The organism is Solwaraspora sp. WMMD1047, from assembly GCF_029626155.1.
In the GTDB taxonomy this organism is placed as follows: Bacteria; Actinomycetota; Actinomycetes; order Mycobacteriales; family Micromonosporaceae; genus WMMD1047.
Genome location: NZ_JARUBL010000001.1, coordinates 3832288 through 3944330, shown reverse-complemented (window position 1 = coordinate 3944330; position 112043 = coordinate 3832288). Strand labels below are relative to the sequence as shown.

General features: G+C 73.2%; 108 protein-coding genes (2 of these 108 only partly in view). 59 read left to right on the top strand and 49 right to left on the bottom strand.

Annotated features, from left to right (window positions below; translation table 11 throughout):
• Positions 1-385: the 5' end (the start) of a PAC2 family protein gene (locus O7627_RS17920; protein WP_278094667.1), read on the bottom strand. Its footprint begins 485 nt before the window's first position; 385 of the gene's 870 nt are visible here — the first part of the coding sequence; the start codon lies at positions 383-385; its stop codon lies beyond the left edge, outside the window.
• A 344-nt stretch (positions 386-729) separates the two neighbouring features.
• On the opposite strand from O7627_RS17920, the gene O7627_RS17915 reads away from it, so the two are divergent.
• The 6 genes from O7627_RS17915 (at position 730) to O7627_RS17890 (ending at position 7541) form a co-directional block, all read left to right on the top strand.
• Positions 730-1290 (top strand): helix-turn-helix domain-containing protein, encoded by a 561-nt coding sequence (locus O7627_RS17915; RefSeq protein ID WP_278094666.1) that lies wholly within the window; start codon positions 730-732, stop codon positions 1288-1290.
• Positions 1287-2525 (top strand): MFS transporter, encoded by a 1239-nt coding sequence (locus O7627_RS17910; protein ID WP_278094665.1) that lies wholly within the window; start codon positions 1287-1289, stop codon positions 2523-2525. The genes O7627_RS17915 and O7627_RS17910 overlap by 4 nt, the downstream gene beginning before the upstream one ends.
• 117 nt (positions 2526-2642) lie before the next feature.
• Positions 2643-4223, top strand: a complete 1581-nt coding sequence (locus tag O7627_RS17905) for a glycosyltransferase 87 family protein (protein ID WP_278094664.1) — start codon at positions 2643-2645, stop codon at positions 4221-4223.
• A 224-nt stretch (positions 4224-4447) separates the two neighbouring features.
• Positions 4448-5902, top strand: coding sequence for a hypothetical protein (locus tag O7627_RS17900; protein ID WP_278094663.1), 1455 nt, complete (start codon positions 4448-4450; stop codon positions 5900-5902).
• A gap of 228 nt (positions 5903-6130) precedes the next feature.
• Positions 6131-6736, top strand: coding sequence for a response regulator transcription factor (locus O7627_RS17895; protein WP_278094662.1), 606 nt, complete (start codon positions 6131-6133; stop codon positions 6734-6736).
• 235 nt (positions 6737-6971) lie between these two features.
• Positions 6972-7541 (top strand): response regulator transcription factor, encoded by a 570-nt coding sequence (locus tag O7627_RS17890; protein WP_278094661.1) that lies wholly within the window; start codon positions 6972-6974, stop codon positions 7539-7541.
• Here the strand turns inward: O7627_RS17890 and O7627_RS17885 are convergent.
• The 5 genes from O7627_RS17885 to lanKC all read right to left on the bottom strand — a co-directional run bounded on the left by O7627_RS17885 (position 7457) and on the right by lanKC (position 14599).
• Positions 7457-9517 carry an ATP-binding cassette domain-containing protein gene (locus O7627_RS17885; RefSeq protein WP_278094660.1) on the bottom strand — a complete coding sequence of 687 codons (2061 nt, stop codon included), beginning with the start codon at positions 9515-9517 and terminating at the stop codon, positions 7457-7459. The genes O7627_RS17890 and O7627_RS17885 overlap by 85 nt on opposite strands.
• A complete protein-coding gene (locus tag O7627_RS17880; protein ID WP_278094659.1) occupies positions 9514-11397 on the bottom strand; it encodes an ABC transporter ATP-binding protein in 1884 nt (627 codons plus the stop codon). Before O7627_RS17880 ends, O7627_RS17885 begins: the two co-directional genes overlap by 4 nt.
• 117 nt (positions 11398-11514) lie before the next feature.
• The gene (locus O7627_RS17875; RefSeq protein WP_278094658.1) at positions 11515-11634 is read right to left on the bottom strand and encodes a SapB/AmfS family lanthipeptide; all 120 of its coding nucleotides are present in this window, start codon (positions 11632-11634) and stop codon (positions 11515-11517) included.
• A gap of 53 nt (positions 11635-11687) precedes the next feature.
• Positions 11688-11807: a SapB/AmfS family lanthipeptide gene (locus O7627_RS17870; RefSeq protein ID WP_278094657.1), complete on the bottom strand. Its 120-nt coding sequence runs from the start codon at positions 11805-11807 to the stop codon at positions 11688-11690.
• A 32-nt stretch (positions 11808-11839) separates the two neighbouring features.
• Complete coding sequence (lanKC, locus tag O7627_RS17865; RefSeq protein ID WP_278094656.1) at positions 11840-14599, bottom strand: class III lanthionine synthetase LanKC; 2760 nt, start codon at positions 14597-14599, stop codon at positions 11840-11842.
• Between the two features lie 204 nt (positions 14600-14803).
• Between lanKC and O7627_RS17860 the strand changes: the two genes are divergently transcribed.
• The 3 genes from O7627_RS17860 (at position 14804) to O7627_RS17850 (ending at position 16669) form a co-directional block, all read left to right on the top strand.
• The gene (locus O7627_RS17860) at positions 14804-15082 is read left to right on the top strand and encodes a DUF2087 domain-containing protein (protein ID WP_278094655.1); all 279 of its coding nucleotides are present in this window, start codon (positions 14804-14806) and stop codon (positions 15080-15082) included.
• 31 nt (positions 15083-15113) lie between these two features.
• Positions 15114-15878, top strand: a complete 765-nt coding sequence (locus O7627_RS17855; protein WP_278094654.1) for a neutral zinc metallopeptidase — start codon at positions 15114-15116, stop codon at positions 15876-15878.
• Between the two features lie 77 nt (positions 15879-15955).
• Positions 15956-16669 carry an HAD family phosphatase gene (locus tag O7627_RS17850; RefSeq protein WP_278094653.1) on the top strand — a complete coding sequence of 238 codons (714 nt, stop codon included), beginning with the start codon at positions 15956-15958 and terminating at the stop codon, positions 16667-16669.
• 46 nt (positions 16670-16715) lie between these two features.
• Here O7627_RS17850 and O7627_RS17845 read toward each other — a convergent pair whose 3' ends face one another.
• From O7627_RS17845 to O7627_RS17815, 7 genes are all read right to left on the bottom strand, one after another.
• Entirely contained in the window at positions 16716-19265 is a 2550-nt protein-coding gene (locus O7627_RS17845) for an ABC transporter permease (protein WP_278098315.1), read from the bottom strand.
• Complete coding sequence (locus tag O7627_RS17840; RefSeq protein ID WP_278094652.1) at positions 19265-20014, bottom strand: ABC transporter ATP-binding protein; 750 nt, start codon at positions 20012-20014, stop codon at positions 19265-19267. The genes O7627_RS17845 and O7627_RS17840 overlap by 1 nt, the downstream gene beginning before the upstream one ends.
• 171 nt (positions 20015-20185) lie before the next feature.
• Positions 20186-22753: an ABC transporter permease gene (locus O7627_RS17835; RefSeq protein ID WP_278094651.1), complete on the bottom strand. Its 2568-nt coding sequence runs from the start codon at positions 22751-22753 to the stop codon at positions 20186-20188.
• Positions 22753-23526 (bottom strand): ABC transporter ATP-binding protein, encoded by a 774-nt coding sequence (locus tag O7627_RS17830; RefSeq protein ID WP_278094650.1) that lies wholly within the window; start codon positions 23524-23526, stop codon positions 22753-22755. The genes O7627_RS17835 and O7627_RS17830 overlap by 1 nt, the downstream gene beginning before the upstream one ends.
• Positions 23527-23699: 173 nt before the next feature.
• Entirely contained in the window at positions 23700-24404 is a 705-nt protein-coding gene (locus tag O7627_RS17825; protein WP_278094649.1) for a response regulator transcription factor, read from the bottom strand.
• Positions 24401-25891 (bottom strand): sensor histidine kinase, encoded by a 1491-nt coding sequence (locus O7627_RS17820; RefSeq protein WP_278094648.1) that lies wholly within the window; start codon positions 25889-25891, stop codon positions 24401-24403. The genes O7627_RS17825 and O7627_RS17820 overlap by 4 nt, the downstream gene beginning before the upstream one ends.
• A 142-nt stretch (positions 25892-26033) precedes the next feature.
• Positions 26034-26969, bottom strand: a complete 936-nt coding sequence (locus tag O7627_RS17815) for a PD-(D/E)XK nuclease family protein (RefSeq protein ID WP_278094647.1) — start codon at positions 26967-26969, stop codon at positions 26034-26036.
• A gap of 85 nt (positions 26970-27054) precedes the next feature.
• On the opposite strand from O7627_RS17815, the gene O7627_RS17810 reads away from it, so the two are divergent.
• The 3 genes from O7627_RS17810 to O7627_RS17800 are packed head-to-tail and all read left to right on the top strand — an operon-like array spanning position 27055 to position 29760.
• On the top strand, positions 27055-28209 hold the full coding sequence (locus O7627_RS17810) for a site-2 protease family protein (protein ID WP_278094646.1): 1155 nt from the start codon (positions 27055-27057) through the stop codon (positions 28207-28209).
• The gene (locus O7627_RS17805) at positions 28206-29162 is read left to right on the top strand and encodes a tRNA (adenine-N1)-methyltransferase (protein ID WP_278094645.1); all 957 of its coding nucleotides are present in this window, start codon (positions 28206-28208) and stop codon (positions 29160-29162) included. The genes O7627_RS17810 and O7627_RS17805 overlap by 4 nt, the downstream gene beginning before the upstream one ends.
• A gap of 25 nt (positions 29163-29187) precedes the next feature.
• Complete coding sequence (locus O7627_RS17800) at positions 29188-29760, top strand: hypothetical protein (RefSeq protein ID WP_278094644.1); 573 nt, start codon at positions 29188-29190, stop codon at positions 29758-29760.
• 47 nt (positions 29761-29807) lie between these two features.
• On the opposite strand, the gene O7627_RS17795 is transcribed toward O7627_RS17800, so the two are convergent.
• The gene (locus O7627_RS17795; RefSeq protein WP_278094643.1) at positions 29808-30107 is read right to left on the bottom strand and encodes a ferredoxin; all 300 of its coding nucleotides are present in this window, start codon (positions 30105-30107) and stop codon (positions 29808-29810) included.
• Positions 30108-30287: 180 nt separating this feature from the next.
• Here O7627_RS17795 and arc point away from each other — a divergent pair, with 180 nt between their 5' ends.
• From arc to prcA, 5 genes are all read left to right on the top strand, one after another.
• Positions 30288-32069 (top strand): proteasome ATPase, encoded by a 1782-nt coding sequence (gene arc / locus O7627_RS17790; RefSeq protein WP_278094642.1) that lies wholly within the window; start codon positions 30288-30290, stop codon positions 32067-32069.
• Positions 32070-32244: 175 nt separating this feature from the next.
• Positions 32245-33762 carry a depupylase/deamidase Dop gene (gene dop, locus O7627_RS17785; RefSeq protein ID WP_347404662.1) on the top strand — a complete coding sequence of 506 codons (1518 nt, stop codon included), beginning with the start codon at positions 32245-32247 and terminating at the stop codon, positions 33760-33762.
• A gap of 58 nt (positions 33763-33820) precedes the next feature.
• Positions 33821-34036 carry a ubiquitin-like protein Pup gene (locus O7627_RS17780; RefSeq protein ID WP_278094641.1) on the top strand — a complete coding sequence of 72 codons (216 nt, stop codon included), beginning with the start codon at positions 33821-33823 and terminating at the stop codon, positions 34034-34036.
• A gap of 169 nt (positions 34037-34205) precedes the next feature.
• Positions 34206-35045 (top strand): proteasome subunit beta, encoded by an 840-nt coding sequence (gene prcB / locus O7627_RS17775; protein ID WP_278094640.1) that lies wholly within the window; start codon positions 34206-34208, stop codon positions 35043-35045.
• Between the two features lie 58 nt (positions 35046-35103).
• Positions 35104-36048, top strand: coding sequence for a proteasome subunit alpha (gene prcA, locus O7627_RS17770; RefSeq protein ID WP_278094639.1), 945 nt, complete (start codon positions 35104-35106; stop codon positions 36046-36048).
• A 96-nt stretch (positions 36049-36144) separates the two neighbouring features.
• On the opposite strand, the gene O7627_RS17765 is transcribed toward prcA, so the two are convergent.
• The 6 genes from O7627_RS17765 to rfbB form a co-directional block, all read right to left on the bottom strand.
• Positions 36145-37335, bottom strand: coding sequence for a glycosyltransferase family 2 protein (locus O7627_RS17765; RefSeq protein ID WP_278094638.1), 1191 nt, complete (start codon positions 37333-37335; stop codon positions 36145-36147).
• Entirely contained in the window at positions 37332-38654 is a 1323-nt protein-coding gene (locus O7627_RS17760) for a polysaccharide biosynthesis protein (RefSeq protein WP_278094637.1), read from the bottom strand. The genes O7627_RS17765 and O7627_RS17760 overlap by 4 nt, the downstream gene beginning before the upstream one ends.
• Positions 38651-39355: a glycosyltransferase family 2 protein gene (locus O7627_RS17755; protein ID WP_278094636.1), complete on the bottom strand. Its 705-nt coding sequence runs from the start codon at positions 39353-39355 to the stop codon at positions 38651-38653. Before O7627_RS17755 ends, O7627_RS17760 begins: the two co-directional genes overlap by 4 nt.
• The gene (locus tag O7627_RS17750; protein ID WP_278094635.1) at positions 39345-39728 is read right to left on the bottom strand and encodes a DUF2304 domain-containing protein; all 384 of its coding nucleotides are present in this window, start codon (positions 39726-39728) and stop codon (positions 39345-39347) included. Before O7627_RS17750 ends, O7627_RS17755 begins: the two co-directional genes overlap by 11 nt.
• A gap of 129 nt (positions 39729-39857) precedes the next feature.
• Complete coding sequence (rfbD, locus tag O7627_RS17745; RefSeq protein WP_278094634.1) at positions 39858-40781, bottom strand: dTDP-4-dehydrorhamnose reductase; 924 nt, start codon at positions 40779-40781, stop codon at positions 39858-39860.
• Positions 40778-41788 (bottom strand): dTDP-glucose 4,6-dehydratase, encoded by a 1011-nt coding sequence (gene rfbB / locus O7627_RS17740; protein WP_278094633.1) that lies wholly within the window; start codon positions 41786-41788, stop codon positions 40778-40780. Before rfbB ends, rfbD begins: the two co-directional genes overlap by 4 nt.
• Positions 41789-41926: 138 nt before the next feature.
• On the opposite strand from rfbB, the gene rfbA reads away from it, so the two are divergent.
• The 3 genes from rfbA to O7627_RS17725 all read left to right on the top strand — a co-directional run bounded on the left by rfbA (position 41927) and on the right by O7627_RS17725 (position 44631).
• Positions 41927-42787, top strand: coding sequence for a glucose-1-phosphate thymidylyltransferase RfbA (gene rfbA, locus O7627_RS17735; protein WP_278094632.1), 861 nt, complete (start codon positions 41927-41929; stop codon positions 42785-42787).
• 106 nt (positions 42788-42893) lie between these two features.
• Positions 42894-44252 (top strand): Pup--protein ligase, encoded by a 1359-nt coding sequence (gene pafA / locus O7627_RS17730; RefSeq protein ID WP_278094631.1) that lies wholly within the window; start codon positions 42894-42896, stop codon positions 44250-44252.
• Positions 44253-44295: 43 nt separating this feature from the next.
• Entirely contained in the window at positions 44296-44631 is a 336-nt protein-coding gene (locus O7627_RS17725; RefSeq protein ID WP_278098568.1) for a hypothetical protein, read from the top strand.
• A gap of 91 nt (positions 44632-44722) precedes the next feature.
• On the opposite strand, the gene O7627_RS17720 is transcribed toward O7627_RS17725, so the two are convergent.
• A complete protein-coding gene (locus O7627_RS17720) occupies positions 44723-45808 on the bottom strand; it encodes a DUF3866 family protein (protein WP_278094630.1) in 1086 nt (361 codons plus the stop codon).
• Positions 45809-45978: 170 nt separating this feature from the next.
• Between O7627_RS17720 and O7627_RS17715 the strand changes: the two genes are divergently transcribed.
• The 6 genes from O7627_RS17715 (at position 45979) to O7627_RS17690 (ending at position 50738) form a co-directional block, all read left to right on the top strand.
• Positions 45979-46980: a WYL domain-containing protein gene (locus tag O7627_RS17715; RefSeq protein ID WP_278094629.1), complete on the top strand. Its 1002-nt coding sequence runs from the start codon at positions 45979-45981 to the stop codon at positions 46978-46980.
• Between the two features lie 83 nt (positions 46981-47063).
• A complete protein-coding gene (locus tag O7627_RS17710) occupies positions 47064-48050 on the top strand; it encodes a YafY family protein (RefSeq protein ID WP_278098313.1) in 987 nt (328 codons plus the stop codon).
• Between the two features lie 14 nt (positions 48051-48064).
• Positions 48065-48328 carry a hypothetical protein gene (locus O7627_RS17705; RefSeq protein WP_278094628.1) on the top strand — a complete coding sequence of 88 codons (264 nt, stop codon included), beginning with the start codon at positions 48065-48067 and terminating at the stop codon, positions 48326-48328.
• A 212-nt stretch (positions 48329-48540) separates the two neighbouring features.
• The gene (gene tatA / locus O7627_RS17700) at positions 48541-48840 is read left to right on the top strand and encodes a Sec-independent protein translocase subunit TatA (RefSeq protein ID WP_278094627.1); all 300 of its coding nucleotides are present in this window, start codon (positions 48541-48543) and stop codon (positions 48838-48840) included.
• An 18-nt stretch (positions 48841-48858) separates the two neighbouring features.
• Entirely contained in the window at positions 48859-49818 is a 960-nt protein-coding gene (gene tatC / locus O7627_RS17695) for a twin-arginine translocase subunit TatC (protein WP_278094626.1), read from the top strand.
• On the top strand, positions 49815-50738 hold the full coding sequence (locus O7627_RS17690) for a diacylglycerol kinase family protein (RefSeq protein ID WP_278094625.1): 924 nt from the start codon (positions 49815-49817) through the stop codon (positions 50736-50738). The genes tatC and O7627_RS17690 overlap by 4 nt, the downstream gene beginning before the upstream one ends.
• 9 nt (positions 50739-50747) lie before the next feature.
• Here O7627_RS17690 and O7627_RS17685 read toward each other — a convergent pair whose 3' ends face one another.
• Positions 50748-51488 carry an HAD family hydrolase gene (locus O7627_RS17685; RefSeq protein WP_278098312.1) on the bottom strand — a complete coding sequence of 247 codons (741 nt, stop codon included), beginning with the start codon at positions 51486-51488 and terminating at the stop codon, positions 50748-50750.
• A gap of 109 nt (positions 51489-51597) precedes the next feature.
• Here O7627_RS17685 and O7627_RS17680 point away from each other — a divergent pair, with 109 nt between their 5' ends.
• On the top strand, positions 51598-54378 hold the full coding sequence (locus tag O7627_RS17680) for a DEAD/DEAH box helicase (protein WP_278094624.1): 2781 nt from the start codon (positions 51598-51600) through the stop codon (positions 54376-54378).
• A 180-nt stretch (positions 54379-54558) separates the two neighbouring features.
• Positions 54559-55335: an MHYT domain-containing protein gene (locus tag O7627_RS17675; protein ID WP_278094623.1), complete on the top strand. Its 777-nt coding sequence runs from the start codon at positions 54559-54561 to the stop codon at positions 55333-55335.
• Between the two features lie 86 nt (positions 55336-55421).
• Here O7627_RS17675 and O7627_RS17670 read toward each other — a convergent pair whose 3' ends face one another.
• Together O7627_RS17670 and O7627_RS17665 are read right to left on the bottom strand one after the other, a co-directional pair.
• Positions 55422-56336 (bottom strand): 5'-3' exonuclease, encoded by a 915-nt coding sequence (locus tag O7627_RS17670; RefSeq protein WP_278094622.1) that lies wholly within the window; start codon positions 56334-56336, stop codon positions 55422-55424.
• A gap of 38 nt (positions 56337-56374) precedes the next feature.
• The gene (locus O7627_RS17665) at positions 56375-57325 is read right to left on the bottom strand and encodes an AraC family transcriptional regulator (protein ID WP_278094621.1); all 951 of its coding nucleotides are present in this window, start codon (positions 57323-57325) and stop codon (positions 56375-56377) included.
• Between the two features lie 81 nt (positions 57326-57406).
• On the opposite strand from O7627_RS17665, the gene O7627_RS17660 reads away from it, so the two are divergent.
• Positions 57407-58249, top strand: coding sequence for an NmrA family transcriptional regulator (locus O7627_RS17660; RefSeq protein ID WP_278094620.1), 843 nt, complete (start codon positions 57407-57409; stop codon positions 58247-58249).
• Positions 58246-58737 (top strand): anthrone oxygenase family protein, encoded by a 492-nt coding sequence (locus tag O7627_RS17655; protein WP_278094619.1) that lies wholly within the window; start codon positions 58246-58248, stop codon positions 58735-58737. The genes O7627_RS17660 and O7627_RS17655 overlap by 4 nt, the downstream gene beginning before the upstream one ends.
• Here the strand turns inward: O7627_RS17655 and O7627_RS17650 are convergent.
• Both O7627_RS17650 and O7627_RS17645 read right to left on the bottom strand, forming a co-directional pair.
• Positions 58734-59423 (bottom strand): response regulator transcription factor, encoded by a 690-nt coding sequence (locus tag O7627_RS17650; protein ID WP_278094618.1) that lies wholly within the window; start codon positions 59421-59423, stop codon positions 58734-58736. The genes O7627_RS17655 and O7627_RS17650 overlap by 4 nt on opposite strands.
• The gene (locus O7627_RS17645; protein WP_278094617.1) at positions 59416-60639 is read right to left on the bottom strand and encodes a histidine kinase; all 1224 of its coding nucleotides are present in this window, start codon (positions 60637-60639) and stop codon (positions 59416-59418) included. Before O7627_RS17645 ends, O7627_RS17650 begins: the two co-directional genes overlap by 8 nt.
• Positions 60640-60823: 184 nt before the next feature.
• On the opposite strand from O7627_RS17645, the gene O7627_RS17640 reads away from it, so the two are divergent.
• Genes O7627_RS17640 through O7627_RS17625 form a run of 4 tightly spaced genes read left to right on the top strand, consistent with a single transcriptional unit; the run spans position 60824 to position 66031 of the window.
• Complete coding sequence (locus tag O7627_RS17640) at positions 60824-63037, top strand: MMPL family transporter (RefSeq protein ID WP_278094616.1); 2214 nt, start codon at positions 60824-60826, stop codon at positions 63035-63037.
• 8 nt (positions 63038-63045) lie between these two features.
• Positions 63046-64404, top strand: coding sequence for a glycosyltransferase 87 family protein (locus tag O7627_RS17635; RefSeq protein ID WP_278094615.1), 1359 nt, complete (start codon positions 63046-63048; stop codon positions 64402-64404).
• Positions 64352-65020, top strand: coding sequence for a HEAT repeat domain-containing protein (locus O7627_RS17630; protein ID WP_278094614.1), 669 nt, complete (start codon positions 64352-64354; stop codon positions 65018-65020). Before O7627_RS17635 ends, O7627_RS17630 begins: the two co-directional genes overlap by 53 nt.
• A 6-nt stretch (positions 65021-65026) precedes the next feature.
• A complete protein-coding gene (locus O7627_RS17625; RefSeq protein ID WP_278094613.1) occupies positions 65027-66031 on the top strand; it encodes a HEAT repeat domain-containing protein in 1005 nt (334 codons plus the stop codon).
• Positions 66032-66056: 25 nt separating this feature from the next.
• On the opposite strand, the gene O7627_RS17620 is transcribed toward O7627_RS17625, so the two are convergent.
• Together O7627_RS17620 and O7627_RS17615 are read right to left on the bottom strand one after the other, a co-directional pair.
• Positions 66057-66386 carry a helix-turn-helix domain-containing protein gene (locus tag O7627_RS17620; protein ID WP_278094612.1) on the bottom strand — a complete coding sequence of 110 codons (330 nt, stop codon included), beginning with the start codon at positions 66384-66386 and terminating at the stop codon, positions 66057-66059.
• Complete coding sequence (locus O7627_RS17615) at positions 66373-66807, bottom strand: SRPBCC domain-containing protein (protein WP_278094611.1); 435 nt, start codon at positions 66805-66807, stop codon at positions 66373-66375. The genes O7627_RS17620 and O7627_RS17615 overlap by 14 nt, the downstream gene beginning before the upstream one ends.
• Positions 66808-66972: 165 nt before the next feature.
• Between O7627_RS17615 and O7627_RS17610 the strand changes: the two genes are divergently transcribed.
• Complete coding sequence (locus tag O7627_RS17610) at positions 66973-67812, top strand: NmrA family NAD(P)-binding protein (protein ID WP_278094610.1); 840 nt, start codon at positions 66973-66975, stop codon at positions 67810-67812.
• A 151-nt stretch (positions 67813-67963) separates the two neighbouring features.
• Here the strand turns inward: O7627_RS17610 and O7627_RS17605 are convergent, their stop codons facing one another.
• From O7627_RS17605 to O7627_RS17585, 5 genes are all read right to left on the bottom strand, one after another.
• Complete coding sequence (locus tag O7627_RS17605) at positions 67964-68386, bottom strand: SRPBCC domain-containing protein (protein WP_278094609.1); 423 nt, start codon at positions 68384-68386, stop codon at positions 67964-67966.
• Positions 68383-68703 carry a metalloregulator ArsR/SmtB family transcription factor gene (locus tag O7627_RS17600; RefSeq protein WP_278094608.1) on the bottom strand — a complete coding sequence of 107 codons (321 nt, stop codon included), beginning with the start codon at positions 68701-68703 and terminating at the stop codon, positions 68383-68385. Before O7627_RS17600 ends, O7627_RS17605 begins: the two co-directional genes overlap by 4 nt.
• 3 nt (positions 68704-68706) lie before the next feature.
• Entirely contained in the window at positions 68707-69081 is a 375-nt protein-coding gene (locus O7627_RS17595) for a VOC family protein (RefSeq protein WP_278094607.1), read from the bottom strand.
• A 532-nt stretch (positions 69082-69613) separates the two neighbouring features.
• A complete protein-coding gene (locus tag O7627_RS17590; RefSeq protein ID WP_278094606.1) occupies positions 69614-69856 on the bottom strand; it encodes a DUF397 domain-containing protein in 243 nt (80 codons plus the stop codon).
• Complete coding sequence (locus O7627_RS17585; protein WP_278094605.1) at positions 69846-70733, bottom strand: helix-turn-helix transcriptional regulator; 888 nt, start codon at positions 70731-70733, stop codon at positions 69846-69848. Before O7627_RS17585 ends, O7627_RS17590 begins: the two co-directional genes overlap by 11 nt.
• Positions 70734-71286: 553 nt before the next feature.
• On the opposite strand from O7627_RS17585, the gene O7627_RS17580 reads away from it, so the two are divergent.
• A complete protein-coding gene (locus O7627_RS17580) occupies positions 71287-71577 on the top strand; it encodes a hypothetical protein (protein ID WP_278094604.1) in 291 nt (96 codons plus the stop codon).
• 67 nt (positions 71578-71644) lie between these two features.
• Here the strand turns inward: O7627_RS17580 and O7627_RS17575 are convergent, their stop codons facing one another.
• Both O7627_RS17575 and O7627_RS17570 read right to left on the bottom strand, forming a co-directional pair.
• The gene (locus O7627_RS17575) at positions 71645-72241 is read right to left on the bottom strand and encodes a TIGR03086 family metal-binding protein (protein ID WP_278094603.1); all 597 of its coding nucleotides are present in this window, start codon (positions 72239-72241) and stop codon (positions 71645-71647) included.
• Positions 72242-72483: 242 nt separating this feature from the next.
• The gene (locus O7627_RS17570; protein ID WP_278094602.1) at positions 72484-74178 is read right to left on the bottom strand and encodes a cellulose binding domain-containing protein; all 1695 of its coding nucleotides are present in this window, start codon (positions 74176-74178) and stop codon (positions 72484-72486) included.
• Positions 74179-74531: 353 nt separating this feature from the next.
• Here O7627_RS17570 and O7627_RS17565 point away from each other — a divergent pair, with 353 nt between their 5' ends.
• The 3 genes from O7627_RS17565 (at position 74532) to O7627_RS17555 (ending at position 77358) form a co-directional block, all read left to right on the top strand.
• Positions 74532-75884 carry a LacI family DNA-binding transcriptional regulator gene (locus O7627_RS17565; RefSeq protein WP_278094601.1) on the top strand — a complete coding sequence of 451 codons (1353 nt, stop codon included), beginning with the start codon at positions 74532-74534 and terminating at the stop codon, positions 75882-75884.
• Between the two features lie 157 nt (positions 75885-76041).
• Entirely contained in the window at positions 76042-76584 is a 543-nt protein-coding gene (locus O7627_RS17560) for a hypothetical protein (RefSeq protein WP_278094600.1), read from the top strand.
• Positions 76585-76680: 96 nt separating this feature from the next.
• Positions 76681-77358, top strand: coding sequence for a hypothetical protein (locus tag O7627_RS17555; RefSeq protein ID WP_278094599.1), 678 nt, complete (start codon positions 76681-76683; stop codon positions 77356-77358).
• Positions 77359-77440: 82 nt separating this feature from the next.
• Here the strand turns inward: O7627_RS17555 and O7627_RS17550 are convergent, their stop codons facing one another.
• Positions 77441-79183, bottom strand: a complete 1743-nt coding sequence (locus tag O7627_RS17550; RefSeq protein ID WP_278094598.1) for a glycoside hydrolase family 9 protein — start codon at positions 79181-79183, stop codon at positions 77441-77443.
• Positions 79184-79394: 211 nt separating this feature from the next.
• Here O7627_RS17550 and O7627_RS17545 point away from each other — a divergent pair, with 211 nt between their 5' ends.
• Genes O7627_RS17545 through O7627_RS17535 form a run of 3 tightly spaced genes read left to right on the top strand, consistent with a single transcriptional unit; the run spans position 79395 to position 82154 of the window.
• Positions 79395-80513 carry a Xaa-Pro peptidase family protein gene (locus O7627_RS17545; RefSeq protein ID WP_278094597.1) on the top strand — a complete coding sequence of 373 codons (1119 nt, stop codon included), beginning with the start codon at positions 79395-79397 and terminating at the stop codon, positions 80511-80513.
• On the top strand, positions 80510-81652 hold the full coding sequence (locus O7627_RS17540) for an acyl-CoA dehydrogenase family protein (protein WP_278094596.1): 1143 nt from the start codon (positions 80510-80512) through the stop codon (positions 81650-81652). Before O7627_RS17545 ends, O7627_RS17540 begins: the two co-directional genes overlap by 4 nt.
• 37 nt (positions 81653-81689) lie before the next feature.
• Positions 81690-82154 carry an Lrp/AsnC family transcriptional regulator gene (locus O7627_RS17535; RefSeq protein WP_278094595.1) on the top strand — a complete coding sequence of 155 codons (465 nt, stop codon included), beginning with the start codon at positions 81690-81692 and terminating at the stop codon, positions 82152-82154.
• On the opposite strand, the gene O7627_RS17530 is transcribed toward O7627_RS17535, so the two are convergent.
• Positions 82126-82695 (bottom strand): histidine phosphatase family protein, encoded by a 570-nt coding sequence (locus O7627_RS17530; RefSeq protein ID WP_278094594.1) that lies wholly within the window; start codon positions 82693-82695, stop codon positions 82126-82128. The genes O7627_RS17535 and O7627_RS17530 overlap by 29 nt on opposite strands.
• Before the next feature lie 180 nt (positions 82696-82875).
• Between O7627_RS17530 and O7627_RS17525 the strand changes: the two genes are divergently transcribed.
• Positions 82876-83070, top strand: a complete 195-nt coding sequence (locus O7627_RS17525) for a CsbD family protein (RefSeq protein WP_278094593.1) — start codon at positions 82876-82878, stop codon at positions 83068-83070.
• Between the two features lie 119 nt (positions 83071-83189).
• On the opposite strand, the gene O7627_RS17520 is transcribed toward O7627_RS17525, so the two are convergent.
• Positions 83190-84503 (bottom strand): lysine 2,3-aminomutase, encoded by a 1314-nt coding sequence (locus tag O7627_RS17520; protein ID WP_278098311.1) that lies wholly within the window; start codon positions 84501-84503, stop codon positions 83190-83192.
• Between the two features lie 270 nt (positions 84504-84773).
• On the opposite strand from O7627_RS17520, the gene O7627_RS17515 reads away from it, so the two are divergent.
• The 9 genes from O7627_RS17515 to O7627_RS17475 all read left to right on the top strand — a co-directional run bounded on the left by O7627_RS17515 (position 84774) and on the right by O7627_RS17475 (position 95389).
• The gene (locus tag O7627_RS17515) at positions 84774-85910 is read left to right on the top strand and encodes a zinc-binding alcohol dehydrogenase (RefSeq protein WP_278094592.1); all 1137 of its coding nucleotides are present in this window, start codon (positions 84774-84776) and stop codon (positions 85908-85910) included.
• A 4-nt stretch (positions 85911-85914) separates the two neighbouring features.
• Positions 85915-87495: an amidohydrolase family protein gene (locus O7627_RS17510; RefSeq protein ID WP_278094591.1), complete on the top strand. Its 1581-nt coding sequence runs from the start codon at positions 85915-85917 to the stop codon at positions 87493-87495.
• Between the two features lie 13 nt (positions 87496-87508).
• Complete coding sequence (locus O7627_RS17505) at positions 87509-89080, top strand: lysine 5,6-aminomutase subunit alpha (RefSeq protein ID WP_278094590.1); 1572 nt, start codon at positions 87509-87511, stop codon at positions 89078-89080.
• Complete coding sequence (locus O7627_RS17500; protein WP_278094589.1) at positions 89077-89835, top strand: OAM dimerization domain-containing protein; 759 nt, start codon at positions 89077-89079, stop codon at positions 89833-89835. Before O7627_RS17505 ends, O7627_RS17500 begins: the two co-directional genes overlap by 4 nt.
• Positions 89832-90227 (top strand): hotdog domain-containing protein, encoded by a 396-nt coding sequence (locus O7627_RS17495; protein ID WP_278094588.1) that lies wholly within the window; start codon positions 89832-89834, stop codon positions 90225-90227. Before O7627_RS17500 ends, O7627_RS17495 begins: the two co-directional genes overlap by 4 nt.
• On the top strand, positions 90224-91573 hold the full coding sequence (locus O7627_RS17490) for a glutamate mutase L (protein WP_278094587.1): 1350 nt from the start codon (positions 90224-90226) through the stop codon (positions 91571-91573). The genes O7627_RS17495 and O7627_RS17490 overlap by 4 nt, the downstream gene beginning before the upstream one ends.
• Before the next feature lie 501 nt (positions 91574-92074).
• The gene (gene lnt, locus O7627_RS17485; protein WP_278098310.1) at positions 92075-93844 is read left to right on the top strand and encodes an apolipoprotein N-acyltransferase; all 1770 of its coding nucleotides are present in this window, start codon (positions 92075-92077) and stop codon (positions 93842-93844) included.
• Positions 93845-94022: 178 nt separating this feature from the next.
• Positions 94023-94793, top strand: a complete 771-nt coding sequence (locus tag O7627_RS17480; protein WP_278098309.1) for a polyprenol monophosphomannose synthase — start codon at positions 94023-94025, stop codon at positions 94791-94793.
• Between the two features lie 62 nt (positions 94794-94855).
• A complete protein-coding gene (locus tag O7627_RS17475; protein ID WP_278094586.1) occupies positions 94856-95389 on the top strand; it encodes an FxsA family protein in 534 nt (177 codons plus the stop codon).
• Positions 95390-95543: 154 nt separating this feature from the next.
• Here O7627_RS17475 and O7627_RS17470 read toward each other — a convergent pair whose 3' ends face one another.
• Both O7627_RS17470 and O7627_RS17465 read right to left on the bottom strand, forming a co-directional pair.
• Complete coding sequence (locus O7627_RS17470; protein WP_278094585.1) at positions 95544-95885, bottom strand: RNA polymerase-binding protein RbpA; 342 nt, start codon at positions 95883-95885, stop codon at positions 95544-95546.
• 183 nt (positions 95886-96068) lie between these two features.
• Entirely contained in the window at positions 96069-97277 is a 1209-nt protein-coding gene (locus O7627_RS17465) for a hypothetical protein (protein ID WP_278094584.1), read from the bottom strand.
• A gap of 282 nt (positions 97278-97559) precedes the next feature.
• Between O7627_RS17465 and O7627_RS17460 the strand changes: the two genes are divergently transcribed.
• Entirely contained in the window at positions 97560-98561 is a 1002-nt protein-coding gene (locus O7627_RS17460; protein ID WP_278094583.1) for a TerC family protein, read from the top strand.
• Between the two features lie 355 nt (positions 98562-98916).
• Complete coding sequence (locus O7627_RS17455; protein WP_278094582.1) at positions 98917-99285, top strand: MarR family winged helix-turn-helix transcriptional regulator; 369 nt, start codon at positions 98917-98919, stop codon at positions 99283-99285.
• Positions 99286-99320: 35 nt separating this feature from the next.
• On the opposite strand, the gene O7627_RS17450 is transcribed toward O7627_RS17455, so the two are convergent.
• Positions 99321-99746, bottom strand: coding sequence for an Hsp20/alpha crystallin family protein (locus O7627_RS17450; RefSeq protein ID WP_278094581.1), 426 nt, complete (start codon positions 99744-99746; stop codon positions 99321-99323).
• Positions 99747-99879: 133 nt separating this feature from the next.
• Positions 99880-100584 carry a MerR family transcriptional regulator gene (locus O7627_RS17445; protein ID WP_278094580.1) on the bottom strand — a complete coding sequence of 235 codons (705 nt, stop codon included), beginning with the start codon at positions 100582-100584 and terminating at the stop codon, positions 99880-99882.
• 83 nt (positions 100585-100667) lie between these two features.
• Here O7627_RS17445 and O7627_RS17440 point away from each other — a divergent pair, with 83 nt between their 5' ends.
• Entirely contained in the window at positions 100668-102254 is a 1587-nt protein-coding gene (locus O7627_RS17440; protein WP_278094579.1) for a DUF6194 family protein, read from the top strand.
• 38 nt (positions 102255-102292) lie between these two features.
• On the opposite strand, the gene O7627_RS17435 is transcribed toward O7627_RS17440, so the two are convergent.
• The 4 genes from O7627_RS17435 to O7627_RS17420 form a co-directional block, all read right to left on the bottom strand.
• Entirely contained in the window at positions 102293-102928 is a 636-nt protein-coding gene (locus tag O7627_RS17435) for an MFS transporter (protein ID WP_278094578.1), read from the bottom strand.
• Entirely contained in the window at positions 102910-103887 is a 978-nt protein-coding gene (locus tag O7627_RS17430; RefSeq protein WP_278094577.1) for an MFS transporter, read from the bottom strand. Before O7627_RS17430 ends, O7627_RS17435 begins: the two co-directional genes overlap by 19 nt.
• Positions 103888-103967: 80 nt before the next feature.
• Positions 103968-104609: a class I SAM-dependent methyltransferase gene (locus tag O7627_RS17425; protein ID WP_278094576.1), complete on the bottom strand. Its 642-nt coding sequence runs from the start codon at positions 104607-104609 to the stop codon at positions 103968-103970.
• Positions 104606-105565, bottom strand: a complete 960-nt coding sequence (locus O7627_RS17420) for an NAD(P)/FAD-dependent oxidoreductase (RefSeq protein WP_278098308.1) — start codon at positions 105563-105565, stop codon at positions 104606-104608. Before O7627_RS17420 ends, O7627_RS17425 begins: the two co-directional genes overlap by 4 nt.
• Before the next feature lie 97 nt (positions 105566-105662).
• Between O7627_RS17420 and O7627_RS17415 the strand changes: the two genes are divergently transcribed.
• A complete protein-coding gene (locus O7627_RS17415; RefSeq protein WP_278094575.1) occupies positions 105663-106259 on the top strand; it encodes an XRE family transcriptional regulator in 597 nt (198 codons plus the stop codon).
• A 144-nt stretch (positions 106260-106403) separates the two neighbouring features.
• On the opposite strand, the gene O7627_RS17410 is transcribed toward O7627_RS17415, so the two are convergent.
• A complete protein-coding gene (locus tag O7627_RS17410) occupies positions 106404-107924 on the bottom strand; it encodes an NAD(P)-binding domain-containing protein (protein WP_278098307.1) in 1521 nt (506 codons plus the stop codon).
• Between the two features lie 159 nt (positions 107925-108083).
• Between O7627_RS17410 and O7627_RS17405 the strand changes: the two genes are divergently transcribed.
• Positions 108084-108428 (top strand): metalloregulator ArsR/SmtB family transcription factor, encoded by a 345-nt coding sequence (locus O7627_RS17405; RefSeq protein WP_278094574.1) that lies wholly within the window; start codon positions 108084-108086, stop codon positions 108426-108428.
• Here O7627_RS17405 and O7627_RS17400 read toward each other — a convergent pair.
• On the bottom strand, positions 108425-109000 hold the full coding sequence (locus tag O7627_RS17400) for a GNAT family N-acetyltransferase (protein WP_278094573.1): 576 nt from the start codon (positions 108998-109000) through the stop codon (positions 108425-108427). The genes O7627_RS17405 and O7627_RS17400 overlap by 4 nt on opposite strands.
• On the bottom strand, positions 108997-109590 hold the full coding sequence (locus tag O7627_RS17395; RefSeq protein WP_278094572.1) for a dihydrofolate reductase family protein: 594 nt from the start codon (positions 109588-109590) through the stop codon (positions 108997-108999). The genes O7627_RS17400 and O7627_RS17395 overlap by 4 nt, the downstream gene beginning before the upstream one ends.
• A gap of 246 nt (positions 109591-109836) precedes the next feature.
• Between O7627_RS17395 and O7627_RS17390 the strand changes: the two genes are divergently transcribed.
• On the top strand, positions 109837-110835 hold the full coding sequence (locus tag O7627_RS17390) for a tyrosine-type recombinase/integrase (RefSeq protein ID WP_278094571.1): 999 nt from the start codon (positions 109837-109839) through the stop codon (positions 110833-110835).
• Between the two features lie 21 nt (positions 110836-110856).
• Positions 110857-112043 carry the 5' portion of a potassium transporter TrkG gene (locus tag O7627_RS17385; protein WP_278094570.1) on the top strand. 370 nt of this gene lie beyond the right edge of the window, so 1187 of the gene's 1557 nt are visible here — the first part of the coding sequence; its start codon is at positions 110857-110859; its stop codon lies off the right edge, out of view.

Below are 112043 nucleotides of genomic sequence, written 5' to 3'. Positions count from 1 at the left end.
AGGCGCCGAGCAGGACGACCCGGTTGACCTCCAGGCTGTGGCAGAGCTCCAGCACCTGTTCGCAGAAGGTCCGCCAGCGCATGCTCGGCTCGATGCCCCGGATCAGCACCACGTCCCGGTCGGTGCCCTCCGGGCTGGCGACCATGAACCGGGTGGTCGGCCACTCGACCCGGCGCGTCTCGCCGCCGGCCATGGTGACCGTCGGGCGGCTCACCTGGAAGTCGTAGAAGTCCTCCGGGTCCAGCTCGGCCACCTGCCGGGCCTGCCAGACCTGTTCCAGGTGTTCGACGGCGGCGGTGGACGCGTCGGCGGCGTCGTTCCACCCCTCGAAGGCGGCGATGGCCACGGGGGAGCGCAGGACGGGTAGGCCGTCGAACTCGGTCACGCCGGCACTCCGTCGCGTCCGTCCCGGAACCGCGCCGGCGGCCGCTCCTGGTTCACGTCGCCATGCCCGGTCGCTTGGTCCCTGTTGTCCCTCACGTTCGCCAGCCTACGTGGCTGATCGGAATGCGGCCCGCCGGCCGCGCCGGCCCACCTCGACGGGCGGAGCCGCCCGACGCGACGCGCGTCACAGCCGGTCCGTCCGGCGACGCCGCCGAGGTCTGCTCCAACCGGCCCGATCATCCCGACATCATCCGAGCCTCCGCCGGCACCGGCAACCCTCGGGCCGAGGACCGACCCCCAAACGGATATTGGACAGTGCGGAGGTCGGGTGTGATACTGCCCAACATGTCTTGGGGAGATGACGCCGACCGCGACCAGACCGTCGAGCTGCGCGCGCTCGCCCACCCGGTCCGGCTGCGGATCCTGTCGCTGCTGACCGGCGCGGACCTGACCGCCGCCGAGATCGCCCGCGAGCTCGACCTGACCCACGCCAACGCCAGCTACCACCTGCGACACCTGCTGGCCAGCGGCCTGATCGAGGTGGCCGGCGAGGAGCGGATCCGCGGCGGGGTGGCCAAGCGCTACCGGTACGACGTGACGGGCGACCTGGACCGTCCGGACCGTCCGGTGCCCGAGGGCGCGCCGCCGGACCCGCAGCAACGGCTGGTCTACGCCGCCCTCGCGGCCGAACTGCGCCGCCGGTCGGCGGCCATGCGCCGTTCCCAGCGCAACTACCTGGCCGACGCGGAGCTGTGGCTCGACCCCGATGCCTGGTCCGAGATCCGGGATCGGATCGCCGAGGCCAGCGACGACCTGCACCGGGCCGCCCGCCCGCCGCGCAGCGCCGGGACGGTGAAGATCAGCGCCACCGTCGCACTGTTCAGGATGGCGGAGCAGCCCCGATGACGGCGACCCTGGAACCCCTGCGGTACCTGACGTTCCGGTTGCTTGTCGTCGGCCGCACCGTCACGATGCTCGGCAACTCCGTGGCGCCGATCGCGCTCGGGTTCGCCGTCCTGGACCTGACCGGGTCGGCCCGCGACCTCGGCCTGGTGGTCGGCGCGCGGTCGGTGACGAACGTCGTCTTCGTGCTCTTCGGCGGGGTGCTCGCCGACCGACTGCCGCGTGGTCTGGTGCTGGTCGGGGCGAGCGCGTTCGCCGCCGGCACCCAACTCGCGGTCGCCGCCAGCGTCCTGACCGGGACCGCGACCATCCCGCTGCTGATCGGGCTTTCCGCCGTCAACGGGATCGCCGGCGCGATCGCCCTGCCGGCGGCCTCGGCGCTGCTGCCCCAGACCGTGCCCGCCGAGGTCCGGCAGCAGGCCAACGCGATAAACCGGCTCGGCTTCAACGGCGCGATGATCCTGGGCGCCTCGATCGGCGGTGTCCTGGTCGCCGCGGTCGGCCCCGGCTGGGGTCTGGCCGTCGACGCGGCCGCCTTCGCGCTGGCCGCGATCGTCTTCTCCCGACTGCGGGTCCCCAGCGCCGCCGCTGACCCGGTCGACGGCGTCGGTGGCGGCCCGGCCCGCGTCATCGCGGAGCTGCGCGAGGGTTGGGCGGAGGTTTCCTCCCGTACCTGGTTGTGGGTGGTGGTGGCGGGCGCCGCGGTCGTCAACGCCGCCCTCGCCGGTGGCCTGCACGTGCTCGGCCCGGTGGTCGCCGACGAGACGATCGGCCGGTTGGGTTGGGGGCTGGTGCTCGCGACCGAGACGGCCGGCATGGTGATCGGCGGCATCATCGCCCTGCGGTTGCGGATCCGCCGGTTCCTGCGGTTCGGGGTGATCTGCAGCCTCGGTGACGTGCTGCTGCTCGGCGCGCTCGGGCTGACTCCCCGGCTGGGGGTGCTGCTGCTCTGCGCGTTCGTGGCCGGGGTGGCGTTCGAGCAGCTGGGGGTGGCGTGGGAGACCACCATCCAGGAGCACGTCCCGCCCGAGAAGCTGGCACGGGTCTACTCCTACGACATGCTCGGGTCGCTGGTGGCGGTGCCGATCGGCCAGCTCGCGGCCGGACCGCTGGCCGACGCGTACGGCGCCCGCGCCACCCTGGTCGGGGCCGCCGTGCTGTGCGCGCTCGCCCTGCTCGGCATCCTGCTCAGCCGCGAGGTCCGCGAGATCCAGAACACCCTGCCCGCGACCGGCTGACCGAGCCGGTGGGCCGCGCCGATCGGTGGAGTCGGCGGTGACGGCGGTGTCACGAGCGGGTCGCGGGTCCGCCACGACGGCACCGTGCGGGCAGTGTCGTCTCTAGACTCCGCGACCATGGCGGGGCGCAGGGCGGGGCTGATCTGGCTTCTGTACGGAATCACCGCGGCCGTCTCCGTGGCGCTGGTGCTGCGACGGCCGAGCTGGGACCGCCTCTCCGACCTGCACATCTACCACGGCGCGGTGCGACACCTGCGGTCCGGCTCTCCGCTGTACTCCTACGTGGCCGACAACGGCGGTCCGTTCACCTACCCGCCGTTCGCCGCGGTGATCCTCTGGCCGATCGGCGCGCTCCCGGAGCCGGTGGTGCAGGCGGGCTGGCTGGCGGCCACCTGCGCGGCGGTGGTGGCCATCGCGGTGGCGCTCGGCGGCGTACTCGCGGTTGCCGGCCCGCGGCGGCAGCTGGTGATCGCGGCGGTCGCCTGCGCCCTGCTGGTTTCCGCCCCGGTGCAGAGCAACCTGCGGTTCGGGCAGGTCAGCATCTTCATCGTGCTGCTGGCCCTGGTCGACGGGATGGGACTGACGCCGGCCCGGTACCGGGGGCTGCTGGTCGGGATGGCGGCCGCCATCAAGCTGACCCCGCTGCTCTTCGTCGGCTACTTCCTGCTCGCCCGCCGGTACCGCGACGCGGCCCGGGCCGGCGCCGCGTTCGTCGGCTGTGCGGTGGTCGGCGCGGCGGTCCTGCCCGGCGACAGCCTGACCTTCTGGTCCGGCACCATCGTCAACACGTCTCGGATCGGCAACCTGGCATCGCTGGGCAACCAGTCGCTGCACGGGATGCTGCTGCGGGTCGGCGTGGACGGGAACACCCTGCCGGTGCTCTGGGCCGCGCTGGTCGTCGTGGTGTGCGGGGTGGCGCTGCTGCGGGCCCGGGCGCTGGAGTCGGCCGGACAGCCGGCGTACGCGGCGGTGCTGGTGGGCTGCGCGACGGTCGCGGCGTCGCCGGTCTCCTGGACGCACCACCAGGTCTGGCCGGTGCTGGCGGCGATGCTGCTGATCGGCACCCGGGGGGTGGCCCGCCGGGCGGCCGGTTTCGCCCTGCTGACCGTTCTGGTGCTGTCCCTCGGTGCCCTGCTCAGCCAGGTGTCCCGGACCACCGGCCTGCAGTTCCTCTTCGAGAACGCCCGGGCGCTGGCCGCCATCGCGATCTGTCTGGCCGGCTTCGGCGCGGTGGCGGTCACCGCCGGCCGGCGGGCTCCGGCCCGCCGCGGCGGCCTGCGGGTGGCGGCCGTGGCCGCGGTGACGCTGGCGTTCTTCGCCGTGCAGCCGTTGCCGGCCGGCGCCGATCCGACCTTCAAGGCGTACGCGATGTCCGACGTCGACAATCCGCGCTACTTCTTCGTCTGCCGAACGCGGGCGGACTGCGCCGCGTTCGCCGCCGGGGCGCCGATCAGGATCGGTACCGCGGCGGAGCGGACCAAGGTGCGGGTCAACGGTGTGGTCGACGCGACGATCGCCCGGCTGGAGTACCAGTCGGCGCCGGGCGGTGCCGCCCGGGTGATCCCGCTGCTGCCGGTGTACCCCGGGCAGCGGGCGTTCTCGTTCCGGTCGGCGAACCTGTCCCACGGTCGGCTGGTCGCGTACGACGCGGCCGGTACGCCGGTGGCCACCTACACCGAGGAACTGGCCGCCCGCTGACCGGCTGAGCGCGGCGGCAGCCCGTCAGCCGGGTCCGGGTCGGCCACGTTGACTGGCGCCGGGCGCGCGACGAGGGCGTCGGTCCACCAGCGACCGGCCGGATGCCGGCCGGGCGGTCCCGGTCCGGGTCGGAAACCGGTCAGTGGTGGTCCGGTCGGATGCGGCTGCGGCCACCCGGCGTTACGATTCGGCCGACCGACCAATTCGGAGGGTGACCAAGACGCATGGCAGCCGGGCTGAGAGCCGCCACCGGACCGTTGGGCCGCACCGGTCCGGCGGCTGGCGGCGCACCGGCGGTGTGGACGGCGGCGCGGGCCGCGTTGATCGGCGCGGCGGCCGTCCTGGCGTACCTGCTCCTCGCCCTGCTGGACGACCCCGCGCGGGCCGACGCCGCCCCTCCCGGCGGCGGGCCGTCCCTTCTCGGCGCCGTGGACCAGACCGTGGACGCCGTCGGCGATGCGCTGACCACGCCGCCCACCGGCACCGGCGACCGTGCGGAGACACCCGCGGCCGTCAGGGACCGGGAGGAGACGCCCGCGGCGGTGGACGACCGGGTGGCGCGCTCCGCGCCCGACCGGTCGCCGCGTGGCACCGCCGGCTCCGATCCCGCCAACCCTCAACGGGTACGCCCCGCCCCGCCCCGCCCTGCGCCGCCCCGCCCCGCGCCGCCCCGCCCGGAGTTGCTCCGTCCGGAGCTGCCCAGTCCGGCGCTGACGCATGCCGGCGTGGAACGTCCGGACCGGACGGTGCCGACGGTCGCGGGTCGGGAGCCCGCCGCCGACGAGGTGTCGACGGTGCGGCCCGAGCCGCTGACCGCTCCGAAGAACCCGCTACCGGTGCTCCTCGGCGCTCCAGCCACGACCGCTTCCCCAGCCAGCGCCGATTCCCTGGCGGCTCCCCTGGCGACGACGGACACCCGAGCCGCGACCGTCCCTCCGGCGATCACCGGACTTCCGGTGCCGACGCGGCTGACCTCGGACCCGGTGCCCGCCGCGGTGGCCGTGCTGGACCCGGTGCTCGCGGTGGCGGACCCGGTGGTGGGGGTTGTACCGCAGGTGGTGACCGCCGTGGCACCGGTACTCGCAGCCGCGGAGCCGGTGGTGGCGGCGGTCGTCGGCCCGGTCGTGGCGGTGGCGGCGGTCGTGGAGCCGGTGGTGGCGGCCGCGGAGCCGGTGGTGGCGGTGCTGCGGCCACCGGCGGTTGAGCTGCTGCCGGTCGCACCCGTGGCGCTCCGAGGGGTCACCGGGCTGCCGCCTGACTCGTCGGTGTCACCGGCGAGGTACTCCGGCGGCGGCGCCCCGCCGGAGTTCGGTCCCGTCGCGGACCACCCACCCGCGGCGCTCCCTGACGGCCCCGGGCCGACCGTCCCGGCGGACGCCGGCGCCCCGCTCGCACCGACCCTCGCCTTCCAGACCACCGGCATCCACCGGTCCGGCCAGTCGGCCGGGCTGCGGCCGGCGTCCCGGCCGGCGGCATCCGGCCCCACCGAGCGACCGGGCGACACCAGGCCCGGCTCCGGGGGCCAGCAGGCCGGCGCAGGACCGCCCGGCGGGGAGCGGACGCCCGCGCTGGGCGCCGAACACTCGTCCGCCGCCACGCCCGGCGTACCGCCGGTGGCCCCGACAGCCGGCCGCGTTCTCGTCGGCCGGTTGCCCGGCGTACCTACCTCGCCTGGCTGACCTTCCCGGCGTGGCCACCGTTCCGGCCGCGCCGTACCCGGTCGTCCCGCCCCGTTCCGCTGGCCGGGCCGGCCGGCAGTCCGCTGCCCCGGTGGGACGCCGTGCGCCTCGACGCGCCGGTCGGTAGGCGGCACCACATACCTCGTCCTAATCCGTCGGGACCCGTGGTAACGACACGTCGGCCCGACGTCGCCTGAGTCTGCGCATTGCAAGAACGGAGAAGGCCTCGTGGCCCGAATTCTCATCGTCGAAGAGGTGGGATTGTTGCGGCGCGCACTGCGCACCGTGTTGTCGAATGAGGACGATCTGGAGGTCATTGCCGACCTCGCCCGCGTCCAGGACGCCCTCGGCCTCGCCCGGGCGGTACGGCCCGACGTACTCGTCATGGACATCGGGGCCGGTGGACCGGCCGCGTGGGCGCTGGTCGACCGGCTCACCCGGGAGGTCCCGGAGTGCGCCGTGCTGGTGTTGAGCGCGGTGCCCGGCCCGGACACGCTGCAGGCGGCGCTGCGTGCCGGCGTACGCGGCTTCGTCGGCAAGGACCTCCCGCCGGCCGACCTGGTCGACCAGATCCGTGCCGTGCTGAAGGGGGAGTTGGTGGTGGATCCGGGCGCCGCCATGGCCGCCCTGAACCCACCGCCGATGCCGCTCACCGAGCGGGAACGGGAGGTGCTCCGGGTCGCCGCGGAAGGTCTGCCGCTGAAGGAGATCGCCAGCCGGCTGTTCCTGGCCCATGGAACCGTCCGCAATCACCTGTCGTCGATCATGCGGAAGACCGGAACCCGCAACCGGATGGAGGCGATCCGGCAGGCCCGCCAGGACGGCTGGATCTGACTGTCCGGTCCGATTCACCGGCGGGGTGGGTGCGCGTTCGGCCCGCCCGGCCGGGGTGCCCGACAGCCGTCCGGGCGGCGCTGCGATCCACCGTGCCGGGACCGCATTTCTCGTCGGGCGGCGGGAGGGGCGCCATGTTTCAATGTTTACAGCTAGTGATCTCGTGGCTGCGAACCGGAGGGTGGATGTGATCCGCACGCTGCTCGCACTCGATGGAGCCCTCATCCGTGGGGCGTTGGCATTCGTTCTGAGCATGCAACCCGACATCGAGGTGGTGGCGGAGGTCGACCGGGCCGGCGAGATCGAGCCGGCGCTACGGGCGCACTGTCCACAGGTCCTGGTGATCGACCTGAACCTGTTCGGCCCGGACGGGCCGCCCGGCTGTGACCAGAATTCCGGAGTGGACCTGCCCTGCCCCATCCTGCTGCTGGTCGAGCCGCGTCGGGCGGGTGCGGTCGCCGCGGCGCTGCGCGGCGGTGGCGAAGCGATGCGCAACGTCGGGTTCCTCGGCAACGACGTGGCCCCGGAGCGGGTGGTGGAGGGCATCCGCCGGCTGTTCCGCGGTGAGCCGGTGCTCGATGGGGGACTGGTCGCCGCCGCGCTGGCCACGGCCAGCCCGCTGACCAGCCGCGAGGCGGAGATCCTGAGCATCGCGGCAACCGGTTGGCCGATCAAGGAGATCGCCGCGAAGCTGTCACTGTCTCCGGGTACGGTGCGTAATCACCTGTCGCGGATCGCCGGCAAGTGCGGCGCCCGGACCCGGATCGAGTCGGTACGGATCGCCCGCGAGGCGGGTTGGATCTGATCGCTGACACCGGGTCCGTCCTGCCAGTGGCCGACCAGATCGCGGTAGGTCGGTGACCGGCCCAGCAGCTCCTCGTGCCGGCCGAACAGCGGGGTCCCGCCGTCGATGACGAGGACCCGGCGGGCCCGCAGGGCGGAGCTGATCCGGTGTGCGACCACGATCAGGGTGCCCGGCCGGCGGGCGAAGGCCCGCTCCACCTGCGCCTCCGCGGCCGGGTCCAGGTGACAGGTCGCCTCGTCCAGGATCACCAGCGGCGCCGGCGAGAGGTACGCCCGGACCGCCGAGATGAGCTGGCGTTCGCCGGCCGACAACGCCGCCGGGTCGACCAACGCGTCGAGGCCGCCGAGTCGTCGGGCCAGCGCCGTCATGCCGAGCGCGTCGATGGCGGCGGTGAGTTCGGCCGCGCCCGCGGCCGGGTTCAGGTAGCGCAGGTTCTCCGCCAGCCGCCCGCTGAACACGTATGCCTGCTGCGGGATGAGGACCCGCCGGCCGGCCAACGCCGTCCGGCTGGCCAGCCCTGCTGCGTCCGGCCCGGTGGCGCTGGCCGGCACCGGGCGTCCGGCCAACCGTACCGAGCCGGCGTCCGGGATCAGCAGGCCGGCGATCAGCGCGGCCAGGGTGGACTTGCCGGCGCCGCTGGGCCCGACGATGGCCAGGTGGTCGCCCGCGGGCAGGGTGAGGTCGAACCCGTCGAGTACGGGTCGGGCCGCCGATCCGTACCGGAAGGTGAGGCCTCGCACCGCGACGGCAGGTCCGCCGTTCTCCCCGTCGGCGGGCGCCGACCTGTCAGGCGTCCAAGTCGCAGCCGACCTGTCAGGCGTCCAAGTCGCAGTCGACGAAACGGCGGACGGTCGACCGCCAGCCGACTCCGCCACGGCTCGGTCCGATCCGGTCATGGACGACGGTCCGGTCATGGACGACGGTCCGGTCATGGACGACGGTCCGGTCATGGACGGTGGTGCGGTGATGACCGGCGGGCTTGCGTCGGTCGATGGGTGGGCGGTGGCCCGCAGGATCCGGCGCAGCGTCACGGCGTACCGCAGGCCGCCGACCGCGACGCCCTTGACCAGGGCGTGCAGGGCCGGCTGCAGCCCGGTTGACAGGTAGACCAGGGCGCCCAGGATGGCGCCGGCGGTCAGGCCCCGCCGCACCAGCCATGGCGCGGCCAGCAGCAGCACGACCAGGGGCAGCCAGCCGCCGACGGCGAGGGTCAGGCCGCGCACCGCCGCCATCCGGGCCAGCGACCGCTCGGCGGTTGCCTGCGCCTCGATCCGGGCGCCGACGGTCGCCTCGACCCGCGACTGCCCGCCACAGGCCACGATGTCGCGGTGGCCGGCCAGTGCCGCGCCCGCCGCCTCGCCGAGCCGCTCGTCGGCCAGCACGTAGTCCCGCTGTCGCGCCGCCATCGCCGGCAGGGCCGCCGCGAACAGCGCGAGTCCGACCAGCAGCGGACCGGCGACCAGCGCCGCCAGCACCGGGGCGAGGGAGAGCAGGCCGAGCAGGGCGGCGCCGGCGGTGAAGACGAAGCCACGGACGACCATCACCAGCCCCGCGAAGGTGTCGCGGACGATCTCCACCTGATGGGTGAGCCGGGCCACCGCGGCGGTCTGCGGCCGGCCGCCAGGGCTGGTGGCGTGGTGGAGCGCGCCACCGACCACCCGCCGGGCCAGGTCGTCGCGGAACGGTTCCACCAGGTCACCCAGGCAGGCGTACGCCCGGGTGGTGCCGACCGCGCCGACGAGCACCGCGGCCGCCAGCCCGCCGAGCCAGGCCAGGCCGGGGCCGAGCCGCCCGGCGAGGAATCCGTCGTCCACCGCCCGCGCGGTCAGGTAGCCGGCCAGCAGGGTGGGCAGCGCCTCGGCCACCGACCAGCCGCCCAACCGGGCCAGCGTGCCGGGCCGTCCGCGCAGCGCCGACCAGCTCACCGCCCGGACGCCGTCCCCGGTCGCCGCAGGACCCGGCCCGCCCCAGGTCATCGGCTACTCCCGTTCGCTCCGCCCCGCGGCTGCTTGCCTCCGCCCGCCGGCTGGTTCGCACCGACGTAGCTGTGGTCCACACTGACGGGCCGCTGGTTCGGCCCGCCCGCCGGCTGGTCGGCACCGACGGGGCTCTGGTCCACCCCGACAGGTTGCTGGTCGGCACCGCCGACCGGCTGGTCGGGCGGTTGGAACACGGCCCGGTAGGCCGGGTCCGCCCACAGGTCCCGGTGCCGGCCCACCGCGCGCAACCGGCCCGCGTCGAGCCAGGCCACCACGTCCGCGGCGGCGGCGGTGGCCGTCCGGTGGGTGACGATCAGCCGGGTGCGGCCGTGCAGGTGGGTGACCAGCGCCCGGGCGATCCGGTGTTCGGTCGCGGTGTCCAGACTGGATGTCGCGTCGTCGAGCACGAGCAACCGTTCGCCGTGCAGGGCCCGGGCCAGCCCCAGCCGCTGCGCCTCCCCGCCCGACATCGGCACCTCGGCCAGGGGGGTGCGGTAGCCGGCCGGCAGCCGCTCGACGAAGTCGTCGATCGAGGCCGTGCGGGCCGACCGCCGGACCCGCTCCGGCGGCGCGGAGTCACCGGTGCTGTCCAGGCCGAGGCCGATCACGTCGGCGACGGTCTCGCCGACCAGGACCGGCCGCTCGAAACCGTAACCCACCGCCCGGCGCAGCGCCGCCGGGGTCAGCTCGCGCAACGGCAGGCCGTCGAGCAGGACGTCGCCGGAGTCCGGGTCGCGCAGCCGACCGGCGACCTCGGCCAGGGTCGACTTGCCGGCGCCGGAGGGGCCGATCACCGCGATCGTTCCGCCCGCGGGCAGGTCCAGGTCGATCCGGTCGAGAATCGGTCGGCCGTCGACGGCGGACACGGTCACGTCCCGCAGCCGCAGCCGTCCGGCACCCGGCGGCAGGGCCCGGCTGCCGTGGTCACGGGCCGGCTCGGACAGGATCATCGCGACCCGGTGCGCCCCGGCCCGGGTACGCACCAGCCGGCTCAACGTGTTGACCACCGTGCCGAGACCGGCGCCGAGGGCGGCGTACCCGATGGCGGCCACCAGTTGGCCGGCGGACAGCCGGCCGGCCGACACCGACCAGCCGCCGACCGCGATGATCGCGAGCTGCAGCAGCGGCGCCACCGCCGCCGTCCGGCCGGCGGCCCGGGCCAACGCGTGCCAGGTCCGCTCGCCGTGCGCGCGCAGTTCCGGCAGCGGCTGCAGCACCCGGTCGATCTCGGCCGGCAGGGTGCCGGCCGCGGCGATCGTCCGGGCGCCGGCGAGCGCCTCCAGCAGTCGTCCGGCGATGCCGGCCTGGGCCCGCAGGTAGCCGCGGGCGGCGGTCGAGGAGTCGGCGACGAAGGCGCGCAGCAGGACCGCGAGCAGCAGCAGACCGGCGACGAAGGTGACGGCGAGCCACGGGTCGAGCAGGGCCAGGGCGACCACGCTGCCGGCCGACGGGAGCAGCGCGGTGAGCCCGAGGATCACGGTGGCGCCGGCATGGCCGGTGTCGGCGGCCTGCCCGATCAGCCGGCCGACCAGGTCCCCGACCGGGTACCGGCCGGCGGTGCGCGGGTCCAGGGCCAGTAGGTGCCGCAGCAGGTGCTGACGGATCCTGGCGGTGGACCGCGCGGTGCCGGAACCGCTGGCCAGGTCGCCGAGGGCGTCACCGGCCACGATCACCGCGACCAGGGCGCAGGCCAGCGCCGGCCACCAGGAATGGCCGGCGCCCAGGGCGGCGTCCACGGCCAGCCCGAGGACGGCCGGCAGACACAGTTCGGCCGCCGCACCCAGCGGTGCGACGGCCAACAGGAGGACGGTCCAGCCGCCACCGTGCCGGACCGCCTGTCGCAGCAGCCGGAGATCGGCAGGCCCGGCCAGGTCCACTACGTCTCCCGAGGTGTTCTCGTTCGGTACGCCCGGGCACGCGGCACCCGAGCCCGGACAGCGGCTTGTCCTGGGCGGGCACGTATGCCCACCCAGGACCCCGCTGGTGACCTGAGATCAGTCGCAGGTCGTCACGGACAGCGAGCTGTCGCCGCAGAGCAGCAGGCTCGCCCGGCTTCCGCCGCCGCCGTCGGTCCGGTCGGTCAGCTCCATCCCCTGAAGGTCGAGAAGCGTCATGTCGTACACCTTCCTTTCGAGTGTCCGGTCTGGATTGCGTTGGTGGCCTGGGATCAGTTGCAGGTGGTCACGGACAGCGAGCTGTCGCCGCAGAGCAGCAGGCTCGCCCGGCTTCCGCCGCCGCCGTCGGTCCGGTCGGTCAGCTCCATCCCCTGAAGGTCGAGAAGCGTCATGTCGTACACCTCCTTCGAGTGTCCGGTTCGGATCACCCTCGCGGTCGCGAGGGGAGCTGTGTGGCGCCGGTGAGCGGCGCCAGGAAGGGCAGGGTCACCGGCTCGGGGGAGAGCGCGGTGCCGAGCGCGAGCAGGGTCCCGGCGGTGCCGGTGGCCAGGTCCATCGACAGCCGCAGCAGCTGGTCACCGGGGAAGGCGACGGAACCGCGGTACGGCATGGCGTGCCAGCCCAGCCGCCGCACCTGGGCGGCCAGCTCGATCCGGTCCTCGGTCCGGTCCGGCCCACTGCCCGCCGGTCCGGCCTCGGCGGCGACCCGGGCGGCCAGGTAGGCGATGATGCCGGCCCGCCCGGCGAAGAGCCCGGACTGCGCGTAGAACGGGGACCGGGCGGCACGGCGGATCGCGGCGGCGGCCCGCGCCAGCCGGTCGTCGTCCGGGCGGTGTCGCAGGTACTGGTCGAGCACCAGGCCGATGCCGACGCTGCCGTGCGCCAGGTAGGGCATGCTCCGCCAGCCCTCGTTGACCTCCAGTGCGCCGTCCGGTCGCAGCAGGCAGCGGCGCAGGTCGTGCCGGAGCGCGGCGCCGGCCCGGTCGAGCAGCGCCGGGTCGCCGGTGACCTCGTGGAAGCGCAGGTACATCAGCGCCGGGCCGGTGCGGCCCCGGGTCAGACCGGCGTACGGGTGGCGGCCGCCGCTGATCTGCGTACCGCCCGGCTCGTCGGGGTTGTCCGGCTCGTCGGTGTCGGGATCGGCGGCGAGCCGCTCGGTCACCAGCTCGACGGCGCGCTGCGCCGCGTCCCGCAGGGCGGGCTCGCCGGTACGGGCGGCGAACTCGGCCAGGTTGAGCGCCACTCCGCTCAGGCCGCTGGCGAGGTCCGGTCCGAGCTGCTCCCACGGCTCGTTCAGGCAGACGTCGAGGACGTCGAGGGCGTCCTGCCGCCGGCCGAGCCGCTCCAGCGCGTACGCGACTCCGTGCAGACCGTCGTAGAGTCCGCAGCGGCTGCCCGACGGTGCGTCCAGGGCCCGCTTGACCAGCCACTGTTCGTGTTCGGGAAACCGGCCGGCGCCGGTGCCGGCGAGGGTGTCGAGCACCCCGGCGGCGCCGTAGGCGAGGTTGAGTCCGCCGGTGCGGAACTGGTCGATGTCGCCGGGGAAGAGCCGGTCGTCGCGGTCCGGGGTGGCGCTGGCGAGGATCGCCGCGGCCAGCCGGCCCCGCAGGTCCGGCCACCGGCCCGGGTCGGCGTCGAGGTCCGGCGCGGGGAACCCGGCGCCGAGCCGCCCGGCCGGGCGGGCCGTGCCGGCCGGCGGACCGGTCATGTCGGCGGTGCGTCCGGTGGGGGCGGGCACCGTGGCCGGCGCTCCGGCGGGCGCGGCGGCCTCGGCGGGGGTGCCGACGATCTCGGCGATCGCCTGGTCGAAGGCCGAGCGCGGCACCGGGAAGTGGCTCGCGATCACGTCGGCCAGGTGGGCGGCCTTCTCCGGGGCCAGCCGGACCAGCGGGGTCAGCGGCAGGAACAGCGCCAGCTTCAGGCAGGCCAGGGCGTACCGGTCGACGGCGAAGCCGGTCCGGTCGCGGGGCGCCGCGAAGCCCTGGTTGCGCAGGCCCGGGCGGCCCGGTTCGTCGACCGGCGCGGCCACCTCGAAGTCGACCAGGGTGACCTCGTCGTCGGGGCCGATCATGATGTTGAACAGGTGCAGGTCGCCGTAGACGACGCCGCGCCCGTGGATCGCGTCGATGGCCCGCTCGACCTGCTCGTGCACCCGCAGCGCCCAGGCCGTGTAGTCGGCGAAGTCGGCCGGGGTGGCGTCGGCGTCGGTGAGCGGGTAGCGCTCGACCAGCAGTTTGTTGAGCGGGCGGCCGTCGACGAACTCCAGCGCCAGGAAGCGGTGGTCGGCCAGGCCGAACTCGTCGTGCACCCGGGGGATCCGGGCCACTCCGGCGAGCCGGCGCAGCATCCGGGCCTCGCGGTCCAGCCGGGTGACGGCGTCGGTGCCGGTGGCGTCGAGGCCGGCGTGTGGGCGGGCCTCCTTGAGGACGACCCGGGCGTCGGTGCGGGTGTCGCGGCCGACGTAGAGCCCACCGCCGTTGGAGAAGTGGATCACCCGCTCGATCTGGTACGGCAGGCCGGTGGTGGTGGTGGCGTTGCGGGCGGCCAGGTGCGGGGTGAGGAAGTCCGGCAACCGCACCCAGTCGGGCAGGTGGAAGACCGGGTCCCGGCGGTCCGGGACCAGGGTGCCGGACCCGTCCTCGATGGCCGGCACGACCTGGCCCTCCGGTGACAGGCAGTAGCGGGCTGCGAAGCCGCCGTAGCGCAGGTACACCGGCCCGGAGCCGTAACGCAGGTCGCTGAGGATGTAGGGTCCCGGCTCACCGGCGAGCAGCTCGTCGAGCTCCTTGCAGACCAGTTCCAGCTCCGCCTCGTCACGGGGGTAGATGGTGACGAACTTCCCGCTGGAGCCGCGCCGGGCGTACTTGGCGTTGCGCAGCAGCAGCATCCGCGGCCCGCGGAGGAACTTGAACGGCAGCCCCCGCGGCACGCAGTAGTCCCAGGCGGCGTCGAGGATCCGGTCGGCGTTGTCCAGGCAGGCCGACAGGTGCACCTTCCAGCCCTGCTGCGGCAGGTCGCCGCCCTCGGGGCCGTAGATGAACCAGTCGTCGCTGGGCTCGCGCCGCCAACCCGGCGGGACCGGGCGGTCGGCGGCGCTGAACTCGGTGGTCCGGGTGCTGGCGCTGGCAACGGAGTCGTAGAACAGCGGGTCCACCGCGCAGTAGGTGTCGTACCGCTCGTCCATCGCTCGCCTCCTCCGGATCGACCCCTAGGGGATGCCCTGACTCATCGACGTGTTCGAGTCTCGTGGCTGGGACAGGGGCGCAGCTAGTGCGTAAAGTCATGACGCTGCGTGCAGGCCGCACGGACATCCGTGACAGAAGTCAGGTTTGGCGGACCGGCCCGCGGGGGACGGAAACCGGCTTGCCCGGGCCGATAGCGTGCCGCTGTGGCGGTTGATCGGGAGAAGGTCCTCGGCGCGTTCCTGCGCGACGGCCGGCTGGTGGCCCTGCCGGCCCGGGCCGGCAAGCGCCGGGTGGTGCTCGACCATGTGGTGGCGGCCTTCGAGCCGGGGGTGCGGATGCGCGAACCCGAGGTGGACGCGGTGTTGCGCGACTTCTACGCCTACGACTGGGTGTCGCTGCGCCGCTACCTCATCGACGAGGGGCTGCTGACCCGCCGCGACGGCTGGTACTGGCGGACCGGCGGGCCACCGGGCCAGCTCTGACCGCCCCGGACCGAGGGTCGGCGGATGGGCGATGATGGAGCGGTACGGCCCGAGGGAGGCGTTCATGGCGCGATGGTGGAGCGGCCGGGCCGCTGACCGGCCGGTGGCGCTCGGCCTGGCCGTCGCGGTGGCCGTGACGCTGGCCTGCGGTCTCGCCCCGGCCGGCGAGGAGCCGGGCGCCGATCCGCCCGCCGCCCGCGGCACCGACGGCACCGACGTGGACGGCACCGACACCGCGGAGGAGTTCGAGGCGGACATCGGTGACGCCGTCGCCCTCGCCGAACGGTACTGGGCCGCGACGTTCGAGGCGTCCGGGCAGCGGTTCCAGCCGATCCGCCGAGTGATCACCTACGAGCGCGACGGCGAGATCGACTGCGCTGGTCTGGAGGTGCCCCGCAACAACGCGGTCTACTGTTCGGCCGGCGACTTCATCGCCTACGACCTCAACTGGGCCTTCGCCGCGTTCCGGCAGATCGGTGACGCGTTCGTGTTCTACCTGCTCGGCCACGAGTACGCCCACGGCGTCCAGGTCCGCCTCGGCATCCGGTACGACTTCACCATCCAGCAGGAACTGCAGGCCGACTGCCTGGCCGGCGCCTACCTGGGCGACTCGGTGCGCGACCGGTCGTTGACCGTCGCCGACGGCGACCTCGACGAGTTCCGCGACGGGCTGTTCGCGGTGGCCGACGACCCCGGCCAGCCCTGGTTCGCCGAGGGCGCGCACGGCACCGCCGAGCAACGCACCAACGCCTTCTTCAACGGCTACGAGCGCTCCCTGGCCGCCTGCGACCTGTGAGGCCTCGGCCCGCCGGTCTGAGGCGTCGGACACACCGGCGGCCGCGAACCGGCCGGTGCGGCGGCGACCCTGGCACCATGGCACCCGACCCGCACCGACCCGGGGAGGACCCGCTGAGCCGCCGCCAGCCCGCCGCCGTTCTTTTCGACATGGACGGCACCCTCGTCGACAGCGAGAAGCTGTGGGGGATCGCCATCGCGGAACTCGCCGCCGAGTACGGCGGCACGGTGTCGCCGGCCGCCCGGTTGGCGATGGTCGGCACCAGCATGGCCGGCTCGATGGAGATCCTCCACGCCGACCTCGGCCAACCCTGGCGGGACGCCGCGGCCGGCGCGGCCTGGCTGGAGCGCCGGGTCGCCGAGCTGTTCGTCGAGGAACTGCCGTGGCGGCCCGGGGCCTCCGCCCTGCTGCGCGCCGTCCGGGCCGCCCGGATCCCGACCGCGCTCGTCACCTCCACCTCCCGGCAACTGGTGGAGCTGGCCCTGCTCACCCTGGGCCGGGAGAACTTCGACGTGGTGGTCTGCGGCGACGAGGTGACGGCCAACAAGCCGCACCCGGAGCCGTACCTGACCGCCGCCCGGCTGCTGGGCGTGCCGGTGGGCCGGTGCGTGGCGATCGAGGATTCGCCGGCCGGGGTGGCCAGCGCGCTGGCCGCGGGGGCCGCGGTGCTCGCCGTACCGGGGGACGTGGCGCTCGACCCGGCCGGCGGCGTACACGTGCGGGAGAGCCTGACCGGCGCGGACCTGGCCCTGCTGGCGACCCTGCTGGCGCCGGTCGACCTGCCCCGCTGAACCCGGCTCGGCGGGCCGCCCCCGAAGGGAGCGACCCGCCGGCCGACTACTCGTGGGCGATCGCGCCGAGCACGTTGAGCCGCGCGGCCCGGATCGCCGGCAGCACCGCCGCGACGACGCCGACCAGGGCGGCCAGGCCCAGGAAGACCGCCATCTGCGACCACGGCAGCACCAGCTCGGAGATGCCGTCGGAGCTCAACGCCTGCACCACCGCCGCGCCGAGCCCGCTGCCGACCACCACCCCGAGCAGCGCGCCGAACACCGAGATCACCACGGCCTCCACGGTGACCAGCCACATCGTCTTGAGCCGGGACAGCCCGATCGCCCGCAGCAGGCCCAGCTCGCGGGTCCGCTCCATGACCGACAGCGCCAGGGTGTTGATGATGCCCAGCACCGCGATCAGGATCGCCAGCGCCAGCAGGACCTGGATCATCGTCAGCAGCGAGTCGAACTGGCCGGTCTGCTGCTCGATGAACGCCGCCCGGTCGGCGACCGACACCTCGGGGCTGTCGGCCAGCAGCGCCTCCACCTGCGGCAGCACCTGGTCCACCGGGGTGCCAGGGGTGAGCTGCAGGTAGGCCTGCACCGGCTGCGGCAGGGCGAAGTCGGCCGTCGCCTCAACCGGCAGCAGGAACCCGCCGAACAGGTCCGACTCGGCGTAGATGCCGGTGACCGTGTAGGTCTGCTCCTCGCCGCGGGTGAGCTGCACCGGCAGGGTGTCCCCGACCGACAGACCCCGCTCGGCGGCGGTACCCGAGTCCACCAGGAGCTGGTTGGGGCCGAGGGTGTCGATGCTGCCGGCCGTCGGGGTGGCCCGGTAGATGTCGCGCAGCGCGGAGACCTCGCCGGTGGCGGTCAGGTACTCCCGCTCGCCGCCGACGATCGCCACGTCGCTGTAGATCCCGGCGACCGCCCGCACCCCCGGCAGCTCGGCGGCTCGGTCCAGCACGGCCGGGTCGAAGCTCGGCGGTCGGGGACCGCTCTGCACGCCGGAGATCACCAACTCGGCCGCGATGGTCTCCTCGGCCAGCGCGGTCAGGCTGCTCTTGGCCGAGTCCAGGATCACGGTGACTCCGGTGACCAGCGCGATGCCGACCATCAACGCGGCGGCCGTGATGGCGGTCCGGCGGGGGTTGCGGCCCGAGTTCAGCCGACCCAGCCGACCCGGCACCGACCAGGCGAAGACCCGGCCGAGCACCGACACCACCGGCCGGCTGATCAGCGGGGTCAGCAACGCCACCCCGATGAAGGAGATCAGCACGCCGGCCAGGATCGTCCAGAGGGTGCCGTCGCCGGCGTTGCCGGTCAGACCCAGCGTGAGCAGCGTCGCGCCGACGGCGGTGACCACCGCTCCCGCCACGGTGATCTTCGTCAGCGGCCGGTCCGGGGTGGCGACGTCCTGCATCGCCGCGACCGGCGGGATCCGCGAGGCGCGGATCGCCGGCAGCACCGCGGCGACCACGGTGACCAGCAGGCCGACCACGAACGCGCTGATCACGGCCGCTGGCGGCACCCCCACCGGGGCCAGGTCCACACCGCCGCCGAACTGCCCGAACGCGTACGCCAGCAGCGCGCCGACGCCGACCCCGGCGCCCAGCCCGAGCACCGCGGCGACCAGCCCGATCACCACCGCCTCGGTCAGCACCGCGCCGATCATCTGGCGCCGGCTCGCCCCGACGGCCCGCATCAGGGCCAGCTCCCGGGTCCGCTGCGCCACGATGATCGAGAAGGTGTTGAGGATCAGGAAGATGCCGACGAAGAGCGCCACCCCGGCGAACCCGAGCAGGATGTTGTTGAAGAACGCCAGCCCCTCCTTGAGGCCGGCGGACGCCTCCTCGGAGAGCTGCTCGCCGGTCTTGACCACGTAGTCGGCACCGAGGGCGGCGGAGATGTCGTCGCGCAGCTCCGCCGGGGAGACCCCGTCGGCCGCCCGCACGGTGGCGTCGTTGTAGACGCCGGTCTCGCCGAGCATCAGCCGCTGCGCCACCGGCTCGGTGAACGCCACCTCCTGCACGCCGCCGAGACTGTCCCGGTCGCCGCTGTAGCCGAAGATCCCGACCACCGTGAACTCGCGCTTCGGCTCCAGGGTGAGGATCCCGACCCGGTCGCCGACGGCGAGCCGGCCGGCATCGGCGACCGCCCCGTTGATCACGACCTCGTCGTCGGCGGTCGGGCCGCGGCCCTCCCGCAGCTGGACCAGGCCGTTCTCACCGGTCCAGTTCCCGCCCAGCTGGGGCGGCCCGAACGAGGTGAGCACCTTGCCGTTGCTGCCGATCACCCGGGCGCCGTCGGCCCAGGCCTGGCCGGTCACGTCGGCGACGCCCGGCACGGCCCGGATCCGGTCCAGGGTCTCCGCCGGGAACGGGGCGGCCACCTGCTCGCCCTCGAACTCGCTGAGCGCCACCTTCGGCGCCGCGGTGACGCCGACATCGGTCTCCGAGTACGCGTCGGCGAAGATCCGGTCGAAGGAGCGGCCCAGGGTGTCGGTGAGCACGAACGCCCCGGCCACGAACATCACGCCCAGCACCACCGCCAGGCCGGAGAGCACCAGCCGGACCTTGCGGGCCAGCAGACTCTTCAGGGTCGCGCGCAGCATCACGCGTCCAGCTTCTTCATCGTGTCCAGCACCGTCTCCGCGGTCGGCTCGACCAGCTCGGAGACGATCTGGCCGTCGGCGAGGAAGATGACGCGGTCGGCGTAGGCGGCGGCGACGGGGTCGTGGGTGACCATGACGATGGTCTGGTGGTGTTCGCGGACGGAGTTGCGGAGGAAGCCGAGGACTTCGGCGCCGCTGCGGGAGTCGAGGTTGCCGGTGGGTTCGTCGGCGAAGATGACCTGGGGTCGGGCGACGAGGGCGCGGGCGCAGGCGACGCGTTGTTGTTGGCCGCCGGAGAGTTGGGCGGGTCGGTGGTCGAGGCGGTCGCGGAGTCCGACGGTGTCGATGACGGTGTCGTACCAGGTGGGGTCTGGTTTGCGGCCGGCGATGTTGAGGGGGAGGAGGATGTTCTCGGCGGCGGTGAGGGTGGGTAGCAGGTTGAACTGTTGGAAGATGAAGCCGACCTTGTCGCGGCGCAGCTTCGTCAGCCCGGCGTCACCCAGCCCGGTCACGGTCGTCTCACCGATCTCGATCCGGCCCTTGGTCACCGAGTCCAGCCCGGCCAGGCAGTGCATCAGGGTGGACTTGCCGGAGCCCGACGGCCCCATGATCGCCGTGAATCGGCCGCCCTCGAGTTCCGTGGTGACACCGCGCAGGGCGATCACCTCGGCTTCGCCGCTGCCGTACACCTTCCACACATCGGTCGCGCGGGCCGCCGTCTGGCCGGCGCGGACTGCTGTCCCCGTCACAGGATTCCCCCTCGTTGGTCCAACCATGGACCGGCCGGACCAGGTGGTCCGGCCGGCACCAGGAATTCTCGCCCCCGGGCGGCGGCGGATCATCCGCCCGGGGGCGGAGCCGAACGCGGATTTCCCGCTGCGGGTCGGCCCCGATGACGGCTCAGGGTTGTCCCTGACCGGCTACTCGTACGCGATGGCGTCGAGCACGTTGAGCCGCGACGCCCGCCACGACGGCCACCAGGCGGCGGCGATCCCGGCCAGCGCGGCGGCGACCACGAACCCGACGAGCTGCGCGTAGGGCAGCGTCACCACACTGAGGACGTCCTGGTCCCGCAGCGCGGCCGACGCGGTGAGACCCAGCGCGACCCCCAGCGCGATGCCCAGCAGGCAGCCGAAGACCGCGATCAGCAGCGACTCGACCCGCACCATCCGGCGGATCTGACGCCGGTTCATCCCGACCGCGCGCAGCAGTCCCAGCTCCCTGGTCCGCTCGAAGGTGCTCAGCACCAGGGTGTTGACGATGCCCAGGAACGCCACCACCACGGCCAGCGCCAGCAGCACGTAGAAGATCGCCAGCAACTGGTTGACGAGTGCGTTCTGCTGGTCGGCGTAGGTGGACCGGTCGCCGACGGTGACCAACGGATAGTCGGCCATCAACTGCTCCGTCCGCTGCACGATGGCCGGCACGTCGGCCGACTCGGAGACGCTGATGAACCCCTGCGCGGCCAGCGGCCCGGCGAAGTACGCGACCTGCGACTCGGCCAGGATCAGACCGACGGTCAACCGGCTCTCGTAGATCCCGGCGATCCGGTACGACCGGTCACCGCCCTTGGCCATCGCCACCCGTACGGTGCTGCCGACCTGCCAGCCGTTGGCCTCGGCGGTGTTCTCGTCGACGATCGCCTCGTCGGCGCCGCCGGGGCTGAGATCGCCGGCCTTGCGGTCCAGCGCGAACATCGCCGGCGCCACCGACAGGTCGGTCGCGGAGACCAGCTGGTTGGCCTTGCCGTCGACGGTGAGCACCACGAAGTGGTACGCGACCGCGTCGGTCACCCCCGGGAACTGTTCGATCTCGGCCAGCCGGGCCGGGTCGAAGCCGTCCCGGCCGGTCGGCAGCGACGTCGTGTTGGTCACCACCAGCACCTCGGCGCCGAGCTGGTTCTCCACCAGGTCGTCCACCGTGGCCCGCAGCGAGGCGCCGATCACGCTCACGGTGCTGACCAGCGTCACCCCGATCATCAGGGCGGCCGCGGTGACCGCGGTGCGGCGCGGGTTGCGCAGCGCGTTGCGCCGCCCCAGGCCGCTGGCCGTGCCCCAGCTGACCAGCCGGCCGACCGTGCCGGCGATCGGCGCGGTCAACGCCGGGGAGAGCAGCGCCACCCCGACGATGGCCAGCAGCACGCCGCCGCCGAGCGCGACCGCGGTCAGGCCGTCGACGCCGAGCAGCCCGACCACCAGCAGCGCCACCCCGAGCCCGGTGACCACCGCCCCGGTGATCGTCAGCCCGCGCATCGACTTGTCCGGACGGACCACGTCGCGCATGGCTGCGATCGGCGGTACGCCGGAGGCCCGGATCGCCGGGATCAGCGCCGCGACCACCGTCATCAGCACACCGACCAGGTAGGACGCCACCACCGCGGTGACGCTGACGGTGAGCCCGCCCGCCGGCAGCGAGATGCCGACGGTGCCGGCCAGCGACTGCAACCCGGCGGCCACCCCGATGCCGGCCAGCAGCCCCAGGGTGGAGGCGAGGACGCCGACCACCAGCGCCTCGATCAACACGTTTCCGGTGACCTGGCGCCAGCTCGCCCCCAACGCGCGCAGCAGCGCCAGCTCCCGGGACCGCTGGGCGATCAGGATGTTGAAGGTGTTGAAGATCAGGAACATCCCGACCAGCAGGGCGATCAGGGCGAAGCCGAGGAAGAACCAGTTGACGAACGTCAACAACTGCTTGAACTCCGAGGCCTGCTCCTCGGCGATCTCGGTGCCGGTCTTCGCCTCGAAGCCGGCCGGCACCACCTGGGCGACCCGCTCCTTGAGGGTCTCCTCCGAGACGCCGGGCGCGGCCTCCAACTGGGCGGCGCCGAACGCCCCGGTGCGGTCGTAGAAGAGCCGCTGCGCCTCCGGCACGGTGAACGCCACCATGGTCTCCCCGGCCAGCGAGGGCCGGCCGCCGGCGTACTCCAGGATGCCGGTGACGGTGTACTCCGACGCCGCGTACCGGGACTGGACGTACACCTTGATCCGGTCGCCGATGGCGTGTCCGCTCTGCTCGGCGGTGAACCGGGTGAGCGCCACCTCGTTGTCGGAGGTGGGGGCGCGGCCCTCCGCCACCTGCAGCAGGCCGTCGGCGACGAAGTCGTCCTCGCCCAGCCCGATGCCGAGCCGGGGCACGCCGGTGCCCGGCAGCGCCTTGCCGTCGCGGGCCCGGAACGGGGTGACGCCCTCGGCGCTGGCGTCGCCGACCACCGCGTTCACGCCGTCGACCTGACGCAGCGCCTGCAGGTCGGCCTCGGTCAACAGCGGCTGTTCGCCCTCGGCCGCAGCCTCCTCGGCCGCGTCGGTGGCCTGCACCTGGACCGCGACGTTCTCGTTGACGGTCTGGAACAGCCGCTCGAACCGGCCGCCGAGGCTGTCGGTGAGCACGAAGGCGCTGGCCACGAACATCACCCCGAGGATGATCGCGAAGCCGGAGAGCACCAGCCGCAGCTTGCGGGAGAGCAGGCTCTTGAGGGTCGCGCGCAGCATCACACGGCTCCGGGAACGTCGGTGAGCACGTCCAGGTTCTTCAGGGTGTCCAGCACCGTCTCCGCGGTCGGCTCGACCAGCTCGGAGACGATCTGGCCGTCGGCGAGGAAGATGACGCGGTCGGCGTAGGCGGCGGCGACGGGGTCGTGGGTGACCATGACGATGGTCTGGTGGTGTTCGCGGACGGAGTTGCGGAGGAAGCCGAGGACTTCGGCGCCGCTGCGGGAGTCGAGGTTGCCGGTGGGTTCGTCGGCGAAGATGACCTGGGGTCGGGCGACGAGGGCGCGGGCGCAGGCGACGCGTTGTTGTTGGCCGCCGGAGAGTTGGGCGGGTCGGTGGTCGAGGCGGTCGCGGAGTCCGACGGTGTCGATGACGGTGTCGTACCAGGTGGGGTCTGGTTTGCGGCCGGCGATGTTGAGGGGGAGGAGGATGTTCTCGGCGGCGGTGAGGGTGGGTAGCAGGTTGAACTGTTGGAAGATGAAGCCGACCTTGTCGCGGCGCAGCTTCGTCAGCCCGGCGTCCCCCAGCCCGGTCACCTTGGTGTCGCCGATCCACACGTCACCGCGGGTGGTCGAGTCCAGCCCGGCCAGGCAGTGCATCAGGGTGGACTTGCCGGAGCCCGACGGCCCCATGATCGCGGTGAACCGGGCCCGCTCGAACTCGGCGCTGACGCCGCGCAGGGCGATCACCTCGGCCTCGCCGCTGCCGTACACCTTCCACACGTCCTGGGCCCGCGCGGCCGCACCGCCCGCCCCCGTGTCTGTCCCGGTCACGCTCGTCTCCCTTGATCAGGTGAACCCCGGCGGTTCGGCCGGGACGGCTGGTGCCGTCACCGTCCACGCTAGGTGCGCCGGGCACCCGGGCCGTCGTACCTGGGAACGGTTCATGGGTCCGACCGCCGGGCCGGCGGTCTCCACCCGGGGAAGGAGACGGGTCCGTCGGAGGTTCAGCTACGCGGCCGGACGATGCCGGACTCGTAGGCCAGCACCACCGCCTGCACCCGGTCGCGCAGCCCCAGCTTGGTCAGCAGGTGCCCGACGTGGGTCTTGATGGTGGTCTCGCTGACCGAGAGCGCCCGGGCGATCTCGGCGTTGGACAACCCCCGGGCCACCTGCATCAGCACCTCCCGTTCCCGGTCGGTGAGCACGTCCAGCGTCTTCGGCGGGGTGGACGAGGGGTCCGGCAACGAGTCGGCGAAGCGGTCCAGCAGGCGCTTGAGGATCCGGGGCGCGACCACCGCCTCGCCGACCGCCACCGTGCGGATCGCGGTCACCAGGTCCTCGGCCGGCACGTCCTTGGCGAGGAACCCGCTGGCGCCGGCGCGCAGCGCGCCGACGACGTACTCGTCCAGGTCGAAGGTGGTCAGGATCAGCACCCGGACCGGCAACCGGGCGGCGACGATGGCGCGGGTCGCCGCGACGCCGTCCATCCGCGGCATCCGGATGTCCATCAGTACCACGTCCGGCAGCAGCCGCCGGGCCAGGTCGACCGCCTCGGCGCCGTCGCCGGCCTCGCCGACGATGTCCAGGTCGTCCTCCGCGCCGAGCACCATCCGGAATCCGGTACGCAGCAGCGGCTGGTCGTCCGCGAGCAGGACGCGCACCGGTCGGGCGGTGGCCCGCTGGTCGGGCATGGCCCGCTCGTCGGTCATGCCGCTCCCTCGCCGTTCGGTGCGCCCAGAAGTTCCATCGGCATCTTCGCGTACACCCGGTAGCCGCCGCCGGGGCGGGGGCCGGTGCGCAGGGTGCCGCCGTAGAGGGCGACCCGTTCGCGCATCCCGACCAGGCCGTGTCCGAGCCGGTTGGCGTCCGGCAGCGGCCCGCGACCGGTGTCGGAGACCTCGACGACGAGCCAGTAGACGCCGAAGCTCAGCCGTACCTCGGCGGTGGCCGTCCCGGCGTGCTTGAGCGCGTTGGTCAGCGCCTCCTGCACGATTCGGAAGATGGTCAGCGCGACGCCCGGGTCCAGCGGCCCGGGGGCGCCGTCGACCCGCAGGGTGACCGGCAGGCCGGCCTCGCGGACCTGCTCGACCAGGGTCTCGATGCCGGACAGGCCCGGCTGCGGGGCGAGGTCGGCGGCGGTCGGCTCGGCGTCGGTGCGCAGCACGTCGAGCAGCCGGCGCATCTCGCGCAGGGTGGTGCGGCTGGTCTGCTCGATGGTGCCGAGCACCTCGTCGACCGCGGCCGGGTCCCGGGGCAGCACCCGGCGCGCCCCGGTGGCCAGCACTCCCATCACGCTGACGTGGTGGGCCACCACGTCGTGCAGCTCACGGGCGATGCGGCGCCGCTCGTCGGTGACCGCCTGGTCGGCCAGGGCCCGCTGGTTCTCCTCGGCCACCCGGGCGCGCTCCTCCAACGCGTGCATCGAGGCCCGCCGGGCGTGCACGGTCCGTCCGACGAAGAAGCAGACCAGCGCGAGCAGGGAATTGGTGAAGATCGAGTACGCCGGTGAGATGCCCCCGTCGCGCAGCCACGGCACGGCCAGCACAGCGATCGCGGTGGGCGACCAGAGCAGCGCGGCGGTGCCGATCGCGGGCCGCAGCGGTAGGTGCGCCGCGGCGGTGTAGGTGATCGCGATGTAGGCGACGACCAGGGTGCTCGGTTGGTACGTGGCGAGCACGGTGGCGAGGAAGGCGACGAGCACCGCGACCACCGCGGCCCGGGGCGCGACCCGCCGCAGCGCGATCGGCGTGGCGGCCAGCAGGCTCAGGCCGATCGCCGCCGGCCAGGGCAGCCGGACCATGTCGACCGGTACCAGCTCGTCGGGGGTGGTGGCGTAGAACAGCACGTCGACCAGGACGGCGGCCACCGCGAGCAGCGCGTCCAGCCGCAGCCCCCGCCACCGGTCCAACGGCCCCCGGTCCGGCTCCCGCCGGCCCGACCGCTCAGGGCTGGGCCGCCCCAGGCCGGGCTGCTCCTGGACCGGTCGCCCCGGGCCCGGCCGGGTCGCGCCGGGTCGGGCCGGCTCCGGTCCCCACGGGGCTCGCCACCAGCGGATATGCCACCAGGGTGGGGCAGCCGGGTGGGCGGGCACCGGTGCTGACCCGGCCTCCGCGTCGGTAGCCCCGACCGGTGCCAGCGGCAACGCGCGCGGGCGCGGCTCACCAGGTGGGGCGGTCGCGGCGTCTGCTCGGGCCATGGTGGCGACGGTATCCGGCGCAGCGGGTCCCGTCGGTCGTCATGAGCGCTGAACTCGCCCTCATCCCCGAGGATGAGGCTGCTCCTCCCGAGGCCGGTCCTCCCCATGTCGCCCGTGGGTAGCTCCGGCCCGGTCGCGCGGGTTACTCCGGCCCGGTGGCGGCGGGCGGCGCCTCGGCGTCGGCGGTCGGTCGGACCACCGGCTCCGGGAACGGCGGCGGGGTGCCGCCGAACTCCGGGCAGAACGCCTGGTGGCTGCACCACCCGCAGAGCTTGCTGGGCCGGGGGCGGAAGTCACGGGCCAGCGTCGCCTGTTCGATGGCCCGCCACAGCGCCACCACCGTACGCTCGAAGCGGAGCAGCTCGTCGGCGTCGGGCGTGTAGTCCAGGATCTCCGCGTCCCGCAGGTAGAGCAGGCGCAGTACCCGGGGGACGACCCCCCGGGTGCGCCACAGCACCAGCGCGTAGAACTTGAGCTGGAACAGCGCCCGCGCCTCGAACGCCTCCCGGGGCGCCCCACCGGTCTTGTAGTCGACCACCCGCAGCTCCCCGGCCGGGGAGATGTCGAGCCGGTCCAGGTAGCCCCGGATCAGCAGCTGCCCGTCGACCACCGCGGAGACCAGACTCTCCCGCTCGGCGGGCTCCAACCGGCGCGGATCCTCCACCGCGAAGTAGCCGTCGAGCAGGTCGCGCGCCGAGCGCAGGAACTCGGCCGGGCCGGTCAGGTCCGCGGCGTCGAAGACCCCGGCCAGCTCCGGCTGGGCCTCGACCAGCCGGTCCCACTGCGGGGCCACCAGCTCGGCCGCCTCGGCCACGGTCCGCCGCTCGGCCGGCAGATCGAACAGCGCCTCCAGCACGGCGTGCACGAGCGTGCCCCGGGCCTGGTCGGCGCTGGGACGTTCGGGCAGCCGGTCGATGGTGCGGAACCGGAACAGCAGCGGGCAGGTCTTGAAATCGGCCGCCCGCGACGGCGACAGCGACGCGGTCACCTGCGCCGACTCGGCCTGCTCCGGCGGCCCCGCCGGCCCGGTCGGCTCCGTCGGCACTGCCGACTCTTTCGTCACCGTCTCCGCCACCATGACCGAAAGGCTAGGCCACCGGTGTGACAGAACGGCCGTGGGCGCCGGGCCAGGTCCGCTCCTGCCGTTACGTAGCATCTACCCGATGGAGGACAGCCCGCAGCGGTCGCGGCCCACCGAGCGTCGACCCGGCATCGCCGTCGGCCGGGCGCTCGGCGTCCCGGTCCATCTCAACGCCTCCATGTTCCTGCTGGCCGTCCTGGTGACGGTGATGTACGGCGAGTTCGTCCGCCGCCAGCTCGACCTGTCCCAGCTCACCGCCTACCTGGTCGGCTTCGGGTTCGTGGTCTGCCTGCTCGGTTCGGTGCTGCTGCACGAGCTGGGCCACGCGCTGACCGCCCGCCGGTACGGCATCGGCGTACGCGGTATCACGCTGGAACTGCTCGGCGGCTACACCGAGATGGACCGCGACGCCCCCAACCCCCGGGTGGACCTGCTGGTGTCGCTCGCCGGCCCGGCGGTGTCGCTGGTGCTCGGGCTGGCCGCGGCGGTGACCACCCTGCTGCTGCCCGACCGGACCCTGATCAACCAGCTCGCCTTCCAGCTGGCGGTCAGCAACCTGATCGTGGCGGTGTTCAATCTGCTGCCGGGCCTCCCGCTGGACGGCGGCCGGGCGCTGCGGGCGACGGTCTGGGCGATCAGCCGGGACCGGCACCGGGGCACCGAGGTGGCCGGTTGGGTGGGCCGGGTGGTGGCGGCGGGTACGGCCGCCCTCGTGGTCCTGCTGACCACCGCCGGCCTGCTGCAGCCGATCGGTCTGGCGCTGATGCTGCTGGTGGCGTTCACCCTCTGGCAGGGCGCCGGGCAGTCGATCCGGGTGGCCCGGATCAGCCGCCGGTTCCCGATGGTCGACCTGGCCCGGCTGGCCCGGCCGGTCTTTCCGGTGCCCAGCGGCACGCCGTTGGCGGAGGCGCAGCGGCGCGGCGCGGCGGCCGGTTCGCAGGCCGCCACGCTCGGGGTGGCCGACTCCTCGGGTCGGCTGGTCGCCCTGGTGGACCGGGTCGCCGCCGAGGCGGTGCCGGTGGAGCGGCGGCCCTGGGTGGCGGTGGACACGGTGGCCCGGGGCCTGGGCGGCGTACCCCGGATCGCGCTCGGGCTCCGCGGCGAACAGGTCCTGCACGCGGTGCAGAGCAACCCTGGCCCGCAGTACCTGGTGACCTCGGGTGAAGATGTGGTCGGCGTCCTGCACATCGCCGATCTGGCACAAGTCCTGGAACCGAACCGAAAGCTGGCCCCGTGATCGCACACCCCGCCGCCGAACCCAGCGCCGCAACCGAGCCGGTCCCGGCCCGGCGAGGACCGTTCCGACCCGGTGACCGGGTGCAGCTCACCGACCCCAAGGGCCGGATGCACACCATCACGCTGGAGAGCGGCAAGTCGTACCACACCCACCGCGGGGCGCTGGACCACGACGCTCTGATCGGCCTGCCGGAGGGGAGTGTGGTGACCTCGGCCGGCGGTACGGCGTACCTGGCGTTGCGTCCGCTGCTCGCCGACTACGTGCTCTCCATGCCGCGTGGTGCCCAGGTGATCTACCCCAAGGACGCCGCCCAGATCGTGGCGATGGGGGACATCTTCCCGGGCGCCCGGGTGCTGGAGGCGGGGGCGGGGTCCGGCGCGTTGACGTGTTCGCTGCTGCGTGCCGTCGGGCCGACCGGCGAGGTGCACTCCTACGAGCTGCGGGACGACTTCGCCGAGATCGCCCGCCGCAACGTCGAGGCCTTCTTCGGCGGGCCGCATCCGGCCTGGCAACTGCGGGTCGGTGACGTCGCGGACTGCCCGGGGACTGGCTTCGACCGGATCATCCTTGACATGCTGACGCCGTGGGAGATCCTCGATCTGGTCGAGCGCGCGTTGGTGCCCGGTGGGGTCTTCATCGGTTATGTGGCGACCACGCCCCAGATGTCGGAACTCGTGGAGGCGCTGCGCGAGCGCGGCGGCTTCACCGAACCGCGGGCGTGGGAGTCGCTGGTGCGCGACTGGCACGCCGACGGGCTGGCCGTGCGGCCCGACCACCGGATGATCGGCCACACCGCCTTCCTGGTCTCGACGCGTCGGCTGGCGCCCGGGGTCACCGCGCCACCGCGGCGACGCAAGCCGAGCAAGGGCGCCGAGGCTTACGCTCTGCGCAAGCAGACGCTGCGGGACGCGGCCGCGGCCCGGGAGGCGGCGCGGGAGGAGGAGGCGGTGTGATGACCGTCAGCGTCGGGCGGTGCCGATGAGTCGGCCGGCATTCGGCGGTGGCGACCTGCCCGCGGTCTTCCCGGACTGGTCGCCGTACCGGGATCTGGAATCCGCCGCGCGTGCCTACCTGCGCGACCCGGATGTGGCACTCGACGCCCTCGGTGGGGCGCTGGGCGGCGCCGCGGTGCTCGGCTTCACCCTGGAGCGGTTCGTCAACGAGGTGAACGGGGTGTGGCAGGAGGTCGCCGTCTGCGACGGCAGCCGGCTGGTCCTCTGGCACGGCGAGGACGTGCCGCCGGACGACGGTCCGGCCGGCTCGATGACCTCGTCGCTGCGGGTGGTGCCGATCTCCACGGTCACCGAGGTCGGCTGCCGGCGCCGGTTGACCCGCACCCCCAACGGCCAGGTACGGGTCGACAGCATCGACGTCTATCTGCTGCTGACCTCGCTGGACGAGACGGTTATCGGCGACGAGTCGCCGGCCCTGCCCCGGCATGACGCGTTGCGGTTCAGCAAGACCCTCGACGACGGCAGCGCCGGCCAGATCGCCCGGCTGGAGGAGTTCGCCCGGTTGGTCTCCTCGTTGGTGGGCCGACCGACCCTCTGAGCGGTTCGTGGGCCGTTGTCGGCTATCGGACTTGTTCGCCCCCGCGGTCAGTCCTGGTCCGCGTCCGGGCCGGCGACCGGTGCCCCGTCCCGTTGCCGCTCCACGTGGATGCACTCGCCGGGGCACTCCCGGGCGGCGTCGATCACTTCCAGCCGCAGCCGGGTGGGGACCTCGACCCGGCTGCCGGGCGCGAGGAGCAGTTCGCCGCTGCCGTCCTTGACGTACGCCAGGCCGTCGACGTCGAATTCGAAGACCTCGGGGGCGTACTGCACGCAGAGGCCGTCGCCGGTACAGAGGTCCTGGTCCACCCAGACCCGCAGCTCGTCGGTGTCGGTCTGCGTCGTCACGGCGCCCTCCCCATACTCTCGGCCGGCCGTGGTCGACGGTACCCGACCAGCGGCTGGCGGGCCGGTCGGAGGTACCCCTGACGATCAAGGTTCAGTGACGAGGGTGTTGCGTGGGACCGAATTGGCGTCACACCGGTTAGTGTTATGGCAGAACGTTCAAGCCCCCCGGGGAGGTGGGACGTGGCACGTAGTGACGACGCGGACTCGCGCGCCGCACGGTGGGAGAAGGAGGCCCACGATCTCTCCACCCAGGTCGCGTTCCTTCAGGAGGAACTCGCTCTGGTGCGGCGCAAGTTGACCGAGAGCCCCCGACACGTCCGGCAGCTCGAGGAGCGGTTGGCAGCCACCCAGGCGCAGCTGGCCCGACTGACCGAGAACAACGAACGGCTCGTGAGCACCCTCAAGGAGGCGCGGGCCCAGATCGTCACCCTCAAGGAGGAGATCGACCGGCTGGCCCAACCGCCGAGCGGGTACGGCGTCTTCCTGGCCCGGCACGAGGACGGCACGGTGGATGTCTTCACCGGCGGCCGGAAGCTGCGGGTGGCGGTATCCCCCTCGATCGAGGTCGAGGAGCTGCGTCGCGGTCAGGAGGTCCTGCTCAACGACGCGCTCAACATCGTCGACGCGTTCGGGTACGAGCGGGTCGGCGAGGTGGTGATGCTCAAGGAGATCCTGGAGCACCCCACCGGCGGCCCGGGTGACCGGGCGTTGGTGATCTCACACGCCGACGAGGAACGGATCGTGCACCTCGCCGAGACGCTCATCGGTTCGGCGTTGCGGGCCGGCGACTCGCTCATGATCGAGCCGCGGTCGGCGTACGCGTACGAGCGGATCCCGAAGAGCGAGGTCGAGGAGCTCGTCCTGGAGGAGGTCCCCGACGTCGACTACACCGACATCGGTGGCCTGCAGTCCCAGATCGAGCAGATCCGGGATGCCGTGGAGCTGCCGTTCCTGCACGCGGAGCTGTTCCGCGAGCACCAGCTCCGGCCGCCGAAGGGCATCCTGCTCTACGGGCCGCCCGGCTGTGGCAAGACCCTGATCGCCAAGGCGGTCGCCAACTCGCTGGCCAAGAAGATCGCCGAGCGCCGGGGTGAGGAGAAGCACACCAGCTTCTTCCTCAACATCAAGGGTCCGGAGCTGCTCAACAAGTACGTCGGCGAGACCGAGCGGCACATCCGGTTGATCTTCCAGCGGGCCCGGGAGAAGGCCGGCGAGGGCACCCCGGTGATCGTGTTCTTCGACGAGATGGACTCGGTCTTCCGGACCCGTGGCTCCGGCGTCTCCTCGGACGTGGAGAACACCATCGTTCCCCAGCTGCTCAGCGAGATCGACGGGGTCGAGGGCCTGGAGAACGTCATCGTGATCGGTGCCTCCAACCGGGAGGACATGATCGACCCGGCGATCCTGCGGCCCGGCCGACTGGACGTCAAGATCAAGATCGAGCGGCCGGACGCCGAAGCCGCCAAGGACATCTTTTCCAAGTACATCCTCACCGGGCTGCCGCTGCACCCGGACGACCTGGCCGAGCACGGCGGCGACGCGGCCGCCACGGTCAGCGCGATGATCGAGGCCGTCGTGCTGCGGATGTACTCGGAGACCGAGGAGAACCGGTTCCTGGAGGTCACCTACGCCAACGGTGACAAGGAGGTCCTCTACTTCAAGGACTTCAACTCCGGCGCCATGATCCAGAACATCGTCGACCGCGGCAAGAAGATGGCGATCAAGGAGTTCCTCTCCTCGGGACGCAAGGGGCTGCGGTTGCAGCACCTCCTCGACGCCTGCGTCGACGAGTTCCGGGAGAACGAGGACCTGCCCAACACCACGAACCCGGACGACTGGGCGCGCATCTCCGGCAAGAAGGGGGAGCGGATCGTCTACATCCGCACCCTCGTCTCCGGGGGCAAGGGCACCGAGGCGGGCCGGTCGATCGAGACGGCGAGCAACACCGGTCAGTACCTCTGACCGACGGCCGACGGAGGCACCGCGTTCGGCGGTGCCTCCGTCGCCGTCTCCGCCCGCCGGAGCGTCGCAATGTTCGATGACCGCGCATCGTGGCCGTGTCGGCACGCCTGACGGGCGCTCAGCGGACGCGGCCGACTACGCTCGACGATATGGGTGACGAGAGCGGGGCAGCGGCATGAGCGTACGGCGGATCATGGGCACCGAGGTGGAGTACGGAATCTCCGTGCCCGGCCAGGCCGGAGCCAACCCGATGGTCACCTCGTCCCAGGTGGTGAACGCCTACGGCGCCCGCCCGGAACTGACCCGGGGCGGCCGGGCCCGGTGGGACTACGAGGAGGAGTCGCCGCTGCGGGACGCCCGGGGATTCACCTACTCCGGGGCGGCCTACGACCCGGCCGAGGCCCTCGCGGACGAGGACCTGGGCCTGGCCAACGTGATCCTCACCAACGGCGCGCGGCTCTACGTCGACCACGCCCACCCCGAGTACTCCACCCCCGAGGTCACCAACCCGCTCGACGTGGTCCGCTGGGACAAGGCCGGTGAGCGGGTGATGGCCGAGGCCGCCCGGCGGGCGGCGACCATCCCGGGCACCCACCCGATCCACCTCTACAAGAACAACACCGACAACAAGGGCGCCAGCTACGGCGCCCACGAGAACTACCTGATGCGCCGGCAGACGCCGTTCGCCGACATCGTGGCGTACCTGACGCCGTTCTTCGTGACCCGGCAGGTCGTCTGCGGGGCCGGCCGGGTCGGCATCGGTCAGGACGGCTCCCAGCCGGGCTTCCAGATCTCCCAGCGGGCCGACTTCTTCGAGGTCGAGGTCGGGCTGGAGACGACGCTCAAGCGGCCGATCATCAACACCCGCGACGAGCCGCACGCCGACGCCGACAAGTACCGCCGGCTGCACGTGATCATCGGTGACGCCAATCTCTCCGAACTGTCGACGTACCTGAAGGTCGGTACCACCGCCCTGATCCTCACGATGATCGAGGAGAAGGCGCTCACCGGAGACCTCGGCATCGCCGACCCGGTCTCGGAGCTGCGCGCGGTCAGCCACGACCCCGCCCTGAAACACCTGCTGCGGTTGCGTGACGGCCGGCGGCTCACCGCGTTGGACCTGCAATGGGCCTACTACGAACGCGCGCACTCCTTTGTGGAGGACCGGTACGGCGCGGACGTCGACGACGCCACCGCCGACGTGCTACGCCGCTGGGAGGGGGTACTGGACCGGCTCGGCCGGGACCCGATGCTCTGCGCCGGCGAGTTGGACTGGGTGGCCAAGCTGCGGTTGCTGGAGGGCTACCGGGAGCGGGAGAAGCTGGGCTGGGCCTCGCACAAGCTGCAACTGGTCGACCTGCAGTACTCCGACGTCCGGCCGGAGAAGGGCCTCTACCACCGGCTGGTCAGTCGGGGCGCGATGGCGACGCTGCTGCCCGACGAGGCGACCCGCTCGGCGATGGTCGAGCCGCCCGAGGACACCCGGGCGTACTTCCGCGGCCGCTGCCTGGCCCAGTACGCCTCCGAGGTGGTGGCGGCGAGCTGGGATTCGGTGATCTTCGACGTCGGCCGGGAGTCGTTGGTGCGGGTTCCGATGATGGAGCCGGAACGGGGCACCCGCAAGCACGTCGGTGCGCTCTTCGACCGCTGCGCCAGCGCCAAGGACCTGCTGGAGACGATCACCAACGGGTGACCGCGGCGGGGCGCCGGCGAGGTAAGTTTCACCCAGGCGATCGTGGAGGAGGCACCAGATGACTACCCGTGACAGTGGCGGTCAGTCCCAGTCCGGCAAGGCCCGGCGGGACGAGGAGGTCGAGGACGTCACGACCGAGGCCAACCCCGAGGTAGCCGAGCGGCACGCGGAGATCACCGAGGACGTCGACGACCTGCTGGACGAGATCGACTCGGTGCTGGAGGAGAACGCCGAGGAGTTCGTCCGCGGCTACGTCCAGAAGGGCGGCGAGTGACCCGCGGCAGCGGGCCGTCGCCGACACGTCGCCGATGATGATCGCCGCCGTCCGGCGCGAGGGATACTCTGCTTCAACCGCACCGGTGGCGGCACCGAACGCCGGTGCGACGGCTCGTCCGGGCAATCCGGACGCTTGACCGGGACACCCTGTACCTGAGAGGAACGATGTGGCAGCGGGCTTCGATCCATCCGGCCGTCTACCCGATGTGTTCACCAACGCGGGCACATCGTCCTTCACCCAGTTCCTGACGATGGCGGCGCCGGACCTGCTGCCCGGCCGCCGCCCGCTGCCGCCGGGCCTGGCCGGCAACCTGGCCCCGCACGCCACCACCATCGTCGCCATCGCCACCCTCGGCGGGGTGGTGATGGCCGGCGACCGGCGGGCCACCATGGGCAACATGATCGCCAGCCGGGACATCGAGAAGGTGCACCCGGCCGACGCCCACTCGCTGGTCGGGATGGCCGGCACGGCGGGCCTGGGCATCGAGCTGATCCGTCTGTTCCAGGTCGAGCTTGAGCACTACGAGAAGATGGAGGGCACCATGCTCTCCCTCGACGGCAAGGCCAACCGGCTCGCCGCGATGGTGCGCGGCAACCTCGGCGCCGCCATGCAGGGGCTGGCCGTCATCCCGCTCTTCGCCGGCTTCGATCTGGCCGAGCCCGACCCGGTCCGGCAGGGCCGGATCTTCAGCTTCGACGTCACCGGCGGCCCGTACGAGGAGACCGGCTACGACGCGATCGGGTCCGGTTCGCTGTTCGCCAAGTCCGCGCTGAAGAAGCGGTTCCGCGCCGGGCTCGCCGTCGACGAGGCGGTCCGGCTGGCGGTGGAGGCGCTCTACGACGCCGCCGACGACGACACCGCCACCGGCGGACCCGACCTGAGCCGGCGGATCTTCCCGGTGGTGATGACCGCCACCGCCGAGGGCACCCACCGGCTGACCGACGCCGAGGCGGCGGCGGTGTCCGAGGCCGTGGTCGCCGCCCGGATGGAGAACCCGGGCGGCTGACCCCCGCCCGCAACCCGACCAGTCCGCTGCCCGCACCGCCAGAAGGAGAACCGCCGCCGTGGCCATGCAGTTCTACGCCTCGCCCGAGCAGATCATGCGCGATCGCTCCGAGCTCGCCCGCAAGGGCATCGCCCGGGGCCGCAGCGCCGTGGTGCTCAGCTACGAGGGCGGGGTGCTCTTCGTGGCGGAGAATCTGTCCAGCGCGCTGCACAAGGTCAGCGAGATCTACGACCGGATCGGCTTCGCCGCGGTCGGCCGCTACAACGAGTACGAGAACCTGCGCCGGGCCGGCGTGCGAATGGCCGACCTCAACGGCCTGAGCTTCGACCGTCGCGACGTGACCAGCCTGGCGCTGGCCAACGGATACGCGCAGACGCTCGGCGCGATCTTCACCGAGCAGTCCAAGCCGTTCGAGGTCGAGATCTGCGTGGCCGAGGTGGGCGCGACGCCCGACGACGACGAGATCTACCGGCTCACCTATGACGGTTCGGTGAACGCGGAGCCGGGCTGCATGGCGATGGGCGGCCAGGCCGACGCGATCGCCGGCAAACTGCGCGACGGCCACCGCGGGGACATGCCGCTCGCCGACGCGGTCAAGCTGGCCGTGAAGTCGCTCGGCAGCGTCGGTGGCGAGGGTGGCGCCGACCGCACGATCGCCGCCAACCAGCTGGAGGTGGCGATCCTGGACCGCCGCCGGGTGGGCCGCACGTTCCGCCGGATCATCGGCCCGGCACTTGCCGCGTTGCTGGAGGACAGCCCCGTCCCGGCCGACGACACCGACGCCGCGCCGGCCGACGACGCGGTGGCGGGCAAGCCGGCGCCGGCTCCGAGCGGGGCCAAACCACCCACCGGTACGGCGAAGAAGCCGACCAGCTCGGCCGGTTCGGCCGACCTGGAGGACAAGCCCGCCCAGGCCGAGGACGCCAAGCCCGCCGAGGAGAGCAAGCCGACCAAGCCGGCGCCGGGTGCCAAGCCCGGGGACGGGGATCGACCGGCCGGGTGACCCCGGTCGGTCCCGTCGGTGCGGGCTCGGCCGGCACCGACCGGTCGGCGAGCCATCCGGCCGGCGCCGCGGAGCCGGCGGGCTCAGTCAGCGGGCTCACTCGGTGCGGAGCAGCCGGCGGGCCAGCCGCCAGTAGGTTTGCGCGGCGGCGTTGAACAGCCCGACGCCGGCTGGGGCGGCGACGTTTCCCGGGTCGATCCGGGCGGTCATCATCCGGGCGACCACCCCGTCGGGCACCCGGCGCTCCGCCTGCAGCCGGCGTCGCCGGGCCAGCAGCCAGCCGCGGTGCCGCCACAGCCAGCGCCAGCCGCGCAGTTTCGGCCCGGCCCACCCGCCGGCCACCGCACCGGCCAGGATGGCCGCCTCGGTGGCCAGCAGCGCCGGCCCGAGAACCACAAGCGTCCGCGACTCGTACGCGGTGAGCAGCGTGATCAGGCGGTTCCGCTCCAGCAGGTAGGTCTTCAGGTCGTTGCGGGAGAACTCGTAGCGGTGCCGCACGACGGCGTCCGGCACGTACTCCACCCGCAGGCCCGCCTGCCACAGCCGCAGGCTCAACTCGGTGTCCTCGTGGTAGGCGAAGTACTCCACGGCGAAGCCGTCCAGCCGACGCCACAGCTCCCGCCGGATGGCGAAGCAGCAGCCGCTGAGCGCCGCCGTGGCCCGCCGGTCCGGGTACCGGCTGGCCGGTTGCCCGTGCCCGCCGGCCCAGGACAGACCGGTGAAGTGCACCGGGTTGCCGGCCGAGTTGATCAGGTCAGGGCGGTCGGCCAGTCGGATCGAGGCGGTGGCGGCCCCCACGCCGTTCTCGCCCGCCACCGCGACCAGCCGGGCCAGCGCGTCCGGCTCGACGATCGCATCGGAGTTGACGAAGACCAGGTGATCGCCGGTCGCCTCCGCTGCGCCGAGCCGGCAGCCGCCCGCGTAACCGGTGTTCATCGCCGGCCGCAGCACCCGGACCCCGGGCCAGCCGGCGATCACCTGCACGCCGTCCCCGGTACAGCCGTTGTCGACGACGATCACCTCCAGGTCGAGCCCGGCGCTGGCCGACACCGCCCGGACCGCGTCGGCCAGCCACGGCTCCGGCCCGTACGCGAGCAGGACTGCGGTCACCCGTGGGGCGAGCGGCAGATCGCCGGGTCCCTTCGGTTCGGCCGTAGCTGCCTGCGGTTCGGCGTCTGCCCGCGACCTGGTGCCTGCCTGCGGCCCGCCGCCTACCTGCGGGCTGGCGTTGGCCTGTGGGCCGTCTGGGTCAGCCTGGTGGGTGGCGTTGGCCGGTGAGGTGGTCACGGTCGTCGGTTGCCGGCGGTCGCCGGGGTGGGTCCGGGCGCGACGGGCTGGCCGGCCGCCGGCCCGACGTGGCGCAGCAGCAGGGCCATTGCAGTTGCCGCCACCAGAGCGCCGGCCGTGTAACCTGCCCCGACCCGGGTCGGCACCGCGAGTTCGGCCGGCAGCAGCGTCACGGCCGCCAGTGCGGCGGTGCCGGCCGTCCACCCGACGGCCTGGCCGCGGTGCCGGCCGGCGGCCAGCAGCGCCTGCCCCAGCACCAGGGCCCACAGGTACGCCAGGGTGCCGGCGGCCAGCCAGCCGAAGTCGGCCCGGCCCAGGACGGCGGGCGCGTCGAACAGGTACCGCACCAGCCAGGGGCCGAACCCGACCGTGAGCAGCCCACCGGCGGCACCGAGCAGGGTGACCGCGGCCAGGCCCCGGCCCAGCAACCGGCGGTAGGCCGGGTGGTCCCCGGTGGCCAGCGTGGCGCTGAGGCCCGGCAGCAGCGGTGCCTGCAGGGCGGCGAAGACGAAGAGCGGGATCCGGACCAGCACGAGCGCGCTGAGTACCGCGCCGGCCACCGCGGCCTGCGCCGGGGCGAGCAGCCGCGCGGTGATCACCCCCAGGTTTGCCACCAGTTGGGCGAGCAGGCTGGCCACGACGAGCAGACCGAGCGCTGGCAGCAGCGTCGACCAGGCGACCGGGCCGGGCTGGCGGGTCAGCGGCTGGCGGGTCAGCGGCGGGCGGGTCCGCAGCGGGGTGGTCAGCAGGGCGGCGGCCGGTGGGGCGAGGGCCAGCACGGCGGCGTACCAGCCGGGGGAGTCGGCGCCGGCCAGCGCGACCAGGCCGACCAGGCCGATCCGCAGCGCGCCGTCCAGGCCGAGCTGCACGCCGTAGCGGTGGAATCGGCCGAGGCCGGCGAGCAGGCCACGGCTGGTGTGGGCGCCGGCCAGGCCCACCAGGGCGGCCGCGGTCGCCCAGGGCAGCGCGGTCGCGCCGCCGAAGAGCCGGTCGGTGAGCGGGCCGGCGGCGGCCAGCACCAGCCCGGCGAGCAGCCCGGCGGCCAGGGCGGCGAGGACGCCCACCCGCAGCAGGGTCGGCCGGGTCGGATGCCCGAGCCGGCGCCGCGTCGCGACATGACAGGATATTTCCTGCTCGATCGGCATGAAGAGCCCCAGGCCGGCGGTGAAGACGATGGCCCAGCACACCGACAGGGAGGAATAGCCGGCCGGATCGAGCCGGTGCCCGGCAACCGCGAGATGCACGTACGCGGCCAGGCCGAGCACCGCCAGCCCGGCGCCGACCGGCAGGGTGCCGTCCGGCAGCAGCCGGCGGGTCATCGGCGGATCAGGGCGAGGGTCAGGACGGTGAAGGTGCGGCCGAGGTAGAGCATGGCCCGGACCGGCGAGACCCGGGGCGTCCCGGCCACCCGCGGTCGCATGGCGACCGGCACCTGCCGAATGCGGTAGCCGCGCCGCGCGGCGTGTACCAGGGTCTCGACGGTGTCGCCCAGGTACTCCACCGGGTACCAGCCGGCGAACATGTCGATCACCGCCCGGTTGGCCGCCCGGAATCCGGAGGTGCTGTCCGACAGCGGGGTGCCGGCGACCCGGGACAGCACGGCGGCCAGCAGCAGCATCGCCCACCGGCGGGGTCCCCCCACCCGGTATTCGCCCTCGCCGGCGAACCGGGCGCCGATCACCAGGTCGGCGCCGTCGAGCGCGGCGAGCAGCCGGAGCGCGTAGCGCGGGTCGTGCTGGCCGTCGGCGTCGACCTGGATGACCGCGTCGTAGTCACCGTCGCGGGCGTACCGGTAGCCGAGCCGCATCGCCCCACCCACGCCGAGGTGGATCGGCAGCCGGGCGACCACCGCACCGGCCGCCGCCGCCACCGCGGCGGTCCGGTCGGTCGATCCGTCGTCCACCACCAGGATGTCCGCGGCCGGCAGTTCCCGGCGGACGTCGTGGATCACCTGGCCGACGGCGGCCGACTCGTTGAGCGCCGGGATGACGACCAGGACGCGGCGGGCGCTACTGGTCACCGCTGACCACCTCGGTGCCGCTGCGATGGTCCGGGCGGGGTTCGGGCGGGGTCAGCCGGAGCAGGGCCAGCTCCTCGGCCAGCGTCCGGGTCTCCTCCTCCAGCCGGCTGACCTCCCAGCTGAGGTGTGCGGTGACGACGAGCAGGAAGACGAGGCCGAGGAAGAGCACGAGGCTCACCCCGGAGACCACCCCGGCCGCCTCGGCCACGCCGTCGAGCAGCCGGGGGAACAGCGCGAGCGGCACGATGACCAACCCGACGGCCAGCCAGAGCAGCGCGTACTTCTCCCGCAGCTGCCGGCGCCGTAACAGTTCCAGGATCGCCGCGAGCAGGAGCAGACCGGTCACCGCGGTGACCAGGGTCAGCCGGCTCACCGCGGGCCGTCCGGCGCGAGCCGGGCGCGGGGGCGGGACGGGGTCGTGCGGGTGGGGGCGGAGAGCGGCACAACCGGTCAACGATCCCGGTCGCGACCGGTGACTGGGCGCCCCCGGCCCGGCGGCGCGTCAGCCGGAGACGGTGGTCCGGTCGCCGACGGTGAGCTGGTGCCCGGCGGGTTGTTGGCCGGCGGGACAGAGCGCCGCGGCGAGCATGTCCCGCCAGTGCGCCATCGGCGCCAGCCCGGCGGCGCTCCAGCGGTCATGGCCCAGCACGCTGTAGGCAGGCCGCCGGGCCGGTCGTACGTACCGGTCGCTGCTGGTCGGGCGGACCCGCTCCGGGTCGAGCCCGGCGCGCCGGAACACCTCCCGGGCCAGACCGAACCAGGTGGTCTGCCCGGTGGCGGTGCCGTGGTAGGCCCCAGCCGGTGCCCGCCCGGCCAGCGCCGCCTCGCCGAGCTCGATCAGCCGCTGCGCCAGCGCGTACGACCAGGTGGGCTGGCCGTGCTGGTCGTCGACCACGTCGAGGTGTTCCCGCTCGCCGGCCAGCCGCAGCATGGTGGCGACGAAGTTGCCGCCGTGCGCGCCGTACAGCCAGGCGGTGCGGACCACATAACCGGTCTGCGGCAGCAGCCGGGCCACGGCCAGCTCGCCGACCAGCTTCCCCCGCCCGTACGCGTTCATCGGGTCGGTCGGCGCGTCCTCCGGGTAGGGCCGGTCGGCGTCGCCGGGGAAGACGTAGTCGGTGGAGACGTGCAGCAGCCGGGCGCCGGACTCGGCGCAGGCCCGGGCCAGGTTCTCCACCCCGGTGCCATTGACCGCGGTGGCCGCCGCCTCCTGCGTCTCGGCGCCGTCGACGTCGGTCCAGGCCGCCGCGTTGACCACCACGTCGTGCCCGTCGACGGCGGAGCGCAGCGCCGCCGGGTCGGTCAGGTCCAGCTCGGCCCGGGTGGCGGCGGTGACCCGACGGTCCGGGTCGGCGTCCAGCGCGGCCACCAGATCGCGGCCGAGCATGCCGCCAGCGCCGGTGACCAGCCAGCGACCGCCGGTCATCCGGCCGTCCCGCCGGCCTGCGCGCCCGGGCGGGAGGCCGACCGCAGCGGCTCCCACCAGGCCCGGTTCTCCCGGTACCAGGCGACCGTCTCGGCGAGCCCGCGCTCCAGGTCGATGCTGGGGGCGTACCCCAGCTCTTCGGAGATCTTGGTGATGTCCAGCGAATAGCGGCGGTCGTGGCCCTTGCGGTCGGCGACCGGAACGACCCGGTCCCAGCCGGCGCCGCAGGCGGCCAGCAGCCGCTCGGTCAGCTCGCGGTTGGTGAGCTCGGTGCCACCGCCGATGTGGTAGACCTCGCCGGGCCGGCCCTTCTCCTGGACCAGCGCGATGCCGACGCAGTGGTCGTAGACGTGCAGCCAGTCCCGCACGTTGCCGCCGTCGCCGTAGAGCGGCACCGTCCCGCCGTCCAGCAGGTTTGTCACGAACAGCGGGATGACCTTCTCCGGGTACTGGTACGGCCCGTAGTTGTTGGAGCAGCGGGTGATCACCACGTCGAGGCCGTGGGTGCGGTGGTACGCCAGCGCCAGCAGGTCGGAGCCGGCCTTGGCGGCCGAGTACGGCGAGTTCGGCGCCAGCGGCCAGGTCTCGGTCCACGAGCCCTCGTCGATCGAGCCGTACACCTCGTCGGTGGAGACGTGCACGAACCGGCCGGTGCCGTGCCGACGGGCGGCGTCGAGCAGGGTCTGGGTGCCGAGCACGTTCGTGGTCACGAACGGCGCTGCGCCGTCGATGGACCGGTCGACGTGCGACTCGGCCGCGAAGTGCACGATCACGTCCTGGCCGGCGACCACCTCGTCGACCACGGCCGGGTCGCAGATGTCGCCGTGCACGAAGCTGAACCGCGGATCCGCCCGCACCGGGTCGAGGTTCGCCGGGTTACCGGAGTAGGTGAGCGCGTCCAGCACGGTCACCGCGCTGGGCGCGAGCTGGGGACCGGAACCGGTCAACAGCATCCGGACGTACTCAGAACCGATGAACCCGGCGCCGCCGGTGATGAGAATCCTCACGGGTCCGGGAGTCTACGCGAAAGGTTCGCGCGGACCCCCATTCACGTGGTGTCCGGGAGCCGACGGCGCCGGGCTGCGGGTCCGGCTGTCCGGAGGCCGACGCGCCGTGGGCGCGGCAGCGTGGGTAGGCTCCGGCGGGTGCGTGGAATCCTGCTCGCCGGTGGCACCGGGTCGCGGCTCTGGCCGATCACCCGCGCGGTGTCGAAGCAACTGATGCCGGTCTTCGACAAGCCCATGATCTACTACCCGCTCTCCACCCTGGTGATGTCCGGGGTGCGGGAGATCCTGGTGATCACCACCCCGGACGACCAGCCGCAGTTCCAGCGGCTGCTCGGCGACGGCGCCCAGTTCGGCCTGCGGCTGGAGTACGTCGCCCAGCCACGCCCGGAGGGAATCGCCCAGGCGTTCCTGCTGGGGGCCGACTTCATCGGTGACGACTCGGTCGCGCTGATCCTCGGCGACAACATTTTCCACGGCGTCGGCCTCGGCCGGCAGCTCGGCGACCACGGCGGGCTGGTCGGCGGCCGGGTCTTCGCGTACCCGGTGGCCAACCCGGAGGCGTACGGCGTGGTCGACTTCGACTCCGCCGGCCGGGTGCTGTCGATCGAGGAGAAGCCGGCCACCCCGAAATCCCGGTACGCGGTGCCGGGCCTGTACTTCTACGACAACCGGGTGGTCGAGATCGCCCGCAAGCTCACCCCCAGCGACCGGGGTGAGTTGGAGATCACCGCCGTGAACGAGGCGTACCGGGAGGCCGGCGAGCTGACCGTCACCGTGCTCGACCGGGGGACCGCCTGGCTGGACACCGGAACCTTCGCCTCGATGATGCAGGCCGCCGAGTTCGTCCGGGTGATCGAGGAGCGGCAGGGGATGAAGATCGGCTGTATCGAGGAGGAGGTGTGGCGGGCCGGTCTGATCGACGACGACCAGCTCCGCGCCCTCGCCGCCCCGCTGACCAAGAGCGGGTACGGCCAGTACCTGCTGGACCTGCTCCGCTGATCCGGACGCCCGGACGGGCGGCCCGCGACGGGCCGAGTTTGCCCCGTCGCGCATTGCGGCGAGCCGACGCTGACCAACCCGGGCTCCGGGCGGTTAATGTCTGTGCATGGAGCGGCGAATCTTCGGCCTTGAGACCGAGTACGGCGTCACGTGTACCTACCGTGGCCAGCGTCGGCTGTCCCCGGACGAGGTCGCGCGTTACCTCTTCCGCCGGGTGGTCTCCTGGGGCCGGTCCAGCAACGTGTTCCTGCGCAACGGTGCCCGGCTGTACCTGGACGTCGGGTCACACCCCGAGTACGCCACCCCGGAGTGCGACTCGGTGGCCGACCTGGTCGCCCACGACCGGGCCGGCGAGCGGATCCTGGAGGGGTTGCTCGTCGACGCGGAGAAGCGGCTGCACGACGAGGGCATCGCGGGTGAGATCTACCTGTTCAAGAACAACACCGACTCGGCCGGCAACTCGTACGGCTGCCACGAGAACTACCTGGTCTCCCGGCACGGCGAGTTCGGCCGGCTGGCCGACGTGCTGATCCCGTTCCTGGTGACCCGGCAGCTGATCTGCGGGGCCGGCAAGGTGCTGCAGACCCCGCGCGGGGCGGTCTACTGCCTGTCCCAGCGGGCCGAGCACATCTGGGAGGGCGTCTCGTCCGCGACCACCCGGAGCCGGCCGATCATCAACACCCGCGACGAGCCGCACGCCGACGCCGAGCGCTACCGCCGGCTGCACGTCATCGTCGGCGACTCGAACATGAACGAGGTCACCACCCTGCTCAAGGTGGGCACGGCCGACATCGTGCTGCGGATGATCGAGGCCGGGGTGGTGATGCGCGACCTGTCGCTGGAGAACCCGATCCGGGCGATCCGCGAGGTGTCCCACGACATCACCGGCCGCCGCAAGGTCCGGCTCACCTCCAACAAGGAGGTCAGCGCCCTGGAAATCCAGCAGGAGTACCTCGCCAAGGCCACCGAGTTCGTCGAGCGGCGCGGCGGTGACCAGACCGCGAAGCGGGTCGTCGAGCTCTGGGGCCGGGTGTTGCGGGCGGTCGAGACCGGCGACCTCGACCCGGTGGCGCGGGAGATCGACTGGGTCACCAAGCTGAAGCTGATCGAGCGGTACCAGCGCAAGCACGACCTGCCGCTGTCGCACCCGAGGATCGCCCAGATGGATCTGGCCTACCACGACCTGCGTCGCGGCCGGGGCCTGTACGGCCTGCTGGAGCGCCGTAAGCAGGTGGACCGGATCGCCACCGACCTGGAGATCTTCGAGGCGAAGGAGACCCCGCCGCAGACCACCCGGGCCCGGTTGCGCGGCGAGTTCATCCGGCAGGCCCAGGAGAAGCGTCGCGACTTCACCGTCGACTGGGTGCACCTCAAGCTCAACGACCAGGCGCAGCGCACCGTCCTGTGCAAGGACCCGTTCCGGGCCTACGACGAGCGGGTGGAACGGCTGATCGCCAGCATGTGACCGGCGTGCCGGGCGGTAGGCTCGGCCCGCTATGACTGCCCCGATGCCGACCCCCGACGACCGCGACCACCCCGGTCCCCGGGCCGCCGACCCGGACCACCGGGCGGCCGACGCCGCTCACGGCGCCGATCCGGCTGCCCATGACGCCGATCCGGCTGCCCATGACGCCGATCCGGCTGCCGGCGGCGCCGATCCGGCCCGCACCGGCACGGCTGAACCGGTCCGGCCCCGGCCGGGCTGGCTGGAACGGCGCCGGGACAAGATCGCCGCCGAGGTGGCCCGCAACCGGCAGGGCGGGCACAAGGTGCCGACCTGGGTGCTCGCGGCGGTGCTGCTGCTGATCGTCGGCGCCTGGGCCACCCTGGTCCTGCTCGCCTGATCCGACCGGGGGCCTGCCGGCCTGATCCACCTGGCGGCCTGCTCGCCCGATCCACCTGGCCGCCTGCCGCCGGATGGACAGTCCCGGCGGCTCAGGTCAGCAGGCTGGCGGCGTGCCGGCCGGCCGCGGCGGCGGCCAGGAAGTAGGCGTGGTCGGCGTCGAGCCCTCTGCCCATTGTGGACAAACTCACCTGGGTGGCCCGCAGCGCCTGGTCGAGCCCGGTGACGTCGACCCGGACGATCCGGTGCCGCCCGGCCAGCGGGGCGAGCGCCGCCTCGACCGGCCCGGCCAGCTCCGGCGCCAGCTCCGCCGGCACCACCAGGTCCGCGGCGGCCAGGGCGACCCGCCCGTACGCGGTGAGGCTGTGGTGGGACACGCCCCGGTGCCGGGGCCGGGGGTCGGCCGCCGAGATCCGCAGCGAGCCGACCGGCCGCCCGCCCAGCGCGGCCACCGCGTTCACCGCCTCACCGACGCCCACCCCGGAGAACCCCCACCGGGTGCCGGTGCCGAGATTGCCCGGCCCCTGGGTGACGATCACGATCTCCGCGCCGAGCGCGTGCCGGGCCGCGAGCAGCCCGCTGTGCACGTTCGTCGCCTCCAGGTCGCCGCCGAACGCCTGACCAACGGTGACCGTGCCGACCAGTTCGCCGCGCAGCCCGGACAGGGTGCGGGAGAACCAGGCCGGCAGCGCTCCACCGTCGGTCATCAGGTAGCCGATCCGCAGCCCTGGCGCGTCCGCCCGGATGCCGGCGATGATCGCCGGCAGGGCCGAGTGCAGGTCGGCCGTGACCACCGGCAGACCGGCCAGGTCGTCGGCGTCGGCCAGCACGGCCCGGTGCGGGGAGGCGTCCTCGTCGGCGCCGAGCAGGATCGGCTGTAGCGGGGTGTAGCGGGCCTTCACCAGGTGCCCGGCGTCGCGGGTCGAACCCGGCTCGACCGGATCCGGGGGCAGCCGGTCGGGCAGCGCCACCACCAGGGCGTACCCGCCGGTGCCCAGCCCCATCAGCAGGGCGCCGACGTTGAGCAGCACCCGGTCGCCGGGCTGCGGGTCGCCGACCAGGGCCGGGTACGCCAGGGCCCGCAGGGTGCTCCCGTCGGGCAGCGTGACGTCCAACTCGACCGCCCCGTGCCAGCTCCGCCGCAGCACCGCCACCGTGCCGGACCGCCATCGAACCATGGCCGGCACGCTAGCCGGACCGGTCCCGGCCGCCCGACGCGGGGGCGGCACGGTGACCGTCACCCGCCGCCACCGCCCGGATACCGCTCCGGCGCCGGCTCGCGAACGCGATCACGGCACGGCGCGCTCGGGTGCGCGAAATACCGGACAACACTGCTAGCGTCTGGTACGTGTCGCGGACCCGCACGGAACGCCTGGTCAACCTGGTGATCTGCCTGCTCTCCACGCGGCGGTACCTGACCGCCGCGCAGATCGCCGCGACCGTGCCCGGCTACGGGCACGATCCGGACGACCCGCGCGACCACGAGGCGTTCCAGCGCAAGTTCGAGCGGGACAAGGCTGAGCTGCGTGAACTCGGCGTTCCGCTGGAGACCGGCACGGCGAGCGTCTTCGACAGCGAGCCGGGCTACCGCATCGCGCACCGCGAATACGCGCTGCCGGACATCCCGCTGGAGCCCGACGAGGCGGCCGCCGTGGGCATCGCCGCCCGGCTCTGGCAGCACGCCGGGCTGGCCGCCGCCGCCTCCTCCGGCCTGGCCAAGCTGCGGGCCGCCGGCATCGACGTCGACCCGCAGGCGACGCTCGGCATGGAGCCGGTGGTCACCGTCGACCCCGCGTTCGAGCCGCTGACCGCCGCCGCCCGGGACCGGCGGACCGCCGGCTTCACCTACCGGGTGCCCTCGGGCGACGCCCCCACCCAGCGGCGGCTGCAGCCGTGGGGGGTGGTCTGCTGGCGCGGCCGGTGGTACGTGGTCGGTCACGATCTCGACCGGGAGGCGACCCGCTGCTTCCGACTGTCCCGGATCGTCGGCGCGGTGAAGGTCAGCGGTGCGCCGGGCTCGTTCCAGCCGCCGGCCGGCGTGGATCTGATCAGCCATGTGGCCCGCTGGTCCGGGCCGGTCGAGCGGACCGGCCGGGCCACCGTGCTGGTCCGGCCCGGCCGGGCGGCCGGGCTGCGCCGGTGGGCCGGGGATAGCACCAGCGCTCCCGACGGCGACCGGCTGGTGCTGCCGTACGCCTGCCCGGACTCGCTGGCGGCGACCCTGGTCGGCTACGGCTCCGACGTGCGGGTGCTCGACCCGCCGGAGGTGCGGGAGGCGGTCATCCAGCGGCTGAAGGAGATCGCCGCCCGGCACGACGAGCCGGTCCCCTCCGCCGGGGTGCCGAGGTGACCTCGGCACCGACCCCGCGCGGCACCGCCGGCCGACCGGCCGGCAACCGGGCGTCGGCCGGGACCAAGGCGTCGGCCGACCGGCTGGCCCGGCTGCTCAACCTGGTGCCGTACCTGCTGGCCCGGCCGGGCATCGAGGTGGCCGAGGCCGCCGCCGACCTCGGCGTCAGCGAGCGGCAGCTGCGCGAGGACCTGGAGCTGCTCTGGGTCTGCGGGCTGCCCGGGTACGGTCCGGGTGACCTGATCGACATGGCCTTCGACGGCGACCGGGTCACCATCACCTACGACGCGGGCATCGACCGGCCGCTGCGGCTCACCCCGGACGAGGCGCTGGCCCTGGTGGTCGCGCTGCGGATGCTCGCGGAGACCCCGGGGATGCCGAACCGGGACGCCATCGAGCGGGCCCTCGCCAAGATCGAGAACGCCGCCGGGGACCTGGCCGGCGCTCCGGTCGAGGTGCGGATGCCCGGCGACGGCGACCGGGTCGATCAGCTCCGTGGCGCGGTGCAGCGCCGCCGGGCGCTGCGGATCACCTACTACACGGCGACCCGGGACGAGACCACCGAACGCACCATCGACCCGATCCGGGTGCTGATGGTCGGCGGCCGGGCCTACCTGGAGGCGTGGTGCCGCCGGGCCGAGGCGGTCCGGATGTTCCGGGCCGACCGGATCGACGCGCTGGCCGAGTTGGACGAGCCGGCCGCCGCCCCGCCGGAGGCGCGGCTGCACGACATCAGCGCCGGAGTGTTCCAGCCGTCCGGCGAGTTGCCGCTGGTGACGCTGCGGGTCGGCCGGTCCGGCCGGTGGATCACCGAGTACTACCCGTGCGAGCGGGTCGAGCCTGACCCCGCCGACGGGGCCGGCGCCAACCCCTCGGGTGACTGGCTGGTGTCGTTGCGGGTCAGCGACCTGGGCTGGGCCCGCCGGTTCGTGCTGGGGTTGGGTCCGGACGTGACGGTCGTCTCCCCGCCGGAGCTGGTCGAGCGGGTCCGGGCGGAGGCGGCGGCGGCGCTCGACGCCTACGGCACGCCCGCGTCCGCTGACCGGACGGGCGCCGCGGTCGCCCACTGACTAGGCTGTCCGGCGTGGTGAAGTGGATCGTGGTCGCGGTGCTTGTCGTCGCCCTGCTGGTGCTGGCCCTGGCGGTCCGCCCGGTGCTGACCCGGCTGCCCGCGCTGGACCGGGCCGCCCGGCGGCTGCAGGGCCGGCAGGCCGAGGCGGAGTCGCTCCAGGCCGCCGCGGCCGGTCTGGAGGAGCGGCTGGCCGCGCTGCGGGAGTCCGCCGAGACCGCCGCGCGGCGACTGGAGCTGATCCGCGCCAAGAAGGGCGAGGCCGAACGCGCGGAGTGACCCCGCCCGCGCCGACCGTGCGCGTTCCTGTCCGGAAGGCATCTTCAGCGTGCAAGAGTGCGCCGGAGGTGGGTTGACGGGAAACGCGCCGTTGGTCAACACTTCACCGACCGGGGCGAACTGCCAGCCGCCCGGCAGGTGGCACGGGCCCGCGACGGACGTACGATGGCCTGCAACACCTCTCACCGCCAAGAAGACCGACTGGAGTTCCCATGGGTGCCCTCAAGCCGTGGCACATCGCCGTCCTCGTGGTCGTGCTGATCCTCCTGTTCGGCGCGAAGCGGCTGCCGGACGCCGCCCGCTCGCTCGGCCGATCGCTGCGGATCATCAAGGCCGAGACGAAGAGCCTGGCCGACGACGACAAGGACCTGGCCGAGAAGGCCGACGCCCAGCACGGCCGCCAGCCGCTGCAGCCGGACCCGGCGATCCAGCCGACCAGCGTGCACCCGCAGGGGTACCAGCCGCCCGCGCAGCCGGTCAACGACCCGGTGCAGCGCGGCCGCGACAACTGACCCCGGGCCCGGGACACCGTGGGCTTCGCACTCCGCCGCCGGCGCGGCCCCAGCAAGTTCGAACGGGCCGCCGACGGCTCGATGACGCTCATCGAGCACCTGCGTGACCTGCGTAGCCGGTTGTTCATGGCGTCGCTCGGTCTCCTCGCGGGGCTGATCGTCGGCTTCATCCTCGCCGAGCCGGTCTACGAGCTGCTCCGGCAGCCGTACTGCAACCTCCCGGGCAAGATCGACCCGGAGACCAACAAGTGCGCCGCGTTCATCCTGCTCGCCCCGGCCGACAGCTTCATCCTGAAGCTGAAGCTCGCTCTCTGGATCGGCCTGATCGTCGGCGCGCCGGTCTGGCTCTACCAGCTCTGGGCGTTCATCGCCCCCGGCCTGCACCGGCACGAGCGTCGGTGGGCCTACACCTTCGTGTCGCTGGCCGCGCCGCTGTTCGCCGCCGGCGCCGCGCTGGCCTACGTGGTGGTGGACAAGGGCCTGGCCTTCCTGCTCGACGCGGGTGTCGCCGGCCTCGACTCCCAGCTCGAGGTGACCCGCTACATCTCCTTCGTCACCACGATGATCCTGCTGTTCGGGGTCGGCTTCGAGTTCCCGCTGCTGCTGCTGATGCTCAACTTCGCCGGGGTGGTCACCGCCCGCCGGCTGCTGAGCTGGTGGCGGACGGTGGTCTTCATCTGCTTCGCGTTCGCCGCGGTCGCCACCCCGGACCCCGGTCCGTTCGGCATGACGCTGCTGGCGCTGACCCTGTCGCTGCTGTACTTCATCGCCTGCGGGGTCGCCTTCCTCAACGACAAGCGCAAGGGTCGGGGCAAGGAGGTCTACGCCGGCCTGGCCGACGACGAGGTTTCCCCGCTGACCGACGATCGGGAGCCGGTGCTGGCCGGTGACCGGGTGGAGACCGTCGCGCCGATCGAGGCGCCGGAGCCGGTCGCCGCGCCCAGGCCGATCGAGAGCCGCTACGACGACACCACGTGACCGCGGAGCTGGCGGCCGGGGGTGAATCCGGTCCGGTGGCGGTGCTGGCCAACCCCACCGCCGCCCGGGGCCGGCACCGCGCGCTGCTGCCGGCCGTGCTCGACCGGCTCGGCGCGGCCGGCCGCCCGGTCCGGCTGCTGACCGCGCACACTGCGGCGGCGGCCCTCGCGGCCTGCCACCAGGCGGTGGCCGACGGCGCCGGGGCGCTGCTCACCGTCGGCGGCGACGGGACCGTGCACCTGGCGCTGCAGGCGGTGGCCGGCACGCCGGTCGGGTTCGGGCCGGTACCGGCGGGCACCGGCAACGACTTCGCCGAGCGGACCGGCTTCCCGGCCGACCCGCTGGCCGCGGTCGACGTGATCGCCGGGGCGCTGCGGGCCGGCCGGAGCACCCCGGTGGACCTGGCCCGAATCACCGACGCCGCCGGGGCCACCCGGTGGTACGGCGCGGTGCTGGCCGCCGGTTTCGACGCGATCGTCAACGAGCGGGCCAACCGGCTGCGCTGGCCGCGCGGCCCGCGCCGCTACGACCTGGCGATCCTGGTCGAGCTGGCCCGGCTGCGCCCGCGCCACTACACGTTGACCCTGGACGGGATACGCCACGACCTGGCGGCGGTGCTGGTGGCGGTCGGCAACTGCGCCAGCTACGGCGGCGGCATGCGGATCTGCCCGGCCGCCGACCCGACCGACGGCCTGCTCGACGTGGTGGTCGGCGGCCCGATGACCCGCCGGCACCTGATGCGGATCAAACCCCGGGTCTACCAGGGCAGCCACGTCACCGACCCGCTGGTCCGCAGCTACCGGGCCCGCACCGTCGAGTTGTCGGCCGACGGCATCATCGGGTACGCCGACGGCGAACGGGTCGGCCCGCTGCCGCTGACCATCACCGCCGTGCCGGCCGCAGTGCGGCTGCTGCGCTGACGGACCGGCTCAGGCCGGGCCGGCGGTGGCCAGGTCGAGCACCGCGGCCAGCCCGTTCGAGCGGCCGGCGTCCGCGGCGGGCAGCACCAGCGCCGCGCAGCCGGCCCGCACAGCTCCCGCGTCGGCCGGGGTGTCGCCGACCATCAGGGTCAGCTCCGGGTCGACGCCGAGCGCGCCGCAGGCCCGCAGGAAGATGCCCGGGTCCGGCTTGCAGCGCCCCACCTCGTAGGAGAGCACGAACGCGTCCACCAGGTCGGCCAGCCCCCACGCGGCGAAGAAGGGCCGGATGTCGAAGCCGATGTTGCTGACCACCGCGACCGGCACCGACGCCGCCCTCAGCTCGCGCAGCACGGCTGCCGCGTCGGCGTACGGCAGCCAGCCGTCCGGGGTCAGGCACCGCTCGTAGAGGGCGTCGGGGAGCCCGTCGACGCCGGTCTGCACGGTCGCCGCCAGACCGGTGTAGGCGGCCCGGTGAGCGTGCGGGTAGAGGTCCCGTTCGGCCCAGACCTCGGCCAGGTGCGGGGGCACCCGGTGCGGCACCGGCCCGCCGGCCCGCCCGGCGGTGACCAGCCGGTCGGCCAGCACAGTGGCCCGGGGCCGCTCCAGCGTCACCCCGCACTCGGCCGCCCCGGCCGACACCCAGGCCACCGGGTCCTCGACCTGCGCCAGGGTGCCGTGGAAGTCCAGGAGCACCCCGCGGACGGGCCGGCGTTGCGGTGTTCCGCCGGACTCGCTGGAGCTACGCGGCAGGGGCGGTTCGGGATGATCCGGCACGCCGTGCACCCTACCGACCGGCTCGGCGGGGACCGGTGGACGGCCTCCCGACGGGAACCGCGCCGCACGCATTAATCTTGACCGTATGTCGAGCCCCGCCGAGCGGTACGCCGCGGCGCGCCGCCGGGCCGTGCACGCCAGTTCCTTCCCCGCCCTCAACGAGTTCGCGGTCGAGCTCGGCTTCGACCTGGACGACTTCCAGCGGGAGGCCTGCCAGGCCCTGGAGCGGGGCAGCGGCGTGCTGGTCTGCGCCCCGACCGGTGCCGGCAAGACGGTGGTCGGCGAGTTCGCCGTGCACCTGGCGCTGCGCCCGACCGGCGAGGCGGGCAGCCCGGTGCGCAAGTGCTTCTACACCACCCCGATCAAGGCGCTCTCCAACCAGAAGTACCACGACCTGGTGGACCGCTACGGCGTCGAGCGGGTCGGCCTGTTGACCGGCGACAACGCGATAAACGGCGACGCCCCGGTGGTGGTGATGACCACCGAGGTGCTGCGCAACATGCTCTACGCGGGCTCGCCGACCCTGCACGGGCTGGCCTACGTGGTGATGGACGAGGTGCACTACCTGGCCGACCGGTTCCGGGGCGGGGTCTGGGAAGAGGTGATCATTCACCTGCCGGAGTCGGTGCGGCTGGTGTCGCTGTCGGCGACCGTCTCCAACGCGGAGGAGTTCGCCGACTGGCTGGTCACCGTGCGGGGCGAGACCGAGGTGGTGGTCAGCGAGCACCGGCCGGTGCCGCTGTGGCAGCACATGCTTGTCGGCCGGCGGATGTTCGACCTGTTCCACGACGCCGACGCGGCCCGCAAGCACGACGTGCACCCGGAGCTGCTGCGCTACACCAGGGAGCAGCTGCGTCGGCTGGAGCTGGGCGACGGCCGGACCCACGGGTCCGGGTGGGGCCGTTCGGGCGGACGGGGGCCGCGTTGGCGCGGGCCGCTGCGGGCCGAGGTGGTCGACCGGCTGGACCGGGCCGGCCTGCTGCCGGCGATCCTGTTCATCTTCAGCCGGGCCGGCTGTGACGCGGCCGTGCAGCAGTGCCTCGCCGGTGGCCTGCGGCTTACCACGCCGGAGGAGCGGGCCGAGATCCGCCGGGTGGTGGAGAGCCGGGTGACGGCGATCCCCGGCGAGGATCTGGCGGTGCTCGGCTACTGGGAGTGGCTCGACGGCCTGGAGCGCGGGCTTGCCGCCCACCACGCCGGGATGCTGCCGGCGTTCAAGGAGGTGGTCGAGGAGCTGTTCCTGCGCGGGTTGGTCAAGGCGGTCTTCGCCACCGAGACGCTGGCGCTGGGGATCAACATGCCGGCCCGCTGCGTGGTGCTGGAACGGCTGGTCAAGTTCAACGGTGAGGCGCACGTCGACCTGACGCCGGGGGAGTACACCCAGCTCACCGGGCGGGCCGGTCGGCGCGGCATCGACGTCGAGGGGCACGCGGTGGTGGTCTGGTCGCCGGAGGTGGATCCCCGGCACGTGGCCGGGCTGGCGTCCACCCGGACCTATCCGCTGCGGTCGAGCTTCCGGCCGTCGTACAACATGGCGGTGAACCTGGTCGGGTCGGTGGGCGCCGCGCCCGCGCGGGCGCTGCTGGAGTCCTCGTTCGCGCAGTTCCAGGCGGACCGGTCGGTGGTCGGGCTGGCCCGGCAGGTGCAGCGCAACGTGGAGACCATCGAGACGTACGGTACCGAGGCGCACTGCCACCACGGCGACTTCGACGAGTACTTCGCCATCCGGGTGGCGATCGCGGAGCGGGAGCAGGCGCTGGCCCGACACGGGCAGAGCCAACGCCGGGCGGCGGCGCTGACGTCGCTGGAGCGGCTGCGGGTCGGTGACGTGATCCGGGTTCCGTCCGGGCGGCGGGCCGGGCTGGCGGTGGTGCTCGAACCGGGGGCCGCCGGGTTCGGCGAGCCGCGGCCGCTGGTGCTGACCCAGGACCGGTGGGCCGGGCGGGTCACGCCGGGTGACTTCACCAGCCCGGCGGAGGTGCTGGCCCGGATCCGGGTGCCGAAGCACTTCAACCACCGGTCGCCGGCCGCCCGCCGGGACCTGGCGGCGGCGGTCAGCGGTACCGGGCTGGACCGCCGGCCCGGCCGGCGCGGCGGGCGGTCCCGGACCGGCGGCGAGGACCACCAGCTCACCGAGCTCCGCGCCGAGCTGCGCCGGCATCCCTGCCACGCCTGCGACGAGCGCGAGGAGCACGCCCGGTGGGCGGAACGGCGGCGGCGGCTGGAGCGCGACACCGACGAGTTGCGGCAGCGGGTGGCGGGCCGGACCGGTTCGTTGGCGCTGACGTTCGACCGGGTCTGCGGGATGTTGACCGCCCGGGACTACCTCACCGAGGACGGTTCGGTGACCGACGCCGGCCGGATGCTGGCCCGGATCTGGACCGAGGCCGACCTGCTGGTCGCCGAGTGTGTCCGGCGCCGGATCTGGGACGGGCTCTCCCCGGCGGAGTTGGCCGCGGCGGTCTCGGTGCTGGTGTACGAGGCGCGCCGGGACAGTGACGAGCGGGCGTCGGTGCCCCGGGGCGGGGTGGCCGAGGCGGTCGACGCGACCCTGGCCCTCTGGGCCGAGCTGGAGGCGGACGAGGCGGCTCGGGGTCTGGAGCCGACCCGGGAGCCCGACCTGGGTTTCGTCTGGCCGATCCACCGCTGGGCGCGGGGGGAGGCGTTGGCGAAGGTGCTCGCCAGCGGCCACAACCTCGATGGCGACATGCCGGCCGGTGACTTCGTCCGGTGGGCCCGGCAGGTGGTCGACCTGCTCGGCCAGCTCACCGACGCCTCCGGCGCGTCGGCCGAACTGCGGGCCACCGCCCGGCAGGCGATGGCCGCGATCAACCGTGGGGTGCTGGCGTACCACGCGACCGCGTAAGGCCAACTACTCGGAGCGACTTTCCGATAATTTTCATTGACCTTTCAACTACGCCTGGTCAGGGCACCTTCACCAGCCGAATTTAAGCCGAACCCCCGGTTGCGATTCGGTCGCCGACCGCTAATCATCGCTGCTGGGTGCCGGTATGCCGGACGGTAGTGGCGCGGGCTGGGGGACGTCGTGGGAGAGATCAATCATTTCGAGTACGGGTGGATCACACCCGGGCTCAGCTACGCCCTGTCGGTGCTTGGCTCGTTCCTCGGGCTGCTCTGCGCCGTGCGGGCCCGGCAGGCGCCCTCGACGGCCCAGCGCTCCTGGTGGTTGAGCCTCGCCGCGTGGGCGCTCGGCGGCACGGCTATCTGGACCATGCACTTCATGGCGATGCTCGGCTTCGGCGTCAGCGGCACCCAGATCCGCTACGACGTGCCGATCACGGCCGCGAGCGCGGTCATCGCGATCGTCACGGTCGGCATCGGGCTGTTCATCGTCGGGCTCGGCGGGTTCTCCAGCGTGCGGATCATCATCGGCGGCATCTTCACCGGTCTCGGCGTCGCGGCCATGCACTACACCGGGATGGCCGCGATGCAGATCAACGGCCGGATCGACTACGCCCCCGGGCCGGTCGGGCTCTCGATCGGCATCGCGGTGGTCGCCGCCACCGCCGCGCTCTGGCTGGCGATGACCGTCCGCGGCGGCTGGGCCATCGCCGGCGCCTCGCTGGTGATGGGGCTGGCGGTCAGCGGCATGCACTACACCGGCATGTCCGCGATGTCGGTGCATCTGCACAGCACGGCCGGCACCGTGTCCGGCGCGACCGAGTCGACCCTGCTGGTGCCGATCCTGCTGACCGTCATCTTCGTGGTGATCGGCCTGATCTACGCGGTGCTCGCCGCGCCCACCGACGAGGACCGGGCCGCCGCCGCCTACCTGAACGCCCGGATGGCCGAGCGGTCCTGACAGCCCCGGACGAACCGACCGGACCTGAACGCTCGGGTGGCCCCGACCATGCCCGACCGGCCGGACAGGGCGGTCCCGCGCCGGTCTCAGCCGGCCAGGGCGTCCACCAGGCGGCGGCACGGGCCGGCCAGGTTCCACTTCTCGGCGAGGGCGAGCAGCCCGTCCGGGTCGACCGGCGCGGTCGGCAGCTCGGTCCGCAGCGGTGGCAGCGGCACGTCGCGCGCCACGCGTACCACGGTCGGGGCGACGGCGAGGTAGTCGCGGGCGGCGGCCAGCTTGCCGCGCAGGCCCGGCGCGAAGCCGGCGGCCGGATCGTCGAGCGCGGCCAGGATCGCGTCCAGGCTGCCGTACCGGTCGACCAGGCGGGCGGCGGTCTTGTCGCCGACGCCGGCCACCCCTGGCAGCCCGTCGCTGGGGTCGCCGCGCAGCGCGGCGAAGTCGGCATAACCGGCGGCCGGGACGCCGTACCTGGCCCGCACCGCGGCGTCGTCGCAGTCCTCCAGCTTCGCCACCCCCCGCCCGACGTAGAGCAGCCGGACCCCGCGCGCGTCGTCGACGAGCTGGAACAGGTCCCGGTCGCCGGAGACCACCTCCACCGGCGCCGGCTCCCGGGTGGCCAGCGTGCCGAGCACGTCGTCGGCCTCGTAGCCGTCGTGCCCGACGGCCGGGATGCCGACCGCCGCGAGTAGATCCAGGATCAGCGGCACCTGGGGGCTGAGCGTGTCCGGCACCACCTCGCCGCCCTCGGGGGCCACCCGGTGCAACTTGTACGACGGCAGCAGCGCCACCCGCCACGCCGGCCGCCAGTCGAAGTCCAGCGCGCAGACCAGCCGGTCGGGCCGCCGGTTGCGGATCAGCGTCGAGATCATGTCGAGGAAGCCCCGGACCGCGTTGACCGGGCTGCCGTCGGCCGCCCTCGCCGCCGACTCCGGAATGCCGAAGTAGGCGCGGAAGTAGAGGCTGGGTGCGTCCACCAGGAGCAGGGGTCGGCTCTGCGTCACGCCATCACCCTGGCACACCGCTGTGACAGCCCGGACCGTCACCCCGCCCCGGCCAGGACCTGCGCGGCCCGGTACTGCTGCGGGCTGGTGCCCCGGACCCGCTTGAAGGCCGCGCTGAGGGCGAACCCGCTGCCGTAGCCGACCTTGCGGGCCACCGACCCGACCGTCGCGTCGGGCTCGGTGAGCAGGTCGGCGGCGAGGTCGAGCCGCCAGCCGGTCAGGAACGCCATCGGCGGCTCCCCGACCAGGTCGGTGAAGCGCCGGGCCAGCGCGGCCCGGGAGACCCCGACGTGCGCGGCCAGCGTGGCCACCGTCCACGGGTGGGCCGGGTCGCTCTGCATGCCGCGCAGCGCCCGGCCCACCACCGGATCGTCGAGCGCCCGGTACCAGCCCGGCGCCGCGGCGCCCGCCTCGGCGAACCAGACCCGCAGCGCCGCGACCAGCAGCAGATCCAGCAGCCGGTCCAGCACCACCTCCTGGCCGGGGGTGTCGCGCACGATCTCCTCGTTGAGCAGCGGAACCAGGGTGCCGTTCCACGGCCCGTCCGGGACCAGCAGGGTGGCCGGCAGCGCGCCGAGCAGCCGGCCGCTGATCTCGCCGTCGAGCTGGTAGGTGCCGGTGAGCAGCACCGTCTCACCGTCCGTCCGGTGTCCCCAGGTGCGCACCCCCAGCACGGTCGGCAGCGTCAGCTCGCTGCCGTCGGGCGCGGTGCAGCGCTGCCCCGGCTCGACGATCACCTGCGGTGCGGTGCCCGGCTCGTCGGCGACCGTGTACGGATCGGGTCCCCGGGCGATCACCACGTCGCCGGGGGCGAACCGCAGCGGTGGTTCGCCGTCGCGGACCAACCAACCGGTGCCCCGGATCATCGTCATCAGCGACAGTGGCGCGCGGTCCCGGATCCGCAGCGACCAGGGCGGGTCGAGCACCGTGCGGAGCAGGAAGGCGCCCCGGGCACGCGGCCCGTCGAGCAACCCGGTGAGCGGATCCACGCCAGCCATCCTAGACGCTGGAACATGCATCGGAGCTTCTCGCCCATGGACCGTCTCATCGGCGCCCGGTTGACTGTCCACATGACATCTGACAACGACACCATCCTGGTCACCGCCGGCACCGGCAAGACCGGCCGCCGGGTTGCCGAGCGGCTCACCGCCCGCGGCCTGCCGGTCCGGATCGGCTCCCGCGCCGCCGAGCCACCGTTCGACTGGTCCCGGCCGGAGGGCTGGCCGGACGTGCTGCGTGGGGTCGGTTCGGCCTACCTCGTCTACTATCCCGACCTGGCGTTCCCTGGCGCGGCCAAGGCCGTCGGCGAGTTCACGGAGTTGGCGGTCGCCGCCGGGGTGCGCCGGCTGGTGCTGCTCTCCGGGCGGGGCGAGCCGGAGAACGACCCGGCCGAGCAGGCGGTACGCGACTGCGGCGCCGAATGGACAATCGTGCGGCCGAGCTGGTTCGCGCAGAACTTCAGCGAGGACTTCCTGGTCGAGCCGGTGCGCCGGGGCGTGCTGGCGCTGCCGGCGGTCGGCGTACCGGAGCCGTTCGTCGACGCCGAGGACATCGCCGACGTGGTGACCGCCGCCCTGACCGGGCCGGGCCACGCCGGCCAGGTCTACGAGCTGACCGGGCCGCGCCTGCTCACCTTCGCCGACGCGACCGCCGAGATCGGCCGGGCCGCCGGCCGCGAGGTGCGCTTCGAGCCGGTCAGCCCGACGCGGTACGCCCATGTGCTGGCCGACCTCGGCATGCCGGCCGAGGTGGCGGTGCCGCTGACCGAGCTGTTCACCCGGGTCCTCGACGGCCGCAACGCCCACCTGGCCGACGGCGTCCAACGGGCGCTCGGCCGGGAACCCCGGGACTTCGCCGAGTACGCCCGCCGCGCCGCCGCCACCGGGGTGTGGAACCCGGGGGAGTCGCGGTGACCGCCGTCGGCCTGCGGATCGCCGTGCTGGTCGCGGCGACGGTCTGCACCGGCCTGATCGCCGGCCTGCTGGCCGCGTTCGCATACGCGGTGATGCCCGGCCTGGCCCGCACCGACGACCGCACCTTCGTCACCGCGATGGCCCGGATCAACGAGTCCATCATCAACGCCTGGTTCGCGGTCATCTTCGGCGGCGCGCTCCTCTTCACCATCGGCGGGATTCCACTGCACCTGCGGGCCGAGAACCCGGCCGCGCTGTTCTGGAACACGGCCGCGCTGGTTCTCTATCTGGTCGCCCTCGTCATCACCGGGGTGGTGAACGTGCCCCTGAACAACGGCCTGGCCGGCGACGAGCAGACGGTCGACCCGGCCACCGCCCGGCGCCGCTTCGAAACCCGCTGGGTGCGCTGGAACATCGCCCGGGCGGTGGCCGCCACCGCCGCGGTCGGCTGTCTGGGCGGCGCGCTGGTCCAGACCACCGGCGGTTAGCTGTCGGGGAGGGCGTCGCCGGGCCGGACCAGGCGGTGCTGGTAGGCGAAGACCACCAGCTGCGCCCGGTCGCGGGCGGCCAGCTTGATCATCGTACGGTTGATGTGGGTCTTCACGGTCAGCGGCGACAGATGCAGCCGGCGGGCGATGTCCTGGTTGGACAGCCCGTGCGCGACAAGCAGCAGGATCTCCCGTTCCCGCTCGGTGACCAGCGCCAGCTCCGGGGGTTGCCGGGCGGGTTGCGGAATGTGGTGGATCAGCCGGCTGATCAGCCCGCTGGTGGCCCGCGGGGAGAGCAGCGCCTCCCCACCGGCGACCACCCGGATGGCGGCGACCAGATCGCCCGGCGCGACGTTCTTGCCCAGGAAGCCGCTCGCCCCGGCCTGCAGGGCGTAGATCACGTTGTCGTCGTTGTCGAAGGTGGTCAACACCAGCACCCGTACGCCGGTGAGGCGCTCGTCGGCGCCGATCCGGCGGGTCGCCTCGATGCCGTCGAGGTGCGGCATCCGGATGTCCATCAGCACGACGTCCACCGCGGCGCGGTGGCACAGCGCGACGGCCTCCCGGCCGTCGGCGGCCTCGCCGACGACCGTCATCCCGGGCGCCGCGTCGATGATCATCCGGAAGCCGGCGCGGATGAGGGCCTGGTCGTCGGCGAGGAGCACCCGGATATCCCCGTCACCCATCGCCGCTCCCGACGGGGCTATCCACCGGCGGCGACTGGCCGGGCGGATGGAGCCGGTCGACCGCCCGATCGTCGGTGGGCAGCTCGGCGCGTACCCGGAAAATCCCGCCGGGGGCCGGCCCGGCGGTGATGGTGCCCTGCGCGGCGGTCGCGCGTTCCCGCATGCCGAGCAGCCCCAACCCGGAGCCGGGCGGGTGGCCGCCGGGCCCGGCCGTCCGGTTGGTGACCTCGACGACGACGGTGTCGGCGGTGTACGTGAGATCGAGGTTGGCGCCCCCGTCGCCGTACCGGTGGGCGTTCGTCAACGCCTCCTGCGCGACCCGGTACGCGGCCAGGTCCACCACCGCCGGCAGCGGCCGGGCCGCGCCGTGCTGCCGGTGCCGGACGGCGAAGCCCGCGTTGCGGAGCCCGGCCAGCAGGTCCGGCAGCCGCTCCACCCCGGGCGCCGGCTCGGTGCTGCGGCGCTCGTCCGGGTCACGCAACACCGTGATCACCGACTTGATCTCCTCCAGCACGGTGTCGGCGGCGGTGCGGATGTGCCCCAGCACCGGCCACACCCGGTCCGGCTGGTCGCGCAGCACATGGCCGGCGGCGCCGGCGTGCACGCTGATCACCGCGATGTGGTGGGCGACGACGTCGTGCAGCTCGCGGGCGATGCGCAGCCGTTCGTCCATCACCCGGCGGCGGGCCTCCTCCTCGCGGGTCAGCTCCGCCTGCCGGGCCCGTTCGGTCACCTCGGCGATGTACGCCCGGCGCATCCGGATCGAGTCGCCCACCGCGGCGCCGCCGGCGATGAGGGTGATGGTCGCGAACTGGTCCCGGTTCCACCAGTCCGTGCCGTGCACCGCCGAGCCGACGACCATCAGCGAGCCCCACACGAGGAAGGCGTAGAACCAGGGCCGGCGACGCGGACTGTGCAGCGCGGCGGACCAGGTGAGCAGACCGGCGACCACGAACAGCCCGTCCGGCGGCCGGCCCAGCGTGATCGCGAGCGCGCCGACGGCGGTGGCCGCCAGCAGGGTCGGCAGGGGCTGCCGGCGAACCGCCAGGATCAGCACGGCGCAGAGCAGAGCGAGCAGCGTCGCCACGACGTGCGCCGAGGTGTAGCCGAGGAAGAGCACGGTCAGGACGCCGACGACCACCAGCGCCAGGTCGCCGAGCAGGCCACGGTGGCGGTCGAGCCGCGCGGGCAGCCATCTGGTGCTCACCGTGTCCATCGTGACGACGGTAGCCGGGGTCGGCGGTTCCCTCGACCTGCTCGCGCGGTACCGGACGCCGCGACCATACCGCGATCGCGGTACGCCGCTGTCTGCGCTGACGGGACGACCCACCCCGGGGCCGCCCGCCATCGTGAAGGCCGCCCCCCAACCCAGGGGCTGCCGACCGTGACGGAGGAGACCCGTGGCGACCCTGTTGTACCGGCTGGGCCGGTTCTCGTTCCGGCGCCGCCGGCTGACCCTCATCCTGTGGGTGCTGCTGCTGGCCCTGATCGGCCTCGGCTCGGCCCGGCTCTCCGGACCGACGAACGACGCCCTCTCCATCCCCGGCACCGAGTCGTGGCGGGCCATGGACGTGCTGGCCGAGGAGTTCGGCACGGGCACCGACACCGCCACCGCGCGGGTGGTCTTCACGGTCTCCGGCGACGCCGTCCTCACCGGCGCGGACCAGCGGGCCGCGGTGACCGCGACGGTCGCCGAGCTGAGGGCGGCACCCCAGGTGACGTCGGTCGCCGACCCCTACCAGGCGCAGACCATCGCCCCGGACGGGCGGACCGGCTACGCCACCGTCACCTACCCGGTCGGTCCGGCCGAGGTGGACCTCGCCTCCCGGGAGGCGCTGCTGGCCGCCGCCGAGCCCGCCCGAGCGGCCGGCGTCGGCGTCGAGTACGCCGGGGAGGTCACCGAGACGGCCGAGGCCAGCAGCGCCGCCGAGGCGGTCGGCATCGTGGTGGCCGGAATCGTCCTGCTGATCACCTTCGGCTCGCTGGTGGCCGCCGGGCTGCCGCTGCTGACCGCGTTCATCGGCGTCGGCGTCGGCCTGCTCGGCATCGGGATCGCCACCGGGTTCGTCGATCTGGCCTCGAACACCTCGGGGCTGGCCACCATGCTGGGACTGGCCGTCGGCATCGACTACGCGCTGTTCATCCTGTCCCGCTACCGGCACGAACTGACCACCGGCCAGGACGGCGAGCAGGCCGCCGGCCGGGCCGTGGGCACCGCCGGTTCCGCGGTCGTCTTCGCCGGCCTGACGGTCATCATCGCCCTGGTCGCGCTCACCGTGGTCGGGCTCCCGTTCCTCACCGCCATGGGTCTGGCCGCGGCCGGCACCGTCGCCGTGGCCGTCATGATCAGCCTGTCCCTGCTGCCCGCCCTGCTCGGTTTCGCCGGCCGCCGGGTGCTGCCCCGGTCACTGCGGAAGGGCACCGGCCGCCCGGAGCCGACCAGGACGCCGTACGGCGAACGCTGGGCCCGTGGCGTGGTCCGGCACCGCGTACCGGTGTTGATCCTGTCGGTGCTCGCGGTCGGCGTCGTCGCCATCCCGGCGCTCGACCTGCGGTTGGCCCTGCCCGACGCCGGCACCGCGTCGCCCGACACCACACAGCGCAAGGCGTACGACCAGCTCGCGGCGGCGTTCGGGGCCGGTGTCAACGGGCCACTGCTCATCGTGGTCGAGGCCGGCCCGGGAGGCGCCGAGGCCGCGGTTGAGCGGGCGCGGCGACTCATCGCCGGTCTGGACGATGTCGTGGCGGCCACCCCCGCGACGGTCAACGCGGCCGGCGATGTCGCGACCTTCACGGTCGTCCCGGCGGCCGGACCCACCGGCGAGCAGACGAAAACGCTGGTGCGGCAGATCCGTGACCAGCAGGCCGACCTCACCGCGGCCACCGACGGTGCCACCCTGGCCGTCACCGGTCGGACCGCGATCGACATCGACATCTCGCAGAAGATCAGCGACGCGTTGCTGCCGTACCTGGCCGTCGTGGTCGGTCTCGCGCTGCTCCTGCTGATCCTGGTCTTCCGCAGCATCCTGGTACCGATCAAGGCGATCGGAGGGTTCCTGCTGTCGGTGGCCGCCTCGTTCGGGGCGCTGGTCCTCGTCTTCCAGCAGGGCCAGCTGGCGGATCTGGTCGGCCCGCAGGTGCCCGGACCGGTCGTCAGCTTCATCCCGATCTTCCTCATCGGCATCCTGTTCGGCCTGGCCATGGATTACGAGGTCTTCCTCGTCACCCGGGTCCGGGAGGAGTTCGCCCGCGGCGCCGCTCCGAACGACGCCATCGTCGTCGGCTTCACCCACGGCGCCCGGGTCGTCACCGCCGCGGCCCTGATCATGATCAGCGTCTTCGCGGGCTTCATTCTCTCCCCGGACCGCATCATCACCTCGCTCGGCTTCACGCTCGCGATCGGCGTCGCCGTCGACGCCCTGCTGGTCCGCATGACGATCGTCCCGGCGGCCCTGTCGCTGCTCGGCCGGTCCGCCTGGTGGCTGCCGACCTGGCTGGACCGGATCCTGCCGAGCCTCGATGTCGAGGGCGATCGACTCACGGATAGCGGCGCGAACACGATCCGCCACGCGGAGTCTGCCCACCCGGCGGAGGTGCGAATGCCACTGGGATGATGTGCCGCGTGGCTCGACTGGGTGCCGGTGGCCCGCGCCGGCTGGTGGGGTGGGACGGGATGGCCCTCTCGCTGGGGGTGACGGTGCTGGCGATGGGCGCCGGGTATCTGCAGAAGTTGCCCTGCGACCTCGCCGGCTGGCCGAACCGCAACGAGGAGCTCTACCAGCGGTTCTGCTACAGCGACGTACCCGTGCTCTTCCGGGACCGGGGTCTCATCGACGGCGTCTTTCCCTACGACGCCACCTCGCGCCCCCTGGAATACCCGGTGGTGACCGGCCTGGTGATGGACGCGACCGGCCGCCTGACCCGACTGCTGGCCGCTGGCGCCGACGAGGCCGCCATGGTCCGCCTCTACTTCGGCCTGAACACCGTCCTCCTGCTCGCCTTCGCACTGGTGATCACCGCCGCCGTCCGGCTGCTGGTGATCCGTGCGGGCGGCCGCCCGAGGGAGGCGCTGCTCTTCGCCGCCGCGCCCGGGCTGGTGGTCACCGGCACCATCAACTGGGACCTGGTCGCGCTCGCCGTCGCGGTGCTGGCCCTGCTGGCGTGGAGTTCCCGCCAACCGGTGATCGCCGGCATCTTCATCGGCGTCGGCACCGCGACCAAACTGTTCCCCGGCCTGATCCTCGTACCCCTGGTGGTGTTGGGGTGGCGGTACCGCCGGCTGCCGGCGGTCGCCGCCGCCACGGTGGCCGCGGCCGTCGCCTGGGCCGCGGTGAACCTGCCGATCGCGGTGCTCTACCCGCAGGGCTGGCTGGAGTTCTTCCGGTTCAACAGCGACCGCGGCGCCGACATCGGCTCGGCCTGGTACGCGCTCGAACGGGTCGGCCTCACCGTGCCGCACCTCAACGTGCTGGCGCCGCTGGGTTTCCTGGCGCTGCTGCTCGCGATCGTCGTCTTCGCGCTGCGGTCGGCGGTGCCGCCCACGGCGGCCAGGCTGACGTTCCTGGTGATCGCCGCGTTCCTGCTCACCAACAAGGTGTACTCGCCGCAGTACGTGCTCTGGATGCTGCTGTTCGCGGTGGTCGCGTTGTGCGGGGTGCCGGCGCGGCGGGCGCTGCCGGCGTTCGCGGCCTGGCAGGCGGCCGAGGTGAGCTACTGGCTGATGGTGTGGCCGCATCTGCTGAACGGACACCACCTCATCGGGGCGACCGGAGTGCTGTACATGTCGGCGCTGGCCGCGCGCATGCTCACCACCGCCTGGCTCTGCGTCGTGGTGGCCCGCGCCGCGTGGAACGAGCCCGACGCCCCGATCGCGCCCCTTGACCTTGACACGGTGACAAGCTCTTCACTGGGTCGAGGAGGTGGTCCCGATGACCCGGCCGGAACCGGACACGGCGGAGTTTCGTGCCTTTCAGGCACTTGAGAGCGGTAACCCGACGGTGCGGCTGCGGGCGGCGCTGGCGGTCGGCACGAGCCCGGACCCGAGGTTCGTCGACCGGCTGGTGCAGCGGTGCGCGGTCGAGCCCGAGTTCGCCGTGCGCGAGATGCTCACCTGGGCGCTCATCCGGCACCCACCGGAGCAGACGGTCCCGAAGCTGATCGACGAACTCCGCTCGCCGCGTGCCCAGGCGCGCAGCCAGGCCCTGCACACCCTGTCCAAGTTCGGGGACCGGCGGGCGTATCCGGCGATCACCCGGGCGCTGCTGGCCGACGCCGACGACGAGGTGGCCCGCGCTGCCTGGCGGGCGGCGGTCGCCCTGGTGCCCGAGGGGGCGGAGGTCGAGCTGGCGGAGATACTGGCGACCCAGCTCGGGCGCGGTGAGCGGGAGACGCAGTTGAGCCTGAGCCGGGCGCTGATCGCACTCGGCGAGGCGGCCACCCCGGTCGTGTCCGCCGCCACGACACACCGGGACCATCGGGTACGCCAGCACGCCATCGCCACCGAGCGGTCGGCGCGCGACCCGGACGCCGGATTCGAGTACGCGGTCGAGCAGGCGAAGCGGGTCGTCGCCCTCGACGGACCCAGAAAGCAGGGATGACGGGCTGTGTTGATCGGTGACGTGGCCCGGCGCTCCGGGGTCAGCGCCCGCATGCTCCGGCACTACGAGTCGCTCGGCCTGGTGCGGCCAACGGGTCGCACCGTGGCCGGCTACCGGGAGTACTCCGGCGAGGACATCCGCCGGATCTTCCACATCGAGAGCCTGCGGTCGCTGGGGTTGTCGCTGCGCGACATCGGGCGTGCGCTCGACGATCCCGACTTCGCGCCGGGCCAGCTCGTCGACGACCTGATCCGCCGGACCCGGGACCGCATCGCCACCGAGACGGAGCTGCTCACCCGGCTGGATCGCATCGGCGCGGCGGAGCCGGCGGACTGGGAGGAGGTGCTGCAGACCGTCGCGCTCCTGCACGCGCTGGGGTCGGAGAGCGCCGGGAGGCGCCAGCGCGCGGCCCTGGCCTCGGCCGAGGGCACCCCGACGCCGGTGGCGGCGCTTGTCGAGGCGGCGCTGAACGAGGCCGACCCGAACGTCGCCGGGGCCCTGCGCTGGGCGCTGGTGCAGTCGGGCGACGGTGCGTTGGCGCTGCTGGCCGAGGGACTCGGGGCGGCTGCGCCCGACGTGCGCAGACGCGCGGTCGAGGCGGTCGCCGAGGTGCCCGACGAGCGCGCCACCGCGCTGCTGAAAGACGCTCTGGCCAGTCCCGATCCGGCGGTGCGCCGGTATGCGGCGCTGGCGCTCGGGCCGCGTGGCGTGGCGGACGCGATCCCGACCCTCGTCGAGATGGTGGTCGACGCCGTGAGTGACGTCGACGCGGCCGACGCGCTGGGCGCGCTGGCGGGCGATCCGGTGGTGGCGGACGAGATCGTCGCCAGGCTGGTCGACCGCCTCGCCGACGACACCGCCGACCCGGCCGTACGCGGACGGCTGACCCAGGCACTCGCGGAGATCCCGGGCCCTGCGGCGTCGGCGGCCCTCACCGAGCTGTCCAGCGACGCCGACCGGGTCGTCGCGTCGACCGCGACCTACGTGCTCACGCTGCGGACCGGGCGGTGACGACCCGCCCGGGGGCGGTCGGTTGTCACCGCAGCCGGTCCCGTAGGGCGGCGAGCGGTCCGTCCCAGTCGCGGGCGAGGGCGGCGAGGAACTGCTGGGCCACCTTCATCGGGGCGGAGTCCAACCGGTAGCGGACCCGGCGCCGTTCGCCCGGCTCGGCCACCACCAGCCCCGCGTCGGCGAGCAGCGCGAGGTGTTTGGCGATGGCCTGCCGGGTGATCGGCAGGCGGGCGGCCAGGTCGGTCGCGGTGGCCGGACCGCCGGCCGCGAGCGCGGCGAGGATCGCTCGCCGGCTCGGGTCGGCCAGGGCCGCGAAGACCTCCTGCGCCACCGCCTCCAGGTCAGGCTTGTCCATCGAGGTACGCGACCAGCTCGCCCAGCTCGTTCGTCCAGCCCTCGGTGTTGCCCCCGTGGGCCTTCTGGTGGTCGGCGTCGGGCAGCTGGGCGAATCCGCTCTCCACCATGGTCAGGATGGTGCCGGTGTCGGTGGGCTCCAGGGTGAACTCGACGTAGCTGCGTCGCGGGTCGCCGTCGGGCAGGCCGTAGAGCGGCCAGGTGTAGCCGAACACGCGCGGGGGTTCGACCCGTTCGATGGTGAGGGTGGCGCTGTCGCCGCTGTCCCAGGTCAGTTTCGCCTGGCCGCCGACGCGCAGGTCGACCTCGGCCCGGTTGCCGAACCAGGTGCCGAGACCCTCGGCGGTGGTCAGGGCGGCCCAGACCCGCTCCGGCGGGTGGGCGATCTCGAGGGTGCGCTCGATCCGGTCGGGGAATGCCATGTCGATCTCCTTGAGTAGCAACCATCCGGTTGCCATCCAACCTATAGCAATCAGATGGTTGCGTCAACGGCGGGGAGTCCTTGACCTCAACCACGGTTGCAGTTGCAGCCTGGGGGTGAGCGGGGCCGGTCGACCGGCCCCGCCGTCACCGCAGGAGGGACGACGATGCAGGTTCTGGTAACGGGGGCGACCGGCAGTGTGGGCCGGCACCTGGTCGCCGAGTTGATCCGCCACGGCGCGCGGGTACGGGCACTGGTCCGCGACGCCGGGGCAGCCGGGCTTCCGGCCGGGGTCGAGGCGGCGGTGGGCGACCTGAACCGACCGGAAACCCTGCGGCCGGCCGTCGCGGGTGTGGACGCGGTGTTCCTGCTCTGGCCGTCGATGTCCGCCGCCGGCGCGGCCGAGGCCGTCGAGGTGCTCGCCGGTCCCGGCCGACACGTCTGCTACCTCTCCGCGATGAACGTCCGCGACGACCGGGACCCGGCGGCCAACGGGGTGTGGGGCCAGGTCGAGGATCTGGTACGGCGGTCCGGGGCGGACTGGACCTTCCTACGGGCCGGCGGGTTCGCCACCAACACCCTGGGCTGGGCGGCGGACATCGCCGCCACCGGCGAGATCCGCTGGGTGTACGGCGAGGCGGGACGGTCCCTGCTGCACGAGCGGGACATCGCGGCCGTGGCAGCGCTGGCGCTCACCGACCGGCGGCACGTCGGGGCGACGTACGTGCTGACCGGACCGGAGGTGGTCACCCAGATCGAGCAGGCCCGCCTGATCGGCGAGGCGATCGGCCGGCCGGTGCGCTGGGTCGAACTCCCGGTCGAGGACGCGCGGCGGCAGCTGCTGGCCGAGTGGGGTGATCCGGCGGTGGTGGATGCGTCGTTGGCCTACTGGGCGGGCCTGGTCGCGTCACCGGAGCCGGTGACCCGAGCCGTCGAGGAGATCACCGGAGCGCCGGCGCGCTCATTCCGGCAGTGGGCCGTCGACCACGCCGACGACTTCCGCTAGAAGCAGCCGTTCCGCTCTGGGACGGGCTGGAGAACCTCCAGGAGGGCTACCAGGTCGAATCCGTCTCCTCGCCCAGCGGAGTAACGCACATGACCTGCGCCCGGAGCGGTGACCGCCGGTTGCGCGACGGTCCGCCGTACCAACCGACGGGCTACCGCAGGCTCCCGAGGGTGCGTTCGAGGCGGCGGGCGAGGTGGGTGCGCCACCCGCCGTCCAACAGCCGGCGTACGGCCTGCTGGCCCGGGTCGCTTTCGTCGAAGCCCTCATGGATGAGGAACAGCCGGGTGCCGCGGCCTTCGGCCGCGAGTCGCCAGGTGACGGTGGTGTCGACGCCGGGGCCGCCGGCCCAGCTGATGCGCAGCAGCTCAGGCGGTTCCACCGCGAGGACCTGGCAGTGAACCACGCCGTCGAAGCCCGGAGCGGGCTCGGTACGGAAGGTGAATCGATGCCCGACGCGGGGCTGGAAGTCGTTCGGCATGAGCCACCGGGCGAGCAGGACGGGGTCGGTCAGGGCCCGCCACACCTTCTCCGGCGGGTGCGGCAGGAACGCGTCGGTGCGGATGTCGGCGCTCACGGCTGCTCGTCCAGCACGTCGCGCAGGGCGGTGAGGCGGGCGCCCCAGAACTGCTCGTAGTGGCTCACCCAGTCGGTCACCTCGCGCAGCGGCTGCGGCCGCAGCCGGTAGCGACGTTCACGGCCGACCCGTTCCTCGACGACGAGATCGGCGTTCCGCAGCACCTGCAGGTGCTGCGAAACCGCCGGCCGGCTGATCGCGAAGTCGTGGGCGAGCTCGTGGACCGCCAGCGGCCCAGACCGCAGCGCGTCGAGCAGGGCGCGTCGGACCGGGCTGGCGATGGCGGTGAACACGTCAACGGCTGCCGGGGCGGCCATCCGTCAGGCGCTGGCAGCGGTGGCCTGCAGCACGATGCCGTTGCCGTCCGGATCGTCGAAGGTGACGAACCGCCCCCACGGCTGCTCCTGGATGCCGTCGGGGATCGTCACTCCGCGGGCGGTCAACGCGGTGACCTCGGCGTCGAGGTCCTCAGCCTCCAACACCAGTCCCTTCACCGAACCGGGCGCCATGGTCGGGAACCAGGTGACCAGGGTGATCGCCGTCTGCCCTCCCTTCGGGCAGACCTCCACCCAGCGCTGGTCCGGCCCCATCGGGTTGTCCCGGACGAGGTCGAAGCCGAGAACATCGACGTAGAAATCGCGGGCTCGGTCCTGGTCGCGCACGGGCAACGACAACAACCGGATGTGTGTGGCCATGCGCCCAACATAGGTAAGAAGATGCTTACGGGTCAAGTCGGCGGGCCGCACCGACTGCCAGCGGCGTGACCCGGCGCCGGAGCCGCTGGTCGCCCTGGCGCTCTCGGCGCCTGAGCCGCTTCCGTTCGGGCTGCCGCAAGGCCGCAGCGCGCTCTGTGGGCCTTGCCTGTAGGCGAGCTGGGCCGGCGCCGTCGACCGGCGACGCGGCCGGATAGGGTCACTGTGGGTAGCGGGCGTCGACCCAACAGTCGCGGATGCGAATATGCCTCTCAGGCATAAATATGACTCGGTGGAATAATGCCGATCCGGCTTCTCGATTTGAGCGACGTCACCTACCCGAAACAAAACCATGTCGTACGGAGGCAGGCGACCAGCGGGCACGGTGTTGCCGATCAACGGTGCGTGGTCGGGGTCGCAAGGCGGGGCGGCAAACGCGACGTATTCAGTGTCGGGTTGCCGGCTGCCGGCCGGACGCCGGAAGCGAACGCCGTGCCGGGTCGCCCGCCGGTGGTGCCGGCGGGCGACGGAGTCGTTACCGGGTGGCGACGAACGCGCGCCAGGCGGCGGCGGAGAAGGTGAGCACCGACCCGGCCGGGTCCTTGCTGTCGCGCACCTGAACGGTCCCCGGCACGGCAGCCACCTCGACACAGTCACCGCTGCCGGCGGAGCGACTGGACTTGCGGAACACGCCGTCCAGCGGCAACGCGGCCACCTCGACGCAGTTGCCGCTGCCGCCGGATCGGGTGGACTTGCGGAACACGCCGTCAAGCTTCATCGCGGTACTCCTTCGCGAGCGCGGTGATCAGCGCGAGCGAGTCTATCCCATCGAGGGCATCGGTATTGAGGCTAGTCCATATCTCTTCGTAGGTGGCGATCTCGGCCGGCTTGTCCAGGTAGATGGCACCGCATGGACCATCCATGTAGACGGTCGACGGCTCGGGACCGCGAGCGCTGTCGTCGGGGAAGTCGAGCAGGGAGAAGCCCCCCGCGCTTACCCAGCGGTGCAGGCCGGCGGCCAGTGGCAGCACCCGCAGGGTGAGGTTGTGCCGCCGGGTGGCGGCGAGCAGGTAGTCGAGTTGGCGGGCCATGGCGCCCAGGTCGCGCAGCGGGCGGCGCAGGACGGCCTCGCTGACGATCACGTCGAGTTGTGGAGCGGGCGGGACGGCACGGGCGAGGAGGCCCTGTCGACGCAGTCGGACGTCAGCCTTGGCTCGCCGCTCCGGCTCCGGCAGGTCCGGGTGGTCGGTGGCGATCACCTCGGTCATGTACTCCACGGTCTGCAGTAGACCGGGAACGATGTTCGGCTCGTAGTGGCGGATCCGGGACGCAACTGCCTCCAGACCGACGTAGAGCTTGAACCACTCCTCGACGATCCCCTCGCCGTAGCTGTGCCACCAACCGTCGGCCTTCGTCTGGCTGGCCAGCGAGCGGAGCTTCTTGATGGTCTGGGGGCCGGCGCCGTAGAGGCGGCACATCGCCTCGACGTCGTTGGGGTGCATCGGGACCTGGCCGGTCTCGTAGCGCCAGATGCGGGGCTGGGACCATTCGAGCGCCTTCGCGGCGGCGGTGACCGTGATGTGGCCGTGCTCGCGAAGGTCCCTCAGGTATCGGCCCAGTTGCCTGCGCGGAACGGTGCTCCCGGCGTCGTCCACGTTGTCCTCCCGACTGATTCCACGTTGGATCCATCAGCTCTTCGGCCCGATCATTCCGCGCATTCTTGCCGGGCGCCAGTGCCGCGATGAGCATCATCTGAGAATCGGTGTTCCGGCCGGTTCGCGGGGACACCGGAATCGGATCCGCCCCTCACCTGAGTCCGGTGTCCCCGTACCCCCGAATCCCCGGTGTCCGGGTCGTTGCCGTGCGGGCGCGGCCCGGGCGCCGGCCGAGGTCAGGCGGTCCGATCATGCGATTTCCGCAGTTCAGAGGCTTGAGTCGCGCGGCGGCGGTGGTGCCGATGTGGCCGACCCACCGCCGCGACTGGACGCGCTGGGGGCGTTACTGCCGATGCGGACTGCGCTGGCGCGGCTGCCCGGACCGGCCCTCGTCGCCACTGGATCCGCCCTATCCCGGCGCGGCGCTGGTCCGCGATCCGGCCGGCGCGAAAACTGTGTGTAACCGGTTTTCCATTATGCGGCGTAATGGTGGTCCAATCTGGCGCCGCGAGGCAACTCGCAAAGGCGACCGGGCCAACCGTGGGACGAGCCGATGACCGCCGCCGCCGGACCCGGCGCCGACAGGTCAACCCCATTTCCGGTGCGCGTCGGCGACCTGATCCGGATACCCGAGTCTGAATATTGTTACGGCGTCGGTGAGCTGCTGATGCGGATCACCGTCGTACCGGCGTCGGCGCACGTACCGGGTCTGGAATGGGTCGAACTGGCGGGTGTCCCGATCGGGCACCGGGGCCGGGAGGGCGACCCCCGGTCGGCGCTGGTCCGAGCCTCGGCGCTGCGGCGGCCCGGCCGAGTCATCCGGCTACCCCGACCCGGCAGCTGACCGAGCGGCCAGCCAGGTCGGCTCGGGTGCGGGCTCCAGTCCCGCTCCGGTCCCGCTCTGGTGCGGCTCAGGTGCGGCTCGGGTCGCGGCCGGCGAGACCGGCGAGCCGGTCGTAGAGCGGGGCGTCGGCGGGGACCGGCACCTCGGGGCCGAACGCCCTGCCGTCGGCCTCGGCGCCGCGGAAGGCCGGCTGCAACGCGCCCCGGATCCAGTCCAGCGACGCCTGCCCGACGGCCGGGTCGAGGTCCGTCGACTTACCGGTGGCCCGGGCCATGTCCCAGGCGTGCACGGCGAACTCGGCGGTCTGCTGGTCGACGGGGAATCTGGCCGGCAGCTCACCCATGCCGGGCATGGTGATCGTGCCGGTCAGGTCACCGGCCTTGCGCCAGGCGGCAATCAGCTCGCTGGCGCCCGCGCGGAACGCGGCGGCCCGGTCGCCCGAAACGGCGGGGACCGGCTCGGACCAGTCCGGCCGGTCGCCGGTGGCGGTCTTGAAGAACTGACTCAGGTCGTGCACAAGGTGGTCGCCAAGGCCGGCCACGGTCCAGCTCCGGCACGGGGTGGGCAGCTCCTGCTGATCCTCGCGGACACTCGCGAGCACCGCACCGACCTGCTCCAACGCGCGCGCCAGCAGGTCGACCGGATCGCCGGCCAGGTTCGTCATGTCGCCACCTGAGATCATCGCCGGGCCGGTGCCTGCCGACCGGCGGTCGACCGAACGGCCCGACCTCGGCAGATACAACCACAGCTCGTCCGCGCTGGCTGGTAGGCCCCTTCCCGACCCACCGACCTGGTCGGCGGCGGCGTCCCCGGCCGGCGGGCCGTCAGGTGCGGCCCCTGTCTTCCGGCAGGGGCCGCACCTGGTCAATCGCCGTGTGCCGGGTTCACGAAAGGTCCGCCCGCCGGTCAGACCACGGTGCAGGGGACGCCGTTGAGGGTGAAGGCGGTCGGCTCGGCGGTGTTACCCGTGTGGGTGGCCTGGAAGCCGATGCCGACGGTCGCCCCGGGGGCGAGGGTGCCGTTGTAGCTGACGTTCGTGGCGTTCACCTGGCCACTGGACGGCGAGTAGGTGGCGTTCCAGCCCGAGGTGATGGACTGGCCCGACGGGAGGGTGAAGGCCAGCGTCCAGCCGTTGATCGTCGAGCTGCCGGTGTTGGTGATGCTGATACTGGCGGTGAAGCCGGAGTTCCAGCTGTTCATCGTGTAGGCGACCCGGGGACCCGGGCCGCCGGGGTTGGTGGGCGTCGGGGTGGGGGTGATTGGCGGAGTGGCCGTCGGGGTCGGCGTCGAGGTGCCGGTCAGGCTGGTCACGAAGGTCATCACACTGCGGGCGGGCAGGGTGACGGTGAGGGAGCCGTTCGACATGGTGAGTGCGCCCTGGCGCGCGACGGTCCGGCTGGCGTCGGTCAGCCAGTTCGCGACGCTGGCGGACGAGTTGCTGCCCGACAGGGTGAACTGCTGGCTCACCGACGAGGTGTTCTTGTTGATGGCGACGATGACAACGGTGTCGCCGTTGCGGTACGCCGAGACGTAGACGTTCGACGCCGGGTTCGCTGTCGCGTCGATCCGCACGTATCCGGGGCGGACGAACCTGGAGAAGTGCGCCATCATCGCGCCGCGCTTGCTGACCTGCCCGTCCTCCCGCATCGGGCCGTAGCTGCGCCGCAGGTACCACCAGACGTACGCCTGGAACTCGGCGTCGACCATGGCGCGGTGGACGTGCTCGCCCACGTCGAGCGCCTCGGGCCAGGCGTCCCCGGAGTTGGTGTTGCTGTTGGGGTAGTAGACCTCCGTCATCCAGAGTTCCTTGCCCGCGCCGCGCTGCTTGAACAGGGGGTACGGGAAGTTCGAGTACGGCGTGCCGTAGAGGTGCGCCCCGATGATGTCGACGTTGGCGAGCGCCGCCGAGTCGTTGAGGATCGGGTCCGACATGGACTTGATGTACTGGAACGATTCGGGCGCGATGACCCTGGTGCTGATCGAGCCGGCGTTCTCCCGCAGGAACCGGGTCATCTCGGCGGCGGTCCACCACGTCCACTCCGCCGCGTAGTCGGGCTCGTTCTGCACCGAGATGGCGTACAGGTTCACCCCGTTGTTGCGCATATGGGTGGTGAAGTCGTTCAGATGCTGGGCGTAGGCGCCGTACGCGCTGGCCCGCAGGCGCCTGGCGTTGGTCTGGTTGCCGCGGGTGAAGGTCTCGGTCATGCTGGCCGGCGGATTCCACGGCGACGCGAAGACGGTCACCCCGAGCTCGACCGCGCGCCGGGCCGTGGCCAGGTCGAGGCTCCAGTTCGCCTGGGTCTCGTTGACCGGGATCCGTAGCAGGGAGAACCCCAGCTGGCCCTCGCCGGTGCTGAACGCGGTGGTCCGCTGGGCGGCCGTCAGGTCGCCGATCCAGGCCGCGTGCACCATGGCGCCGTAGCCCTTGATCGTCTGCCGCTGCGCCGACGGATTGATGTTCGCCGCCGCGGCCGCGGCATCCGTGGCCCGGGCCGCCACCGCGACCGCCGCGACCGACACGGCCCCCACCGTCGTCAGGACGGTTCGACGGCTCAGCACCCGTCGCTCGCCGCCCACCGGTTCATTCTGATCCTGCGTCATGATTCGTCCTCTTGGCTGTTGGCGGGTGCCGGCACCTCTGAATCGATGCCTATCCATCGAGTTCACACTCTCGCAGAACCGGTCTGTCTCCGCAATGACTGTTTCCGTACCCGCCATATCGGACGTTCCCAACGCGATGACCAGGGAACTATCCACTTTCGTGGAGCTATCGCAAATATTCACGGCTCCATGAAACAAGATGGAAATATCTCCACGGACGCCCGGACCCCGGTGGCCGACGAGGCGGATTTCGCCTACTCGCCAAACCTTCCGACCAGGTGGAGCCGAACGACGGCCGGTACGGCGGCATGGAGCTACCTGGAGCCATCCGGGCCGTGCGCTACGGTCTCCCCATGGCGACCGACAGCGCGGAGCGGCGGGCGCGGGGAGAGATAGAGAAACTGCCGAGCGGATCGCTGCGGGTCCGGGTCTACGCGGGTGTCGATCCCGCGTCGAAGAAGCGGCAGTACCTCGCGCAGACCGTGCCAGCCGGCGCCGACGCCGCGCAGGAGGCGGAGCGGGTACGCGCCCGTCTGCTGCGCGAAGTCGCCGAACGCCGCAGGGCGCGGCGCCGGCCCGCGCAGAAATCGGGCGCCGGCACCCCGGACCGCCCGCTGACCGCCACCAGCACCGCCACCACGCCGGCGGCCGGCGCGACCGCGAACGGCGGGGACCCGGAGCGGCGACGCGGCGGGCTGCTGACGGTGGCCGCGATCGCGAAGCTGGCCGGCGTCTCACCGCCGACCGTGTCGAAAGTGCTCAACGGCCGCCCCGGGGTGGCCCCGAACACCCGCCGCCGGGTGGAGGAGCTGCTGCGCGGGCAGAACTACCGGCGCCCCGAGAAGGTCACCCGGGCCGCGTGCGTCGAGGTGGTCTTCTACGGCGCGTTGGGTCAGGTCGCGGTCGAGCTGCTGCGGGGCGTGAAGCAGGTGGTGGTCGAGCACGGCTTCGCCGTCGGCTTCACCGACGTGCTACGTGAGTCCGCGGCCGGTCGCGACTGGGAACGGGACCTGCTGTCGCGGCGGCCGGCCGGCGTGATCACCGTGCAGATGGGAGTCGCACCGGAACAGCGCGGGCTGCTGGCCGCCTGCGCCATTCCCGTGGTGGTGGTGGACCCCACCGGGGAGCCGCTGCAGCCGGTGCCCTCGGTGGCCGCGGCCAACCGCCGGGGCGCCTTCGCGGCCGCCCGGCACCTGCTCGACCTGGGCCACCGCCGCATCGCCGTGATCAGCGGACCACTCGACCGGCTCTGCGCGCGGGAACGCCTGGCCGGCATCCGGGCGGCCCTCGACGCGGGCGGCGCACCGCTGGACGAGAAGCTGCTGCGCTCCGGAATCTGGTTCTCGTTCGAGGACGGCCGCACCCACGGGGCGGAACTGCTCCGCCTCACCGAGCCGCCCACCGCTGTCCTCTGCGGCAACGACCTGCAGGCCCTCGGCGTCTACGAGGCGGCCCGGCAGGTCGGGGTACGCATCCCGGACGAGCTCAGCGTGGTGGGCTTCGACGACATCTCGTACGCCGGCTGGTGCGGACCGCCGCTGACCACGGTGCGGCAGCCGGTCAGCGAGATGGGCGCCACCGCCGCGCGGCTCCTACTGGCCCTGACCACCGGCGAGACGATCAGCCAGAGCCACGTCGAGCTGGCGACGACCCTGGTCGTACGCGGCAGCACGGCCGCACCGCGCGGCCTCGACCGGCACCCCTGACCGGTCCCAGGCGACTTCGATGACGGTTCGCATGCGACTTCGATGAAGGCGCGCCGTCAGGCTGTGCGGGTACGAGCCGACGGAAGGAGAATCGATGGAGCGCTCAGTCCGAGATACCCGTTCCCGAGCGATCTGCGGGGCAGCCCGATGGATCGCTGTGTCGGCCGCGGCGGCCCTGCTCGGTGCGGTGGTCGCGCAGAGCCCGGCCCATGCGGTCATGGAGACCAGACCGGCCGACGGGTCGCAGCACGACTACTGCCTGCACTCGACCTTCACCACCGACCCGGCCACCGCACACACGGCGATGATCTCGGCGTTGGACGGCCCGACCGACATGACGGCACTCTTCCGGCACACCTGCCCCACCGGGCCGCGTGGCAACAGCACCATCGACGTGTGGTTCATGGAGGGCGGCCTGGTCAACCCGGACGCCCGCGGGGAGTACCGCTGCCAGGTCCCGGTCGGCTCCGTCTGCGACACAGCGAACGTGCGTATCAACTTTCCGCAGATCGTCGAGGACGGCGGGCCGCAACCAGAAAACCGGGAGAAGACCGTCGTCCACGAGGTTGGGCACAGCGTCGGGCTCGGCGAGCACACCCACACGCCGTGCGCCATGCGGCAGGGAACGATCACCAGCACCGCCTTGGCGCATCGACGGTTCGCCTCGTCCGACATCACGCTCATCAACAATCACTACTAGTCACGCACCCCGGGATCAACGATGAGTTCAGGAGGACCGTCGGTGGTACGACGACTTTCATGGGAGCGGTTTCCACAGGGACGACTCGCGCGGATCGTGACACCGCTGCTGGTCTGCGGCGCCCTCGCCGTCGCGGTGACCGGCTGGTCCGGACAGGCGCCGTCCGCCTCGGAGCGGACCGGATGGTCGGTGGAGGCCCTGACGGCCGAGGCCGGAGCCGGGTGGCACCTGGACTACCAGCCGTTGCGGTCCGCGGCCGACGCGGTGGAACGCGCCGACCTGATCGTGACAGGAACCCTGATCAGGGTCGGCGAGGGTATCGCGATCGAGTATCGGAACGGCACCGGTATCGACCGGGATGACGGCTACGCCACCTACCAGGTTCGCGTGGACCGGGTTATCTCCGACAGGGCCCTCACCGACCGGGGCGCTGGGCTCGCCGGAACCGTGATCAACGTGGCGATGCGGATCGGCGCGACAACGACGGTCGAGCGGCTCAACCGGCTGAACCCGGGTGCGCGGACGGTCCTGGTGCTCGCGGACCGCAGCACCTGGAGCCCGCTGCCGGGTGCAACCGTGGTGCGACCTGCGGGCATGCCGGCGGACGCGCCGCTGTTCGCCCCCTACACCGATGGCGTCTGGCTGCAGGGGCCTGCGGACGGGCGGATGTTCGGCGTGGGGGTCGAGGCGGCGGACCTGCAGCCGGGCTGGGGGTCCGCGCGGACCGTCGACCAGTATGCCGAGCGGCTGACCGCGGCGGCGGTTCGGAGCTGATCGCAGAGGTGGACCCGCGATGGGGTGGTCCGGGATCAGGCAGGTCGGGGAGCCCGGACCACTCCATCGCGTCGGCCGTCGGTCAGCCCGGCCGCCCGGACAGGCTGAGGTAACTGGCGATGTAGGCGAGTGGGGCGTTCCAGCGGATGCAGATGTCGTTCGTGGTTTCCGAGGTGGGCACGTCGAGGTAGCGCAGCTGCGGCGGGAGGCCGTCCAGGCGGGGATCGGTGGGGAAGCCGGCGGTGTGGGTGGAGTTGGCGCCGCCGGCCAGCGCGCCCGCCGGGGGCGCGGGCAGGGTCGGGTCGAGATCGTGGCCGAACTGACGGGTCCGCAGGTGTGCGCTGGCGTCAGTGCCGTAGCCGGTCACGTAGCACTGGCCGAGCGCGTTGCGGCCGAGAAGGTAGTCCATCCCGCCGGCCACGGCGTCCCGCCACCGCCGGTCCCCGCTGAGTTCGTGGGCGGTGGCCAGGACGACGAGGTTGTTGAGGATCCGGCCGTTCGAGCCCCAGGCCCAGCCCTCGGCGGGTGCGTACGGTTGCCCCCACGGCTGACCGCGCTGCAGGTCGAGCAACCGTTCGGCGGCGTCGAGCACACTGCCGACCACCCGGTCGTGATCGGGGAGCCGTCGGTCGCCGGTCGCCAGGTCCAGCCGCGCCGGGGCGGAGACCGCGTTGAAGTCGAAGCCGCCCGGGTCGAACACGTCGGCGGTGTGCTCGCCCGACGCCGTCAGGTCGGCGCGGTACCCCTCCTCGCCGGTGGCCAGCCAGAGCCCGACGGCGGCCCAGTAGAACTCGTCGGCGAGCCGGGCGTCGTCGTAGGGTCCGCCACCGTAGCGCCCCTCGTCGTCGGGGGCGGCCAGATCCGGGTACGCCTGGGCGGCCCGGTAGGCCGCGCGGGCGGCGGTCAGCAGCCGGTCGGCGTACCCGCGGTCGTCGGCGGCGAAGAGGCGGGCGCCCTGGGCGGCCACCGCCGCCAGGTGCAGCGCCGCCGCGGTGGACGGCCGGTGCAGCACCCGGGTCGTCGGGTCCTCGTGGGCCCGGCCCGGCATCGGCGACCACTGCGTGCCGTGTACCCGGTGGAACGCCAGGCCGGCGTACTGGTGGCCAGGCGGCACCTGCATGCGCAGCAGCCAGTCGAGCTGCCACCGGCACTCCTCGGCCACCACCGACTCGGGCACCACGCCGGATCCGGCTCCGGCACCGACCCTGTCCCGGTTGCTGCGCAGCAGTCGGAGCAGGTGCAGGAGCTGCCACAGGGCGATCCCGCCGCTGACGACGTACTTGCCGTAGTCGCCGGCGTCGTACCAGCCGCCGGAGACGTCGAAGGTCCCGGTCGGCCGCCAGTCGGGATAGAGCCGGGTGGCCTCCGGGCCGGTCCAGCCCGGTACCGCCGTGTCACCGGTGTTCGGTGGCACGCCGACGTGTCCGGCCGGCCGGTCCTGGCCGGGGGCCCGCTCCGGCAGGATCGGGGTGCCGGAGCGCAGCAGGTAGAACAGTCCGACCGCGTCGCGGCTCAACCCGTCGTACAGGTCCGGTCCGACGCGGAACGGGTGGCTGCGGTCGGGGCCGACCTCCACCCGGTATCCGTCGGCGACGACGGTCAGCGCGGTCAGGTCGAGCAGGTGCAGCGACTGTCCGGAGGTCGGCTCCGGCCGGACCGGCCAGGGCGTGGAGGTGCCGAGCAGGGCCACCGTGCCGTCCCGATCGCGGACCGTGAACGGCACGCCGCCGGGCTTGTCAGTCACCCAGGTCGCGAACTTCGGGGCATCGGACAGGTAACCCACCTGGTTCACCCGTACCCGCGGTCGGTTCGGTACCTCCGACACGTGATCTCCTTCGTCGTGTTGAGACGCAGCGTCTCAACGACGCCCGGCCCGCGCAAGCGAAGAAGATCAATTGATGAGAACGGTTGCCGCGAGGCCAGGCAGCGACCGGTTCCATCAGTTGACGCTGGGGGACTGCGCGGGCCTGGATCGGCGTACCACGGATATGATCGACTGGATGAGAGAGTTCCCGAACGAGCGTTAAGCTTGTCGGGTGGACTTATCCGGACAGCTCTTCCCACCCGAGCGGCTGGCGGCGGCCCAGCGTGCCACCGCAGACGCGGGGCTGGCCGCCCTGCTCATTCCCCCCGGCTCCGACCTGCGGTACCTGACCGGCTACCACGCCCACGCGTTGGAACGGCTCACCCTACTGGTGCTGCCGGCCGCCGGCGAACCGACCCTGATCGTGCCGAGGCTGGAACGGCCCGCCGCAGAGGCGGCCCCGGCCGCCGCCACCGGAATACGCATCGTCGACCACGTCGACGGCTCCGACCCGTACCCGATGGTGGTGGACGCCCTCGGCGGACCCGGCGCCGGCGCGGTCGGGCTGGGCGACCGGATGTGGGCCGAGCAGGTCCTCGCGCTGCGCGACGCGCTGCCCGGCACCACCCAACGGTTGGCCGGCGGGGTGCTGCGGGAGCTGCGGCTGCGCAAGTCACCGGCCGAGATCGCCGCGCTGCGCGCGGCCGGCGCCGCGATCGACGCGGTGCACGACCGGATGGCCGAGTGGCTGCGGCCTGGCCGCACCGAGGCGCAGGTGGCCGCCGACATCGCCGCGGCGATCCTGGACGCCGGGCACGCCACCGCCGACTTCACCATCGTCGCCGCCGGCGAAAACGGCGCCAGCCCGCACCACGGCACCTCCGACCGGGCCATCGGCGCCGGAGAGCCGGTGGTGGTCGACATCGGCGGCACCATGCCGACGGGCTACTGCTCCGACTCCACCCGCTGCTACGTGATCGGCGAACCGCCGGCCGGCTACCGCGACTACTACGCGGTGCTGCACGAGGCGCAGCGGGCCGCCGTCAACGCGGTACGGCCCGGGGTGTCGGCGGCGGCGATCGACGCGGTCGCCCGTGAGCTGATCACCGACGCCGGGTACGGCGCGGCGTTCCTGCACCGCACCGGCCACGGTATCGGCCTGGACGGACACGAGGACCCGTACCTGGTCGACGGCAACGACCGGGCGCTCGAACCGGGAATGACCTTCTCGATCGAGCCCGGGATCTACCTCGCCGGGCGGCACGGCGCCCGGATCGAGGACATCGTCGTCTGCACGACGGACGGCGCCGACCGGCTCAACCACAACCCCAGGGAGCTAGCCGAACTATGACAAGTCCCGACCGGATCCTGCCCACCGAGGAGGCCGCCGACCTGCTCGGCCTGGCCACCGAGATCGCCGACGGGGAACTCGCCCCCAAGGTCACCGACTTCGAGGAGCGCGGCGTCTTCCCCCGCGACGTGCTGCGCACCGTCGGCCGGGCCGGACTGCTCGGCCTGCCCTACCCCGAGGAGTACGGCGGCGCCGCCCAACCGTACGAGGTCTACCTGCAGGTGCTGGAGATCCTCGCGAGCCGGTGGCTGGCCGTCGCCGAGGCGGTGAGCGTGCACACGCTGTCCTGCTACCCGGTGGCCGCGTACGGCGGCGAACAGCAGCGCAAACTGCTGCCGGACATGCTCGGCGGCGAGCTGCTCGGGGCGTACTGCCTCTCCGAGCCGCAGGGTGGTTCGGACGCCGCGGCGCTGACGACCAGGGCGACCCGCGACGGCGACGACTGGGTGGTGGCCGGCACCAAGGCGTGGATCACCCACGCCGGCAACGCCGACTTCTACAACATCTTCTGCCGCACCGGCGGGCCGGGCGCGGCCGGGATCTCCTGCCTGCTCGCCGACGCCGCCACGCCCGGCATCGCGCCGCAGACCCCGGAACGCACCATGGGGCTGCGTTCCTCGCCGGTCGCCCAGATCGCCTTCGACGACGCCCGGGTGCCGGCCGACCGGCTGATCGGCGCGGAGGGGGAGGGCTTCCGGATCGCCCTGTCCGCGCTGGACTCCGGCCGGCTCGGCATCGCCGCCTGCGCGGTCGGGCTGGCTCAGGCGGCCCTGGACCACGCGGTCGGGTACGCCCGGGAACGCGAGCAGTTCGGCAGGCCGATCGCGCAGTTCCAGGGGATCGGGTTCATGCTGGCCGACCTGGCGACCCAGGTGTCGGCGGCGCGGGCGCTCACGCTGGCGGCCGCCCGGCTGCGGGACGCCGGCCGGCCCTACTCGATCGAGGCGGCCAAGGCGAAGCTCTTCGCCACCGACATGGCGATGCGGGTCACCACCGACGCCGTGCAGGTGCTCGGCGGGTACGGCTACGTCGCAGACCACCCGGTCGAGCGCTACATGCGGGAGGCGAAGGTGCTGCAGATCGTGGAGGGCACCAACCAGATCCAGCGACTGGTGATCGCCCGGTCGTTGACCCGTTGAGTTCGACCGCCTGCCGCGAGCGGGTAGGTTTCACGCCGTGGAGGAGATCGATCGCGCCATCGTCGCCGCGCTGACCGTGGACGGCCGGCTGTCGTACACCGACCTGGCCGAGCGGGTGGGGTTGTCGGTGTCGGCGGTGCACCAGCGGGTCCGCCGGCTGGAGCAGCGCGGCGTGCTGAAGGGGTACGCGGCGAAGGTCTCCTTCGAGGCGCTGGAGCTGCCGCTGTCGGCGTTCGTGGCGATCCGGCCGTTCGACCCGTCGCAGCCCGACGACGCCCCGGACCGGCTGGCCCACCTGCCGGAGATCGACTCCTGCTACTCGGTGGCGGGGGAGGACTCCTACCTGCTGCTGGTGCGGGTGGCCAGCCCGGCGGATCTGGAGCGGCTGCTGCAGGAGATCCGGCTGGCAGCGAACGTGACCACCCGGACCACGGTGGTGCTCTCCACGCCGTACGAGTCACGCCCGCCGAAGGTCAGGCTGGAGAGTTCCAGCGCAGGATGACGCGCCGGCCGTGTTCGTGGCCGAGCACGCAGACGCCGGAGGTGTCCAGCCGCAGCTTGCCGCCGTCGGTGGCGGGCAGGCCGACCCAGCGGGCGCCGGCGACCCGCAGGCTGTGGCCGTGGGCGACGAGCGCGACGTCGCCGCGTGCCAGCAGGTCTGCGGCGCGGGCCAGGGCCCGGTCCAGCCGGGCGCCGACCTGGTCGGGGGACTCTCCGCCGGGACAGCCGTCGGTCCACAGATACCAGTCGGGCGCGTCGCTGCGGATCTCCTCGCCGGTGCGTCCCTCGTACTCGCCGTAGTTCCACTCGACGAGGTCGTCGTCGACGCCGGTGACGGTGAGCCCGGCCAGGTCGGCGGTGCGCCGAGCCCGCAGCCGGGGGCTGCTGAGCACCGCCGTGAAGGACCGGCCGGCGAGTCGGGGAGCGAGGTCGCGGGCCTGCCGCTCGCCGTCGGGGGTGAGCTCCAGGTCGGTGTACGAGGTGTGCCGGTGCGCGGCGCTCCACCGGGTCTCGCCGTGCCGGATGAGAACGATCTCCGCCATCGCACCAGTCAACCATCTGGCTGTGGTGTGCGTGGATGGCGGTCACAACCTAGCATCCTAGGACGCATTACAGGATGTGCCAGCCGACTCACAGCGAACAAAAGGTTTCACCAAGCCAGCTCCGGGCACCTGAAGAGCCAGGCCACTACACCGGAGCCGCGAACCATCAGAGGAGTCACGATGAGCTTCACCGACAAGGCCAAGAACAAGGCGGAGGAACTGGCCGGAGCGGCCAAGGAGAAGTTCGGCGACGCGACCGACAATGAGCGCATGCGGGCCGAAGGCTCGACCGAGCAGAGCGAGGCGAGGGCCAAGCAGGCCGGCGAGCACGTGAAGGACGCCGGCCGGGATGCCAAGGACGCCTTCACCCAGTAGTCACCGATCTCGGCGTCGCCCGCCCGGACGACGCCGGCAGGACCTCGACCGGGGTGTTGAGGGGATAACTGTGGGCCCGGACCGTGTCGGTCCGGGCCCACAGTCTGCGCTGCGCCGGGTTACCCGCGGTCCTGCCGGGCCCACCAGTCCCGGCCCGCCGCCGGCAGGGTGTCGATCGGGTCGTAGTAGGAGTAGCAGCGGTTCAGCGCGTCGCCGTCGGCCGCCTCGATCGAGGTGCGGTAGTTCTTCGTCCAGTAGGAGATGCCGTAGTCGCGGTCGTATTCGGTGACCATGTGCACCCACCGCTTGCCGACGAACGGCACGTCGCAGACGATCCGCGGGGTCGCGTAGCCGGGCAGGTAGCCCATCAGGTCGTGCTGGAGCTGCTGGGCGTGCCAGACCGGGACCCGCCAGTGCTCGGCGTTGGGGATCATGTCGCACATGTAGAAGTAGTACGGCAGGATGCCCGCTTCGCCCTGCAGGGCGAAGCAGAGATCGAGCAGCTCGGGCGCGGTGGCGTTCACGCCGCGCATCAGGACACCCTGGTTGCGGACATCCCGGACGCCGACCTCCAGCGCGGTCTGGGTGGCCTTGGCAACCAGCGGCGTCAGCGATTGGACGTGGTTGACGTGGGTGTGCAGGGCCAGGTTGACCCCGCGGCGGGCGGCGGTCCGGGCGACCCGTTCCAGGCCCTCGACCACGTCGGGCTGCAGCCAGTGCTGGGGGAGTCCCATCAGGGCCTTGGTGGCGAGCCGGATGTCGCGGATGGTCTCGATGGAGAGCAGCCGCATCAGGTACGACTCCAGGTTGCGCCACGGCACGTTCGCCACGTCGCCGCCGGAGACCACCACGTCGCGTACGCCGGGGTGGGCGCGCAGGTAGTCGATGTGGGCGTCGTACCTGTCGACGGGCTTGAGGGTGAGTTTGAGCTTCTCCACCGCCGGGGTGCTGTTGCCGACCAGGTCCATCCGGGTGCAGTGCCCGCAGTACTGGGGGCAGGTGGAGAGCAGCTCGGCGAGGACCTTCGTGGGGTAGCGGTGGGTGAGCCCCTCGGCGACCCACATGTCGTGCTCGTGCAGGGAGTCCCGGGTGGCGTACGGGTGGGACGGCCAGTCGGTGCGCCGGTCGGAGGCGACCGGGATCATGTACCGGCGGATCGGGTCGGCCAGCAGCGCCTCGGTGCTGGGTGGTCCGGTCGGCACCATCGTGTTCATCATCTGCGGGGGCACCAGCATCGACATGGTGGCCGTCGCGGCCTGGTCGGCGGCGAGGTCGGCGTAGAAGGTGTCGTCGACCAGGTCGCCGAGGACGGTGCGTAGCTGGCGGGCGTTCTTGACGCAGTTGGCGCGCTGCCACTGGGCGGATTCCCACTGTTCGCGGGTGACCTGTCGCCAGCCGGGGAATCGGGTCCAGTCGGGCTCGACCAGCGGGATGCGCCGGTATTCGTAGGGCTGGCCGGCGGGGGCGGTGCCGTCGCGGGCCGGGTCGAGCGCGGTGGCGCCGGGTGCCCGGGGCGGCCCGGCCGGCCCGGGCGCGGTGGGCACCGTGGGTGGTTGCTGGGTCTGGGTCACGAAACCCTCCTCGTTCCCTCGGTGTTCCTCGGTCGCCACATCTCGATCAACGGTACTGGAAATTTTCTCGCAGAGAAACTACTGTGCCGTAAATTATCCTGTGGAGGGGCGCTGAGCCGGAAGGGGAGCGGTATGACGTCACCGGTTGGTCTGCACCGGGTGCTTGAACCGGCCGGGGTGCTGCCGCAGGCGGCCACCCGGCTGGACAACGCCGCCGCCCTCGGTGCCGACGAGGTCCGGATCCGGGTGGAGCGGATCAACCTCGACGCGGCGAGTTTCCGGGAGCTGTCCGGCCGGCACGGCGGGGACGGCGACCGGGTCCGCGCGGAAGTGCTCGGGATCATCGAGCGCCGGGGCAAGATGCAGAACCCGGTGACCGGTTCGGGCGGGATGCTGATCGGCACGGTCGAGGAGGTCGGTCCGCGCTCGCCGCTGGCGGTGCGGCCCGGTGACCGGGTGGCGACCCTGGTGTCGCTGACCCTCACCCCGCTGGCGGTGTCCGACGGGCTGGCCCGCTGGGACGGCCGCGGCGAGCAGGTGCCGTGCGACGGGCACGCGATCCTGTTCGCCAGGTCGATCGTGGCGGTGCTGCCGGTGGATCTGGACGCCCGGTTGAGCCTTGCGGTGCTGGACGTCTGCGGGGCGCCGGCGCTCACCGCGCGGGTGGTGGGCCGTTACGCGGCTGCCGCGGCGGGTGGCGGTGCGGCGGCGGCCAGCTCGGTAGGCGCGGCCGGGGATCGGGCGGCCGCCGGCGACCGGGTGGTTGGCGGCGGCGCGCCGGGTGCCGGGCCGACGGTGGCGGTGATCGGTGGGGCCGGCAAGAGCGGGTGCCTGGCGCTGGCCGCCGCCCGGCGGGCCGGGGCGGCCCGTACGGTCGGGGTGGTGCCGGTGGCCGCGGAGCGGAACCGGCTGGCCGACGCCGGGCTGGCCGACGTGGTGGCGCTCGCCGACGCCCGGGACGCGGTGGCGCTGTCGACGGCGGTGACCGGCGCGCTGGGCGGCCCGGCGGACGTGACGGTGGTCTGCGTCGACGTGCCCGGCTGCGAGCACGGTGCGATCCTGGCCACCGCGGACGGCGGCACGGTGATCTTCTTCTCGATGGCGACCAGCTTCGCGGCCGCGGCGTTGGGCGCGGAGGGCCTGGCGGCCGATGTCACGATGCTGATCGGCAACGGGTACGTGCCGGGCCACGCCGAGTTGGCGTTGGCGCTGGTGCGGGAGGTCACCGGCGTGCGAGCGCTGTTCGAGGCGCGGCTTTCGGCAGACTGATCTCATGACGAACCCCTCGATCTCGACCCTGTACCGGGGCGGCGTGCTGTACTGCCCCGCCGAGCCGACCGCGACGGCGATGCTGGTCCGCGACGGGCGGATCGCCTGGCTGGGGCCGGATGCCGCGGCGCCGGAGGCGGACCGGGTGGTGGAGTTGGCCGGTGAGCTGGTGACGCCGGCGTTCGTGGACGCCCACGTGCACGCCACCGACACCGGGTTGGCGTTGGGTGGGTTGGATCTGGCCGGTGCCCGGTCGGCCGCGCAGGTGTGTGCGGCGGTGGAGCGGTTCGCGGCGGCGTTGCCGTCGGACGCGGTGGTGCTGGGGCACGGCTGGGACGAGTCGGGTTGGGCGGTGCCGCGGCCGCCGTCGGCGGCGGAGCTGGACCGGGCGGCCGGTGGGCGGGCGGTGTACCTGTCGCAGGCGTCGATCCATTCGGCGGCCTGCTCGACGGCGTTGTTGGCGGCGGCGCCGGAGGTGGCCGGGGCGGCCGGGTTCGATCCGTCCGGGTGGCTGCGCCGCGACGCCCACCACGCGGTGCGGGCGGTGGCGCGGGCGTCGGTGACCCGGTCCCAGCGGGTGGCGGCGCAGCGGCAGGCGTTGGGTCGGGCGGCGGCGTTGGGGATCGCGGCGGTGCACGAGTGCGGCGGCCCGGAGATCTCCGACGAGGGGGACTTCACCGGGCTGCTGGCCCTGTCTGGGGTGGGCGGGCCGGAGGTGTACGGCTACTGGGGTGAGTTGATGGGGGCGGCGCGGGCGCGGGAGCTGGGCGCGGTCGGTGCCGGTGGGGATCTGTTCGCCGACGGGGCGTTGGGGTCGCGGACGGCGCACCTGTCGCAGCCGTACGCGGATGATCCGGACGGTGGCCGGGGGCACGGTTACCTGACCGCGGAGCAGGTCCGTGATCATCTGGTGGATTGCGCCGGGCAGGGGATGCAGGGCGGTTTCCACGCGATCGGGGACGCGGCGATCGGCACGGTGCTGGCCGGGTTCGCGGCGGCGGCGCGGATGTTGGGGGTGGATCGGGTGCGGGCGGCCCGGCACCGCATCGAGCACGCGGAGATCGTGGACAAGCGGCTGATCGCGGGGTTCGTGGAGTTCGGGGTGGTGGCGAGCATGCAGCCGGCGTTCGACCGGTTGTGGGGCGGCGCGGACCGGATGTACGCGTCGCGGCTGGGGGTGGCGCGGTCGTTGGGGTCGAATCCGATGGGGGCGATGCACGGGGTGGGGGTGGCGTTGGCGTTCGGGTCGGATTCGCCGGTGACGCCGTTGGATCCGTGGGGGTCGGTGCGGGCTGCGGTGTCGCATGCCAGTGCGGCGTCGCGGATGAGTGTGCGGGCGGCGTTCGCGGCGCACACCCGGGGCGGCTGGCGGGCGGCGGTCCGCGACGGGGAGGGGGTGTTGGCGTTGGGGGCGCCGGCGACGTTCGCGGTGTGGTCGACCCCGGCGGGGGTGGCCGGTGGTTTGCCGGTGCTGGTGTCGGCGGATCCGGAGGAGCGCGGCCCGGACGATCCGACGCCGTTGCCGGTGTGCCGCCGGACGGTGCTGCGCGGTCAGACGATCTTCGAGGAGGGGCTTCGGGAATGAGCGGGGCGAACCGGTGAGCGGGAAGTTGGGGTTGGATCCGGCGCTGGTGGCGCGGGCGCGGGAGTTGGCCGCCCGGGCGGGTCAGCCGGTGGTGGAGCTGGCGCGTGGCCACACGACGGTGTCGGTGGAGCGGGCGGTGCTGCGGCTGGCCGGGGTGACCGGGGCGGATCCGGACGGGATTCCGTGGGTGAACCGGTTGGTCGACGCGGTGGTGGCCGACGTGGGGTTGGGGCACGGGGTGGCGCTGCCGGTGTTCGACGCGCTGGCCCGGGAGGGGTTGGGTCCGGGTACGCCGGCGGAGTTGACGTTGTTGGCGCAGAAGGCGGCGGCCGGGTCGGTGCGGTTCGGCGTACCGGTGGGGCGGTCGGCGACGGTGGCGCGGCGGGCCGCGCGGCGGGTGGTGGGTGCGGGCCTGCGGCGGGTGGACCGGCGGCGGGCGGAGCGGGAGCGGTTGGTGCGGCGGTGGGGTGATCCGCCGCGCCGGCCGTGGATCTATCTGATCGTGGCGACCGGGGACATCCATGAGGACATTCCCCAGGCGCAGGCGGCGGCGCGGGCCGGGGCGGATGTGATCGCGGTGATCCGGTCGACGGGGCAGTCGTTGTTGGACTACGTGCCGGAGGGGGCGACCCGGGAGGGGTTCGCCGGCACGTACGCGACGCAGGAGAACTTCCGGTTGATGCGGGCGGCGTTGGATGTGACGTCGCGGGAGCTGGGCCGGTACGTGCGGTTGACGAACTACGCCAGCGGGTTGTGCATGCCGGAGATGGCGGTGCTGGCCGGGTTGGAGCGGCTGGACATGATGCTCAACGATTCGATGTACGGGATCCTGTTCCGGGACATCAATCCGGTCCGGACGTTCATCGACCAGCGGTTCTCCCGGCAGGTGCACGCGCGGGCGGGGATCATCATCAACACCGGTGAGGACAACTATCTGACGACTGCGGATGCGGTGGACGACGCGCATACGGTGACGGTGTCGCAGTTGCTCAACGAGTTCTTCGCCCATGAGGCCGGGTTGGCGGACTGGCAGTTGGGGTTGGGGCACGCGTTCGAGATCGATCCGGATCTGCCGGAGTCGTTCCGGTTGGAGTTGGCGCATGCCCTGTTGGCGCGGGAGTTGTTCCCGGACGCGCCGTTGAAGTGGATGCCGCCGACCCGGCACATGACCGGGGATGTGTTCCGGGGCAATCTGCTGGACGGGTTCTTCAATCTGGCGGGGGCGTTGACCGGGCAGGGAATTCTGCTGGTGGGGATGATGACCGAGGCGGTGGTGACGCCGTGGCTCAGCGACCGGGACATCGCCCTGCGCAATGTGCGGTACGTGTTGGGGGCGGCCGGCGGGTTGGCGGAGGATTTCGCGCCGCCTGCGGGCGGGTTCATCGCCCGACGGGCGGATCAGGTGTTGCGGGAGGCGGTCGGCCTGTTGGAGCGGATCGCCGACGAGTCGTTGTTGACGGCGATCGCGGAGGGCACGTTCGGGATCATGCGGCGGCCGGCGGACCGGGGGCGGGGCCGGTCGGGGGTGGCCGCGCACGAGGCGGACTACTTCAACCCGGCGACGGATCTGCTGGAGGCGGCATGAGCACGGTTGTGCGTCCGTACGGGGACACCACCGGTGACGGGATGGTGCAGGTGTCGTTCACGTTGCCGGTGCCGCATGACAAGCGGGCCGAGGGGGCGGCGCTGCAGTTGGCGGCGAAGATGGGGATGGACCCGGCGATGCTGGTGCACGCCACCGCCATCGGCGACGGGTTCACCTTCTTCGTGGTGTACGGGCGGGTGAACCATCTGGTGGAGCTGTCGGCGGTGCGGGTGGTGGAGCGGGACTTTCCGCTGTTGACCGCAAAGGAGGTCAACGCGGCGGTGAAGCGGGGGCTGCGGCGCAAGCTGTCGGTGGTGGGGGCGTGTATCGGCACCGATGCGCACACGGTGGGCATCGACGCGATCCTGAACGTGAAGGGGATCGCCGGGGAGAAGGGTCTGGAGTACTACCGGGAGCTGCGGGTGACGAATCTCGGTGCGCAGGTCGGGGTGGCGGAGTTGGTGGCGGCGGCGCGGGCGGAGCGGGCCGACGCGGTGCTGGTGTCGCAGGTGGTCACCCAGCGGGACGCGCACCTGCACAACACCCGGGAGATGTCGGCGGCGTTCCGGGAGGCGATGCCGGCCGGCCGGCGCCCGTTGCTGATCGTCGGTGGTCCCCGCTTCGACGAGCTGATGGCCGCCGAGTTGGGGGTGGACCGGATCTTCGGGCGCGGCACCACACCGGGTGAGGTGGCCAGCTATCTGGTGCACGCGCTGGTCAACGGCGGCGGGCGGGGGAAGGTGACGGCGGCATGACGGATCTGCGGGTCGGGTTGACGGTGACGCACCGGCGGTATGTGCCGTATGGGCATGCCCACTACGCGGGGGCGCTGGTGGACGGGGCGTACGCGTTGGGGTTGTTCGGGGATGTGGCCACCGAGGTGTGTATCCGCACCGACGGTGACGAGGGGCTGTTCGCCTCGTACGCGGATGTGCAGTTCCGGGAGCCGGTGCGGGCCGGTGATGTGGTGGAGGTGACGGCGACGGTGCGGCGGGTGGGTACCCGCAGCCGGTCGTTGGATTTCGAGTGCCGGGTGGTGTGCCGGGGCCGGCCGGACCTGTCCGCGTCGGCGGCGCGGGTGCTGGATCCGCCGCTGGTGGCGGTGACCGCCACCGGGACGGTGGTGGTGCCGGGCGAGGGGCGGTGACCTCGTACGCGGTCTGCGCCGACGTGGGGTCGACGTTCACCAAGGCGTCGGTGGTGGAGTTGGCCGGTGGTGCGCTGGTCGGGTCGGCGGCGGTGCCGACCACGTCGGACAGTGACGTGTTGCGTGGGCTGGACGCGGCGGTGGGTCGGGCGGCGGCCGGTCTGGACGCGGGGGCGGTGGCGGGGGCGCCCTGGTACGTCTGTTCGTCGGCCGGGGGTGGGCTGCGGTTGGCGGTGGTGGGCTACGAGGAGTTGGTGACCGCGCGGGCCGGGCAGCGGGTCGGGTTGTCGGCGGGGGCGCGGGTGGTGCACGTGGCCGCCGGCCGGTTGGACGGGGCGGCGGTGGCGGCGCTGCGGGCGGCCCGGCCGGATGTGGTGCTGCTGGTGGGTGGCACCGACGGCGGCGACGCCGAGGTGCTGGAGTTCAACGGGGCGCGGCTGGCGCGGGCCCGGTGGCGGGTGCCGGTGGTGGTGGCCGGCAACGCCGAGGCGACGCCGGGCGTGGTGGAGGTGCTGGCCGGGCGGGGGGTGCCGGTGTGGTCGGCCGGGAATGTGCTGCCACGGATCGGGGTGCTGTCGCCGGCGTCGGCGCGGGCGGCGATCCGGGAGGTGTTCCTGCGGCATGTGATCGGCGGTAAGCGGCTGTCGCGGGGCCGGCGGTTCGGTGAGCTGGTGCGGGCGGCCACCCCGGACGCGGTGCTGGCCGGGGTGGAGGTGCTGGCCGACCGGACCGGTGGTGACCTGGTGGTGGTCGACGTGGGTGGGGCGACCACGGACGTGTACTCGGCGTTGACGCCGGACGAGCGGGACGCCGGCCCGGCCGGCGAGGCGGCCGGCAGCCTGTGGCGGGCCCGGACGGTCGAGGGTGATCTGGGGGTGCGGTGGAGTGCGCCGGGGGTGGTGCGGGCGGCGGTCGAGGAGCGGATGATCACCGACGACGAGCGGGTGGTGTTGGCGGAGCGGGCGGACCGGCTGGCGGGTTTGCCGGGCTGGCTGCCCGCCGACGAGGCGGACCGGGCGGTGGACCGGCGGATCGCGGTGCTGGCGGCCACGATCGCGGTACGCCGGCACGCCCGGCCGGGTCCGGCCGGGGACCGGACCGGCCGGGACCTGCGGGACGCGCGGCTGCTGATCGGCTCCGGAGGTGTTCTTCGCCACGCCCGCCCGGACGACGCCGCGGCGGTGCTGGCGGCGGTGCTGGCCGACCACGCGGGTGGGTGGGCGCTGCCGCGGGCGGCCCGGGCGGTGGTCGACGTCGAGTACGTGCTGGCGGCGGTGGGGTTGCTCGCGCCGCAGTGGCCGGACGCGGCGGCGGGGTTGCTGGGCCGGTGGTCGGCGGCGGGCTGATCGGCACCGTGGGTGTCGGCGGGGGAACTCGCCGGGGCGACACGCCGGGCCGCGCGGCCGACAGGCCCAGGGCGGTTGACAGGAACCGGGGGGCAGCACGTACCGTCTTTGAGTCCTACCACGGGAAGCGGCTGTTGTTCACTTCGCCCCTTCGCCCGCTGGCCGAGCGACATGATTCGTCGCGGCGGCCAGGTCCAGCGGGCGGGGGTCGGCGGGGCGACGCGAACCGGTCGCGGTTACCGGTGTATAGGCAGGGGGGTCGGCGCGGCCAGTAGACAACGGCCCGACGGGGACATCCAGTCCGCGTCTGGTCGGTCCGAAGGTCGTGCGGGTCGGTTCTGTCGCACCGGCCGGGAGGGGCCTGGGAGCATCGGGGCGCGGCCAGTGGCCGCGCCCCGATTTTCGTGCCGGTAGCCTTCGCCGGGTGGATCTCGTGCCGGTCGCCGCCGATGTGGTGACGCGGCCGCGGCGGCGGAGGGCAGCGGTGAGACGCGGGTGACGATGGTGGACAGGGCCGGGGAACCGCCGGTGCCGGAGGTGGCCGTGGTGCCGGCCGGCCGGGGCGGCGCGGCGGTGCCGCTCGTGGTGGCGGTCGGGTTGGCGGTGGCGGCCGGTGCGGCGCTGCTGGCGGCGTTCCCGCCGGTCGGGTTGTGGTGGTTGGCGCCGGTGGGGGTGGCGCTGCTGGCCGCCGCCGCGCACCGGCGGCGGGTGCGGGCCGGGTTCGGGTTGGGTGCGCTGGCCGGGTTGGTGCTGTTCCTGCCGCTGTTGAGCTGGACCAACCTGCACACCGGTGATCTGCCGTGGCTGTTGCTGTCCGGGTTGCAGGCGGCCTATCTGGGGCTGCTCGGGGCGGCCACTGCCGTGGTCGGCCCGCTGGTGGACCGGTTCCGGTGGAGTTGGCCGGTGCTGACCGGGTTGCTGTGGGTGGCGCAGGAGGCGCTGCGGGACCGGACGCCGTTCGGAGGGTTCCCGTGGGGGCGGTTGGCGTTCAGCCAGGACGACTCGCCGGTGCTGCGGTTGGCGGCGCTGGGCGGCGCCCCGCTGGTGACGTTCGCGGTGGCGCTGGTCGGCGGGTGCCTGGTCGCCGCTTTGTGGCCGGCGGTGGCGGTGGTGTGGCCGGCGGCGACGTCACGCCCGCACCAGACCAGGCCGGTCGACGAGACAGCGCCCGTCGACGAGACAGCGCCAGGTGGTGGGACGCCGGTTGGTGGGTTCCCGGGTCGGTGGTCGGTGGCGGGGCCGGCGGTCGCGGCGGTGGCGGTGGGTGCGGTGGGGCTGCTGGTGCCGGTGGGCGGCGGCGGGTCCGGGCCGGCGGTGACGGTGGCGATCGTGCAGGGCAACGTGCCCCGGATGGGGCTGGACTTCAACGCCCAGCGGCGGGCCGTGCTGGACAACCACGTCGACGCGACGATCGGGCTGGCGGCGGAGGTGGCCGCCGGTCGGGCCGACGCGCCGGACCTGGTGGTCTGGCCGGAGAACTCCAGCGACATCGACCCGCTGCGCAACGCCGACGCGGGCGCCCGGATCACCGCCGCCGCCGACGCGATCGGCGTACCGATCCTGGTCGGCACGGTGCTGCGCGGCCCGGGGGAGGGCGAGGTCCGCAACGCGGGGCTGCTGTGGCGGCCGGGCACCGGCCCGGACCAGGAGCAGTTGTACGTCAAGCGGCACCCGGTGCCGTTCGCGGAGTACGTGCCGCTGCGGGGGATCGCCCGGATGGTCAGCAAGGAGGTCGACCGGGTGCGGTCGGACTTCGTGCCCGGTGACCGCCCCGGGGTGATCCGGACCGCGGGGATCGTGGTGGGTGACGTGATCTGCTTCGAGGTCGCCTACGACGAGGTGGTCCGCGACACCGTGACCGGCGGGGCGCAGCTGCTGGTGGTGCAGACCAACAACGCCACCTTCAACGTCGCCGAGGCCCGCCAGCAGTTGGCGATGGTGCGGCTGCGGGCGGTCGAGCACGGCCGGCCGGCGTTGATGGCCTCGACGGTCGGGGTGTCCGGGTTCGTTACCCCCGATGGGCGGGTAAGCGGCGCCACCGGGTTCAACACCGCGGCGGTGGTGACCCGGCGGATCGAGCCGGGTGACGGCCGTACGGTCGCGACCCGGGTGGGGTTGTGGCCCGAGGTGGCGCTGGTGGCGTTGGCGGTGGCGGCGCTGGTCGCGGCCGGCGTGCTGCGCCGCCGCCGGGGCGCCGGCGCCGCGTCGACGCCCGCCGCGGCCGGGACACCGCCGGCCGGTGCGGCGGGTGCGGCCGCGGACACGACGTGAGGGGCAGGAGGCGTTGCGGGTGGATGACGAGGCGTTCCCGGCTGACCGCGATCCGGTCCGACCGGCGACCACCGGGCCGACCGGTCGCGTCGCCGAGCCGGTGCTGGCCGACGTCGGCCTCGACGTGGACGTCGAGGCCGCCCTGCTCGCCGACGACGAGCCGCTGCGGGTCGGTGACCTGGTCCAGACCGGCTATCCGGGCCTCGGGCGGGTGCTGGTGGTGATCCCCACCTACAACGAAGCGGACAACCTGCGTCCCATCGTCGAGCGCCTGCGGCGGGCGGTGCCGGTGGTGGAGGTGCTGGTCGCCGACGACAACTCCCCGGACGGCACCGGGGCGCTGGCCGACCTGATGGCGGCCGAGGACGGCCAGGTGCACGTGCTGCACCGGCCCGGCAAGCAGGGCCTCGGCGCGGCGTACCTGGCCGGGTTCGGGTGGGCCCGCGAGCACGGGTACGCCGCCGTGGTCGAGATGGACGCCGACGGGTCGCACGCCCCGGAGGAGCTGCCCCGGCTGCTGGACGCCGCCCGCGACGCCGACGTGGTGATCGGCTCCCGGTGGACGGCCGGCGGTCAGGTGGTGAACTGGCCCTGGCACCGGCAGTTGCTCTCCCGCGGCGGCAACCTCTACACCCGGCTGGCGCTGGGGATGCCGGTCTCGGACGCGACCGGCGGGTTCCGGGTGTTGCGGGTCGACGCCCTCGACCGGCTGGACCTCGGCTCGGTGCGGTCGCAGGGCTACTCGTTCCAGGTGGAGCTATGCTGGCGGGCGCACCGGGCGGGGCTTCGCACCGCCGAGGTGCCGATCACCTTCGCGGAGCGGGAGCGGGGCGCCAGCAAGATGAGCCCGGTGATCGTCGGTGAGGCGTTGTGGCGGGTCACCCGCTGGTGTGTGCAGGATCGGCGGCCGTCGGCGTGGTCGGGCGACGACCGGATGCGGTGGCCGTGACGGCGAACGTGTCATGCTTGATGCGCGCAGTGGTCGAAGCGGGCATCGGGAGATGAGGTGACATGCGCCGAGGCTGGAGACTGGTGCCGCTGGCACTTCTGCTCATGACGGTGCTGGAGATCAGCGCGTTCGCGCTGGTCGGCCGCGCCATCGGCTTCGGCTGGACGGTGCTGCTGATTCTGGCCGCGTCGGTGGCGGGGCTGCTGTTGCTGCGCCGGGAGGGGATGCGTGCCTGGCGGGGTTTCCGGTCGGCCGCCGAGGCCGGTCGGCCGCCCGGCGCGCAGGTCACCGATGGCCTGATCGGGCTGCTGGCGGGTCTGCTGCTGGCGATGCCGGGCCTGGTCAGCGGCGTGCTGGGCCTGCTGTTGACGGTGCCGCCGGTGCGTCGGCTGGCTCGCCGGCGGGCGCAGGTCGCCGCCGAGCGGCGGGTCTCGGCGGCGGTGGCCGGCGACCTGTTCGGTCCCCGGCGGGTCCGGGTGCGCCGCGGCGAGTCACAACCGGCGCAGCCGCCACCGACCGGGCCGGCGCAGCCGAGCGACGCCGAGCCGGGGGCTGCCATCGAAGGCGAGATCGTCGAACCGCGCCGCACCACCTGACCGCCGGGCGCCGCACCGCCGCGCCGGGCCCGACTGGCCGCAGGTCAGGTGTGACGGCCGGACATGGCAGGCCCGGAGGCCGCGTCTGGAAACGGGAGGCCGCCCCTGCCGCGCGGGGGCGGTGGGGGCGGCCGTGGTGGTCGGTTGGCTGCGGTCAGGCGCGGCCGCGCCGGGTGCGTACCTCTTCGAGCCGCTCGGCGAGAATGTCCTCCAGCTCGGCGATGGAGCGCCGCTCCAGCAGCATGTCCCAGTGGGTCCGCGGCGGCTTGGCCTTCTTCTGCTCCGGCTCGCTGCCGTCGACCAGCCGCGCGACGCTGCCGTCGAACTTGCACTCCCAGGTCATCGGCACCTCCGCGTCGACGGCGAACGGCACCTCGAACTGGTGTCCCTTGGCGCAGAGGTACTCGCGGGTCTGACGTGGGGCAAGCTCCGTGTTGCGGTCGGACTCGTAGCTGACTGCTCCCAGACGGCTGCCGCGCAGCATGCGCTCGCCCATGTTCGGCTTTCCCCTCGGTCGTGGTGCTGGTCTTGTGCTGTGGTGGTGTGGGTGGTTGCTATCGGTGGATCTCTTATTGGCGTAACGACCTGAGCCGGGTGGGCGATTCCCGCCGCCGGCCCGGAACCTACGTCCGATCAATCGCTCCGAGCGTAGCCGCCCGCGGCACCCGCCGCGGAAGGGTCACCCGGCGGATGGGCGAAAAGTGGCTGGCTGGGGGTTTTCGTCCGTGCCGGGTGGTGCGGCGGTGGGGCGGGCGCCGCCGAGGCTGGCCAGCGCGGCGGCCAGGTCGGTCACCTGGGCGGTGAGTCGACCGGCGCGTTCGGCGGCGGCCGCCCGGTCGGCGTCGGCGGCTGCCAGCCGTACCAGGAGCTCGGCGAGCCGGCCCTCGGCGGTGTCGGCCGCCGCCCGGGCGGCGGCCAGCTGGTCGCGGACCTCCCGCAGGTCGTCGTGGGCGCGGCGCAGGGCCTCGCGGTCGCGGTCCCGCTCGGCGGTAGCGGTCGCGGCCGCGGCGGTGGCGGCGTCGCGTTGCGCCTCGGCGCGGCGGGCGTCACGGGCGGACCCGGCCGCCTCGGCGCGGGCCTGATCCAGCTCGGCGCGGGCCTGATCCAGTGCCTCCCTCAGCCGCCGGGTCCGGTCGTCCAGGGTTTCCCGTAGCCGTCGGGCCTGGGCGACGGCCTCCTCGCCGGTGCGGGTGGCGCGGTGCGCGTCCTGGCGGGCGGCGTCGCGCTCACCGGTCAGGTCGACGATCTGGCGGTGGTCCACCTCGGCGCGGGCGCGCAGCGTGTCGGCCTCCCGCCGGGCCGCGTCGCGGTCGCGCTCGGCCTGCCCGCGCAGCGCGTCGGCGGTGCCGGCCGCGGCGCGGGCCTGGTCGCGGGCGGCGGTGGCGGCCTCGGCGGCCTGCCGGGCCTCGGCCGCGAGCTGCTCGGCGGCAGCCGCGTCGCGGCGGGCGGCGGCCCGCTGTTCGGTGGCGGTCTCGGCGGCCTGCCGGGCCACCCGCAGCGCGGCGGTGGCCGCCTCCGCCTCGGCGCGCGCCTCGTCCCGTTCGGCGTGGGCGGCGGCCACCTGCGCGGCGGTCTCGGCGCGGATCTGGCCGACCTGCCGTTCGACCCCGGCGGGGGACAGTTCGGCGTGCAGGGATTCGGTGAGCGACTCCACCACCTGGTCGAGCCGCTCGACCGCCTCCCAGGTCCGGGCGATCTGTCCGGGCAGGCCGGGTGCGTTGCGGTGCCGCATCCGGCTGTTGCGGGAGGCCCGCTGGCAGGCGCCGTCGTTGTCCCGGCAGTAGCGGAACGGCCGGCCGGCGCCGACCCGCTGGGGGACCGGTCGGCCGCAGTGGCCGCAGGGGCGGGTGTCGGGCGGGGGGTCGGTGACCGTTGGCTGGTTGTCCATCGCTGGCGAATTGTAGGGCGCGCGGCCCGGCGGTACGGCGGCCCAGGATCGCGTGGGCCGCGCAGAATCCCTTGACATGCGATCTGTGCTTCGTGAATACTTGGTCGTAGTTCGAGGGGGAGTACCCGACGATCCGCGCACCGCCGTCAGTACGGGCCCGGCCCATCCGGATCCCGGCGGTGCAGCCACCGGTGCGGTGGCCCGGGGAGACCTTCGTCCAGCAGCGCCGGGACAGGCCCACCGCCCTGTCCCGGCCCCGGACGAAAGGGTTCCCCCGCAGCGATGTCCGTCTCCTGGTGGATCTGGGCCGCTCTGATGCTGGCGATCGCGGCGATGCTGGCCGTCGATCTGTTCATGCACCGCGACAACCACGTCATCGACTTCCGCGAGGCCGCGATCTGGTCCGGAGTCTGGATCGCCGCCGGACTGCTGTTCGGCGTGATCCTCTGGGCGTGGCAGGGCGGTGACGTCGCCGGCACCTACTACGCCGGCTACCTGATCGAGAAGGCCCTGTCCGTCGACAACGTGTTCGTCTTCGCGATGATCTTCACCTACTTCGCCGTGCCCGCCGCCTTCCAACACAAGGTGCTGTTCTGGGGCGTGATCGGTGCGCTGGTATTCCGGCTGGTGTTCATCTTCGTCGGTGCCGAACTCCTCGAGACCTTCTTCTGGACCGCGTACCTGTTCGGCGCGTTCCTCGTCTACACCGGCTACAAGATGGCGTTCCGTCACGACGAGCAGACCCCGCCCGACCGCAACCCCGTCGTCCGCCTCGTGCGCAAGGTCATCCCGACCGACCCGGCCTACCACGGCGACAGGTTCTTCACCCGGATCAACGGCAGACGCGTCGCCACCATGCTGTTCGTGGTCCTGATCGCCGTCGAGACCACCGACCTGATCTTCGCCATCGACAGCGTCGCGGCGATCCTGGCCATCACCACCAGCACCTTCATCGTCTGGACCGCCAACGCGTTCGCCATCCTCGGCCTGCGCAGCCTGTACTTCTGCCTCGCCGGGCTGCTGCGCCGCTTCGTGCACCTGCACTACGGCCTGGCCGTCCTGCTGGCCTTCGCCGGCGTCAAGCTCATCCTCTCGGAGACCCCGGTCGGCAAACTGCCCATCCCGGTCACCCTCGGCGTGATCGTGGTGACGATCGCCGTGTCGATCGGGTGGAGCCTGCGCAGCACCCGTGGCACCACCGCTGACACCGACGCGCTCGACGCCGGGCACCCGGCCGGGACTTCGACCGACACCGCCTCCGACCTGCACCGACCTGCGCGGTAGCAGGAGATCCGGAAAGGAGCCCGGTGATGACGACGCCCCGACTGCCGCTGCCGACCGACCTAACGACCGCGGCGACCACCCTGGTCGGGGCGCCCTCTGGGGGGCGGTCATGGCTGTGGTCGCCCACGCCACCACCCGCGGCCGTCGCGACTTCGCCTCCCACCGGCGGCTCGCCGCCACCCGCTACCACCTCGGCGTCGGCGCCGAGCACGCCGCCGACGCCGACAGGTCCACGAGTACCCGACGCCCACCGCCGCCGTACACGTACTCACGAATCCTGATTCGCGGCTCACGTTTCGGGACGTGGGTGACGGATCTAGGATGTGGCTTTCGGGCCCTGCACAGGTGAAGAGTGATGGCGTCGTACCCCGAGTCCGAGCGGACGGATGTCGACAACAGCGGAGCACCGCCGACGACCGGCGGGAAGGGATGGACGTTCCTGACCAACCACGCCCACGTGCTGGTGAGCATCGCCCGCGACCCGACCGCCCGGCTGCGGGACGTGGCCATCGAGATCGGCATCACCGAACGCGCCGCGCAGGCCATCGTCGCCGACCTCGAATCGGCCGGTTATTTGCGACGCAGCCGGGTCGGACGCCGCAATCACTACACCGTCAACCCCGCTGGGCACTTCCGGCACCCCGCCGAGGCGGACCGACGCATCGGCGACCTGATCGCCCTGTTCACCGAGCGCCCGGCACCGGGCAACAGCCGTACGGGGTAGGCGCTGGGCCTACCCCGTCAAGTGCGCAACTCCTGTCAGGCGTTGATCTGGCGCTTCGCGTCGCCGGTCACGGTGACGGCCACCCGCCGCGGCTTGGCCCGCTCGGCGACCGGGATGCGCAGGGTCAGCACGCCGGCCTCGTAGCTGGCCTCCAGCTCCTCGGTGTCCAGGGTCTCGCCGAGGAAGAGTTGGCGGGAGAAGGCGCCCATCGGCCGCTCGGCCGCGACCAGTTCGACGGTGTCGCCGGTCGGGCGACGCCGCTCGGCCCGCACCGTCAGCACGTTGCGCTCCACCGTGCAGTCGATGCTGTCGGGGTCGACGCCGGGCAGGTCGAAGGCGGCGTAGAAGTAGTCGCCGTCCCGGTAGGCGTCCATGTGCATGACGGCCGGGCGGCTGGTGGTGCCGAAGAACTGCTCCGCGATGCGGTCGATCTCGCGGAACGGGTCGGTACGCATCAACATCGTCAATCCTCCCTGTGCGGGTGCCGGGTCGCGATCCTCAAGTTGAGTCTCGTCGACTCAAGTCCTAGTTCCTATTTACTACCGGACTCGGGCCGTCGTCAACTCCCCCGCCCCCGACACCCTGCGAACCGCGTCACACCCGCGCGGCACCCATCTCGCGGAAGGACAGGTAGTCGGCGAGGCGGGCGGATCCGGTCAGCATCGCCCGGCCGCGGGCCGTGATCCGCTCCCGCCAGTCATCGATCGAGTCCGCCAGCGGGCCGGGTCCACCGGCGGCGTGCACCTGCTCGATCACCGCCGCGATGTGGCGCAGCGGGTAGCCGCCGCGGCGCAGCAGATCGGCGAGTTCGGCGTCGCGCACGTCATCGGGGGAGTAGGAGCGCGCGGCGCCGGCCCGGGCCGGGGCCAGCACGCCGGCCCGTTCCCACTTGCGCAGCGTGGCCGGGGTCAGATCGAGCCGGTGGGCGAGCACCCCGATCGACACCGGCCGGTCCGGTCCCGGCGCGGCCGGGGCGGCGGCGAGCGCGAATGCGGCCGCCGCGACCCGCTCCACGGTCTGACGGTCGTGGTGCAGCCGCACGTGCGCGGCGTCGATCACCGCCAGCGCCGCCGGCAGGTCGTCGCGGAGCACCGACGTCATGACCTCACCGGCGGGGCGGTGACCGTACCCGGCGATGAGGGCGACGTAGGCGTGCAGCGCCCCCGCGTGATCATCGGTGTAGACCCGGTAACCGCTGGCCGTCCGTGCGGCGGGCGGGATCACCCCGGCCCGCTCGTAGTTGCGGACCGCCTGCGCCGACAGCCCGTGCCGCCGCGCCAGGTCGACGGGTCGGTACACCCCTGTTTGAGACTTCAAAGGTTGGTTCCGAGTCCCTCTTTGACCAAAGTTTCAACCGCTGGTTCAACGATACGGTTGAGGCCATGGCTTTTGACACCGCCCTGCGGTCCCTGATCTCCGCCCGCCGGCCGCGGCTGCTCGCGATCGGTGAGCCCTACCACGGCGAGCCGGCGTTCCCGCGCCTGCGCAACCGGATCCTGGAAACCCTGACCGGGTACGGCTTCCGGTCGATCGCGATCGAGTCGGACCGGGCCGCCGGCCTCGCGGTCGACGACTACGTGCGGGGCCGCCGCGACGAGGTGGACCTGACCACCGGCATCAGCCACGGCTGGGGCGCCCACCCCGCCACCGGCGAGCTTGTCGACTGGTTACGCGACCACAACGCGACGCTGCCGCCCGCCGACCGCGTCGCCTTCCACGGCTTCGACGCGCCCACCGAGATCACCGGCGCTCCCAGCCCCGGCCCGATCCTGCGCGAACTGCGCGACTACCTCGGCGTGCCGGCACCCGACCTGGACCACCTGGTCGGCGACGAGACCCGCTGGACCGCCCCGGAGATCATGGTCGACGCGACGCGCTCCCCGGGCCGGTCACCGGAGGCCGCCGCGCTGCGCGGCCTCGCCGAGGACCTGAAGACCCAGCTGTACGCCGACGCGCCCCGCCTGATCGCCGACACCTCCACGCACTGCTGGCACCGGGCCCGGGTGCTCGCCACCACGGCCGTCGGCCTGCTCGCCTACCACGCCGCGATGGCCGAGCCGGGCACCCGGTCGCAGCGGGTCGGCCGCCTGCTCGCGGTGCGGGACGCGCTGATGGCGCAGAACCTGCTCGACATCGTCGCCGGCGAGCGCGACCGTGGGCCGACCCTGGTCTTCGCACACAACGCGCACCTGCAGCGGCAGCCGAGCTGGTGGTCCAGCCACTGGGACGGTGAGGACCTGTCCGCCCAGTGGAACGGCGCCGGCTCGATCGTGTCGTCGCTGCTCGGGAAGCAGTACGTGTACGTGGCCGGCAGCCTCGGCGCCAGCGGCCCGGTCGGCCTCGGCCGGCCGGAACCCGGCACCTACGAGGAGCGGCTCGGCCCGGAGACCGGGATCTTCCCCCCGCCGCCCGCGGACGACGCCCGCGCCCGGGTGGTCGACCTGCTCGGGCACTTCCCGCTGGACAGCGCGACGGTCGACACCTGCGACGCGATCCTGCACATCGGCTACGAGCCGGGAGCGGCGGACGCGGCCCGGATCGCCGGGCTGCCCGGGGTGACCGAGACCCGGGTCGAGGCGGGCTCCGACCTACCGCCCTACACCTGGGGCGACCGGTTCTTCTTCGCCGGCGAGGACCGCCGGTGGCCGTTCGCCACCATCGTCCTGCACGACGTGCCGGACTTCGACGAGCGGTCCCGCCTGGCCGAGCCCGGCCGGTATCGACTCAACATCGAGGTGGGGCGGGCCGAGTTCCGCAACCTGTTCGGCTACGGCCCGGAGGAGTTCGCCGCGCACAGCGGGGGGATCGACTTCGCGGCGCCGGACCGGCTGGTGCCGCATCCGGCCTACGCGGTGCAGGGCTGGGTGAGCGTGGTCAACCCCGGTCCGGACACCGCGGCCGAGGTGGAGCGGCTGCTGACCCTGGCCCGGTCCCGCAGCGCCGCCCGGGAGCACCGCAGGCGGGAATGACCCGGCGGTGCTCCGCGGGACTGGGCTGCCGGGCGGCGTCACCCGGCGATGGCGTCGCTTGTCGAGTTCGACGCGGTCGCCGGTGTGGTGGGCCTGGTGCGCCGAGGACCCCGGGCCAGGACGTAGCCGAAGAGGATCGTCATCACGGCGACCCCTGCCCACATGGCCTGTTGCCAGCCCTCGACGAACGACTCCTGGGCGGCCCGGATGAGCGCGGGTGCCTGGCTGCCGGCAGTGTCGGCGGTGGCGATGGCGGTGGCGATCCCTTCGCGGGCGGTGTCGGCGGTGTCGGTGGGCACCGTGTCGAGGCGGGGGGTGATGGCGTTGCGGTAGCCCGCGGTCAGCACCGCTCCGAGGAGGGCGACGCCGAGTGCGGTGCCGAATTCCCGGGTGACGTCGTTGAGGGCGGACGCGACGCCTTGACGTTCGCGGGGCAGGGCGGAGGTGATGGCCTCGGTGGAGGGGGTCTGGGTGAGGCCCATGCCGAGCCCCATGGCGAGCATGCCGGGCAGGACCGTCAGGTAGCCCCCGTCGACGGAGACCAGGGTGGCCAGCAACGCCAGGCCGGCGCCACCGAGCAGGATCCCGGCTGCCATCGTCGCGCGGGCTCCCGCCTGGTCGGCCACGCGGGGGGCGAGTCCGGCGGCGAGCATCATCATCGCTGCCATCGGCATGAGCGCGAGGGTGGCGCGCGCAGTCCGGACCAGCCGAGGACCGCCTGGAAGTAGGGGAACAGCACAACGAAGATCCCGGCCTGGACACCGAACAGTGCCAGCAGCACCAGCGAGCCGCTGGCGAGGCGCCGGTCCCGGAACAGCCGCACGTCGAGCAGGGGTGCCGCCCGGCGTAGTTCCCAGGCCACGAACCCGATGCCGGCGGCGACGCCGACCAGCAGGCTGACCAGGGTGACCGGTGCGGTCCAGCCGTGGATCGGGCCTTCGTGCAGGACGTAGATGAGCGCGACCACGGCGATCACCGACGTCAGCGACCCGACCAGGTCGAACCGGTGCCGCGACTGCTCGCGGGAGTTCGGGACGGCCCGCAGAGCCAGGCCGGTGGCCGCGGCCACGAGCAGGACAGGCAGGAGGAACAGCCACCGCCAGTTCGCCCAGTCGACGAGCACCGCGGACAGGTACATGCCGAGGATGCCACCGCCGGCGGCGACGCCGGTCCAGACGCCGATGGCTTTGGAACGTTCCTCGTCGGGGAACGTCGAGGTGATGACGGCCAGGGTGACCGGCATGATCATCGCGGCGCCGACCCCCGCGAGCAGCCGGGCGGCGATCATCATCCCGGATGAGGTGGCCAGTCCCGCCGCAGCGCTCGCCACACCGAACATGGCCAGGCCGACGAGCAGGATCGGTTTGCGACCCACCCGGTCGCCGAGGGCGCCGAGGGGGAGCAGCAGCGCCGCCAGCGTCAGGGTGTAGACGTTGATCATCCAGAGGACGGTGCTCTGTGACGCGCCGAGGGCGACGGCGACCTGCGGCTGGGCGACGTTGAGGCCGGAGACCGAGGCGATGACCGCCATCAGGGCGATACACACCGCGATCAGGATCGCGCGGCGCCGGCGCGGGTCGTGGATCGTGGCGTCGGGGACGCGCACGGTCCGGAAGCTGTCTGGGGTGGGCATGTGCGGGTCCTTCCGAAGGGCGCGGTGGGGTACGGCACCGGGGAACGGACCTCGGTCCCGGCGTCGCGGAGAAGATGGGTTCAGGGCTGGCGCGTGGCGCGCACGACCACGTCGTGCAGCAGGACCGGCTGGCCGCCGGGCCCGGGGACCGGGCGTTGGTGCTCCTCGGCGGTGACGATCTTCCACGCGGCCGCGTCCAGGCCGGCGGTGATGTCGGCGCGGGTGACCGTCGCCGCTGCGGGATGCCCGTGCCCGTGGGCGTGGCCGGTGGAGGGCGGGGTAGGCAGGTGCCCGACGATCAGCAGAGTGCCGCCCGGCGCCACCCAGTCGGAGATGCGCTGGTAGAAGGCGAGTTGCGGCATCGCGGAGTGCGCGTAGTGGGCGGTGACCAGGTCGAAGCGCAGGCCCGGATCCCACGCGGTCAGGTCCGCCTCCACCCACCGGATGGACGCCGCCAGTCCGCTGGCGGTGGCCCGGGCGGCGGCCCGGGCGAGGACGTCGGCGGAGATGTCGGCGGCGGTGACCCGCCACCCGTGGGTGGCCAGCCAGATCGCCTCGGCGCCCGCGCCGCACCCGGCGTCGAGGGCGGTGCCCGGTGCCAGGCCGGCGGTTTCGGCGGCGAGGTACGGGCTGGGTGGGTTGCCGGCCGCGGAGCCGGGCCGGGCGCCGGAGGCCTGCTGCCAGTGCTGTTGCCAGTAGGCCCGGTCGAAGCTGTGCGTCATCGGACGGTCTCCGCGTTCGTCAGCCGGGCGACCGCCCGGTCGGTGTCCTCGGTCACGAGGTCGGCGTTGAGGTGGGCAGCGGCGCGGGCGCCGTCCGCGGCGGCCGCGCCGACCTGGGCGGCCAGGTCGGTGGCGTTACCGGCCACCCACACCCCGGGCACCGAGGTCCGGCCGGTCTGGTCAGCGGCGATGAAGGAACCCATCGGGTGCCGCGTCGCGGTGATCCCGATACCGGCGAACACCTCGGCACGGGCGACCATCCGCGTCGCCACCGTGACGGTCTCGACCGCTACCACCTCGTCGTCGTCGAGGCGGACCCCGGTCAACCGGTCCCCGACGACCGCCAGGCCGGCGACCCTCCCACTGATCACCGGGATGCCGAGCGCGTCGAGTTTCGACCGGTCCGGCCCGCTGAGGTCCTGGTCGTGGCTGAAGTACCGCACGTCGTCGCTCAACTGACGGAACAGCAGCGCCTGGTGGACCGACATCGCCCCGGTGGCGAGCACCCCGATCGCGCGGTCGCGGACCTCCCACCCGTGGCAGTACGGGCAGTGCAGCACGTCGCGGCCCCAGCGCTGCCGCAGTCCGGCGATGTCCGGTAGCTCGTCGACCAGGCCGGTGGCGACAAGCAGCCGGCGCGCGTGCAGAACGGCGCCGTCGCGTGTCATCACTGCGAAGCCCGCGGCGGTGCGCGACACGGCGCTCACCTCCGCGGCGATGATCTCGCCGCCGTAGCGGGTGACCTCGTCGCGGCCACGCGCCAGCAACTCCAGCGGGCTCAGCCCGTCGAGCGCCAGCAGGCCGTGCACCCCCTCCGCCGGCGCGTTGCGCGGCGTGCCGGCGTCCACGACCGTCACGCGCCGCCGGGAACGTGCCAGGATCAGCGCCGCGCTCAACCCGGCGGCGCCGCCACCGACCACCACCACGTCCCGCATGGTCTCTGCCTGTCCCACCATCTGGCCTGCCCTTTCCCTGTCGTCGGCGGTCATGGCTAGATCCTGAGCGGGACGGCCGAGATGCGCAAAGATTCTTGCCAAATGGCAAAATGGCGGGATGGACGAGAACCTGGACCGCACCCTCGACGCGGTCGGCCCGCGGTTGAAGCAGCTGCGGCTGCGCCGCAACATCACCCTCACCGAGCTGGCCGAGGAGACCGGCATCTCCGTCAGCACCCTGTCGCGCCTCGAAGCCGGCCTGCGGCGTCCCACACTCGAACAGATGCTCCCACTGGCCCGCGCCCACAGCGTGACGATCGACGAACTCGTCGACGCGCCACTGACCGGCGATCCCCGCATCAACATGCGCCCCATCGCCGCCGGCGATGGGGCGACAGTCGTGCCCCTGACCCGCAGGCCCGGAGGCATCCAGGCCTACAAGTTCGTCCTGCCGGCCGGCGACGACAACCGGGTACCCGACCTGCGCACCCATGAGGGCTACGACTGGGTCTACGTCCTCAACGGCACGTTGCGTCTGGTCCTCGGCGACGACGACCTCATCCTGCAACCCGGCGAGGCCGCCGAGTTCGACACCCGCACCCCACACTGGTTCGGCGCCACCGGCTCCGGGCCCGTCGAGTTCCTCAGCCTGATCGGCAGACAGGGCGAACGCGCCCACGTCCGCACCACCCCGAAACCAGGCACCCCCCGCTGAGCGGTACCGGGATGGCGGCGAAGGCGGGCGCGTACGAGCCGGTGATGACGTGCAGGGCAGCCACGGCCAGCGGAGCGCCGGCCGTGGCGAGGATCATCGGAACCACCAGGACCGCCGGCGAGAGGGGCGCGTCGGCGGCCGCGGTCACGAGCAGCAGCTGCCACCGGCGGACGTGGTGAGGCTGATCAGGCCGGTGACGCTGGGCGGCGCGTCGGGTTGTTCGGTGAGCGCGGCGATCTGCAGGGCGATGTCGGGGTTAAGTCCGATCTTGTCAGCGGCGGCGCGGACGGCGTCGGTGGTGCTGGCCGCGGCGGGCAGCAGGGCCATGGTCGTGGTGGCCAGTGTGATCGGTACGTCCGGGGTGAGACCGAAGCGGGCGGCGATCTCCCGGGCGGCGTTCTCGGCCACCAGGTCGACGCTGCACACGCCGGTGGCGGGCAGGTCGAGTCGCACGTCGTCGGCGGCGTCGAAGTCGCCGGCGAGCGCGGCGGCGATGGAGCGGACCTGCTCGTAGCCGGTGGCCATCAGAAACGTCGGGGCCCGGCCGTAGGACTTCATGCCGACGGCATAGTAGTTCGGTTCGGGCTGTCCGAGTTCGCGGTAGCCGTGCGGGGTGACGGTGCCGCAGGAGTGTTCGTTCGGGTCGATCAGGTCCGCCAGGGCGCGGGTGCAGCCCAGGATCGGGTCCAGGTCCAGGCGCAGCTCACCGGCGGCGCTGTGGTCCGGGCGGAAGCCGGTCGCCGAGACCACCCGGTCACCGGTCAGGGTACGACCGTCGGCGGCGACCAGGGTGACGGCGGCACCGTCGCGGCGCACCGCGTGCACGCCGAAGCCGGTCACCAGGGTCAGCTTGCCGGTGTCGACCAGGGAGTGCAGGCCGGCGCCGAGCGCGCCGCGGGCAGGCAGCTCGTCGGCGTCCTCGCCGCCGAAGGCCCGCTGCGGGGAGCCGCCGCGCACCGCCCAGGTGATCCGGGTGCCCGGCTCGGCCTCGGCGAGCCGGGCCAGGTCCAGCAGCGTGTTCGCGGCCGAGTGCCCGGAACCGACGACGATGGTGTGCCGGCCCGCGTGGTGGCCGCGGGCGGCGCCGAGCACGTCGGGCAGCGCCGGGTCGATCAGGTCGGCGGCCGCCGCCTCGCCGTGGGCGGGCAGCCCGTTGACGCCGAGCGGGTTCGGCGTACGCCAGGTGCCGGAGGCGTCGATGACCGCGCTGGCGGTGAACTCGGTGCCGTCCGCGAGGCGGACCACGAAGGGCAGGTCGGCACGGCCGGCGGTGCGGACCCGGTCGGCACCGACCCGGCTGATCGCGGTGACCCGCGCCCCGAGGCGCAGGTTCGGTGCGATGGCCGGCAGCGTCGCCAGGGGTTGCAGATACCGGTCGACCAGCTCACCGCCGGTGGGCAGGTCCTCGTCGTCCGGGGCGGCCCAGCCGGCGGCGTCGAGCAGCCGGCGGGCGGCGGCGTCGATGTCGTAGCGCCAGGGGCTGAACAGCCCGACGTGCGCCCACTGCCGGACCGACGCGCCGACCTGGTCGCCGGCCTCCAGGATCACGAACGCCACGCCCTGCTCGTGCAAATGGGCGGCGGCGGCCAGCCCGACCGGGCCGGCGCCGATCACCAGCACCGGCGGCGGACCGGGATCGGTCGGGGTGGGTCCGTCACTGTTCATCGCGGGCGCTCCCTCGTTGCGGTCGGGTCGGGCGGCGGGCGCCTGGCGACCCACCGCGCTCGGATTCGACATGCCCCGAATCCGATTCGACATCTCTCGAATCCGATGGGCATCGAAGCCAAGGTTGCACATGGCTTTGATGTCTGTCAACCTCGACACATGTCGAAACCGTCGCCGGTGTCAGCGACCGCACTCTGCTGTGTCCCGCTGGCGCAACAGCGCATCACCGCGCCCGACGCCGGCGCCCTCGCGCTCGCGTTCAAGGCACTCGGGGATCCGATCCGGCTGCAGCTGATGTCGATGATCGCGTCGGCCCCGGGCGGCGAGATCTGCGTCTGCGACCTCACCCCGGCCTTCACCATCTCCGGCACGACGATCTCGCACCACCTGAAGGTGCTGCGCGAGGCCGGCCTGGTCGATGCCGAGCGACGCGCCAGCTGGGTCTACTACCGGCCGCGCCCGCAGCTGTTGCGGCAGTTGTCCACGCTGCTCGCCGTCGGCTAGGCCGCAGTGCGCCACTCGTCGGCGAGCAGGGCGTACCCGACGCAGTCGAGCCACTGGCCGCAACGGTGCAGCGAGTCCCGCACGGTATGGAACTCGCGGCGCATCCCGACGCGTTCCATCAGCCGCCACGACGCCTCGTTGGCGGCGAAGCAGGTGGCCGTCACGCGATGCAGCCCGAGATCCTGGAAGCAGACCCGGAGCAGCTCACCAACGGCCTCGGTGGCGAATCCGTGGCCGGCGTGTGCCGGGTGCAGCACCCAGCCCAGCTCCGCCTGCACGCCGCGGGCGCGGTCGGCGATCTCCGCCTGGGCCCAGGCGTCCTCGATCTTCAGCATGAGATCGCCGATGACCTCCCCGTGGTGCTCGATCACGAGCGTCCTGGCGAGGCTGGCCGGGTCCTGGAACCACCTGCGGTGCTCCTCCAGGGTGGCGGAGGCGCGGGTGAGCCAGCGGCTGACGTCCGCGCGTTGGCGGAACCGCCAGGTGGCGTCGGCGTCGGCGGTGGTCGCCGGCCGCACCGTCAGTCGCTCGGTGTGCCGCGGCCAGGTCAACGAGGCCAATGCGGTGTTCATGATCCTGGACGCGCGTTCCGGACGGCGTACCGGTGGAGCGTGACGCCCTGGTCGAAGCGCGCCTGTTCGAGCAGGTCCAGCTCCACCGGTACGTCGGGCCCGTCGAACAGCGGCCGGCCGGCGCCGAGGATGACCGGATGGGTGAAGAGCAGCAGCTCGTCGAGGAGCCCGGCCCGTAGCAGCGCGGTGGCCAGGGTAGCCCCGCCGACGCCGATGTCGCCCTCGGTCTGCGATCGCAGGTCCGCGAGGGCGCCGACCGCGTCGGCGCCACCCAGCACCCGGGTGTCGTACCCGGCGCTGGTGCGGGTGCGCGACACCAGGACCTTGGGCATCGAGGTCCAGATCTCGCCGTACTCGCGCAGGTGGTCAGGGAGGGCGTCGTCGTCGCGCGCCGCCGGCCAGAACCGCTCCATCGTTTCGTAGATGGTGCGTCCCTGGACCATCAGCGACAGCGCCCGGGCCCGGGAGTTGAACTCGCGGTGCAGGGACTCGCCGATCCGCATCCACGATCCGCCGCCCTGCTCGCCGTGGGCGTGTTCGATCCTCAGGTCGAGGGAGACGTTCATCCAGTACACGAACCGGCCCGGCATCGGTGTCCTCACAAGTGGTAGCGGCCTGCACCTTGCTGCCGAGACCGTAGCGGGGGCGTCCGACATCCACCGGACTCGCTACGCACCATAACTGTCATTATGGTGCGCGCGTCCGAGAAACCCCCCTCGGGCAATTACCGGATTTCCATTGCCGGTAATTCGGTAATGAGCATGCCGGAACCGTGATCGAATCCGTTCGGGCGCGCCTGCGCGGCGCGTCCCCACCGAGCTGAGAACCTTTCTCGCATGCACCGTTCCACCCCCGGCGCCGTCACCCCACGCCGGCCGTCCAAGGCCGCCCTGATCAGGGGACCGGTCGACTTCACCGAGGCGTGGCTGCGCAACCGCCGGCTCTCCGAACACACCCGGGCGGCGTACCGCCGCGACATCGCCGGCTGGCTGGCCTGGTGCGCGGGCCGGGAACTGGACCCGCTACGGGCCAGCTTCCTCGACGTCAACGCCTACGGCCGGGACCTGGAGTCCACCGTCGATCCGCGCAGCGGGCGGCCGTTCACCCCGGCCACCGTGGCCCGCAAACTGTCCGCGCTGTCGAGCTGGTACGAATTCCTGGTCAAACTCGGCGCGGTGCCGGCGAACCCGGTCACCGGCGCCGACCGGCCCCGGGTCAGCCGGGACCACTCGGCCACCATCGGGCTGGCCCCCGACGAGGTCGACGCGCTGCTGGCCGCCGCCGACGCCGAAACCGGCCCGACCGCCGCCCGCAACCGGGCGGCGCTGGCCCTCCTGGCCGACCTGGGACTGCGGGTCGGGGAACTGGTATCCCTGGACCTGGCCGACCTCGGACACGAACGCGGCCACCGCAGCCTGCGGTTCACCGGCAAGGGCGGCCGGCCCCGCCGCCGGGCGCTCGCGCCCGGCACCGCACGCGCCGTCGACGCCTACCTGGCCGAGCGGGCGGCCAGCGGGCGGCTGCCGGCCGACCGGGTCAGCGGGCCGCTGCTGGTCACCGCCAGCGGCGCCCGGCTGGACCGGCACGCGGTGTTCCGGCTGGTGCGGCGGCTGGCCCGGATCGCCGGCCTGCCGGCCTGGTCGAAGCTGTCGCCGCACTCGCTGCGGCACGCCTTCGCCACCACCGCCCGCGGCGAAGGCGTGCCGCTGGAGGACGTCCAGGACGCGATGGGGCACGCCGACCCGCGTACCACCCGCCGCTACGACCGGGACCGGCACAACCTGGACCGGGACCCGTCGTACGCGATCTGGGCGGCCCGCGCCCGGCGCGGCTGACCGGTACCGGAGGATGGGCCGGTGGATCCCGTCTGGTGGCAACTGACGCTGGGGCTGGCCGCCGTGGTCGCCGTCTTCGCGGCGATGGCCGTCGGCGTGCTGCTGCTGGCCTGGACACCGGTGAGCCGGGCCGGAGCGGGTCCGCGACGGCGTCGGCGGCCGGGGCTGCCGGTGCGCCGGCTCGTCCGGGCGGTCAGGACCGCCGTACGCGGGCCGCGCCGGGTCACCGCCGCCTGGTCGTCGCGGCTGTCCGACGCCCTGCGCCACCCGGCCCGCCTGGTGGTGGTGGGCTTCGCGACCGCGGTGCTGGCCGGCACGGGACTGCTGTCGCTGCCGTTCGCCACCGCCAGCGGCACCGGCGCCGGCTGGGTGGTGGCGTTGTTCACCGCCACCTCGGCGGTCTGCGTGACCGGCCTGGTGATCGAGGACACCGGCACCTACTGGTCCGGATTCGGCGAGGTGGTGATCCTCGGCCTGATCCAGATCGGCGGGTTCGGGATCATGACGCTCGCGTCGCTGCTGGGGCTGCTGGTCGCCCGCCGGCTGCGATTCCGGCTGCAACTGGGCACCCAGGCCGAGACGAAGACCCTGGCGGTCGGCGACGTACGACGGGTGGTGCTCGGCGTCCTGCGGGTGAGCGTGCTCGTCGAACTGGCGGTGACGGCCCTGCTGACCTGGCGGTTCGCCTGGGGCTACGGCGAGACCTGGGAGCGGGCCGGCTACCTGGGGGTGTTCCACGCGGTGTCGGCCTTCAACAACGCGGGCTTCGGCCTGTACCCGGACAGCCTGGTGCGGTTCGTCGACGACCCGCTGGTCTGCCTGCCGATCGTGGCGGCGGTCATCATCGGCGGGCTCGGCTTCCCGGTGCTGTTCGAGCTGCGCCGGCAGTGGCGGGAACCCCGCCGGTGGTCCCTCCACACCAAGATCACCCTGTGGGCGTCGGCCGCGCTGATCGTGATCGGCTGGGCGGCGATCAGCCTGAGCGAGTGGTCCAACCGGGCCACCCTCGCCCCGCTGGACCCGGGCGGGAAGCTGCTGGCCGGATTCACCCAGGCCGTGATGCCCCGTACCGCCGGCTTCAACAGCATCGACGTGGCCGGCATGAACGACGTCAGCCTGCTCGTGACCGACCTGCTGATGTTCATCGGCGGCGGCAGCGCCGGCACCGCCGGCGGCATCAAGGTCACCACGTTCGTGCTGCTCGGCTT

What these genes read in the sequence shown, in the direction of transcription:
- O7627_RS17915 (WP_278094666.1), top strand. Translation starts at nt 730, where the DNA reads ATGTCTTGGGGAGATGACGCCGACCGCGACCAGACCGTCGAGCTGCGC.
- O7627_RS17910 (WP_278094665.1), top strand. Translation starts at nt 1,287, where the DNA reads ATGACGGCGACCCTGGAACCCCTGCGGTACCTGACGTTCCGGTTGCTT.
- O7627_RS17905 (WP_278094664.1), top strand. Translation starts at nt 2,643, where the DNA reads ATGGCGGGGCGCAGGGCGGGGCTGATCTGGCTTCTGTACGGAATCACC.
- O7627_RS17900 (WP_278094663.1), top strand. Translation starts at nt 4,448, where the DNA reads ATGGCAGCCGGGCTGAGAGCCGCCACCGGACCGTTGGGCCGCACCGGT.
- O7627_RS17885 (WP_278094660.1), bottom strand. Translation starts at nt 9,517, where the DNA reads ATGACCTGGGGCGGGCCGGGTCCTGCGGCGACCGGGGACGGCGTCCGG.
- O7627_RS17875 (WP_278094658.1), bottom strand. Translation starts at nt 11,634, where the DNA reads ATGACGCTTCTCGACCTTCAGGGGATGGAGCTGACCGACCGGACCGAC.
- O7627_RS17870 (WP_278094657.1), bottom strand. Translation starts at nt 11,807, where the DNA reads ATGACGCTTCTCGACCTTCAGGGGATGGAGCTGACCGACCGGACCGAC.
- lanKC (WP_278094656.1), bottom strand. Translation starts at nt 14,599, where the DNA reads ATGGACGAGCGGTACGACACCTACTGCGCGGTGGACCCGCTGTTCTAC.
- O7627_RS17855 (WP_278094654.1), top strand. Translation starts at nt 15,114, where the DNA reads ATGATGGAGCGGTACGGCCCGAGGGAGGCGTTCATGGCGCGATGGTGG.
- O7627_RS17850 (WP_278094653.1), top strand. Translation starts at nt 15,956, where the DNA reads ATGGCACCCGACCCGCACCGACCCGGGGAGGACCCGCTGAGCCGCCGC.
- O7627_RS17845 (WP_278098315.1), bottom strand. Translation starts at nt 19,265, where the DNA reads ATGCTGCGCGCGACCCTGAAGAGTCTGCTGGCCCGCAAGGTCCGGCTG.
- O7627_RS17835 (WP_278094651.1), bottom strand. Translation starts at nt 22,753, where the DNA reads ATGCTGCGCGCGACCCTCAAGAGCCTGCTCTCCCGCAAGCTGCGGCTG.
- O7627_RS17825 (WP_278094649.1), bottom strand. Translation starts at nt 24,404, where the DNA reads ATGACCGACGAGCGGGCCATGCCCGACCAGCGGGCCACCGCCCGACCG.
- O7627_RS17820 (WP_278094648.1), bottom strand. Translation starts at nt 25,891, where the DNA reads ATGGCCCGAGCAGACGCCGCGACCGCCCCACCTGGTGAGCCGCGCCCG.
- O7627_RS17815 (WP_278094647.1), bottom strand. Translation starts at nt 26,969, where the DNA reads ATGGTGGCGGAGACGGTGACGAAAGAGTCGGCAGTGCCGACGGAGCCG.
- O7627_RS17810 (WP_278094646.1), top strand. Translation starts at nt 27,055, where the DNA reads ATGGAGGACAGCCCGCAGCGGTCGCGGCCCACCGAGCGTCGACCCGGC.
- O7627_RS17800 (WP_278094644.1), top strand. Translation starts at nt 29,188, where the DNA reads ATGAGTCGGCCGGCATTCGGCGGTGGCGACCTGCCCGCGGTCTTCCCG.
- dop (WP_347404662.1), top strand. Translation starts at nt 32,245, where the DNA reads ATGAGCGTACGGCGGATCATGGGCACCGAGGTGGAGTACGGAATCTCC.
- O7627_RS17780 (WP_278094641.1), top strand. Translation starts at nt 33,821, where the DNA reads ATGACTACCCGTGACAGTGGCGGTCAGTCCCAGTCCGGCAAGGCCCGG.
- O7627_RS17760 (WP_278094637.1), bottom strand. Translation starts at nt 38,654, where the DNA reads ATGACCCGCCGGCTGCTGCCGGACGGCACCCTGCCGGTCGGCGCCGGG.
- rfbD (WP_278094634.1), bottom strand. Translation starts at nt 40,781, where the DNA reads ATGACCGGCGGTCGCTGGCTGGTCACCGGCGCTGGCGGCATGCTCGGC.
- pafA (WP_278094631.1), top strand. Translation starts at nt 42,894, where the DNA reads ATGGAGCGGCGAATCTTCGGCCTTGAGACCGAGTACGGCGTCACGTGT.
- O7627_RS17725 (WP_278098568.1), top strand. Translation starts at nt 44,296, where the DNA reads ATGCCGACCCCCGACGACCGCGACCACCCCGGTCCCCGGGCCGCCGAC.
- O7627_RS17720 (WP_278094630.1), bottom strand. Translation starts at nt 45,808, where the DNA reads ATGGTTCGATGGCGGTCCGGCACGGTGGCGGTGCTGCGGCGGAGCTGG.
- tatA (WP_278094627.1), top strand. Translation starts at nt 48,541, where the DNA reads ATGGGTGCCCTCAAGCCGTGGCACATCGCCGTCCTCGTGGTCGTGCTG.
- O7627_RS17680 (WP_278094624.1), top strand. Translation starts at nt 51,598, where the DNA reads ATGTCGAGCCCCGCCGAGCGGTACGCCGCGGCGCGCCGCCGGGCCGTG.
- O7627_RS17660 (WP_278094620.1), top strand. Translation starts at nt 57,407, where the DNA reads ATGACATCTGACAACGACACCATCCTGGTCACCGCCGGCACCGGCAAG.
- O7627_RS17650 (WP_278094618.1), bottom strand. Translation starts at nt 59,423, where the DNA reads ATGGGTGACGGGGATATCCGGGTGCTCCTCGCCGACGACCAGGCCCTC.
- O7627_RS17645 (WP_278094617.1), bottom strand. Translation starts at nt 60,639, where the DNA reads ATGGACACGGTGAGCACCAGATGGCTGCCCGCGCGGCTCGACCGCCAC.
- O7627_RS17630 (WP_278094614.1), top strand. Translation starts at nt 64,352, where the DNA reads ATGACCCGGCCGGAACCGGACACGGCGGAGTTTCGTGCCTTTCAGGCA.
- O7627_RS17620 (WP_278094612.1), bottom strand. Translation starts at nt 66,386, where the DNA reads ATGGACAAGCCTGACCTGGAGGCGGTGGCGCAGGAGGTCTTCGCGGCC.
- O7627_RS17615 (WP_278094611.1), bottom strand. Translation starts at nt 66,807, where the DNA reads ATGGCATTCCCCGACCGGATCGAGCGCACCCTCGAGATCGCCCACCCG.
- O7627_RS17610 (WP_278094610.1), top strand. Translation starts at nt 66,973, where the DNA reads ATGCAGGTTCTGGTAACGGGGGCGACCGGCAGTGTGGGCCGGCACCTG.
- O7627_RS17600 (WP_278094608.1), bottom strand. Translation starts at nt 68,703, where the DNA reads ATGGCCGCCCCGGCAGCCGTTGACGTGTTCACCGCCATCGCCAGCCCG.
- O7627_RS17595 (WP_278094607.1), bottom strand. Translation starts at nt 69,081, where the DNA reads ATGGCCACACACATCCGGTTGTTGTCGTTGCCCGTGCGCGACCAGGAC.
- O7627_RS17590 (WP_278094606.1), bottom strand. Translation starts at nt 69,856, where the DNA reads ATGAAGCTTGACGGCGTGTTCCGCAAGTCCACCCGATCCGGCGGCAGC.
- O7627_RS17580 (WP_278094604.1), top strand. Translation starts at nt 71,287, where the DNA reads ATGACCGCCGCCGCCGGACCCGGCGCCGACAGGTCAACCCCATTTCCG.
- O7627_RS17575 (WP_278094603.1), bottom strand. Translation starts at nt 72,241, where the DNA reads ATGACGAACCTGGCCGGCGATCCGGTCGACCTGCTGGCGCGCGCGTTG.
- O7627_RS17570 (WP_278094602.1), bottom strand. Translation starts at nt 74,178, where the DNA reads ATGACGCAGGATCAGAATGAACCGGTGGGCGGCGAGCGACGGGTGCTG.
- O7627_RS17565 (WP_278094601.1), top strand. Translation starts at nt 74,532, where the DNA reads ATGGCGACCGACAGCGCGGAGCGGCGGGCGCGGGGAGAGATAGAGAAA.
- O7627_RS17540 (WP_278094596.1), top strand. Translation starts at nt 80,510, where the DNA reads ATGACAAGTCCCGACCGGATCCTGCCCACCGAGGAGGCCGCCGACCTG.
- O7627_RS17530 (WP_278094594.1), bottom strand. Translation starts at nt 82,695, where the DNA reads ATGGCGGAGATCGTTCTCATCCGGCACGGCGAGACCCGGTGGAGCGCC.
- O7627_RS17525 (WP_278094593.1), top strand. Translation starts at nt 82,876, where the DNA reads ATGAGCTTCACCGACAAGGCCAAGAACAAGGCGGAGGAACTGGCCGGA.
- O7627_RS17515 (WP_278094592.1), top strand. Translation starts at nt 84,774, where the DNA reads ATGACGTCACCGGTTGGTCTGCACCGGGTGCTTGAACCGGCCGGGGTG.
- O7627_RS17510 (WP_278094591.1), top strand. Translation starts at nt 85,915, where the DNA reads ATGACGAACCCCTCGATCTCGACCCTGTACCGGGGCGGCGTGCTGTAC.
- O7627_RS17500 (WP_278094589.1), top strand. Translation starts at nt 89,077, where the DNA reads ATGAGCACGGTTGTGCGTCCGTACGGGGACACCACCGGTGACGGGATG.
- O7627_RS17495 (WP_278094588.1), top strand. Translation starts at nt 89,832, where the DNA reads ATGACGGATCTGCGGGTCGGGTTGACGGTGACGCACCGGCGGTATGTG.
- lnt (WP_278098310.1), top strand. Translation starts at nt 92,075, where the DNA reads ATGGTGGACAGGGCCGGGGAACCGCCGGTGCCGGAGGTGGCCGTGGTG.
- O7627_RS17475 (WP_278094586.1), top strand. Translation starts at nt 94,856, where the DNA reads ATGCGCCGAGGCTGGAGACTGGTGCCGCTGGCACTTCTGCTCATGACG.
- O7627_RS17470 (WP_278094585.1), bottom strand. Translation starts at nt 95,885, where the DNA reads ATGGGCGAGCGCATGCTGCGCGGCAGCCGTCTGGGAGCAGTCAGCTAC.
- O7627_RS17465 (WP_278094584.1), bottom strand. Translation starts at nt 97,277, where the DNA reads ATGGACAACCAGCCAACGGTCACCGACCCCCCGCCCGACACCCGCCCC.
- O7627_RS17460 (WP_278094583.1), top strand. Translation starts at nt 97,560, where the DNA reads ATGTCCGTCTCCTGGTGGATCTGGGCCGCTCTGATGCTGGCGATCGCG.
- O7627_RS17455 (WP_278094582.1), top strand. Translation starts at nt 98,917, where the DNA reads ATGGCGTCGTACCCCGAGTCCGAGCGGACGGATGTCGACAACAGCGGA.
- O7627_RS17450 (WP_278094581.1), bottom strand. Translation starts at nt 99,746, where the DNA reads ATGTTGATGCGTACCGACCCGTTCCGCGAGATCGACCGCATCGCGGAG.
- O7627_RS17440 (WP_278094579.1), top strand. Translation starts at nt 100,668, where the DNA reads ATGGCTTTTGACACCGCCCTGCGGTCCCTGATCTCCGCCCGCCGGCCG.
- O7627_RS17435 (WP_278094578.1), bottom strand. Translation starts at nt 102,928, where the DNA reads ATGCCGATGGCAGCGATGATGATGCTCGCCGCCGGACTCGCCCCCCGC.
- O7627_RS17430 (WP_278094577.1), bottom strand. Translation starts at nt 103,887, where the DNA reads ATGCCCACCCCAGACAGCTTCCGGACCGTGCGCGTCCCCGACGCCACG.
- O7627_RS17425 (WP_278094576.1), bottom strand. Translation starts at nt 104,609, where the DNA reads ATGACGCACAGCTTCGACCGGGCCTACTGGCAACAGCACTGGCAGCAG.
- O7627_RS17420 (WP_278098308.1), bottom strand. Translation starts at nt 105,565, where the DNA reads ATGGTGGGACAGGCAGAGACCATGCGGGACGTGGTGGTGGTCGGTGGC.
- O7627_RS17415 (WP_278094575.1), top strand. Translation starts at nt 105,663, where the DNA reads ATGGACGAGAACCTGGACCGCACCCTCGACGCGGTCGGCCCGCGGTTG.
- O7627_RS17410 (WP_278098307.1), bottom strand. Translation starts at nt 107,924, where the DNA reads ATGAACAGTGACGGACCCACCCCGACCGATCCCGGTCCGCCGCCGGTG.
- O7627_RS17405 (WP_278094574.1), top strand. Translation starts at nt 108,084, where the DNA reads ATGTCGAAACCGTCGCCGGTGTCAGCGACCGCACTCTGCTGTGTCCCG.
- O7627_RS17400 (WP_278094573.1), bottom strand. Translation starts at nt 109,000, where the DNA reads ATGAACACCGCATTGGCCTCGTTGACCTGGCCGCGGCACACCGAGCGA.
- O7627_RS17395 (WP_278094572.1), bottom strand. Translation starts at nt 109,590, where the DNA reads ATGCCGGGCCGGTTCGTGTACTGGATGAACGTCTCCCTCGACCTGAGG.
- O7627_RS17390 (WP_278094571.1), top strand. Translation starts at nt 109,837, where the DNA reads ATGCACCGTTCCACCCCCGGCGCCGTCACCCCACGCCGGCCGTCCAAG.